Source organism: Steroidobacter gossypii (genome assembly GCF_016801985.1).
Lineage (GTDB): Bacteria > Pseudomonadota > Gammaproteobacteria > Steroidobacterales > Steroidobacteraceae > Steroidobacter > Steroidobacter gossypii.
This window is the reverse complement of record NZ_JAEVLS010000004.1, coordinates 576,716-692,058: the sequence shown is the minus strand read 5'-3', so window position 1 is coordinate 692,058 and position 115,343 is coordinate 576,716. Positions and strand designations below refer to the sequence as shown.

Annotated in this window: 105 protein-coding genes and 1 pseudogene (2 of these 106 running past the window's edge); 57 read left to right on the top strand and 49 right to left on the bottom strand. The window is 62.6% G+C overall.

The window, feature by feature from the left end:
• The 7 genes from accD to miaE form a co-directional block, all read left to right on the top strand.
• Positions 1–534, top strand: the 3' portion of a protein-coding gene (gene accD / locus JM946_RS19920; RefSeq protein WP_203169116.1) for an acetyl-CoA carboxylase, carboxyltransferase subunit beta. 342 nt of this gene lie to the left of the window's left edge; only the last 534 of its 876 coding nucleotides appear in the window; its start codon lies beyond the left edge, outside the window; it ends in the stop codon at positions 532–534.
• Between the two features lie 102 nt (positions 535–636).
• Positions 637–1,911 (top strand): bifunctional tetrahydrofolate synthase/dihydrofolate synthase, encoded by a 1,275-nt coding sequence (folC, locus tag JM946_RS19915; protein WP_203169115.1) that lies wholly within the window; start codon positions 637–639, stop codon positions 1,909–1,911.
• Positions 1,912–1,967: 56 nt separating this feature from the next.
• Positions 1,968–2,714, top strand: coding sequence for an SPOR domain-containing protein (locus tag JM946_RS31005; RefSeq protein ID WP_203169114.1), 747 nt, complete (start codon positions 1,968–1,970; stop codon positions 2,712–2,714).
• A 154-nt stretch (positions 2,715–2,868) separates the two neighbouring features.
• A complete protein-coding gene (locus JM946_RS19905; protein WP_203169113.1) occupies positions 2,869–3,465 on the top strand; it encodes a CvpA family protein in 597 nt (198 codons plus the stop codon).
• A 2-nt stretch (positions 3,466–3,467) separates the two neighbouring features.
• Entirely contained in the window at positions 3,468–4,967 is a 1,500-nt protein-coding gene (gene purF, locus JM946_RS19900) for an amidophosphoribosyltransferase (RefSeq protein ID WP_203169112.1), read from the top strand.
• A 28-nt stretch (positions 4,968–4,995) separates the two neighbouring features.
• On the top strand, positions 4,996–6,294 hold the full coding sequence (locus JM946_RS19895) for a serine/threonine-protein kinase (protein WP_203169111.1): 1,299 nt from the start codon (positions 4,996–4,998) through the stop codon (positions 6,292–6,294).
• A complete protein-coding gene (gene miaE / locus JM946_RS19890; protein ID WP_203169110.1) occupies positions 6,291–6,902 on the top strand; it encodes a tRNA-(ms[2]io[6]A)-hydroxylase in 612 nt (203 codons plus the stop codon). Before JM946_RS19895 ends, miaE begins: the two co-directional genes overlap by 4 nt.
• Here the strand turns inward: miaE and JM946_RS19885 are convergent.
• Complete coding sequence (locus JM946_RS19885) at positions 6,899–7,651, bottom strand: UDP-2,3-diacylglucosamine diphosphatase (RefSeq protein WP_203169109.1); 753 nt, start codon at positions 7,649–7,651, stop codon at positions 6,899–6,901. The genes miaE and JM946_RS19885 overlap by 4 nt on opposite strands.
• On the bottom strand, positions 7,648–8,226 hold the full coding sequence (locus tag JM946_RS19880) for a peptidylprolyl isomerase (RefSeq protein WP_203169108.1): 579 nt from the start codon (positions 8,224–8,226) through the stop codon (positions 7,648–7,650). Before JM946_RS19880 ends, JM946_RS19885 begins: the two co-directional genes overlap by 4 nt.
• A 166-nt stretch (positions 8,227–8,392) precedes the next feature.
• Here JM946_RS19880 and gltX point away from each other — a divergent pair, with 166 nt between their 5' ends.
• The 4 genes from gltX to JM946_RS19860 all read left to right on the top strand — a co-directional run bounded on the left by gltX (position 8,393) and on the right by JM946_RS19860 (position 12,493).
• Positions 8,393–9,820: a glutamate--tRNA ligase gene (gene gltX / locus JM946_RS19875; protein ID WP_203169107.1), complete on the top strand. Its 1,428-nt coding sequence runs from the start codon at positions 8,393–8,395 to the stop codon at positions 9,818–9,820.
• Positions 9,821–9,832: 12 nt separating this feature from the next.
• Positions 9,833–11,224, top strand: coding sequence for a cysteine--tRNA ligase (gene cysS / locus JM946_RS19870; RefSeq protein WP_203169106.1), 1,392 nt, complete (start codon positions 9,833–9,835; stop codon positions 11,222–11,224).
• Positions 11,225–11,402: 178 nt separating this feature from the next.
• Complete coding sequence (locus tag JM946_RS19865; RefSeq protein WP_203169105.1) at positions 11,403–11,879, top strand: Hsp20 family protein; 477 nt, start codon at positions 11,403–11,405, stop codon at positions 11,877–11,879.
• Positions 11,880–11,983: 104 nt separating this feature from the next.
• Entirely contained in the window at positions 11,984–12,493 is a 510-nt protein-coding gene (locus JM946_RS19860; RefSeq protein WP_203169104.1) for an Hsp20/alpha crystallin family protein, read from the top strand.
• On the opposite strand, the gene JM946_RS19855 is transcribed toward JM946_RS19860, so the two are convergent.
• Entirely contained in the window at positions 12,483–13,295 is an 813-nt protein-coding gene (locus JM946_RS19855; protein ID WP_203169103.1) for a TenA family transcriptional regulator, read from the bottom strand. The genes JM946_RS19860 and JM946_RS19855 overlap by 11 nt on opposite strands.
• 394 nt (positions 13,296–13,689) lie before the next feature.
• Between JM946_RS19855 and JM946_RS19850 the strand changes: the two genes are divergently transcribed.
• Positions 13,690–15,219, top strand: coding sequence for an FAD-dependent oxidoreductase (locus tag JM946_RS19850; RefSeq protein ID WP_203169102.1), 1,530 nt, complete (start codon positions 13,690–13,692; stop codon positions 15,217–15,219).
• Positions 15,212–16,531 carry a flavin monoamine oxidase family protein gene (locus JM946_RS19845; protein ID WP_203169101.1) on the top strand — a complete coding sequence of 440 codons (1,320 nt, stop codon included), beginning with the start codon at positions 15,212–15,214 and terminating at the stop codon, positions 16,529–16,531. The genes JM946_RS19850 and JM946_RS19845 overlap by 8 nt, the downstream gene beginning before the upstream one ends.
• Before the next feature lie 150 nt (positions 16,532–16,681).
• Here the strand turns inward: JM946_RS19845 and JM946_RS19840 are convergent, their stop codons facing one another.
• Positions 16,682–17,218, bottom strand: coding sequence for an ORF6N domain-containing protein (locus JM946_RS19840; protein WP_203169100.1), 537 nt, complete (start codon positions 17,216–17,218; stop codon positions 16,682–16,684).
• 122 nt (positions 17,219–17,340) lie between these two features.
• On the opposite strand from JM946_RS19840, the gene JM946_RS30040 reads away from it, so the two are divergent.
• Both JM946_RS30040 and JM946_RS19835 read left to right on the top strand, forming a co-directional pair.
• Positions 17,341–17,481 (top strand): hypothetical protein, encoded by a 141-nt coding sequence (locus JM946_RS30040; protein ID WP_218043002.1) that lies wholly within the window; start codon positions 17,341–17,343, stop codon positions 17,479–17,481.
• A gap of 267 nt (positions 17,482–17,748) precedes the next feature.
• Positions 17,749–18,180 (top strand): hypothetical protein, encoded by a 432-nt coding sequence (locus tag JM946_RS19835; RefSeq protein WP_203169099.1) that lies wholly within the window; start codon positions 17,749–17,751, stop codon positions 18,178–18,180.
• A gap of 32 nt (positions 18,181–18,212) precedes the next feature.
• Here JM946_RS19835 and JM946_RS19830 read toward each other — a convergent pair whose 3' ends face one another.
• The 4 genes from JM946_RS19830 to JM946_RS19815 form a co-directional block, all read right to left on the bottom strand.
• Complete coding sequence (locus JM946_RS19830; RefSeq protein WP_203169098.1) at positions 18,213–19,340, bottom strand: ROK family protein; 1,128 nt, start codon at positions 19,338–19,340, stop codon at positions 18,213–18,215.
• Positions 19,341–19,405: 65 nt separating this feature from the next.
• A complete protein-coding gene (locus JM946_RS19825; protein WP_203169097.1) occupies positions 19,406–19,867 on the bottom strand; it encodes a DUF421 domain-containing protein in 462 nt (153 codons plus the stop codon).
• Positions 19,868–19,884: 17 nt separating this feature from the next.
• Positions 19,885–20,382, bottom strand: coding sequence for a hypothetical protein (locus JM946_RS19820; RefSeq protein WP_203169096.1), 498 nt, complete (start codon positions 20,380–20,382; stop codon positions 19,885–19,887).
• Between the two features lie 78 nt (positions 20,383–20,460).
• Positions 20,461–21,555 (bottom strand): sensor histidine kinase, encoded by a 1,095-nt coding sequence (locus JM946_RS19815; protein WP_203169095.1) that lies wholly within the window; start codon positions 21,553–21,555, stop codon positions 20,461–20,463.
• A gap of 188 nt (positions 21,556–21,743) precedes the next feature.
• On the opposite strand from JM946_RS19815, the gene JM946_RS19810 reads away from it, so the two are divergent.
• The 4 genes from JM946_RS19810 (at position 21,744) to JM946_RS19795 (ending at position 27,735) form a co-directional block, all read left to right on the top strand.
• On the top strand, positions 21,744–22,235 hold the full coding sequence (locus tag JM946_RS19810; protein WP_203169094.1) for an RNA polymerase sigma factor: 492 nt from the start codon (positions 21,744–21,746) through the stop codon (positions 22,233–22,235).
• Positions 22,236–22,237: 2 nt separating this feature from the next.
• Entirely contained in the window at positions 22,238–23,179 is a 942-nt protein-coding gene (locus tag JM946_RS19805) for a FecR family protein (protein ID WP_203169093.1), read from the top strand.
• 105 nt (positions 23,180–23,284) lie between these two features.
• On the top strand, positions 23,285–26,179 hold the full coding sequence (locus JM946_RS19800; protein ID WP_203169092.1) for a TonB-dependent receptor: 2,895 nt from the start codon (positions 23,285–23,287) through the stop codon (positions 26,177–26,179).
• Positions 26,176–27,735 (top strand): alkaline phosphatase D family protein, encoded by a 1,560-nt coding sequence (locus tag JM946_RS19795; RefSeq protein WP_218043001.1) that lies wholly within the window; start codon positions 26,176–26,178, stop codon positions 27,733–27,735. The genes JM946_RS19800 and JM946_RS19795 overlap by 4 nt, the downstream gene beginning before the upstream one ends.
• A 74-nt stretch (positions 27,736–27,809) precedes the next feature.
• Here JM946_RS19795 and JM946_RS19790 read toward each other — a convergent pair whose 3' ends face one another.
• The 3 genes from JM946_RS19790 to JM946_RS19780 form a co-directional block, all read right to left on the bottom strand.
• Entirely contained in the window at positions 27,810–28,943 is a 1,134-nt protein-coding gene (locus JM946_RS19790) for a CaiB/BaiF CoA transferase family protein (protein WP_203169090.1), read from the bottom strand.
• Between the two features lie 9 nt (positions 28,944–28,952).
• The gene (locus JM946_RS19785) at positions 28,953–29,753 is read right to left on the bottom strand and encodes an enoyl-CoA hydratase/isomerase family protein (RefSeq protein ID WP_203169089.1); all 801 of its coding nucleotides are present in this window, start codon (positions 29,751–29,753) and stop codon (positions 28,953–28,955) included.
• Positions 29,754–29,860: 107 nt separating this feature from the next.
• A complete protein-coding gene (locus JM946_RS19780; RefSeq protein ID WP_203169088.1) occupies positions 29,861–30,988 on the bottom strand; it encodes an acyl-CoA dehydrogenase family protein in 1,128 nt (375 codons plus the stop codon).
• Positions 30,989–31,244: 256 nt separating this feature from the next.
• Here JM946_RS19780 and JM946_RS19775 point away from each other — a divergent pair, with 256 nt between their 5' ends.
• The 4 genes from JM946_RS19775 (at position 31,245) to JM946_RS19760 (ending at position 37,747) form a co-directional block, all read left to right on the top strand.
• Positions 31,245–31,784: an RNA polymerase sigma factor gene (locus tag JM946_RS19775; protein ID WP_203169087.1), complete on the top strand. Its 540-nt coding sequence runs from the start codon at positions 31,245–31,247 to the stop codon at positions 31,782–31,784.
• A gap of 2 nt (positions 31,785–31,786) precedes the next feature.
• Positions 31,787–32,833 (top strand): FecR family protein, encoded by a 1,047-nt coding sequence (locus JM946_RS19770; protein WP_218043000.1) that lies wholly within the window; start codon positions 31,787–31,789, stop codon positions 32,831–32,833.
• 134 nt (positions 32,834–32,967) lie between these two features.
• Positions 32,968–36,009, top strand: a complete 3,042-nt coding sequence (locus JM946_RS19765; protein ID WP_218042999.1) for a TonB-dependent receptor — start codon at positions 32,968–32,970, stop codon at positions 36,007–36,009.
• Between the two features lie 73 nt (positions 36,010–36,082).
• Positions 36,083–37,747 (top strand): FAD-dependent oxidoreductase, encoded by a 1,665-nt coding sequence (locus tag JM946_RS19760; RefSeq protein WP_203169085.1) that lies wholly within the window; start codon positions 36,083–36,085, stop codon positions 37,745–37,747.
• Positions 37,748–37,753: 6 nt separating this feature from the next.
• Here JM946_RS19760 and JM946_RS19755 read toward each other — a convergent pair whose 3' ends face one another.
• On the bottom strand, positions 37,754–38,224 hold the full coding sequence (locus JM946_RS19755; RefSeq protein WP_203169084.1) for a nuclear transport factor 2 family protein: 471 nt from the start codon (positions 38,222–38,224) through the stop codon (positions 37,754–37,756).
• 27 nt (positions 38,225–38,251) lie between these two features.
• Entirely contained in the window at positions 38,252–38,635 is a 384-nt protein-coding gene (locus tag JM946_RS19750) for a DoxX family protein (protein WP_203169083.1), read from the bottom strand.
• A gap of 178 nt (positions 38,636–38,813) precedes the next feature.
• Here JM946_RS19750 and JM946_RS19745 point away from each other — a divergent pair, with 178 nt between their 5' ends.
• On the top strand, positions 38,814–39,380 hold the full coding sequence (locus JM946_RS19745; RefSeq protein ID WP_203169082.1) for an energy transducer TonB: 567 nt from the start codon (positions 38,814–38,816) through the stop codon (positions 39,378–39,380).
• An 84-nt stretch (positions 39,381–39,464) separates the two neighbouring features.
• Positions 39,465–40,262: an AadA family aminoglycoside 3''-O-nucleotidyltransferase gene (locus JM946_RS19740; protein ID WP_203169081.1), complete on the top strand. Its 798-nt coding sequence runs from the start codon at positions 39,465–39,467 to the stop codon at positions 40,260–40,262.
• 132 nt (positions 40,263–40,394) lie between these two features.
• Here the strand turns inward: JM946_RS19740 and JM946_RS19735 are convergent, their stop codons facing one another.
• From JM946_RS19735 to JM946_RS19705, 7 genes are all read right to left on the bottom strand, one after another.
• Positions 40,395–42,971: a hypothetical protein gene (locus tag JM946_RS19735; protein WP_203169080.1), complete on the bottom strand. Its 2,577-nt coding sequence runs from the start codon at positions 42,969–42,971 to the stop codon at positions 40,395–40,397.
• 131 nt (positions 42,972–43,102) lie between these two features.
• Positions 43,103–45,610: a DUF7133 domain-containing protein gene (locus JM946_RS19730; RefSeq protein ID WP_203169079.1), complete on the bottom strand. Its 2,508-nt coding sequence runs from the start codon at positions 45,608–45,610 to the stop codon at positions 43,103–43,105.
• A 14-nt stretch (positions 45,611–45,624) separates the two neighbouring features.
• Entirely contained in the window at positions 45,625–47,001 is a 1,377-nt protein-coding gene (locus JM946_RS19725; protein WP_203169078.1) for a putative oxidoreductase C-terminal domain-containing protein, read from the bottom strand.
• Positions 47,002–47,024: 23 nt separating this feature from the next.
• Positions 47,025–48,392, bottom strand: a complete 1,368-nt coding sequence (locus tag JM946_RS19720; protein WP_203169077.1) for a Gfo/Idh/MocA family protein — start codon at positions 48,390–48,392, stop codon at positions 47,025–47,027.
• Positions 48,393–48,441: 49 nt separating this feature from the next.
• The gene (locus JM946_RS19715; protein ID WP_203169076.1) at positions 48,442–51,255 is read right to left on the bottom strand and encodes a TonB-dependent receptor; all 2,814 of its coding nucleotides are present in this window, start codon (positions 51,253–51,255) and stop codon (positions 48,442–48,444) included.
• Between the two features lie 228 nt (positions 51,256–51,483).
• Positions 51,484–52,641, bottom strand: a complete 1,158-nt coding sequence (locus JM946_RS19710; protein WP_203169075.1) for a Gfo/Idh/MocA family protein — start codon at positions 52,639–52,641, stop codon at positions 51,484–51,486.
• Between the two features lie 30 nt (positions 52,642–52,671).
• Positions 52,672–54,009: a 3-keto-disaccharide hydrolase gene (locus JM946_RS19705; protein ID WP_218042997.1), complete on the bottom strand. Its 1,338-nt coding sequence runs from the start codon at positions 54,007–54,009 to the stop codon at positions 52,672–52,674.
• A gap of 223 nt (positions 54,010–54,232) precedes the next feature.
• Here JM946_RS19705 and JM946_RS19700 point away from each other — a divergent pair, with 223 nt between their 5' ends.
• Both JM946_RS19700 and JM946_RS19695 read left to right on the top strand, forming a co-directional pair.
• Positions 54,233–54,619: a hypothetical protein gene (locus JM946_RS19700; protein ID WP_203169073.1), complete on the top strand. Its 387-nt coding sequence runs from the start codon at positions 54,233–54,235 to the stop codon at positions 54,617–54,619.
• Positions 54,620–54,633: 14 nt separating this feature from the next.
• Complete coding sequence (locus tag JM946_RS19695; RefSeq protein WP_203169072.1) at positions 54,634–55,056, top strand: GNAT family N-acetyltransferase; 423 nt, start codon at positions 54,634–54,636, stop codon at positions 55,054–55,056.
• A gap of 46 nt (positions 55,057–55,102) precedes the next feature.
• Here the strand turns inward: JM946_RS19695 and JM946_RS19690 are convergent, their stop codons facing one another.
• The 9 genes from JM946_RS19690 to JM946_RS19650 form a co-directional block, all read right to left on the bottom strand.
• Positions 55,103–58,276, bottom strand: a complete 3,174-nt coding sequence (locus tag JM946_RS19690) for a TonB-dependent receptor (protein ID WP_203169071.1) — start codon at positions 58,274–58,276, stop codon at positions 55,103–55,105.
• Positions 58,277–58,396: 120 nt separating this feature from the next.
• Positions 58,397–59,491: a FecR family protein gene (locus JM946_RS19685; protein WP_203169070.1), complete on the bottom strand. Its 1,095-nt coding sequence runs from the start codon at positions 59,489–59,491 to the stop codon at positions 58,397–58,399.
• A 3-nt stretch (positions 59,492–59,494) separates the two neighbouring features.
• Entirely contained in the window at positions 59,495–59,986 is a 492-nt protein-coding gene (locus JM946_RS19680; RefSeq protein WP_203169069.1) for an RNA polymerase sigma factor, read from the bottom strand.
• A 78-nt stretch (positions 59,987–60,064) separates the two neighbouring features.
• On the bottom strand, positions 60,065–61,438 hold the full coding sequence (locus tag JM946_RS19675) for a glycoside hydrolase family 27 protein (RefSeq protein WP_203169068.1): 1,374 nt from the start codon (positions 61,436–61,438) through the stop codon (positions 60,065–60,067).
• A gap of 172 nt (positions 61,439–61,610) precedes the next feature.
• Positions 61,611–62,147, bottom strand: coding sequence for a RidA family protein (locus JM946_RS19670; RefSeq protein ID WP_230979829.1), 537 nt, complete (start codon positions 62,145–62,147; stop codon positions 61,611–61,613).
• 16 nt (positions 62,148–62,163) lie between these two features.
• Positions 62,164–63,717, bottom strand: coding sequence for a flavin monoamine oxidase family protein (locus tag JM946_RS19665; RefSeq protein ID WP_218042996.1), 1,554 nt, complete (start codon positions 63,715–63,717; stop codon positions 62,164–62,166).
• A gap of 4 nt (positions 63,718–63,721) precedes the next feature.
• On the bottom strand, positions 63,722–65,170 hold the full coding sequence (locus JM946_RS19660; RefSeq protein ID WP_203169065.1) for a TonB-dependent receptor domain-containing protein: 1,449 nt from the start codon (positions 65,168–65,170) through the stop codon (positions 63,722–63,724).
• Positions 65,122–66,246 (bottom strand): TonB-dependent receptor plug domain-containing protein, encoded by a 1,125-nt coding sequence (locus JM946_RS19655; protein ID WP_203169064.1) that lies wholly within the window; start codon positions 66,244–66,246, stop codon positions 65,122–65,124. Before JM946_RS19655 ends, JM946_RS19660 begins: the two co-directional genes overlap by 49 nt.
• A gap of 447 nt (positions 66,247–66,693) precedes the next feature.
• Positions 66,694–67,644, bottom strand: a complete 951-nt coding sequence (locus tag JM946_RS19650; RefSeq protein WP_203169063.1) for a LysR family transcriptional regulator — start codon at positions 67,642–67,644, stop codon at positions 66,694–66,696.
• Positions 67,645–67,808: 164 nt separating this feature from the next.
• Between JM946_RS19650 and JM946_RS19645 the strand changes: the two genes are divergently transcribed.
• The 8 genes from JM946_RS19645 (at position 67,809) to fba (ending at position 76,596) form a co-directional block, all read left to right on the top strand.
• The gene (locus JM946_RS19645; protein ID WP_203169062.1) at positions 67,809–69,281 is read left to right on the top strand and encodes a form I ribulose bisphosphate carboxylase large subunit; all 1,473 of its coding nucleotides are present in this window, start codon (positions 67,809–67,811) and stop codon (positions 69,279–69,281) included.
• Between the two features lie 12 nt (positions 69,282–69,293).
• Positions 69,294–69,710: a ribulose bisphosphate carboxylase small subunit gene (locus JM946_RS19640; protein ID WP_203169061.1), complete on the top strand. Its 417-nt coding sequence runs from the start codon at positions 69,294–69,296 to the stop codon at positions 69,708–69,710.
• Positions 69,711–69,789: 79 nt separating this feature from the next.
• Positions 69,790–70,731 (top strand): CbbX protein, encoded by a 942-nt coding sequence (gene cbbX, locus JM946_RS19635; RefSeq protein WP_203169060.1) that lies wholly within the window; start codon positions 69,790–69,792, stop codon positions 70,729–70,731.
• Positions 70,728–71,789 carry a class 1 fructose-bisphosphatase gene (locus tag JM946_RS19630; RefSeq protein ID WP_203169059.1) on the top strand — a complete coding sequence of 354 codons (1,062 nt, stop codon included), beginning with the start codon at positions 70,728–70,730 and terminating at the stop codon, positions 71,787–71,789. The genes cbbX and JM946_RS19630 overlap by 4 nt, the downstream gene beginning before the upstream one ends.
• Positions 71,790–71,799: 10 nt before the next feature.
• The gene (locus JM946_RS19625) at positions 71,800–72,723 is read left to right on the top strand and encodes a phosphoribulokinase (protein ID WP_203169058.1); all 924 of its coding nucleotides are present in this window, start codon (positions 71,800–71,802) and stop codon (positions 72,721–72,723) included.
• 26 nt (positions 72,724–72,749) lie between these two features.
• Positions 72,750–73,463, top strand: a complete 714-nt coding sequence (gene gph, locus JM946_RS19620) for a phosphoglycolate phosphatase (RefSeq protein ID WP_203169057.1) — start codon at positions 72,750–72,752, stop codon at positions 73,461–73,463.
• Between the two features lie 14 nt (positions 73,464–73,477).
• On the top strand, positions 73,478–75,535 hold the full coding sequence (gene tkt, locus JM946_RS19615; RefSeq protein WP_203169235.1) for a transketolase: 2,058 nt from the start codon (positions 73,478–73,480) through the stop codon (positions 75,533–75,535).
• Positions 75,532–76,596 (top strand): class II fructose-bisphosphate aldolase, encoded by a 1,065-nt coding sequence (gene fba / locus JM946_RS19610; protein ID WP_203169056.1) that lies wholly within the window; start codon positions 75,532–75,534, stop codon positions 76,594–76,596. The genes tkt and fba overlap by 4 nt, the downstream gene beginning before the upstream one ends.
• 46 nt (positions 76,597–76,642) lie before the next feature.
• Here the strand turns inward: fba and JM946_RS19605 are convergent, their stop codons facing one another.
• From JM946_RS19605 to JM946_RS19585, 5 genes are all read right to left on the bottom strand, one after another.
• Positions 76,643–78,022, bottom strand: coding sequence for a sigma-54-dependent transcriptional regulator (locus tag JM946_RS19605; RefSeq protein ID WP_203169055.1), 1,380 nt, complete (start codon positions 78,020–78,022; stop codon positions 76,643–76,645).
• Positions 78,015–79,136 (bottom strand): sensor histidine kinase, encoded by a 1,122-nt coding sequence (locus JM946_RS30555; RefSeq protein ID WP_203169054.1) that lies wholly within the window; start codon positions 79,134–79,136, stop codon positions 78,015–78,017. The genes JM946_RS19605 and JM946_RS30555 overlap by 8 nt, the downstream gene beginning before the upstream one ends.
• Positions 79,133–79,762, bottom strand: a complete 630-nt coding sequence (locus JM946_RS19595) for a hypothetical protein (RefSeq protein ID WP_203169053.1) — start codon at positions 79,760–79,762, stop codon at positions 79,133–79,135. Before JM946_RS19595 ends, JM946_RS30555 begins: the two co-directional genes overlap by 4 nt.
• Positions 79,762–80,973, bottom strand: coding sequence for a BamA/TamA family outer membrane protein (locus tag JM946_RS19590; RefSeq protein ID WP_203169052.1), 1,212 nt, complete (start codon positions 80,971–80,973; stop codon positions 79,762–79,764). The genes JM946_RS19595 and JM946_RS19590 overlap by 1 nt, the downstream gene beginning before the upstream one ends.
• Before the next feature lie 139 nt (positions 80,974–81,112).
• On the bottom strand, positions 81,113–81,724 hold the full coding sequence (locus JM946_RS19585) for an outer membrane beta-barrel protein (RefSeq protein WP_203169051.1): 612 nt from the start codon (positions 81,722–81,724) through the stop codon (positions 81,113–81,115).
• Between the two features lie 254 nt (positions 81,725–81,978).
• Here JM946_RS19585 and JM946_RS19580 point away from each other — a divergent pair, with 254 nt between their 5' ends.
• Positions 81,979–82,503 carry a hypothetical protein gene (locus tag JM946_RS19580; RefSeq protein ID WP_203169050.1) on the top strand — a complete coding sequence of 175 codons (525 nt, stop codon included), beginning with the start codon at positions 81,979–81,981 and terminating at the stop codon, positions 82,501–82,503.
• A 76-nt stretch (positions 82,504–82,579) separates the two neighbouring features.
• On the opposite strand, the gene JM946_RS19575 is transcribed toward JM946_RS19580, so the two are convergent.
• Together JM946_RS19575 and JM946_RS31770 are read right to left on the bottom strand one after the other, a co-directional pair.
• Positions 82,580–83,200, bottom strand: coding sequence for an IclR family transcriptional regulator domain-containing protein (locus tag JM946_RS19575; protein ID WP_230979828.1), 621 nt, complete (start codon positions 83,198–83,200; stop codon positions 82,580–82,582).
• Positions 83,201–83,206: 6 nt separating this feature from the next.
• Positions 83,207–83,350, bottom strand: a pseudogene (locus JM946_RS31770) (helix-turn-helix domain-containing protein); the annotation flags it as partial.
• A gap of 194 nt (positions 83,351–83,544) precedes the next feature.
• Between JM946_RS31770 and JM946_RS19570 the strand changes: the two are divergent.
• From JM946_RS19570 to JM946_RS19545, 6 genes are all read left to right on the top strand, one after another.
• Positions 83,545–84,351: a citryl-CoA lyase gene (locus JM946_RS19570; protein WP_203169048.1), complete on the top strand. Its 807-nt coding sequence runs from the start codon at positions 83,545–83,547 to the stop codon at positions 84,349–84,351.
• Positions 84,352–84,360: 9 nt separating this feature from the next.
• Positions 84,361–85,527: a CaiB/BaiF CoA transferase family protein gene (locus JM946_RS19565; protein ID WP_203169047.1), complete on the top strand. Its 1,167-nt coding sequence runs from the start codon at positions 84,361–84,363 to the stop codon at positions 85,525–85,527.
• A 14-nt stretch (positions 85,528–85,541) separates the two neighbouring features.
• On the top strand, positions 85,542–87,761 hold the full coding sequence (locus tag JM946_RS19560) for a TonB-dependent receptor (RefSeq protein ID WP_203169046.1): 2,220 nt from the start codon (positions 85,542–85,544) through the stop codon (positions 87,759–87,761).
• 25 nt (positions 87,762–87,786) lie between these two features.
• Positions 87,787–88,323: a VOC family protein gene (locus JM946_RS19555; protein ID WP_203169045.1), complete on the top strand. Its 537-nt coding sequence runs from the start codon at positions 87,787–87,789 to the stop codon at positions 88,321–88,323.
• Positions 88,324–88,423: 100 nt separating this feature from the next.
• The gene (locus tag JM946_RS19550; protein ID WP_218042994.1) at positions 88,424–89,539 is read left to right on the top strand and encodes a cobalamin-independent methionine synthase II family protein; all 1,116 of its coding nucleotides are present in this window, start codon (positions 88,424–88,426) and stop codon (positions 89,537–89,539) included.
• Between the two features lie 68 nt (positions 89,540–89,607).
• Positions 89,608–90,360: an alpha/beta fold hydrolase gene (locus JM946_RS19545; RefSeq protein WP_203169043.1), complete on the top strand. Its 753-nt coding sequence runs from the start codon at positions 89,608–89,610 to the stop codon at positions 90,358–90,360.
• 152 nt (positions 90,361–90,512) lie between these two features.
• Here JM946_RS19545 and JM946_RS19540 read toward each other — a convergent pair whose 3' ends face one another.
• Together JM946_RS19540 and JM946_RS19535 are read right to left on the bottom strand one after the other, a co-directional pair.
• Positions 90,513–91,352, bottom strand: a complete 840-nt coding sequence (locus tag JM946_RS19540; RefSeq protein WP_203169042.1) for a hypothetical protein — start codon at positions 91,350–91,352, stop codon at positions 90,513–90,515.
• A gap of 174 nt (positions 91,353–91,526) precedes the next feature.
• Complete coding sequence (locus tag JM946_RS19535) at positions 91,527–92,177, bottom strand: DsbA family oxidoreductase (protein ID WP_203169041.1); 651 nt, start codon at positions 92,175–92,177, stop codon at positions 91,527–91,529.
• Positions 92,178–92,298: 121 nt separating this feature from the next.
• Here JM946_RS19535 and JM946_RS19530 point away from each other — a divergent pair, with 121 nt between their 5' ends.
• Both JM946_RS19530 and gorA read left to right on the top strand, forming a co-directional pair.
• Positions 92,299–92,553 carry a YheU family protein gene (locus JM946_RS19530; RefSeq protein WP_203169040.1) on the top strand — a complete coding sequence of 85 codons (255 nt, stop codon included), beginning with the start codon at positions 92,299–92,301 and terminating at the stop codon, positions 92,551–92,553.
• Positions 92,554–92,599: 46 nt separating this feature from the next.
• The gene (gene gorA / locus JM946_RS19525; RefSeq protein WP_203169039.1) at positions 92,600–93,943 is read left to right on the top strand and encodes a glutathione-disulfide reductase; all 1,344 of its coding nucleotides are present in this window, start codon (positions 92,600–92,602) and stop codon (positions 93,941–93,943) included.
• Between the two features lie 19 nt (positions 93,944–93,962).
• Here gorA and JM946_RS19520 read toward each other — a convergent pair whose 3' ends face one another.
• From JM946_RS19520 to JM946_RS19510, 3 genes are all read right to left on the bottom strand, one after another.
• A complete protein-coding gene (locus JM946_RS19520) occupies positions 93,963–95,120 on the bottom strand; it encodes an aminotransferase class V-fold PLP-dependent enzyme (protein ID WP_203169038.1) in 1,158 nt (385 codons plus the stop codon).
• A 20-nt stretch (positions 95,121–95,140) separates the two neighbouring features.
• A complete protein-coding gene (locus tag JM946_RS19515; protein WP_203169037.1) occupies positions 95,141–96,517 on the bottom strand; it encodes a PhoPQ-activated pathogenicity-related family protein in 1,377 nt (458 codons plus the stop codon).
• A gap of 114 nt (positions 96,518–96,631) precedes the next feature.
• Positions 96,632–97,426, bottom strand: coding sequence for a 2-keto-4-pentenoate hydratase (locus tag JM946_RS19510; protein WP_203169036.1), 795 nt, complete (start codon positions 97,424–97,426; stop codon positions 96,632–96,634).
• Between the two features lie 112 nt (positions 97,427–97,538).
• Between JM946_RS19510 and JM946_RS19505 the strand changes: the two genes are divergently transcribed.
• On the top strand, positions 97,539–97,859 hold the full coding sequence (locus JM946_RS19505) for a DUF1330 domain-containing protein (RefSeq protein ID WP_203169035.1): 321 nt from the start codon (positions 97,539–97,541) through the stop codon (positions 97,857–97,859).
• Between the two features lie 19 nt (positions 97,860–97,878).
• The gene (locus JM946_RS19500; protein ID WP_203169034.1) at positions 97,879–98,616 is read left to right on the top strand and encodes an SDR family oxidoreductase; all 738 of its coding nucleotides are present in this window, start codon (positions 97,879–97,881) and stop codon (positions 98,614–98,616) included.
• On the opposite strand, the gene JM946_RS19495 is transcribed toward JM946_RS19500, so the two are convergent.
• The gene (locus tag JM946_RS19495; RefSeq protein ID WP_203169033.1) at positions 98,613–99,530 is read right to left on the bottom strand and encodes a cyclase family protein; all 918 of its coding nucleotides are present in this window, start codon (positions 99,528–99,530) and stop codon (positions 98,613–98,615) included. The two genes, JM946_RS19500 and JM946_RS19495, sit on opposite strands and share 4 nt — an antisense overlap.
• Positions 99,531–99,668: 138 nt before the next feature.
• Positions 99,669–100,310, bottom strand: coding sequence for a DUF1326 domain-containing protein (locus tag JM946_RS19490; RefSeq protein ID WP_203169032.1), 642 nt, complete (start codon positions 100,308–100,310; stop codon positions 99,669–99,671).
• A 104-nt stretch (positions 100,311–100,414) separates the two neighbouring features.
• Here JM946_RS19490 and JM946_RS19485 point away from each other — a divergent pair, with 104 nt between their 5' ends.
• From JM946_RS19485 to JM946_RS31765, 3 genes are all read left to right on the top strand, one after another.
• Positions 100,415–101,179, top strand: a complete 765-nt coding sequence (locus tag JM946_RS19485) for a DUF2182 domain-containing protein (RefSeq protein WP_203169031.1) — start codon at positions 100,415–100,417, stop codon at positions 101,177–101,179.
• 161 nt (positions 101,180–101,340) lie between these two features.
• Positions 101,341–101,697, top strand: coding sequence for an HIT family protein (locus JM946_RS19480; protein ID WP_203169240.1), 357 nt, complete (start codon positions 101,341–101,343; stop codon positions 101,695–101,697).
• A complete protein-coding gene (locus tag JM946_RS31765; RefSeq protein WP_203169030.1) occupies positions 101,622–101,852 on the top strand; it encodes a hypothetical protein in 231 nt (76 codons plus the stop codon). The genes JM946_RS19480 and JM946_RS31765 overlap by 76 nt, the downstream gene beginning before the upstream one ends.
• A gap of 82 nt (positions 101,853–101,934) precedes the next feature.
• Here JM946_RS31765 and JM946_RS19470 read toward each other — a convergent pair whose 3' ends face one another.
• The 4 genes from JM946_RS19470 to JM946_RS31000 all read right to left on the bottom strand — a co-directional run bounded on the left by JM946_RS19470 (position 101,935) and on the right by JM946_RS31000 (position 106,052).
• The gene (locus tag JM946_RS19470) at positions 101,935–102,588 is read right to left on the bottom strand and encodes a hypothetical protein (RefSeq protein WP_203169029.1); all 654 of its coding nucleotides are present in this window, start codon (positions 102,586–102,588) and stop codon (positions 101,935–101,937) included.
• A 7-nt stretch (positions 102,589–102,595) separates the two neighbouring features.
• Positions 102,596–103,975 (bottom strand): pectin acetylesterase-family hydrolase, encoded by a 1,380-nt coding sequence (locus tag JM946_RS19465; RefSeq protein ID WP_407700585.1) that lies wholly within the window; start codon positions 103,973–103,975, stop codon positions 102,596–102,598.
• A 166-nt stretch (positions 103,976–104,141) separates the two neighbouring features.
• A complete protein-coding gene (locus JM946_RS19460) occupies positions 104,142–105,671 on the bottom strand; it encodes an erythromycin esterase family protein (RefSeq protein WP_203169027.1) in 1,530 nt (509 codons plus the stop codon).
• Positions 105,672–105,728: 57 nt separating this feature from the next.
• Entirely contained in the window at positions 105,729–106,052 is a 324-nt protein-coding gene (locus tag JM946_RS31000) for an energy transducer TonB (protein WP_269141058.1), read from the bottom strand.
• A 190-nt stretch (positions 106,053–106,242) separates the two neighbouring features.
• Between JM946_RS31000 and JM946_RS19450 the strand changes: the two genes are divergently transcribed.
• The gene (locus tag JM946_RS19450) at positions 106,243–106,908 is read left to right on the top strand and encodes an MOSC domain-containing protein (RefSeq protein WP_203169025.1); all 666 of its coding nucleotides are present in this window, start codon (positions 106,243–106,245) and stop codon (positions 106,906–106,908) included.
• A 1-nt stretch (position 106,909) separates the two neighbouring features.
• On the opposite strand, the gene JM946_RS19445 is transcribed toward JM946_RS19450, so the two are convergent.
• Complete coding sequence (locus tag JM946_RS19445) at positions 106,910–108,244, bottom strand: MFS transporter (RefSeq protein ID WP_203169024.1); 1,335 nt, start codon at positions 108,242–108,244, stop codon at positions 106,910–106,912.
• A gap of 137 nt (positions 108,245–108,381) precedes the next feature.
• Here JM946_RS19445 and cyoA point away from each other — a divergent pair, with 137 nt between their 5' ends.
• From cyoA to JM946_RS19410, 7 genes are all read left to right on the top strand, one after another.
• A complete protein-coding gene (cyoA, locus tag JM946_RS19440) occupies positions 108,382–109,530 on the top strand; it encodes a ubiquinol oxidase subunit II (protein ID WP_203169023.1) in 1,149 nt (382 codons plus the stop codon).
• Positions 109,530–111,548, top strand: coding sequence for a cytochrome o ubiquinol oxidase subunit I (gene cyoB / locus JM946_RS19435; protein ID WP_322110956.1), 2,019 nt, complete (start codon positions 109,530–109,532; stop codon positions 111,546–111,548). The genes cyoA and cyoB overlap by 1 nt, the downstream gene beginning before the upstream one ends.
• 4 nt (positions 111,549–111,552) lie before the next feature.
• Positions 111,553–112,185, top strand: coding sequence for a cytochrome o ubiquinol oxidase subunit III (gene cyoC, locus JM946_RS19430; protein ID WP_203169022.1), 633 nt, complete (start codon positions 111,553–111,555; stop codon positions 112,183–112,185).
• Positions 112,182–112,574 carry a cytochrome o ubiquinol oxidase subunit IV gene (gene cyoD / locus JM946_RS19425; RefSeq protein ID WP_203169021.1) on the top strand — a complete coding sequence of 131 codons (393 nt, stop codon included), beginning with the start codon at positions 112,182–112,184 and terminating at the stop codon, positions 112,572–112,574. Before cyoC ends, cyoD begins: the two co-directional genes overlap by 4 nt.
• Positions 112,575–112,642: 68 nt before the next feature.
• Positions 112,643–113,323, top strand: a complete 681-nt coding sequence (locus JM946_RS19420; RefSeq protein ID WP_322110955.1) for an SURF1 family protein — start codon at positions 112,643–112,645, stop codon at positions 113,321–113,323.
• Complete coding sequence (locus tag JM946_RS31325) at positions 113,320–114,636, top strand: ATP-binding protein (protein WP_322110954.1); 1,317 nt, start codon at positions 113,320–113,322, stop codon at positions 114,634–114,636. Before JM946_RS19420 ends, JM946_RS31325 begins: the two co-directional genes overlap by 4 nt.
• A complete protein-coding gene (locus tag JM946_RS19410; protein ID WP_203169018.1) occupies positions 114,629–115,204 on the top strand; it encodes a response regulator transcription factor in 576 nt (191 codons plus the stop codon). The genes JM946_RS31325 and JM946_RS19410 overlap by 8 nt, the downstream gene beginning before the upstream one ends.
• On the opposite strand, the gene norR is transcribed toward JM946_RS19410, so the two are convergent.
• Positions 115,197–115,343 carry the 3' portion of a nitric oxide reductase transcriptional regulator NorR gene (gene norR / locus JM946_RS19405; protein WP_203169017.1) on the bottom strand. 1,401 nt of this gene lie beyond the right edge of the window, so only the last 147 of its 1,548 coding nucleotides appear in the window; its start codon lies beyond the right edge, outside the window; it ends in the stop codon at positions 115,197–115,199. The genes JM946_RS19410 and norR overlap by 8 nt on opposite strands.

Below are 115,343 nucleotides of genomic sequence, written 5' to 3'. Positions count from 1 at the left end.
GGCACGCTGTTGGGCGAGCCTGTCGTTGCCTGCGCCTTCGAGTTTTCGTTCCTCGGTGGCTCGATGGGTTCGGCCGTGGGTGAACGATTCGTCCGCGCCGCCGAGCACTGCCTCGAGCATCGCAAGCCGCTCATCTGCTTCTCCGCGAGCGGCGGCGCGCGCATGCAGGAAGCGCTGTTGTCGCTGCTGCAGATGGCGAAGACCAGCTCCGCGCTCGCGCGCATGGCGCAGGCCCGTCTGCCATACATTTCGGTGCTGACCGATCCCACCACCGGCGGCGTGTCCGCGAGTCTTGCGATGCTGGGCGATGTGAACATCGGCGAGCCCAAGGCGCTGATCGGTTTCGCCGGAGCGCGCGTGATTCAACAGACTGTGCGCGAGACGTTGCCGGAAGGTTTCCAGCGCAGCGAATTCCTGCTTGAACATGGCGCGCTGGACATGATCGTCGACCGCCGCGACATGCGCGAGCGCATCGCCGGTCTGTTGACGATCTTCATGCACCGGCCTGCGCCGCAGCCGAAGGTCGCGGCATAGTTTCATCCCTTCAGCGGTGCGTTATCGCGCCGCTGTTCAACTGCGCCGGCGGCGATGCCCAAGTCGCCGCTCGCATGGTCCCGCACGGGTGAGCGTTCCTTCATGAGATCTCTGGCCGATTGGCTGCGCTGGCAGGAGACGCTGCATCCGAGCAGCATCGATCTCGGGCTGGACCGCATGCGTCGCACGCTGCAGCGACTAGGCTGGCGCCAGCCTGCGTGCCCCGTCATCACTGTCGCGGGCACCAACGGTAAAGGTTCGACGGTCGCGCTCACCGCGCGGATCCTGCGCGAAGCGGGCTATCGCGTGGGCACGTTCACGTCGCCACATCTGATTCGTTACAACGAACGCATCGCGATCGATGGGCGCGAAGTCTCCGATGCGTCGCTGATCGCCGCGTTCGAGCGCATCGATGCGGCGCGGGGCGATGACACGCTCACCTTCTTCGAATTCAATACGCTCGCGGCGCTGCTGGTGTTCGACACCGCCGGTCTCGATGCCATCGTGCTCGAAGTCGGCCTCGGTGGTCGGCTCGACAGCGTGAACGCGGTCGACGCCGACGTTGCAATCGTCACATCGATCGCGCTGGATCATTGCGACTGGCTCGGCCCGGACGTGGAGAGCATCGGCCGCGAGAAGGCTGGCATCTTCCGCGCAGGCAAGCCCGCGATTTTCGGTTCGCGCGAGATGCCGGCGTCCATCGCGGCGGTGGCGCAGCAGCTGAACACGCCGCTGTTTCGTCTCGGCCAGGATTTCGATTGGCGACGCGACGGCGAGCGCTGGTCCTGGCGCGGCCTCTCCCGCAGCTACGAGAATCTGCCGCGCCCGGCGCTTCACGGCGATCTGCAGTTCGACAACGCCTCCGCTGTGCTATGTGCGTTGGAGTGCCTCGCCGCGGGGTTGCCGATCACGCGGGAGGCCATCGAGCAAGGTCTTGCGAATGTGACTTTGCCAGGCCGCTTTCAGGTTTTGCGCCGAAAGCAGCCGGCTGCTGTCGAGTGGATCCTCGATGTAGCACACAATCCGGCGGCCGCTCAGGCGCTCGCAGGTCAGCTCGCATCGCGCCCCGTCGGCGGACGAACGCTTGCCGTATGCGGCATCCTCGGCGACAAGGACATCGAAGGCATCGCGAGCGCGCTACGCGGAAAGTTCGACGCATGGATCGTGGTTGGGCTGCAGAGTCCGCGCGCCGTGCCGGTGGATGCCTTGTCGCAGCGTCTTTCGAACCTGGGCGCGACTGTCGTCACGACTGCGGCGGAGGTCGCCGCCGGCTGCGAAGCTGCGCAGACGATGTCGCAACCTGGCGATCGCATCGTCGTGTTCGGCTCGTTCCTGACCGTGGGACCTGCGCTCGAGTGGTTGCAAGCGCAAAGTTGAGATTCACACGTTAAGTCACGTGTCGCTGGTGCGTCTTGCCTTTTATACTTCGCGCCGTGGAACGCCCCGTAAAAGAACGCTTGATTGGCGCGGCCGTGTTGATGGCCGCGGCCATCATCCTCATTCCCGAGATGCTCTCGGGACCCGACCGCGACTCCGCCGAACCGCAGGAGCAAACGACGGGCGAGGGCGGCAATGAGGCTGGCATCAAGACGTACACCATCGATCTGAGTCAGTCGCCGGGCGCGCAACCTCCGATGCCCGTCGAAACCACCGATAACCGCGCGCCTCCGCCTGAAGTGGTCGCATCCGAGGCGGCGCCACCGCCTGAACAGCCGCAGCCTCAGGTAGTTCCTGAAGCGCGACCCGTCACTCCCGCCGAGGGGCCGGAGCAAAGAACGCCTGCGCCGGCGGCAACTGTCGCAGAGACGCCGCGACCCGAGCCGCGCGCGGAAACGCCACGTGTCACGGCGCCCAAGCCTGAACCCCAAAAAGCCGAGCCGCGCGCGGTTGCTTCTTCGCAGACCGCCCCAAGATCGTCGGCTCCTGCAGCATCAAGCCCCACCACGGGCAAAGGCTGGGCGGTTCAGTTGGGCAGCTATTCCAGCGAGGCGACGGCGACACGGCTGATGAACGAATGGCGCGGCAAAGGGCAGAGCGCGTTCGTGATGCCGGTCTCCACGGGCGGTAAGACGCTCTACCGGGTGCGCATCGGCCCGAGCAAGGATCGCGCGGGCGCCGAAGCCGTGCTCAAAACCGTGAAGGCGAGCATTCCCGGCGCGGCCGTGGTGGCCCACCCGTGAGAAATCTCCCACGTGTGCCCTCACAGGCACAGTGTGGCGAAATGCCCGAGTCGCTGTTCATACATCTGCGACGGCCGTTGTTTTCCAGTGGCACGGCGCTGATAGAATCCGCGCGCCGCTACCCCCTACGAGGCCGTAAATCGTTGTCGCGCTTATGAATGGTGCTGATTACCTGATTCTGGGCGTACTGGGTCTTTCGATGCTGTTGGGGGTGCTTCGCGGGTTCGTCCGCGAGGCCATCGGCGTGATTTCCTGGCTGGGCGGTCTGTGGCTTGCCTGGCGTTATGCTCACGTGCTCGAGCCGCTGCTGGCCGGGCGCGTCGGCGATCCGCCGGTAAGCACGTGGGCGGCGCGCACATTGATTGTGCTCGGCGTGCTGGTCATCGGCTGGATCATGGCCGGCATCCTCAGTTACATGCTCAGACATTCCGGTCTCAGCATCGCGGTAGACCGCATCCTCGGACTGGTCACCGGATTCGTACGCGGCGCCGTGGTAGTCGCGGTGTTCGTATTGCTGGGTCAGTTCGTGCAGCTCACCCAGACCAGCTGGTGGAAGAGCTCGGTGCTGATTCCGTATGCCTCCGAAGCGGCCGGCTGGCTGCAATCGTTTGCGGAAACTGGCATGAACGAACTGGAAAAGCAGGCTCGGCCTGCTTCCGGGAGCCCGCGTTCTGCGTTGAACTTGCCATCCTTGCCGACATATAGAGCCGGCATCCAGGGCGACTCGAGCGTCCATCTAGCAGGAGTCTGAGCATGTGCGGCATCGTTGGCATCGTCGGGCACAGCCCGGTCAATCAACAGATCTACGACGCGCTCACGGTCTTGCAGCACCGTGGCCAGGATGCCGCGGGCATCATGACGTACCAGGACGGCGAGCTGTTCATGCGCAAGAAGACCGGCCTGGTGCGCGATGTCTTCCAGGAGCAGCACATGCTCAAGCTGAAAGGCAACGTAGGCATCGGCCACGTGCGCTATCCCACGGCCGGCTGCGATAGCGCCTCTGAAGCGCAACCCTTCTTCGTAAATTCCCCGTACGGGATCTGCCTCGGACACAACGGCAATCTCACCAACACTGCCGAACTCGCCGAAGTGCTGACGCGTGAAGATCTGCGTCATCTGAATACGAGCTCCGACTCCGAAGTGCTGCTCAACGTGCTTGCGAGCGAGCTGTCGCGCGTGAAGACGCCGCGCGCCTCGGCGGCAGATATCTTTTCCGCCCTGAGCTCCGTTTATCGCCGCGTGCGTGGCGGCTTCGCCGTCGTGGCCATGATCGTCGGTCACGGTCTGCTGGGCTTCCGCGATCCGCACGGCATTCGTCCCCTGGTGCTCGGCAAGCGCGAGTCGGCGCAGGGTCCCGAGTACATGCTCGCCTCCGAGAGCGTGGCGCTCGACATGCTCGGCTTCACGCTCGAGCGCGACGTGGCCCCGGGCGAGGCGGTGTTCATCGACGAGCACGGACGTTTCTACTCGCAGCAATGCGCGCCTGCCGCCAAACACACGCCGTGCATTTTCGAGTATGTGTATTTCGCGCGTCCGGATTCGAAGATGGACAACATCTCCGTGCATAAAGCGCGTCTGCGCATGGGCGACCTGCTCGCGGAAAAGATCAAGCGCGTCTGGCCGGACCACGACATCGATGTGGTCATTCCGATTCCGGATACGAGCCGCACGGCTGCGGTTCAAGTCGCGCAACTGCTTGGTGTGAAGTACCGCGAGGGCTTCGTGAAGAATCGCTACATCGGCCGCACCTTCATCATGCCGGGCCAGGAACAGCGCAAAAAGTCGGTGCGCTCCAAGCTCAACGTCATCGATCTGGAATTCCGCGGTAAGAACGTGCTGCTGATCGACGACTCCATCGTGCGTGGCACGACTTCGGCTCAGATCATCGACCTGGCGCGTGAGGCGGGTGCACGGCGCGTGTACTTCGCATCCGCTGCGCCGCCGGTGCGTCACGCCAACGTTTACGGCATCGACATGCCGACCGCTTCCGAGCTGGTCGCGAACAACAAGACCGAAGAAGAAGTCGCCAAATCCATCGGCGCGGATCGGCTCATCTATCAAGACCTCGACGATCTGGTGCGCGCGTGCCTGCACCACGACTCGCAGATCGAGCACTTCGACACCTCGTGCTTCTCGGGCGAATACGTCACTGGCGACATCACGCCGGCGTATCTCCAGCGGCTGGAGGCCGAGCGCTCCGATCAGGCCAAGGCGAAGCGTCGCAGCGGGCTCAAAGCAGTCCGCGCGGTCTGAGCACCGCGCAACGGACGTGAGCTAACGCATGGCGTTGCCAGCGGGCCCGGCAACACGTCCTCTCGCGGCGGCGTCTGCGTCACTGCCGCCGCGAGTGCTGATCGTCACCGATCATACGGAGCTGGCGCGCGCCCTCGAACACCACATTTCCATCGTCTGGTCGGATGCGGAGTGTCGCATCCATGCGCCGTTGATCTCGGGTCGCCTGCACTCGGCGTTCACTGCCGCGGGCTATGACGCTGTGCTGCTCGACGGTCGCAGCGAGCGCGGACGAGGCGAGGAGTGGCTGGAGAATTTCCTGTACCGACCCGGCTTTCCGCCGGTCGTCTATCTGGCGCCGGGCGACGATCCTGGACTGGCCGCACGCGTCGTCGAACGCGGCGCCATCGATTGTCTGGTTCGCGAGCGCATCGACCATCGCCGGCTCGCTAATGCGATGCGCGACGCGGTTCAGCGTCGGCGTCAGGAACTCGCGTTGTGGCGCACGAGCTCGCAGGCCGAACAGCTGTCTCGCTTCGGTCCGGTGAAGATTCTGGGTCACCGTTTCGTGCGTGAGTTGGCCATCGGCGGCACCTCGATGGTGTATCTCGCCGAGAGCGAGCGCGCTGCCGAGATGGTGGTGCTGAAGGTGTTGAGAGATGCGCCGGAGACGGGCGATCGGCACACTCAGTTCTCGCGCTTTTTGCAGGAGTACGAGCTGATCTCGAAGATCCGCCATCCCAACGTGGTGCGCATTTTCGATCTAGGGATAGCGGACGATCACGCCTACATCGCGATGGAATATTTCCAGCGCGGCGACCTGCGTGGACGCATCGCCAGGGGCGTCGAGCCGCCACTGGCATTGCAGTATCTGGCGCAGATGGCGGCGGCATTGCAAGTCGTGCATCAGGTGGGCGTGCTGCATCGGGATCTGAAGCCGGGCAATATCATGGAGCGCAGCGACGGCTCGCTGGCGCTGATCGACTTCGGCCTGGCCAAGCACAACGAGGTGCAGGTGGAGATCACCGGCACGGGTGAGATTTTCGGCACGCCGTACTACATGAGCCCGGAGCAGGGGCATGGCAAAGTGCTGGACGAGCGCAGCGACCTGTATAGTCTCGGCGTGATCTTTCACGAAATGCTCACGGGCAAGAAACCGTTTCTCGCACCGACACCCATGGGTGTCATCTATCTGCACGGGAACGCGCCGCGGCCGGCGCTTCCCGCGCCGTTGAAGATGTATCAAACGTTGCTCGACAAGTTGATTGCCATCGAACCGGCGGATCGCTTCGCGTCCGCTCGCGAATTGCTCGCCGAAGTATCACGGCTCGAGGCGATGGCTGCATGAGCGCCGTCGCTATTCAGCCATCGCAAACCGTCCTGCTCGCGCCGACGCCGGCGCGTTGGTATGAGGTTGCGTGCGAGCGCTGGCGCGAGTTGCTGGTCGATCATGCGAACTGTGAAAAGAAGGCGGCCTCGACGGCGCTGAGTTTGATCTTTTCCTATCCGGAAGACATGGCGCTCACCGATAAGTTGTCGCGCCTCGCGCGGGAGGAGTTGCGCCATTTCGAGCAGGTGCAGAAGCTCATGCAAGAGCTCGATGTGCCGTTCGCTCGCATGCAACCGTCGCGTTACGCCGAAGGGCTTCGTGCGCACGTCGCACGGTCGGAGCCGGCACGGCTGCTCGATCTGTTGTTGTGTGGCGCGCTGATCGAAGCTCGGTCTTGCGAGCGTTTCGTGGGCTTGGGGCCGATGTTGGCCGAGCCACTGAGCGGCTTCTACACCGGCCTCGCCGTCTCAGAAGCGCGGCATCAGGGGTTGTATCTGCGTCTCGCCGAGCAGCGCGCCGGCGGCATCGACTGGCGCGCCCGTCTGCAGCAACTCGCCGCCGCCGAAGCGGAGCTTGCGACCTCGCCCGATCCGCAATTCCGCTTCCACTCCGGCCTGCCGAGCTAGCGGCGCAGTCCGGCCAACTCGAACCCCTGGTCGGTCCAGCGCAGCACGCTGCCTTGCTCGTACCAATCGCCGAGTACGATGCGTTGAGCGACGTGATCGCCCAGATCCACCTCGTGAACGGCCGGCCGGTGAGTGTGGCCGTGGACGATCACATCGGCGTGCTCGGTTTCGAACGTGCGCCGAACCGCGTCCTGGTTCACATCCATGATCTGCGGCTTGGTCCGATCCATGGACTCGATGTGCTTCTTGCTGCCCGCACGCATGCGCGCCGCGAGCTGCTGCCTGCGTGCCAGTGACAAGCAGCGCAAAATGAACTGCACCAGAGGATTCCGCACGATCCGCCGCAGCCGCTGATAATCCGGATCGTCGATACACAAAGTGTCGCCATGCATGAGCAGCACGCGCTTGCCATGCAGCTCGATCATCGTGCCGTCGGCCAACAGCTTCACACCCGTCTCGGCGGCGAACTTGCGCCCGATCAGAAAGTCACGATTGCCGTGAATGAAAAAAACCGGCACGCCGGCCTGAGTGAGCGAGCGCAGCGCCTCGATCACGCGCCGCTTGTCCGGATCCGGATCGTCATCGCCGATCCACGCCTCGAACAGATCGCCGAGGATATAAAGCGCCTGCGCCCGGCGCGCCTCGCGCTCCAGGAATTCCAGGAACTGCGCCGTGATGTCCGGCCGCTCGCCATCCAGGTGCAAGTCGGAGATGAACAACGTCACCGGCTGCCCGGCGCGGGCGCTCATTTCAGAACTTCGACCTTCTTGATCACGATGGGCTGCAGCGGCGCATCGCTATCGAACGGCCCGACGCTGCCGGTCGCCACCGCGCCAATGTCATCGACCACGTTCATGCCTTCGACCACGTGGCCGAACACGGCGTAGCCCCAGCGGCTCGGCTGCGGATCGAGGGCGGCGTTGTCCGCCAGGTTCACGTAGAACTGCGAGGTGCCGCTATGAGGATTGCCAGTGCGCGCCAGACCGACCGTGCCGCGGCGGTTCGACAGGCCGTTGCCCGACTCGTTCGGCACCCCGTCGCGAGTCGGCTTTTCGACGTTGTTGGTGTCGAAACCGCCGCCCTGGACCACGAAATTGCCGATCACCCGGTGAAAGATGGTGTCGGTGTAATGGCCGGCGTTCACATACTCGAGAAAAGCCGCCACCGTCAGCGGGGAGCGCTGCGGGTCGAGCTCGATGACGAAGTTGCCCAGGGTGGTTTCCACCCGCACGCGCTGCGCCGTCTGGCTGTCGGCCAGCGACGCGTAACCGAGCAGCAGAGCCGCCGTCAGGCCGAGAAGGCGAGAAAGTCCTGAAATGCGCATGGGTAACCGCCGTGTTTTGCAAGACCGGCGATTTTATCAATAAAGGGGCCGCCGGATGCCCTTGCCGCCGGGTCGGGATGCGCAGACCGGCCCTTACAGCGCCGAGAGCGGCAGCCGTATAGAATGCGCGGTCCCAACCGAAGCAACCCCGGCTCCATTCAACGCGATGTCTTCAGATCCGCCTGATCGGCTCGTCACGCGCTTTGCCCCCAGCCCGACGGGGTACCTGCACCTGGGCAACGCTCGCACGGCGCTGCTGAACTATCTGGCCGCCCGCAAGGCCGGCGGCCGCTTCATCCTGCGGGTCGAGGACACGGACGAGGCGCGCTCCAGCGAGGAGTTCTTGAATGCCCTGTACGTGGACCTGCATTGGCTGGGCATCGATTGGGACGAGGGGCCGGACATCGGCGGCCCGCACACCCTGTATCGCCAGCAGCAGCGCCGCGCCCTCTACGATGAATGGTTGTCGCGCCTGGACGCGGCTGGCTTGACCTATCCGTGCTTCTGCACGCCCGCCGAGCTCAACATCTCACGCAAGCGGCAACTCGCGGCCGGGCAGCCGCCGCGCTATGCGGGCACTTGCCGGAATCTCACGTCGGAAGAGCGCGCCGAACGGCTGGCGCGCGGTTTGCCGGCAGCGCTGCGCTTTCGCGTGCCGCAGGGCCAGTTGGTGTCGTTCGTCGATCTCGTGCACGGCGAGCAGCGCTTCAACAGCGATGACATCGGCGATTTCATCATTCGGCGCACCGATGGCAGCACCGCGTTCTTTTTCTCGAACGCGGTCGATGATGCGTTGATGGATGTGACATTGGTACTGCGCGGCGACGATCACATGACCAACACGCCACGACAGATCCTGCTTTTGCAGGCGCTGGGCTTGCGGGTGCCGCAGTACGCCCACGTGGCGTTGTTGCTGGGCATGGATGGCGCGCCGCTGTCCAAACGGCACGGCGATACGAGTTTGCGCGAGTTGCGCGAGCGCGGCTATCTGCCAGGCGCATTGCGAAATCACCTGGTGCGGCTGGGTCACTCGTGCGTCAGCGACGGCTGGCTGGACGAGGCGGCGCTGATCGCCGATTTCGATCTGAATCGTCTGGGCCGCGCCGCCGCCAAATTCGACGACGCACAGTTGCGTCACTGGCAGAAAGAAACCGTGGCGCATCTGTCCACCGCGGAGTTCGTGAGCTGGATCGGCGCCGAGCTGCCGGCGGGGCTCGATGAGCAGACGCAGGCGCAATTTGTTTCCGTCGTGCGCGGCAATGTTGAGTTGCCGGCGGATGCGAAGGCCTGGGCCAAGGTCGTGTTCGGCAAGCTCGATGAGTTCGAGCCCGCTGCGCTCACGGCGATTCGCGAGGCGGGCGAGAGCTATTTCACCGAAGCATTGCGGCTGATCGGCCAGCCAGGCGCCGACTTCAAACCCGCGGTCAAGGCGCTGGGTCAGGCAACGGGCAAGAAAGGTCCCGGGCTATTCATGCCGTTGCGCGCCGCGTTGACGGGGTTCACTCACGGGCCGGAGCTGGCGCCCATGCTGGCGCTGCTGCCGGTGGCCGAGATCCAGGCTCGTCTGGAGCATGCCCGCAGGCTTGCGGTCTGACACAATCGTTCCATGCAAATATTCAATTCATTGACCGGTCGCAAGGAAGAGTTCCGCACCCATCAGCCGGGCGTGGTTCGCATGTATGTGTGCGGCGATACGGTTTATGACTTCTGCCACATCGGACATGCGCGCTCCAAGGTGGCCTTCGACATCGTGCGCCGCTATCTGGAATATCGCGGCTATCAGGTGGTGTTCGTTCGTAACATCACCGACATCGACGACAAGATCATCAAGCGCGCCGCCGAGAACGGCGAGACCATCCAGTCGCTGACCGAGCGATTCACCCGGTTCATGCACGAGGACTACGATCGGCTCGGCATTCTGCCGCCCACGCACGAGCCCAAGGCCACCGAGCATATCCAGGGCATCATCGATATGACGCAGCAGCTCATCGACAAGGGCTATGCGTACGTCGCGAGCAATGGCGACGTGTTGTATTCCGTATCGAAGTTCGAAGGCTATGGCCAACTGTCGGGCCGGGCGCTGGAAGATCTCCGCGCCGGCGCCCGCGTCGCGGTCGATGAGGCCAAGCACGATCCAGCCGACTTCGTGCTGTGGAAACGCGCCAAGCCCGGCGAGCCGTTCTGGCCCTCGCCTTGGGGCGATGGTCGCCCGGGCTGGCATATCGAATGCTCCGCGATGTCGCTCGACTTGCTGGGCTCGCACTTCGACATCCACGGCGGCGGCATGGATTTGAAATTTCCGCATCACGAAAACGAGATCGCCCAGTCGTGCGCGGCGACGGGCGACACGTTCGCGTCGTGGTGGATGCATAACGGCTTCGTCAATGTGGACGACGAAAAGATGTCCAAGTCGCTGGGCAACTTCTTCCGGATCCGCGACGTGCTCGATTCGGGTCATCTGCGTGACCCGGAGGTGCTGCGTTTTTTCCTGGCCTCGAGTCAGTACCGGGGGCCCATCAACTATTCGCTGGTGCAGATCGAGCAGGCCGATGCTGCTTTGGGCCGGCTTTATACCGCCCTTCGCGACGTTCCGCTCGCGGAGGCGTTTACGCCTGGCGAGGCGACGCGTCGCTTCCAAGCGGCCATGGACGATGACTTCAATACGCCCGACGCCATCGCGGCTTTGCAAACATTGGCCACCGAGGTCAATCGCGCCAAGGGCGCTGGCGATCTGGCTGCGGCCGGCGCGCTTGCTGCCGAGCTGAAATCGCTGGGCGGCGTGCTCGGACTGCTGCAGCTGCCGCCGGAAGCGTTTCTGCAGAAAGCTGTTGGCGCGTCCGCTTTGAGCGATGCCGACATCGAACGGCTGATCGCCGAGCGCAAAGCCGCCCGGGCCGCCCGGAACTTCAAGGAAGCCGACCGCGTCCGTCAGCAACTCTCCGACGCCGGGGTCATCCTTGAAGACAAGCCCGAAGGCACCACCTGGCGGCGTAGCTAAGAAGCGGCGAGCCACCGACCTTTGGCGCTGGCTGCGCCGGGGGTGTGTCCTTCGGCACAAATGAGCCACAAAACACCCCTCTTGAACCCGATTGGGCCGTCCCTAAATACGTCCTCGAGCGGTTGCCGACTGTCGGGACCGCGGTTGTTTCATATTGCTCACAATCGAGGATATGGCCATGAGAACTGCATTCGATTTTTCCCCCCTGTTCCGTTCCACCGTCGGCTTCGACCGCGTCTTCGACCTGCTCGATAACGCCAGCCGCGTGTCGACCTTCGACAACTGGCCCCCGTACGACATCATCAAGACGGGCGACGACCAGTACCGCGTCACGCTCGCCGTCGCCGGCTTCGGCGAGAACGAGCTGAGCGTTACCCAGGAGCGCAACCTGCTGCTGGTGGGCGGCGAGAAGGCGGCGGCCGAGGATACCCAGTATCTGCACCGTGGCATCGCCGGTCGTTCGTTCCAGCGCCGTTTCGAGCTCGCCGATCACGTCCGCGTCGTCGGCGCGAACCTGGCGAACGGCCTGCTGACGATCGATCTGAAGCGTGAGATCCCCGAGGCGATGAAGCCCCGTCGGATCGATATCAAGGCCGATCTCAGCCTGCCCAAGGCCGAGAAGACCCAGATCGAGTCGGACGTCAAAGCCGCTTAACGAGCTGGAATCAAGTCGAGAACAGCCGCGGCGCCGGGCCTTCCGGCGCCGACGGCGTTCGTCTCGGATTCATTGGACGATCACCTCAATCGCAGGAGACAGCCATGAGTGTCCGTGATCTGATCCCGTGGCGTCGGGGCAACGATCAGACGCCGGCGATGTTTCGCGACGACGATCGCAATCCGTTTCTGTCGCTGCATCGTGAAATGAATCGTTTGTTCGATGATGCGTTCCGCGGCTTCGATACGCGGTGGCCGTCGTTCGGGTCGGCATTCGCGTCCGAGCGCAGCGGCTGGCCGAGTCTCGAGATCGCCGAGACCGACGAGGAATGGAAGGTCTGCGCGGAAATCCCGGGCATGGAGGAAAAGGACATCGAGCTCCTGATGGATGACGGCAGCCTCACCCTGCGCGGCGAGAAGCGCTCCGAAATCGAAGACAAGGAGAAACAATTCTCCGAGCGCTATTACGGCCGCTTCGAGCGGCGCATCCCGCTGGCGCCGGATGTGCAGGCGGATCGCGCCGAGGCCAGGTTCAAGAATGGTGTGCTGACGATCACCATTCCCAAGAGCCCCAACTCGAAACCGCGCGTGAAACGGATCCCCATCAAGAACTGATGTGGAGCGGGGCGGCCTCGAGTCGCCCCGCTTTTCTATACGGCATACGAGCCGTCGTCGGGCCGGCCAGACACTCGTCGAAGGCCGCACGCATGTACTCGTAGCTCTTGGCGATCGCGGATTCGATGGTCGCGACATCGCGCCGCCGCTGCGGGCGGTGACCGACGAGTGTCGCTACGATCTCCAGCGCTTCCCACGGATGCGTGTCGTCATAGTGCGCGTGCACGCGCAGCCACTTCATGGCTTGCTTGCGAACATCCTCGGGGAAACCATGCTCGTAAGCTGACGAATCGCAGACGAACGCAGCCCATTCGCCTGTCGCCCCTTCGATCGCATAGTTGGTCGCCGCCATGGCCACTGGCAGCGGATCGCGCTCGCAGGTGTGCCAGCACCAGTGACTGAGCGCGTCGGCAGAACTGGAGCGCCAGCCGAACCACAGGTCGTCGCGGCTCAAGCCATGTCCTTGCGACCAGTCGATCCAATACTCGACATGGTTCTGTTCCACGCGGATATTTCGGATCAAATATTTCCGCGCCATCGCATGGCCGGCGCCCAGCTCGTACTGCACCTTGAGCAGGTTCATCGCCATGTACTGCGGAAACTGCTCGATCACCGGCCAGAAGCTGGCGAGGAACCGCCGCATCGCCGCCGCCGGCAACACGCCTTCGCTCATCTGCTGAAAGATTTCGTGTGCAACCACGCTGCGTCTCGCATCGCTGCACGCAGCGACGATCTCCTGCAGCCATTGCGGATAGCTCGCCAGGTCCATCAATGGGCCGGTCCTCACGAACTGACTTTCCATGTCGACACTCCCCTGTGATATTTCCGGTCGTCGCACACCCCGACGCCCGGCCCGACGCCCAGCGCGATGCCCAGCGCGACGCATCGACCGGACGATGATTCCGCATTCACCCTGCGGTGCACGTCGCGACAGCAATCGATCTGCCCATCGATGCGCGTTGCTCCTTGATTTATCTCGCAGTTACATCGGCGTGCGTAGCGGCGGCTACGCAGTGACAGAGTTGTTAAGTTGTATGCGCAAGAATATGGCGCATGCGGGGACCGCTGGAGCGAACCTGCGGCGCATTGCGAAGGGCGGCGCCGACTATATGGTCACTCTCCTTACGTACCCCTGATCGGAACTTGCTGTAAATGCACACGTTTATGTGCTTGGATCAGCTCGATCTTTGCAGCTCATGTCGCCAGCGCCCACCAATCCATCGTTCTGGACCAACGTCTCGCTGCCGGAATTTCCGGTGCTGACGCAGGACCTCGAAGTCGACGTACTGGTGGTCGGCGCCGGCGTCACGGGCATCACCACCACGTATCTGCTGCAACAGGAAGGGGTGCGAGTCGCCCTGATCGATCGGGCCAAGGTCGCCGGCGGCGAGTCGAGTCGGACCACTGCCCATCTGACCTACGTCACGGACGAGCGGCTGCATCACCTGGTGAGTAAATTCGGCACAGATGCGGCGCGTAAGTTCTGGGAAGCCGGCGCGGTCGCGCTCGACACCATCGAAACGATCGTCGAGGCCACCGGGAATGACGCGGAGTTCGTGCGCGTGCCGGGTTACTTGCACACGCGCATCGGCGAGCAGCCGGATCGAAAAGACGTTGAGAACCTGCGCAAGGACGCCGAACTGGCGCAGTCGTTCGGATTCGACGCGACGTTTGCCGAGACCACGCCGTACGCGCGCACGCCGGGCATCCGTTTCGCTCAACAGGCGAAGTTTCATCCGCGGCTTTATCTGAAAGGCGTGCTGAACGCGATCGTTTTGAAAGGCGGCCAGGTGTTCGAGAACACGACGCTGCAGTCGGTCGACGACGGCGATCCGCTCACGGTGCATGCCAACGGTCGCAAGATCCGCTGCAAATATCTGATCATCGCCACCCACAATCCGTTGATGGGCAAGAAGGGCCCGTTGACCTCGACGTTGTTCCAAACCAAGCTGGCGCTGTACACCACCTATGTGCTCGGCGCTCGCCTGCCGTTGGGCGCGGTGCCGGAAGGCTTGTATTGGGACACGGCCGATCCGTATGAATATCTTCGCATCGAGGAACGCGAGGATCATCTGTATGCCGTCTTCGGCGGCGAAGATGTGAAGACCGGACAGGAGAGCAATGTCGACGAAGTGTTCGACAAGCTGACCCGGCGACTGTTCACCGTGCTGCCACAGGCCACGGTGGAGCGGCGTTGGCTCGGCCAGGTCATCGAAACCGACGACGGCATGCCGTTCATCGGTGAGAACGAGGAACGCGAGTTCATCGGCACCGGCTTCGCCGGCAATGGCTACACGCTCGGTACGCTGAGCGCGCTCATGGCTCGCGATCGATTCCTTGGCCGGAGCAATCCGTGGGTCGGCCTGTTCGCCGTGAATCGCTCGCCCTTCCATGGCGGCACGTGGCGCTACGTGCAGGAGAATGTCGATTACCCCTATCATTTCGTCCGCGATCGCCTGCGGGGACCGGACGTCGAGTCGCCGGACCAGGTTGCTCCAGGCGAGGGCAGGATCGTTCATCACGAGGGCAAAAAAGCCGCGGCCTATCGTGACGACGCGGGACAGTTGACCTTGCTGGCGCCTCAATGCACGCACATGAAATGCCTGGTGAAGTGGAACGGTGCGGATCGCACTTGGGATTGTCCTTGCCATGGCTCGCGCTTCCATCCCACCGGCGCGGTGCTGAGCGGACCTGCGGAACAGCCGTTGAAGCGGCTGCATGACTAAGTCGGTCGACGCGTACGACGTCATCGTCGTCGGTGCTGGCGCAGCGGGTCTCGCGGCCGCCGCTCAACTCAGCCGCAATGGCAAATCCGTTTGCATACTGGAAGCGCGTGACCGCGTCGGCGGGCGCATCCTGACCGTCCGCCCGCGTGGCGCGGCGATTCCGTTGGAGCTCGGCGCCGAGTTCATCCACGGTGAGTCGCCCTGTGTCTTCGAGCAACTGCGTTTGGCGGGCGACGTTGCCATCGACGCCGCGCAGACCCGTCATCGCGCGCCACAGCCTGGCCGATTGAAACAGAGCGAAGATCTGTTCGAGACCATGAAGCAGCGGCTGCAGAGGATTCCCAAGCCGCGGGCGGATCTGCCTTTCGCCGAGTTCCTCGACAAACACCGACGGCAGCTGTCACCCACCGTTCGATCGTTCGCCACCATGCTCGTGGAAGGATTCGATGCAGCCGATCCGATGCGAGCGAGCGCCATCGAAATCTTGAAAGAGTGGGGTGGCGGCAGCGCGGCCGACGCGCCTACGTTTCGTCCCCAGCGGGGCTACGGCGCACTGATGGATTCGCTCGCCGGGAGTCTGGATCCGGCGAAGGCCTGCGTGCAGCTCGACAGCATCGTCAACGAGATTCGTTGGCGACGAGGCGAGGTGAATGTTTCGTTCACCCGGCACGGCGAACCTGGCCAGGTTCGCGCGTCGCAGGCAGTCGTGACTTTGCCCTTGGCAGTCATGCAGCTGCCGGCGTTGGCTCCAGGCAGCGTGCTGTTCACACCTTCCTTGCCGCGCAAGCAGTTGCCGCTCTCGCGCTTGCTCATGGGGCCCGTCGTCAAGCTGGTGCTCTGTTTCTCAAGGCCGTTCTGGGCAGAAATCGAAGATGGAAAACACCGCGATGTCGCCTTTTTTCACGCCCAGGGCGCGCCTTTCCCCACCTTCTGGAGCACGCTGCCCGTGCGCTCACCCGTCCTCGTGGCCTGGAGCGGCGGCCCGAAGGCACTTCACCTCGTCGGCCGTTCCACCGACGAGGTCTTGCGCCCGGCTCTGCAGAGCATCGCGGAAATTTTCGGCAAGCGTCGCGACTATCGCAGGATGCTCGAAGGCGTCTACTGGCACGACTGGCAAAGCGATCCTTATTCCTGCGGCGCCTACAGCTACGCCGGCGTCGGCGCCGGCCCCGCCCGCCGTCAACTCGCGCGCTCGGTCGAACAAACATTGTTCTTCGCCGGCGAAGCGCTGGACGAAGAAGAGTCCTCCAGCGTCGGCGGGGCGCTCAACACGGGGCAGCGGGCGGCTCTGGAGTTGCTGCAGAGCTCGTAGCGGCGGCTGCTTGTGTTCGTGCGTCACGTCGCTTGAATAGCTTGCGATAGGGCGATCGTTGTGGCGCTCAGGCGGGTCATTGACCTCCGAAAGATAGGGGTGCTGAACCCCGTCAGGCGCGAAATGATCTCCTGAAACTTCATGGCCCCTCTACTCATCGAGGTTCGCTGTGAACCCGATCGGCCGCTTCTTCGGTGCCGGCGTGTGCATGAGTTCGCGGATGGTCTTGAGGATGCCGGTAATGGCCTGGTCGTGCGTGGAGAGCTTGCGTTCCAGCTCATCGAGGCGGTGGGCCAGCTCCTTGTTCGAGACTAGCATCTCTCGAAGCTGCACGAAGGCGCGCACAACATAGAGACTCATCTCGATGGCGCGCGGTGAGCGCAGGACGTTGGCGGCTTGGATCGCGCCGTATTCGGTGAAGACGAAAGGTCGGTAGCGGCGACCGCCCCAGCTTGAAATCGCAATCTGCGATCTCAAGTTCTGAAGCTCCGGCTCGGTGATCTGGAACATGAAGTCCTCGGGAAAGCGAGCCGCGTTGCGCTTGACCGCCTCGTTCAGCCGGCCGGTGCTCACGCCGTAAATCTCGGCCAGATCGCGATCCAGCAAGACCCGTTGTCGACGCAGGACTAGAATCGATCTCGAGATGTGCTCCACCGGCATCAGCGCGGCATCTTTGTTCTTCGCCATTCCTCCTCCTTGAGTGAGCTTCCTTGCCAGGATGTACGGCCGTCAGCGCAAGCTGCGCTGCTCCAGCGCTTCGATGCGAGCAATTCTGAGATCCGCGCTCGCCGTCGGAGTGTGTACGACCCTTGTCGATGCCGTTCTGGCATTTACAGGCGATATTGCGCCGATCAGACGGCTGCCCGATCGGTACGCAAGTCCGGGTTGAAGTGCATCGTGGGCGCTTCGTGACCGAGGTGATCGACGCGGCAGCGACCGTGCAGCGCTGAGCGCGCGCTATGCCACGCTTTCCAGCCGCGGACTCCATGAGTGCCGGTCACTGCTTGAGTATCTATCAGCGTTGGTTAGTATGGTCATGCCCACCAGCGCGGTCCGTGCTCACTTCGAAGCGTTCCAAAGCTTGGACTTCGCCCCGAAGACGGGAGGTTCGACCCAAGCGGTGATGGGCGAAAGTTGGGCGGGGCGCCCGACCCGAAGATCGCCCGACCAAATATTCTGGGTGAAGTTCGTTGGGCCCGCCTAGAAAGGAAGGTCGTTTGGCGGATATGGAGATCATCGTGGGCAACGGAGACACTGAACGACGACGGTTGCTGTTGCTGACAGCGGCAGCTGTGGCGGCAGAGTTGTTCCTTTTGCCACAGATTATGTTTGAGCTCGTGGTGGTTTCTTCCCAGTGGGCGGTTGCCATGCAGCTTCTCATTCTGTGTTTACCACGTTTTGGCGTGATGCTCGCGTTGGTCGGGTTGTTTGGGCCGTTTCGGAAAGGTCGGTGGTTTGGCGCGTTCCTGGCGGCGTACATCATGCTTTTGTTACTGAACTTCTATCAGATCGAAGCTTATGTGAACTGGAGCAGCGGGATCGCTGCGAGCCAGGCGACGTTGCCGTATGTGGCGGGCGTGGTGGGAGCGCTGTTGGCGTTGTCGTTCGGGCGCAAAGAGCAAACAAACAAGCTGAGCGTGCCAGGGTAGGGCGAGCGCGCCGAAAGAGCGCAGTGACGAGGCTATTCCTCGTCGTCGGAGTCGTCCGTCTCTTCTTCCTCTTCGTCCTTGTCGTCCTCGTCGCTGCGATTGGTGAAGCGGGCATTGCCCAATCCGGTGCCGATCGTCAGCACGCCCCAGTGCTCGTAGTCGCGCATGCTCGGCGCCTCGCTCAGGCCCTGCACGACAGCGTCGTTATGCATGACGATGACTGTCTCGTGATCGCCGATCTTAGGGATGGCGGCGCGCAACTTCTCGGGGAGATTGAAACTCTTTTGCTCCCAGTCGCCGGGCAGGTTCTGGCCACCGCGCTCGATGGAGCCGTCGGAGCGAATGACGCCAGGGCAGCCGATGCCGATGAACGGAGCGAGGTTGGCGCCGTCTTTGGTGGCGCGACGGATCAGGCTGTTGAGCATCTGAATGAGCCGCTCCACCGCGTCTTCGCGATCGGGTTGATCCTCGCTGTGTCGCCACAGCTCGAAATGACCCACGGCGGCTTGAGAGAAATCCGCAGCCCTCTTGCGACGCAGCTCGACGATGCCGGCGCGAATGTTGCTGCCGCCGATGTCCACGGCCAGGATGCTGTCGTGGCCGGAAAGGATCCAGGAGGGCACCAGCTGTATGCAGCCGATCAATCCGGCGTGATCGGCGTGGTGATGAATCGGCTTGATGTCCAGATCGACGCCGTCCGCTTTCAACAATACCGCCGTCCGCCCGATCGCCAGCTCGCCGATGCGGCTCTGACGCAGCCCGCCGCCGACCACCAGTGCTTCGGTGTTCTGCCAGCCCTTCAATTTCAAGAAACGCCGGATGACTTGCGCGAACTCCTGTGCGAACTCTTCGATGGCGCCATGGATCACGCCCGCGGCTTCCGCATCGCCCTGGGCGAGCATTTTGTCGAGCTGTTTCTTGCTCATCTCCTCGCTGGGCAGTTCGCCGAGCGGATCGTCGCCAGCGCGGCTGACGCGATCGCGCCAGTCGTCCAGGATCGCTTGAAATGCACGGCGGCTGGCGCGATCGCCGAGGAACCCTTCGGGGCTGCGCATCTCGGCATTGTAGGCGTCAACGACGACCAGGCTCAGCACTTTGCCGCCGTGCGCCAGCAGCGATGACGGCGTGTCGTCGGAGTTCTTCGCGTTCCGTCTGGGCATCTGGAGGGTCCGATAGCACTGGATGTAGAGCAAACACCCGACGCGGCGTTACGTTCCAGCGCGCCTCAGGAATCCTTTCCGGACGATTCGGCGGGCACGATGGAGATGCCGCCGCTTCGCTCCAGCACCGCGAACTTGATCTGCTCCAGGCGTTCCAGCCCGTGCAGCTCGCGCGCCGCGACCAGGATCTCCTGCTCGTCGATGCGCGAGCGATCCATGCGATCGCGCAACAGCTTGCCGTGATCGACGATCACGACCGGGCTGTCGTCGATGACGCGGTCCAGCGCCTCGGAACGTTGCTTGAGCACCGACAGCCCGATGTCGAGCAGCACCAGCGTGCCGATCACGATGGCCGCGTTGATGATGGAAAAGTCCTCGCCCAGCAGCGCCTGTTGAGTGGCCTCGCCGATGATCAGCAGCAGAATGAAATCGAACACGGTGACCTGCGCCAGCGTGCGCTTGCCCGCGATGCGCAAGATGATCAGCAGGATCAAATAAACGGCGGCGGCGCGAAGCACGGAGTCCATGGTGCGGCCCTCCCGAGTTACGGATAAGCGAACTGTTTGAAGTCGACGGTCTGCGTGCCCGCGCTCAAACGCGCCTGCTGTGACCCGGCATGTTGCGCCTCGAGATGCATACGGATCTGCAGGGTTCCGCCGGAGCCGTCGGTCGCGAAACGCAGCAGGCCGGTTTGGTGAACAGTGGATTGCAACGGCTGCGGAAAGATCTCGGTAATCTGCACGCGGCGCAGATACTCGGCGTTCACACGCAGCTCGACACTGTTCGCGCCGGCCTGCGTGGGCACTGTGATATCCAGCAGTTGTTGAGCGTGGCGCCGACAGAAACGTTGATACTCGACGCGCATCTGCCCGTCGCCGCTCGCGGCCGTCGACTGGCTCAGAGGACCATCGCCAAACACACCGGCGATGGCGGCGAGAATGAACACAACCAGCAATGCAAACGCAAACTTCTCGGCCGTGGTATGGCCCCGATATTCTGGCAATCCGAGTTGGGCTTCGGCGCTGCTGCCTGGTTGTCGCATGAGTGTCCCGGGCAACGCCGGGCGTCAGTGACGTCAATCACTGTGAATGCTGCAGCGACCGGGATTGTTCCTGCACGCTCAACGCGCAACCCGCTCCGGGTTGAGATTGCTCAGCCTGGTTTGCAGCTCGAAGCGCAGTCCTTCGGGCGGGTAGCTCAAGATCACTTTGCCGCCGAAGTCGGTGGCTAGAACCTGTTGAATCAGTAGTGAACCGAAGCCACGGCGTGCCGGCGGCGTCACCTTCGGCCCGCCCGATTCGGTCCAGGTCAGGTGCAGACATTCGTCGCCCTCGATGGGCTCGAGTCCCCAGCGCACGGTCACCTCGCCGCCGGCCACCGACAGCGCGCCGTACTTCATCGAATTGGTGGCCAGCTCATGGATGGCCATGCTCAGCGACAGCGCCTGGCGCGCCGACAGCTCCACCGGCGGCCCCTGAGCGCAGATTTCGCCCGGCGCCGTGCTGTGCGGAGTGAGCGCGCCCTCGATGATGGCCGCCATTGGAGCGCTCCTCCAGTCCGACTGCGTCAACACCTGTTGGGCCTGGCCCAGCGCTTTCATCCGCCGTGAGAAGGTGGTGCGAGCTTCTTCGAGCGACACCGAGCAGCGGAATGTTTGATCGGCGATGGAGCCGACCACGGCCAGGGTGTTTTGCATCCGATGCGCCAGCTCGGCGTTGACCAGGCGGGCTTGTTGTTGAGCTCGCATTTTCTCGGTCGTTTCCACCACGGTGTCGAGCATGCCGGCGATGCGTCCGTCATCGTCGCGAATCGGGCTGTAGCAGAACGTGAAATAGACCTGCTCGGGCTTGCCAACGCGCTCGATGATCAGTTCGTGATCCTCGACGAACGTCGGCTCCCCGGCATAGGCGCGCTCCACCAGCGAGCCGATGACGTGCCACGCCTCCGCCCAGACTTCATCGAACGATCGGCCGATGGCCGGAGCCTTCTTGCCGAGGATGGGAAGAAACGCGTCGTTGTGAATCAGGGTGTACCGTGGACCCCACACCAGGCACTGCGGAAAGGCGGAGTCGAGCACCGCGCCCACCATGGTGCGCAGCGAGTTCGACCAACTGTTGATCGGACCGAGCGGCGTGGCGGCCCAGTCGACACGGCGAATCGCTTGTCCGCTCGCGCTGTGGCCAAGAAACAAATGGAGGGCATCGGCCGTCGTCATTGCGCACCGTCCAGAAGGCAGGCGGATCGGGGCTCTGGTCGAGCTAGCGGCGCTTACCGCCTCAATGCGGCCGCGCCGCTTTTGTTCCGCGGTGGACGCACGCCCGTCACGAAACCGTCAAATCGCTGGCTTACTCTTTGCGCCCCGCAAAAGCGGCTGCTGTTCCGGCGGCGACACTGGGGTTGGCGATGTTTTCGGAGAAGCCGGACGTTGATAAAGACCGCGCCATCTGGGGCCGGTTGCGGCGGCAAATTGCAGCGTTGTCCGGGCGTCCTCAGGACGCCAGCGACTACTTGAATGACGCGTATGTGCGACTGTCGGAGCACGGCTCGCCAATCCGCAATTTCGAGGCTCTCATGGTGCGCATCGCCGTGAATCGGGCGCGCGACGATCATCGGCGTCAGCGCCGCAGGAATGTCAGCACGGACGAGGATTTGAGCGCGATCGCGGACGCCAGCCCCACGCCCGAGGAGATGCTCGATCTTCGGCAGCGCCTGAATGCCGTGCATGCCACGCTATCCCGTCTCCAGCCCCGCACGCGGCAGATCTTGCTCATGCATCGGCTGGACGGTTTGCGTTATCGCGAGATCGCCGAGCGCCTGGGCATCAGTGAAAGCGCTGTCGAAAAGCATGTCGCCAAGGCGGCGTTGGGCCTGTTGCGTGCGAGCAAGGCGCTGTGAAGATGTTTAGAAACATCCTGGCGCGTGTGGCGCGAGCTCGAATCGAGCGTGAAGCGGCTGAATGGCTGGCGCGATTGCATGCGGATACTTGCGACGAGCGCACGCGGGCGGAGTTCCGAAAGTGGCTGCGGACGGACGACAGGCACGCTTGGGCTTTCGAAGAGCTGACCGCCGTGTGGGACCTGGTCGGTGCGCGACGTTTCGACCACTCTGCGCAACCGGAGCGGTTGAGCCGTAGAGGCGTTCTGCTCGGCGGCGGCGCGGCGCTGACTGCTGCGGCGGGTGGCTTGGTCACGCTGACGGCTGGGGCTGAGATTTACCGCACCGATATCGGTGAGCGGCGGACGATCGTGCTCGCCGATCGGTCGAAGGTGGTGCTCGATGCGGATTCACGGCTGCGCGTACGCAATCGCGATTCAGGCTGCGAGGCCACGCTCGAACGCGGTCGCGCACACTTCGATCTGAGCTCGCGGAGTTCCGGCTCACTCGTGGTTCGCGCCGGCGGCTGCAAGCTGCGTGTCGATCGCGGCGCGTTTGAGATCGAGACACGAAAGGGGGAGTCGGCCCGCATTCTGATGTTGTCCGGCTCCGCCGCACTCGATGGTGCGGGCTCCTCCGTGAGCATGCTGACCAGCGGCCATGTGTTCGAGGAATCCTCCACCACGCTGCTTCCCGTTGCCGCTCCAGCGCTCGAACGCCTCATGGCATGGCAGGGCGGCCGAGCGATTTTCAACGATGACAGCGTGGCGGACGCGGTGGAGATCATGAATCGCTACGATCGCCAGCGGCTCACGCTCGAGGACGACGCCATCGCTGAACTGCGGATCAGCGGGACGTTTCGCGTGGGGGACAATGCGGCCTTCGCCGATGCGCTGCGGGCGATGCTGCCCGTTTCCGTGGTGGCGCAGCCGGATACGTTGCGCCTGTCGATGGCAGGTCGCTAACCCGCATCGCCCGTCACAAAACATTCATGAAAAAGTTCTGAGGAAATCGCGCCCGGCGGCGTCGATTGCGAGTCCGGCCGGTACGGCCGCCATCTTCGGAACATCATGCAGTTGTCTCACAGTCGCGCCGGCCTGTCGGCCCTCGTTGCAAGCATCGCGCTGGCGCTTGCGAGTCCGGCGCAGGCGCAGTCGGAAGCGGTGACCATTTCGATGGCGACACAGTCGCTCGATGCGGCGTTGAATGTCGTGGCTCAGCAGAGCGGCGTGGACATTCTGTTCAGTCCCGCGGACGTGGCCGGGCAGCAGGCGCCAGCGTTGCAGGGCGAGATGAGTGCGTTGCAGGCCGTGCAGGCGTTGATCGCCGGCACGCCGCTGGAAGTCGTGACAACGTCCTCGCGTGCACTGATCGTGCGTCGGAAGGAATCGATGCGCTTGGCGCTCGCCACCGATTCACCTACGTCGGTCGCTGCGGCGAGCGGCGTCGAAGAAGTCGTGGTCACCGGCACCGCTTTCCAGAATCAGGAGGCGGTCGCCAACCGACGCCGCTCGTTGACCATCGTCGACACACTCACGCAGGACGACACCGGCGATCTCGCCGATAAATCGCTTGCCGACGCGCTGAGCCGTGTTTCCGGCGTGAGCACCATGCAGGTGCTGTACGGCGAGCAGGAAAGTCAGTACGTGGCGGTGCGCGGCATCACGCCCGATCTCAACTATGTGTCTGTCGACGGCATCGGCATGATCTCGGTCGCCAATCAAGGCGCCGGTCAGCGCCGCGTCGACCTGGCGCTGATTCCGAGCCAGGCGGCGCGCACCACCGAGGTTTTCAAAACATTCACGGCCGATCTGGACTCCGGTGCGATCGGCGGCATCATCAATATCGTCCCTTACAGCGCCTTCGAAGGCGGCGAGAAGTTCTTCGTCGATACATTCGCCAGCTACGCGACGTATAACGATGTGCCGGGCGGCAACAGCCCGGGCGGCTATCGGGACTCGCCCTGGGGCGGCGGGATCAAGCAGCTGTGGTCGCAGCGCTTCGGCTCGGACCGACAGTTCGGTGTCGTGCTCAGCAGTGTTTACCAGCAGCGCAGCTACGACGAAACCAAGCGCAATCCGAACGGGCGCGCTTATTACACCGCGACCGGCGCCACCACCACGCCGATCAGTCCGGATTACAACGGCTACGATCCGGCGCCGACTGCGTTCGTCAGCTACGACTTCACCAGTTTCGTGGAGAACTATGGTGGCTCGATGCTGCTCGAGTTCTCGCCGTCTTCCTCCTGGTACAGCTCGCTGATGCTCTATGACTATCGGCAGCGCGAGGACCAGACGACCAATGCGCCAACGTTGCGTGCATTCACCGGGATCACCGACCAGACGCAGACCACAGGCACCTTGCGCATCCCCGATGTGCGCACCACCTTCGCCTACGACCGTTTCGATACCGAAAGCCGCGGCGCCATCTTCAAGACGCGCTACGAGTTTGCTAACCAGTCGCGGCTGGAGTTTCGCGCCGGCTATAACGACAACACGTTCGACAACCCCGAGAACGAGGTCATCTACCAGTACCGGCCGACCGATTCGTATGTGAGCTACGACACGTCGGGCGACTCGGTCTCGTTCACGCTGTCGGACCCGCAGTCCATGCTGGTGGCGAGCAACTATTCTCTGTTGAGCGCCACGGACGTGACCACCTCCGCCCAGGGCGAAGCGGCGGAAGCCCGCCTCGACTACTCCCTGAACTTCGATGCGGACAGCCTCGGCTGGGGACTCAAAGCCGGTCTGGGGCTGCGCAGCTTCGACATGCAGCGCGACCTCACCGACACGACGTTCACATCCGACAGATCGTCGCTGGCGCTGGCGGCCTACGATCCGAACTACACGCCCTGGATGTGGAACTACCCGGTGCTGTGGATCGACTACGACGCTTACAACGCCAGCGTCCGGCCCAACCTGGCGGTGAATGCCGCGACTTCGGCGGCGAACTCGCTGAGCCAGGATTATTCATACGACGAGACCGTTTCGTATGGTTACATCTCGGGCACCTACGCGACGCAGAGCACGCGCGTGATCGCCGGCCTGCGTGCGGACCTGGCGGACTACAGTGCCGATGTGCCTTTCAGCGTGGGCGGCGTGTTTCAGAACGCCTTCCAACACTACTCGGGCGACTACTCGTACCTGCTGCCGTCGCTGAACGTGCTGCACGACTTGAGCGACCGGCTGCGATTGAAGGCGGGTTATAGCCGCACCTTGGGTCGTCCCGCGCCGGAAGATCTGGCCAGGGCCGAAACGCGCAACGACACCACCTTCAGCATCAGTCGCGGCAATCCGAATCTCGAGCCGCGTCGCGCCGACAACGTCGACCTGGCGCTGGAGTATTACCTGGACGGCGGCAGCGGTCTGCTCAGCCTCGGCGGCTTCGTCAAGAACATCAAGGACGATATCTACGCGTTGAAACAGGAGCAGCTGGTCGGCGGCGTGCCGTACACCGTCAGCACGCCGATGAACGCCAACGAATCCAGGCTGCGCGGCATCGAGTTTCAATACATCGAAAATCAAATCCCGGGATTGCCTGGCTTTCTGGCCGGCAAGCTTGGCGCCTCCGTCAACGTGTCGCGCATGTGGGGCGAGATGGATTACGTGGTGAACGACGTGACGCTGCACGTCGATCGTCTGTTGTTCCAGAGGGACTGGTTGGCCAACGGTGCGCTGTTCTACAAGCTGCCGCGCGGTGGCGAGGTGCGTGTCGCGTACAACTACGGCGATGAATACTACGACGGTATCGGCGCCGATCCATGGCTGCATCGCGGGCCGCAGCAGCGCGGCCAACTGGATTTCACGGTTCGCTACCGCGTACTGGATGAGTGGATCGTGAAACTGCAGGCGGTGAACCTGCTCGATGACAACCTGAATCTCGGCTACGGCGAGGCTCTCAGCATGCGCCGCGCCGAAATGAAAAAAGGCCTGACGTTTTATTTCAACCTCATCTACAAGCCATGACCCATCGCATGATCGCGCGTCGTGATGTCCTGAAAGTTGCGGCAGCGAGCAGTCTCACGCTGCTCTCGGGCAGGCGCGCCTGGGCCAGCCAGCCGGGCGCGTATCCATTCTCGCTGGGTATCGCAGCGGGAGATCCCTGGTCCGATGGCTTCGTGATCTGGACGCGGCTCGCGCCCGCGCCGCTCGAGCCTCATGGCGGCATGCCGATGAAAGTCGTAGAGGTGGAATGGGAAGTCGCCGAAGACGAGCGGTTCTCTCGCGTGGTCCGCTCTGGCGTGGAATCCGCCCGGCCGGAGCTCGGGCATTCAGTGCACGTGGAGCTGACGGGTCTCAAGCCGGCCTGGCGCTATTGGTATCGCTTCCGTTCGGGCGGTGAGATGAGTCCCCCAGGCACGGCTCGCACTGCGCCGGCCGCTGGCGTGGCGACGGAGCGTGTTCGCATCGGGGTGGCCGGCTGTCAGCACTATGAGGAAGGCCTGTTCACTGCGTACCGGCATCTCGGCGCGACGCAAGAGCTCGATGCGATCTTTCATTACGGCGACTACATTTACGAACACGGGCCGCGCGATTGCACCAAGAGGCAATGCGTGCGCGCACACGTCGGCGATGAAATCTATTCGCTCGACGATTACCGCCGTCGTTACGCTCTGTACAAGCAGGATCCCGATCTGCAGTTCGCGCATGCAGCGGCCGCGTTTCTGGTGTCGTACGACGATCATGAGGTCGACAACAACTGGTACGCGGAGTGCGACCAGGATGGAAGCCCTGCCGAAGCATTTATGATGCGTCGGGCCGCCGCGCTCCAGGCCTGGTACGAGCACATGCCCGTGCGACGCGCGCAGTTCCCCGCCGGCGGGCAGATTCGAATGTATCGTCGCTTCGACTACGGCGACCTGTTGCGTGTCCAGGTGCTGGACACGAGGCAGTATCGCAATGGCGGTGCGAAGCAGCCGAACAAGCAGCTGCAAGGCTGCCGCGTTTCCAACTCGGGACCGGTCACCATGCTTGGCTCGCAGCAGGAACAATGGCTGTCGGCGGGCTTCGATCATGCTTCGCGGTGGAATCTGCTGGCGCAGCAGGTGATGGTGATGCCTCTGACGTATCCCACCAGCCGCGCGGCAGGTCGGGTCAACGTCGATTCATGGAGCGGATATACGGCGGCTCGTCAGCGACTGGTCGCGGAGATTCGCGAGCGCAATCTGCAGAACGTGGTGATCGCCACTGGCGACGTTCATCGCCACCATGCCGGTGTGGTTCCGGTGCGAGAAGGCGATCTCGACGGTCCTGCGGCTGCCACGGAGTTTGTTTGTACATCGATCAGCTCGGGCGGCGATGGAGTCGAGCGCGACCCACGCTGGCAGAACACTCCGGCCGAAAACCCGCACTGTCAGCTGTACGACGCACGCCGCGGCTATCAGATATTCGACGTCGGTCGCGATCTGTGGCGCACCGAGGTGTGGACGATGGATCAGGTCTCCGCCCCCGGCGGTCGTGCATCGCTCGCCACGAGTTTTGCCGTCGAGCGTGGCAAGGTGCAGCTGCATCGGGCCACTTGAGTCGAGCCAGTCGGGTCGAGCCAGTCGGATCGAGCCAGCCCAGCCGGGCTCGACGGCCCGGCAGGCAGTCGCAATCAAGGCAGCAGGCGCGAGATGAGATCGTCAGGCACGCGCCATTCGCGCAGCGTTTGCGCGTCCACCTCCGAGCTCTTCTGAATCGAAGAGGGCGTGCGAGAAAAGCGGGGAGCGGGCGCCGGTTGGATTACGCCGGAATGTTGAGTGAAGGTGCCGCGAGCCACATTGTGAGGGTGGCTGATCGCCTCGCTCATCGAGCAAACGGGAGCAAAGCAGGCATCGGTGTCTTCGAGCAGCGAGCACCAGTGAGCCTGTGGCTTGCTTGCAAAGATCCGCTCGAAGCGAGCCCGCATCTCGGGCCAGCAACCCGGATCCCAATGATTCGGATACTCACCGGACGGGATAGCCAACTTCTCGAGCAGAACAGCAAAGAACGGCCGCTCCAGCGCCCCGACACAAATCCACTTGTCGTCCGCGCAGCGATACGTGTCGTAGAACGGCGCGCCGCCATCAAGCAGATTCGCATGCCGCTCGTCGCGCCACTGTCCCATCCCACGCATCGCGAACATCATGCTCATCAGCGATGCCACGCCGTCGGTCATGGCGCAATCGATCACCTGACCGACGCCAGTGCTGCGTGCGTTCAACAAAGCCGCGAGCACGCCCATGGCGAGATACAACGCGCCACCACCGAAATCGCCGACTAGATTCAGCGGAGGCGTCGGCTTCGCGGAGCTGCCGATCGAATGCAGCGCGCCGGAGAGCGCGATGTAGTTGATATCGTGCCCGGCGGTATGAGCGTTCGGCCCGTGCTGACCCCAGCCGGTCATGCGTCCATACACCAGTTTCGGATTCTCGCCGAGCAGGAGGTCCGGCCCGAGGCCGAGTTTCTCCATCACGCCGGGGCGGAAGCCCTCGATGAGCGCATCGGCGCTCTTGCTCAGTGCGCGACAAACTTCGACACCATGGCTTTGTTTCAAGTCGAGCGTCAACGTGACGCGCCCGCGATCGAGAATGGCGTCGAAGCTCTGCATCGGATTGTTGGGCCGGGCGATTCGCAGCACCTGCGCGCCCAGATCCGAAAGCAGCATGCCGCAAAAGGGCGCCGGGCCCAGGCCCGCGAACTCCAGGATGCGCACGCCGTGCAGCGGGCCGGTGGCTGCGGAGCCAGCCGTGGACGGTGTCGAACTCATCGATCGGCTTCAGACTTTGGCGGGATCGTGGCAGAACACCGGTCTGCGCTTTTCCTGTATGGCCTTGACGGCCTCGCGATGGTCGGCGGAGCGGGCGGTCACGGATTCATACGCAATGCCCGCATCCATCACCGCGTGAGCGACGCGCTTCAGCTCCAGGTTGAGCAGCACTTTGGTCCAGCGAATCGCGTTCGTGGAGCCGTGCTTGAGTCGGTTGCAGAAGCCGACCACGGCATCGTCCAGCTGACTCGGCGCCACGCAGTGATTGACCAGGCCGATCTGCTCGGCCTGTTTGGCGCTGATCGGCTCGCCGGTCATCAAATATTCCTTGGCGCGACCCAGCCCGATGCGCTGCGCCCAGATCGCCGCGCTGCCATCGCCGGCAACCAGGCCGACGCACACGTGCGGATCGCCGATTTTCGCGCCGTCGACGGCATAGATCACGTCGCAAAGCAGGGCGAGCGTGGCGCCCAGGCCCATGGCCGGACCGTTCATTTTGCAGATGAGCGGCTTGTCGAGGTCCAGCATGGCGAACACGATGCGCTTGGCGATGCGTGCTTCGTGGTCGAATCGTTCGGGCGCGGCGGCGTTGCGCGCCAGGTGTTCGATATCGCCGCCGGCGCAGAAGGCTCGCCCGGCGCCGGTCAGGATGACGATGTCGGATTGATCGTCGGTCGCCGCAAAGTTGAATGCATCCGCCAGCTCGTCGTGCATCTCCAGATTGACCGCGTTGAGCACGTCGGGGCGGTTCAGGGTGATGGTCAGGATTCGATCTTTTCTGGTCAAGGCCAGCGTGCTGTATGTGCGCACGAATGTCGCTCCTAATATTTGACGTTGCCGAAGTCCCCCAACGGCACGTTACCACCGTACACGGCCAAGGTGTACCGGTTCGAAGCGATTGTTCATCTTTCGCAGCCTCATAGGGACCGCGCGATCACCATGCGTTGAATGTCGGAGGTGCCTTCGTAGATCTGGCACACGCGCACGTCGCGATAGATCTTGGCCAGGCCGAATTCTTCCAGATAGCCATAACCGCCTAGGGTCTGAATGGCGCCCGAGCACACCGCCTCGGCGGTCTCCGATGCAACCAGCTTGGCCATCGAAGCTTCCTTCAGGCAGGGCGCACCGGTGTCCTTGATGCTTGCGGCGTGCAGCACCAGCTGTCGCGCAGCTTCGAGTCGGGCGGCGAGATCTGCCAGGCGAAAGCCGACCGCCTGATGTTCGATGATGAGCTTGCCCATGGAGCGACGTTCCTTCGCATACGCTACCGCGATCTGCAGCGCTGCTTGCGCCATGCCCACCGACTGCGCGGCGATGCCGATGCGTCCGGCTTCGAGATTCGACAGGGCGATTCGATATCCCTGGCCTTCGGCGCCGAGGCGCAACTCGCTCTCGATGTGCAGATCGTCGAAGCGCAGTCCGCAGGTGTCCGAGGCCTGCTGACCGAGCTTGTGCTCGACCTTGTCCACCACGTAGCCCTTGCGATCGGTCGGCACCAGGAATGCCGAGATGCCTTTCTTGCCCGCCTCGGGATCGGTGATCGCGAACACTAGCGCCAGCCCGGCGATCTTGCCCGAGCTGATGAACTGCTTGCTGCCGTTGAGCACATAGCCGCCGTCCACCTTGGTAGCCCGCGTGCGTAGCGCGGAGGCGTCGGAGCCCGCGTCGCTTTCGGTCAAGGCGAATGCGCCGATCATGCGACCGCTGATCAGCTCGGGCAGGAAACGTTGCTGTTGGCGCTCATCGCCATCCTTGAGCAGCGCCGACACCATGAGACTGTTCTGAATCGACAGGATGGTGGACAGGGCGCCATCGGCAGCGGCGACTTCCATCAGCGCCAGCGCATACGAAACATAATCGGCGCCTGCACCGCCTTGCGCTTCCGGCGCGGTCATTCCCATCAACCCCAGTTCGGCGAGTTCCTGGAACAATTCCGGCGGATAGCATCGCTCCGCTTCGAAGCGCTGCGCGTGGGGGCGAATGCGCTCCTGAGCGAATTCACGGACGGAATCGGCGATGGCTTGTTGGGTCGCGGTGAGTAACATCGGCTGAGGGTTGGTCTGTGCGGTTGACGTGAGCCAAGGATGGCGCTCGCACGGCAGGCGCGCAACGGGGTCGGCGCAAGCCCGGTTGAATCGCGGGCCGTGAGGGAAAAAGTCCTGCATCCCCAGCCGGCCGCGCAATCATTTTGCTTGGATGTCCTCTACACTGCGAGCTTCGCGGTGGCGGTTTCCGGTCCCACGCGCGTTCTTATCTACTACGGCGCGATGCGCCGGGTAGCCGTGGGAGATCAAGGTCGAGATGGATGCGCCGAAACCGGCACACCGCACCGAGGGCGCCGAATCAGAGCACATCGCCCTGCTGTCGACGCAGTTTCGACCGGCGCTGCGCCGGTTCTTCAGCAAGCGGGTCAAGGAACAGCACGAGATCGACGATCTGGTGCAGGACGTGTTCGTGCGCCTGGTGCGTAAGGTGCAGGCCGACGGCTCGCAGATCGTGGCGGGTTATGTCTTCCAGACCGCGCAGAGCGTGCTCAACGACTGGCTGCGCAAGCGCCAGGTGCGGCAGGCGAGCGCGCACGAAGACATCGAGCTGGATCAGCCCGGTCTCAAGGATGATTCCACGCCCGAGCGAGTTCTTGCAGGCAAGCAGAGCCTGGCGAAGGCGACTGCGGCGGTGTTGGAGCTGCCGGAAGTCACTCGCACCATTTTTCTTTTGCGCCGGCTCGAAGGAATGCGCTACAGCGATATCGCGAAACGGCTTGGAATGCCGATGAGCACCGTCGAGAAGCACATGGCCCGCGCCGTTGTGCATCTCGACTTGCGTCTGAACGGGAAGTAACGATGCGAGCTCGCCCCGTCCCTGCAGACCTTTCACCCGCCGAAGCGGCCGCGCACTGGGCAGCGCGTATGGATGCCGACGTCGTGCCCGATGAAGATCGTCGTGCATTCGAAGCCTGGCGCGATCGTGCGGCCGAGAATGCCGCGGCCTATGAGCGCGCCGTCGCAGCGATGCGCGTGTTCGATGACGCGCACGACGATCAGCATCTCGATGCCTTGCGACGAGCTGCGCTTCGCTATCAGCCGGAGCGTTCCCTTTTCGGCGTGAAGTCGATCGCCGCTGGCATTGCGCTCGCGCTCGTCGGCATCGCGGCTCTGATTGCCTATCGCGGTCCGAATCTCTTCAGGCAAGTGCCGGTGGCTTCTTTATACGAGAAAGGCGCGGCCGATTACGCCACCCGCCGCGGCGAGAAGCTGGATGTAACGCTGCCGGACGGATCCGCCGTCACCCTCAACACCGATACCGATCTCGACGTGGCTTTCGATGGCCGTCATCGCACGGTGGAAGTGCTGCGCGGCCAGGCGTTCTTCAACGTCGCCAAGGATCCATTGCGCCCGTTCATTGTCGTCGCAGGCGGCAAGCAGATCGTGGCGGTCGGCACGGCGTTCGATGTCCGGCTCGACAAGGAGCGCGTCGAAGTGTTGCTCGTCGAAGGGCGCGTCGTGGTGGAAAACGTCTGGCAAGCAGGTTCAGCTGCGCCTCCCGCCCAGACCGCCCAAGCCAGCATTCATCTAAGCCCCGGTGAGACGCTGGTCGCAACCGACCAGGAAGTCGTGCATCGAGCGGCGCCGGAAGCGCAACGCCTGCTCAAGTGGCGCGACGGTCTGATCGAGTTCGACGACACGTCGCTCGCCGAGGCGGTCGAAGAGTTCAACCGTTACTCGACCCAGACAATTCGCATCGAGGATTCGAAGCTTGCGGAGCTGCGCATCTCGGGCGTGTTTCGCACCAACAGTCAGCGCAAGTTTCTGGAAGCGGTGACCAGCCTGCATCCGGTCGCAGTGGAGTATCGCGGCCCGGAGGTGTTCGCGCTGGTGGCGCGGCCCTGAAGAATATTCACATGAGCGCGCGTGGCCTTTGGAGGTTTTCTTGCCGGCGCGCGTTCTTTAGGAATATTCGGGCCGTCGCTGCGATGGTCCGATGCAATCAGAGCCGCAGGGCCATCGCTGTATCAGGGGGAATGGTGAATAACAACGGGAAACGGCTGCGCGAATTGTCCATCCGATGGATCGTTCGCAACGGAGTCACGGGCGGCGCCTGCGCGCTCGCGATGATCGGCAACGCCTTCGCTCAGTCCAGCGAACAAACTGCCATCGAGATCGAGAGTGGCAACCTGGCGCAATCGTTGACCGCGCTCGGTCGCCAGACCCGCACTGAATTGGTGTTCGATCCGACGGTGATTGCCGACCGCAAGGCGCCCAGCCTGCGCGGCTCGATGACCGCCGATCAAGCATTGGAATATTTACTGTCGGGAACCGGGTTGCGTCACGAGCGCACCTCCTCCGATGTGGTGCTGGTGCTGGCGAGCGCACAGCAAAGCCCGACCAGGCAGTCCGTTCCAGCCGCGGCGCCTGCGCAAAGCGACTGGTCGCACGATGACGGCAGCGAGGACGGCAGTGATGACGGTCAGGAAAGCGCGTCCGCCAACGAAGCCGTGCTCGAGCAAATCACCGTCGTCGGCATTCGCAAGTCGATCGCCGATGCCATCGAGGTCAAGCGCGACGCCACGCGCATCATGGATACCATTTCGGCCGAGGACATCGGCAAGCTGCCCGACCAAAACGTCGCCGAAACGTTGAGCCGTATTCCGGGTGTGCAGGTCACGCGCGTGGAAGGCGAGGGCAAGTCCATCACCGTGCGCGGCCTCGGATTAAACAAGCTTCTGCTCAATGGCAAGAGCTTCATCGGCAGCGCACGCAACGGAGATCCCAATCTTGCCGACGTGTCGCCCGAGTTGCTCGCGGGCGTGGACGTGATCAAAGCGCCCTCGGCAGACCTGGTGGAAGGCTGGCTTGGCGCTGTGATCAACCTGCGCACCAAGCGGCCGCTCGATCTGGACGACTCGGTCGTCTCGGGACGTCTGCAAAGCTCGTATGCGGATCGCGCCGAGGAGTGGGGCCAGAAAGCATCGGCGTTCGTCGCGCACACTTTTGCCGATCGCAAGTTCGGCGTGTTGTTGAGCGGCTCGTATTCCGACTCGAGCGGCGCGAGCGATCTTTATCAGTCCGGCGGCTGGACGCAGGTGAACAACGTCGATGTGACCGGCGACGGCGTCAATGACACGTTCTTCCGTCCGCTACGGCTGATGAGCTGGTCGAACACTTACGAAGACGAGCGCTATTCGGTGAACGCTTCGGCGCAGTGGCGGCCGATCGACGATCTGACGTTCACGCTCGAAGGCGTGAAGTCTCGCCGCGAGACCGACCGCGTTCGTGCGGTTCAACAGGTCATTCTCAACAACAACATCACCAACGGCGTCATCGACGCGAGCGGCACGCTGGTGTCGGGCGATTTCTCGGGGGTGACGTTGCGCCCGCTGCTATACGGCGGCGACTCTTACTCGGAGAACGAGTATTTGAGCGCGAACGCCAACTGGAGCCGCGACCGCTGGACGGTGAACTTCAACGCTTCGATGAGCGAGGGCGAGGGCGCGGGCCTTGGCGGCGACGGCGGCAACAACAACTCCGGTAACGACAACGTGCTCGTCACCCGACAGCTCGCGGGCAACAACGTGAATGTCGGCTACAACGCGGCGGGCTCGGATGTTTCGCCGAACTATGGCATCGACGCCAACTTCGACATCTTCGATCCGTCGCAATACGAGGTGTACAGCACGTTCGATGTCGATTACGTGGCCGAGAACAAAGGCCACGACGCGGACTTCGACGTCGAGTTTCAGCTGGATGGATTCTTCACATCCGTGAAGTTCGGCGCGCGCACCGAGACCATCGAGGTGTTCGGCGGCAATCCGCAGTCCACCTATCCTTCGTTCGCGAGCCACGATCCCACACCGGGCAGCCCGCTGCTGGCGAGCGAAGTTCCGGGCCTGTCGTACACCGGCACGAGATCCGGCCTGTTTCCCGGCGAGAGCGGCAGCTACCCGAGACAGGTCCTCACCGGAACCGTCAACTTCGACACCATCCGCAACGCGCTCGGCGCGACGCCGATTTCGTTCGACAGCACCGGCGCGAAGGCGACCATCAATCAGGTGGAGCAGACCACGGATGCGTTCTTTGCAATGGTGAGATTTGGCACGGATGTGTTCGGCATTCCGATGTCGGGCGATCTCGGCGTGCGCCAGGTGAATGTCGATCGCGAATCGCTCGGCTACACCATCGTGGGTAACCAGGCCATCCGCGCGCGAGCCGGCAAGTCGTTCTCGGACACGCTGCCCAACCTGAACTTGATCTTCGATTTGCGTGACGACGTTCGGTTGCGCTTTGCCGCTGCGAAAGTGGTGGCGCGCCCGGATCTGACCAGCACGGGCGTCGGCTTGTCGCTGCAGCCGGTCTCGATGACGGGCTCGTCCGGCAATCCGGATCTCGATCCGTTCCGCGCCACCCAGTTCGATACCACGGTGGAATGGTATTTCGCGCCGGCCAGCCTGCTGGCGGCGGGTGTGTTCTATAAAGATGTGTCGGCATTCACCACTTACTCGGAACAGATCGAGGAGCATCCCGAAGCGCCGAACAACACACTGACCGGTCCGGCTGCGTACACCTATGTGATCGGCCGGCCGACCAACGGCAAGGATGGCAAGGTCCAGGGCATCGAGCTCAACTATCAGCAGGCGCTCTCGATGCTGCCCCGGCCGTTCGACGGGTTCGGCTACGCCGTCACTTACACCTATGCGGATAGCGAGACGCCCGACATCGACGAGCTCACCGGCAGGAACAATCCGTTGAACAACTCATCCGAGCACAGCGCCAACGCCGTGGTGTATTACGAGAAGGGACCGTTCAGCGGCCGCGTCGCATACAACTATCGCAGCGAGTACATGACCAACGGCGGCTCGATCGCGTCGGGCGGCGCCAACTGGGCGGATGCGCGCGGACAGGTGGATGCGTCGGCATCGTACAGAATCAACGACAACTTCCAGGTCACCGTGGAAGGCGTGAATCTCACGCGCGCGATCAACAGTTTCTATCGCACCAACCCCGGTCGGCTCTACAGCTCGTATCTGGACGATCGCCGGATCTATCTCGGTGTGGCGGCGACGTTCTGATTCACCAGTCCATCTCGTCGGGCGGGCCGGCGATGGCCCGCTTCGGCGCGGCTGTCTCAGAGGTGCAAGCAAGATGATGTCTTTCTCGACGGCTCGTTTCATGGCGAGCGTCGCTGCCCTCGGGTTCGTTGCCGGTTGCGCCGGTTCTCACCAGAACGGCGGTGCTGCTTCGATGACGGATCTGGTCGTGTATGGCTGCACGCCGGCGGGCCTCACGGCCGCGATTGCAGCCAAAGACCGCGGCCGCAGTGTGGTGCTGCTGTGTCGTGACGGCCATGTGGGCGGCATGACCACGAATGGTTTGGGCTGGGCCGACACGGGCAATCACGCCGCCATCGGCGGCATGGCGCGGCGTTTCTACCAGGACGTGAAGGCGCATTACGATCGCGTGGGCTTCAAAGGCATCGCCACCTCGCAATCGAAGACCGAAGGCGAGGAGGACGCGATGTGGGTCTTCGAGCCGCACGTCGCCGAGGCCATATACATGCGTTGGCTGGAAGAGGCGGGCATCACCCCCGTCTTCAATGCCAGGCTGCGACTCGACCCGACTGCCGTCACCAAGCAGAGCAATCGCATCGTGTCCATCGAGATGCTGGACGGCTCGCGCCACACTGGCCGAATGTTTGTCGACGCCAGTTACGAAGGCGACTTGATGGGCATGGCGGGCGTAACGTTCACCACCGGGCGCGAAGCCAATGCCCTCTATGGCGAAGACTACAACGGCGTGCAGACCGCAAACGCCGAACATCACAATTTCGAGCTGGACATCGATCCGTATGTAAAGCCCGGCGATCCCGCCAGCGGCTTGGTGCCTTTGATCGGACCCGGTCCGCCGGCCCCGGACGGCAGCGGCGACAAACGCATTCAAGCGTATAACTTCCGCCTGTGCATGACGACGGATCCTGCGATTCGGGCGCCGCTGCCCAAGCCGGCGGATTACAACCCCTGGACCTACGAACTGCTGGGCCGTTATCTCGATGCAGGCTGGCGCCACAAATTTCGCAAGTACGATCCGATCCCGAACAACAAGACCGACGTCAACAACTACGGCGCGATCTCGACCGATTTCATCGGTGGCAACTACGATTACCCCACGGCAGGTTACGAGCGCCGGAGTGAAATCTTCGAAGCGCACAAAAGCTACCAGGCCGGTCTGTTGTGGTTCCTGCAGAACGATCCGCGCGTTCCCGCCGACGTGCGGGACTCCATGAAAGAATGGGGGCTGTGCGCGGATGAATTCGTCGACACCGATCACTGGCCGCGCGAGATGTATGTTCGCGAGGCCAGGCGGATGGTCTCCGATTTCGTCATGACCGAGCGTCATCTGGAAGGCGAGCTGCCCACGCCGCGCTCGGTCGGCCTGGGCTCATACACGATGGACTCTCACAACGTGCAGCGGTATGTGAACGCTGACGGCTTCGCTCGCAACGAAGGCGACGTCCAGATCTATCTCGATCGCACCTACGAGATCAGCTACGACGCCATCGTTCCCAAGGCCGCCGAGGCGACCAACCTGTTCGTGCCCGTCGCAGTGTCGGCGTCTCACATCGCGTATGGCTCCATCCGCATGGAGCCTGTCTTCATGATTCTCGGCCAATCTGCGGGCGAGGCCGCCGTCCTTGCCATCGAGCATGGCACTTCAGTGCAAAACGTGCCGTACGAAGCATTGGCCCGGCGTCTGCGCGCCAAGGGCCAACTCATCGATCCGGTCAAAGGCAAGTACGTGCCGGGTGGCTGATGCCCTTTACAATCCGAGATCGCTCAAGCCCGGGTGATCGTCCGGCCGGCGGCCTTGCGGCCAGTGGAACTTGCGCTCGGATTCGGCAATGGGAAGGTCGTTGATGCTGGCGTAACGACGTTGCATGAGGCCGCGAGCGTCGAACTCCCAGTTCTCGTTGCCATACGAACGAAACCAGTTGCCGGCGTCGTCGTGCCACTCATAGGCGAAGCGCACGGCGATGCGGTTGTCGGCGAACGCCCATAGTTCCTTGATCAACCGATAGTCCAGCTCCCGACGCCACTTGCGCGTGAGAAACTCGACGATCTGCTCGCGGCCGACGGGAAATTCGGCGCGATTGCGCCACTTGCTATCGACCGTGTAGGCGAGCGCCACTCGCGCGGGGTCGCGGCTGTTCCAGGCGTCCTCGGCCAGGCGCACTTTCTGGATGGCGCTCTCGCGGGTGAAGGGCGGGAAGGGGGGACGTTCTTCGCTCATGGGGCAACCTCGCATTTCGCTTCCGGGTCATTTGCCATTGAGGCTGAAACGGCCGGGGCCGATCAGGGCAATGGCGATGGCGGTGAACAGAAACATTCCTTGCAGCTCGAGCGCCCAGCCGCCGGTCTTGCCGATCACGAACAACTCGGCGCTGTGCGCGAGGGCGATGGCGAAGAGCATGTTGACGGCGATCAACGCGGCGCCGATGCGGGAGTACCAGCCGAGCAGAACCAGAATGGGCGCGATGACTTCGCCGACATAGACGCCGTAGGTGACGAAGGCCGGCAGCCCTGCCGCGGTGACCATGCCGGACAGGCCGCCGACGCCGCCGGTGATCTTGGCGATGCCGTGTAACAGAACGAGTGCGCCGAGGGCCAGTCGCAGGATGAGCTTGCCAGTGCTTTCGTTCATGGGAGCCCTCTGTTCGTATCATCCGCCGGGCACATCATACAGCGCGCGGCGAGTTAGGTCAGTGAGTATCCGATTGCGCGCGCGCGTGAGATCAAGGATAAAGAGCCCCGGCGCATTCACTCCTGCGCTGCCCATCGACTCGAGACGCGCGTTGACGACTTGCAGCAACTCACCCCAGTTGGACACTTCGACGGCCGACCGGCTGGTGATCCGCATCCATTTGACGCAGCAAGAGCCGCCGCCGCCTCCGCCTCGTAGCCGATTGAGCAAACCGGCGCTGTTGCTGAGTCTTGTGGTTGTCGCGGTGCTGCTGGGGTGGTTCGGCGTCCGCCTGTTCACATCCGATGCTCCCGCCGTCAGGGGAGCGCCGGATCCCCAGCCTGCCGTTAGTCAAACCGTGGCGAGTGCGAGCGAGCCCAGGCCGCCGGCACCGGAAGTGCAGCCGCTGGCGGATGCACCGACTTCAGCAGTCAATGAAGTAATCCCCGATGTTCCGCAAAGTGCGCTCGACACCGTTTGGGGAACGGTGAGAGTGGGCATTCGAGTCACGATCGACAAGCAGGGCTCGGTCGTCGAGACCGTCACGGAGGATCCCGGCCCCAGCCGCTACTTCGCGCGGCTCTCTCTGGATGCCTCAAAGAAGTGGACCTTCACGCCCGCCACTTCGGAGCAGCCGCGCACCATGTTGCTGAAGTTCCATTTCACACGCGGTGGCGCGACCGCTCACGCAATACACGCGCAATAGCCTCCGCGAGAATCAGCAATCGTTGCCCGCTTCGAGAGATGACCTCTCTCGGATGGCGCGGCGCTCGCTGTTAGAATTCCGGGAATGAACGACCCGCTGCCAACTTCAATCGCCGCGCAATTGTCCAAGGCTCGTGCGGTCCTCGAGCGGCATCTCGGCGAGACAATCATTGCGATTCATCTGTTCGGGTCCGCTGTCGACGGGGGGTTGAAGCGGTTCAGTGACATCGACTTACTCGTGACCGTGGCCGATCCGCCGAGCGAAGCCACGCGGCGAGAACTGATGATGGAGTTGCTGAGTGTGTCCGCACCGCCTGGCACGGACGCAGAGTTGCGTGCGCTCGAGGTGACGGTGCTGGCGAAATCGGAGATCGTACCGTGGCGGTATCCAGCGAGGCGGGAGATGCAGTTCGGAGAATGGCTGCGAGAGAACCTGAAGGCGGGCATCTACGAGCCCCCCACCCTCGATCACGATCTGGCTATCCTGTTGACCAAGGCTCGACAGCATAGCGTCACTGTCGTGGGCTGCAGCGTAATCGACCTCTTCGAGCCGATCCCGCGAGCGCATCTCATCCAATCGCTGCGAGATACTGTCGCGCAATGGAACCAACCGGAAGATTGGGCGGGCGATGAAAGGAACATCGTTCTGGCGCTGGCCCGCATCTGGTACACCGGTGCGACCGGACAGATCGCATCAAAAGACGCAGCATGCGCCTGGCTGTTGGAGCGGACGCCGCCTGCGAACCAACAGGTGCTCAGGAAAGCGCTGGCGGCATATCGCGGCGAAGAGGACGACGATCTCGCCAGCCATGGCACAGAAGTCGCCGCCTTCGTGCGCTATGCCAGAACGGCGATCGAGCAACTCTGCAGCGCGCGTCCGTAAGCGCCTCTCGACGTGACGGTTTCTGCTTCACTCGGTGATGCTCGCCCAGCCGGCCACGCTGGAGTTGCAAAGCTCACGCGTTGCAGGCGACGCGGCCGTCACGCGCGGCGCGCCGCCAATCTTTTGCGGTGATTATTCAGCCGGCGCGGCCGGCGTGGGGGCGCTGCTCGTAGCGCTCAACGCGTTTTGTTCGGCAGCGGGCGCGGGCGTCGGCGCGGCTGGCGTGATTTCTACAGGCGGCGCCGGTGGATGTTCCGCAACAAGCGCTGCGACGTTCACGATCGAGGGATCGTCGCGAAGCTTGATATACAGCCCATCATCACCCGGTCGGGGCACGGGCAGCGCCCGGCCCGGGAAGCCGGCAGGAACATCGACGGCCTGTTTGAATTCCTTATCGCTCGCGACAGACTTCACCAGGAACAGGTTCGATCCGGTGAGCTTGCAGGACTGATCCGCTTCAGCAGGACACTGCAACCCCTGTAACACGGGCAGGCGGACCAACGTTGCCAGCGGCTGCCAGTCGCCCGCGACACCTTCGTTGACGATGCGGAACTTCAGCGGCCCGAACGCCGAGAAGCCAAACGCCTTGGCCGGGTCGAAAGTGGCGATGGCCACTTTGGTGTCCGCCAGCGTGAGGCCGCGATTGGCGAGGCTCAGCGTGGTGGCGAACGCTTCGTCCTGGCTGGCCACTTCGATATTCGCTTCGCGACTGAAAATGGCAGGCGACTTGGCACGCACCGAGAAGATGAGCTGTGCGTCCTGCGGCAGCTGATCTTCGCTGGCCAGCGAGATGTTGCTTTCGTTGGTGCGAGTTGAAGCCTGCACACTCTTGCCAACCAGCTCGACGCTGGGCCGCGGCGCGGCGACGGAGACGTTGACGGTATATGAGCGGCCGTCGCGCAGTGTCACCTTCGCCTTGGCCGCCGTTCCCTGTTGCAGCTTCGGCGCAGGTTGAGCTTCCTCCGTACCCGCATCCGACGCAGACGGAGGTGCAACCTCCATGCGCAGCGAATCGCCTTCCACCATCGTGCTCGAAGGTGTGGGCACGAACACCACGCCTTGCAACGACAGGCTGGCAACATCGCCAAGCCGGCTGCCCTTGAGCATGCCGTGCGTTTCGCCCTCATGCATGGCGAAGCTTTCGAAGCGTCCCGCCTCCGGATAGGCGCGCAGCTCCAGCGGCTGCGGCTCACTCACGCCGTACTGAGACACGAACAACGTCAACGCGCCGGGCTGCGCCTGTTGCAGCGGCAGGTTGATTTCCACCTCGTTCGCTTTGACCGGCGACCAATCGACGCGCAGCTCCTTGCCGGTCGGATCCTTGACCATGATGCGATCGATGCAGGCCACGCTGCCGGCTTGCAGATGAATGGTGTTGGCGCGGCCCACGATCAGCGACTGGTCCTCCGGCGATGCCGGCGTCCAGGTCTGGGTGTGAGTGTTCACCAGCTGAAAGGCCGGGCCGTCGAATTTCTCGAAGCCCCAGTAGCCATGCAGCGAACCGCGGAAACGATCCGCCAGACTTGCATTCCCCAGCGGCGACGTATCGACGACGAACCCGCCTCGGGTGGCGTCCGCGGTCGCAGGCAGCTCGATCACTTCACCGTTCTTACCGGTGACCCGCAGAAACGTGTTGTGTGCGTACTCGGTTGCGAACACCAGCGGTGCGCCTTCGACGGGCAGCACCAAAGAATCCTTGCGTGCGCAGTAGATATCTTTGGGACTGACGGCATGCAGCGGCGGCGGCAGCGCCTTCTCGATCGCCGGCAGCGCGGCCGTCAGCACCGACTTCGGATCGTGAAAGGACGGCGGGGTGTTGAGCGTCAATGTGAGCTGCGAGCCGACCGCCGTGGCCAGCGCCGGGATGTACTGATAGTTCGCGACCCGGAACGAATCGAACAGCCGGCCGAGGTCGAGCAGCGATGAAATGTATGGGCTGTAGTAACCGTAGTTGCCCTCGCGCGTGGCGCTGGCGGTCATGAGCAGGTCGCTCGCAGGCCCCGTGGTCAGCGCTTCGACGATGGACACGCTGTGGCCGTCGTTGAGGATCAGCGTGTCCTGTCCTTCCATCAGACAGGGCGCTTGCAGCTGCGGCAGACGATCGAGACATTTCTGGTCGACCTGAATGCCCAGGCTGCGGGCCAGCAGCGGCGTGGTGTCCTTGAGCACGGCCGGGTTGGCCGCGTTGAGCTGACGAATCGCGCTGAGATAACGCTCCAGGCGCGAGCGATCGAGCGTCGCCTGGTTCAAGTCCTGGGTCGCGCGCACGAACGCACCGGGGCGGCCGCGCACCGCGTTGACGAGTGTTTTGAAATCGCCGCCGTCTTCGGGCGCCAGAAAGATCAGCGCCTGTTTTGCGCCGTCCGGCACGGTGATGCTCAGGCCCTCGGCGCCGCAGCTGCGCTTTTTCTTCTTCCAGGTCTCGCAGCGGAAGAACCAGTCCTTGGGCGGCGGATTGGTCGGGCCGCGCAGGAAGCTGACCACCAGCAGATAGTGCTCGGACTGGTTCTCCGGGAAGTCGGCCTTGATCCATAGCTTGTCGCCCGAGGCCAGATGCGGCGCCTGGGCGATGGGCAGCACGGTTTCACCTCGGGAAACGGTGACCTCCAGGGTCGGGCCCACCAAGTCGAACGGCGCGGCGCTGGCGGCGAGCGCGTGGGAGGCACCAAAAACCCCGAGACTCAGGATCCATCGGCAGAGCAATTTCATGGGTGCGGATCGTAGGATAGAGCGCGTGGGCATGCCACGCCTATCTCAGCTCAACCCGCTGTTTTGTCGGAGATCCGAGACGGTCCGGGGCTGCCCGCCAGCGGCCAGCGGGCGTTACCTGAACGATCCGTTCAGCGAAGCGGCTGGAGCTCTTCGTCGCTCCACGGCTCGTCGCGATGTGACACGACGTCGCGAATGGACTTGACCGTGTCTGCGTCGATGGGTGAAGCCTCGTTGCCCCACGACCGGCGCACATAGGTAAGTATGGCAGCGACAGTCGCATCGTCGAGCGAGCCGCCCAGGCCGGGCATGGCGAGCTGATCGACCTTGCCGTTGAGCACGATACGGACCAGCGCTTGCGGCGACCCATTCACCCATTGCGATCCGGCCAACGCGGGCGCCAGACCGGCCATGCCCTGACCTTCGTCCTGATGGCAGGCGGCGCAGACTGCGAATGCGATCCGTCCTCTTTCGTACTGCTGACGCTGCTCGGGCGTGAGCTTCGCCAGTGACGCGGCGGCATCGACAGTCGCTCCTCGCCACCGCAACGACTTCAGCAGCAGCGCTGCTCTCGACGCATCGGCAGCGTTGCTCGATGCGTACGCCTGCAAAGCGCGAGGCTCGGCCGCCAGAAACGCCATGCGTCGCGAGCCATCGCTCGCTCGAGGAATGAGGCGATCGACACCATCGAGCAGCGCAGCGTGCACCCACGGCTGCGTCTTCGAATCGTTCAAGCGATTCAGCAACGCTTGAGTCTGCTCGGCATTCCCCGAGTGCAGCACGGTGGCGGTTGCTACCGCCAAGACGGGCGCCATCATCGCGATATCGTTCGTGGCGTCGCTTGCCATCAGCGTCGCCGCAAATGCGAACTCCCGTCCGGCGAGGCTGCTTACAATCGCATCGGCCACATAGGGCAGCGAACCCGCTTGCTGTGCGATCTCCAGCAGTGCCGGGTCGGCATGTTTGGCCGGGGCGCTGCCCAACGAAAGCGCGACCTGACGAACCACGGCAGGCTCATTCCATCGAGCCCGCTCGAGCATCGCCGTGACGGTGCGCTCCGGTTCCGTCTTCAAGAACCGCTCGGCCACTCGCACGCCAGTAGCGGCGACGCGGGGCTCGGCGTCGCGAAGCGCGGCCGCCGCGGTCGACCAATCGATGGCGTCGACGCCGTCCAGCGTCCACAGCGCATGGACCCGAGTCGCCGGTCGAGGCGAGGAAGTCACAAGTTGACGAAGCGCGGGGGACACGCTTGCATCGTGACGTTCGACAAGCAGACGTTGCGCCGTCTCTCGCACCCATGCTTCGTCATGGTCGAGCGCCTTCGCGAGCTGCGGCGGCTTCGCTTTGGAGAGATTCGGTATCGGGCGACGTTGCGCATTCTCCGGCACGATGCGATATACGCGCCCCATGCCGAGCGGCGCTTCCAAGCCGCGCTCCTTGATCTGATTGCGCAGATAGGTCGTTAGAAAGATGCGGTGCTGAATCACGCCGCGATACATGTCGACGACGTACAGCGAGCCGTCCGGACCGTTGTAGACGCTGACCGGTCGGAAGCGCTCATCGGTGGAGGCGAGGAATTCGGTTTGGTGATACGCGTTGCGAACGTGAGGCTCGCCCTCGCGCTGTTCGATGATCAGGCGTTTCACCAGATTGCCCGCGGGCTCGGCGATGAAGGCGTCGCCCCGGAAGCTCTCTGGAAACAGCGAGCCACGATAGATGGCCGGGCCACAGGCTGCGGTGAGCACCGGCAGCGTGCCGTCTTCGCGCAGGATCTTGTAGCCGCGATTGACACCTGTATTCACTCGCGCCGGCCACACCGATATCTCACTCGATCCGGCCATCTGTACATTGGCGCCGCGCGGATTGGGCAGATGACGATTGCGGAGCAGATATTCGGCGGGCAGCGCATCCGTGAACAGCGCGACACTATTGTTGTTGAAGTACAGCTGACCGAAATCGTCCTGAGCGATGCCCCACTGGCCGCGGAACGCCGTCGGCTCACGCCGCCATTTGCCTGCCTGATAGCGGAAGCGAGTGGTGTGGTTGGCGCTGTAGATCCAGTTGTCCAGGCCCCACAACAAACCGTTGGCGCTATGCTCCGGATTGGTGGGATTGCCGTAGTCGTTCGCGATTGGCTGCTTGTCATCCATCTTGCCGTCGCCGTTGGTGTCGCGCATGAACCAGAGGTTCGGCGGTTCGGCCACCAGCACGCCGTCGCCGACCAGCGCGATGGCTCGCGGCAGGATCAACCCGTTGGCGAACTCGGTGCGCTTGTCCATGCGACCGTCGTTGTCGGTGTCTTCGAGCGTGGCGATGGTGCCGATCGGCGCGTCTTCGCCTGTGCCGTCGACGTTCGGCATGAACGCGCGCATTTCGACGACCCACATTCGACCGTCCGGCCCGATGGTCATGGCTACGGGATCGAACACCAGCGGATCGCTCGCAACCAGTTCGACACGGAAGCCCGGCGCGACACGCAATGTTCTCAACGCAGCTTCCGGGCTCAACGCCGGCGCAGGCGGCGCTTCGATCTTGGGCGCGTCTTGTTTCTCTCCTGGCCTATCGCCGCTCTGCGCCTGCGCTTGCCACGCGGGTGCGCATACGAGCATGGCGGCGAGGGCCGCCGCCGAGAATCGCATTCGGTGCTCGCGTGTTAGTTCGATGCCGCGCGACTGAGTTCGTAGGCCTGCATGATCGTGCTGTACTTGGTCAGCATGTTTGGAACTTCCCATCCCGGAAGCTTGCCCGAACGCAGGTATTTGAGGAAGTTCTCCGTCACTTGCGCGAAGTGCGCTTCATGGCCGACGTTGTACTTCTCCGGCACCGTGACAGCCCATCGCTCGCCGTCGCGGCGCACGCCGACGCCCGGATATTCATCCTGCAGCGATGCGATCGCGCTTTTCACTGCGGCCTCGTGCGCGGCGGCGCTCACGTTGCTGGCGCGTTCGATGTAGAGCATGGGCTTGAACTTCTCGGCCGGGCCCTGCTGGATGGTGAGCGTCGCTTTGGAGCCGCGCATCACCGAGAAGTGAGTGTCGCCGCCGCCTGCCGGCGCTTCGAAGTCCCATTTCACCGAGACCAGCGCATGCACACCGCGCAGCCGATAGGTGAACTCGCCATTGGCGTACACGCCGAGTACGCCGTTCTGCACATCCTGTCTCAGGAAGTCTGGAAACGCCGGCGCCCCCGTGACTTTGCGAAATTGATCCAGCGTCATCGACGTACGGCTGTGCTTCGCGCTTAGCACCTTGGCATCCGCGGGCTGCAGCGCCTGTTCCGGAAACGCCTGCCATTGCACCAGATCCACCAGGTGAGTGGTGACATCGACCAGGCCTTCGCCTTGCTGACGCACGTCGAAGAACCACTGCGGCCGCTTCAGCGGCGAGCCGGCGACGACCTTGGAGAAGTGATGCACGCTCTCCTTGCGAATGGCCGGATCGGTGGGGCTGCCCTTCTGCAACGAGCCGAACAGCCCGGCCCGCTGCGACAGCTCACGTTGCAGGATGGACGTGATCTCGAAGCGCTCGGTCATGATGTCGTAGAGCAGCGTGCCTTTTTTCTCGGCAACTGCAAACGCCTGCTTCAGTTTCTCGAGATCGGGCGGCGTGATGGCCATGGGCTTGTCGGCCAGCACATTCAGACCCGCTTCGACCGAGCTCAAGATGTACTGCGCCTTCTGCGCATTGTTGCCGGAGATCACGACGACGTTGCCGCGGCGATCCTCGAGCATGCGCTGCAAGTAGTCAGGGCCGGTATAGACCTCGGTGCGCCAGTGAGTGGGCTGCTCCTGGCGCGAGTTGAATCCCTCGATGCGCTTCATGTGCTCGAGCACGTCATCGCCCTTGGGCGCGTAGACATGCACCAGCGGGTCGACGCCCCGGTACATATATTTCTGCACCAGGGCCGCATGGAAGTGACCGGGATCGAGCGTCAGCAGGCGCACCGGTTCGGTGACGCCTTCGGCGCGAGAAGCCAGGGCAAGGCCGAGCAGCAGCGTCGCGCCGGCGACTCGCTTCAACAGATGTTTCATCGACAGAGTTCTCGTGGGGTCGCTCAGCTCTTGATCAGACGGCCGATGCCGTACGGGGCGCGCTCCGGCCGCGACAGCAAGGCGTTCGCCTGCTCGTCGTTGACGAAACGTTCGGACTTCACGTCCCAGGTGAGCGGGCGCTGCAGCTTCATGGCGATCCAGCTGACGATACATGCGCTGCCGCTGCGATGAGCGATGTGGGCGGGCGCGAGCGGCTGCTTGCGAGAGCGCACGCTTTCCAGCCAGTTCTTGTGATGACTGTCGCTGCGAGGCAGTTCCACTTTCAAGCCCTTCGGATCGAGCAGGCGTTGGTCGCTGGCGTCCAGCGGCGGCATGGTCTTGCCCGAACTGGGATCGCTCGCGGTCGCGGTGCCGTCGCGCGTCACCCAGATCCAGCCGTCGTCGCCAAAGAACTTCAAGCCATTGTTGTGCTTGTCGGAGACATGCACCTTGATATCGCCGGGATAGGTGAGCTTCACGTCGTACGCGCCGTGCACGTTCCAGATTTTGTTGGTCGGAAACTCGGCGCTGCCTTCGACGCGCGACGGACCGCTCGACTCCAGGTCGAGCGCCCAATGCATCGTGTCGTAGTGATGCGAGCCCCAGCCCGTGATCATGCCGAGACAGAATGCTTCGTTGCGCAGCCAGCCGGGGCGTGAATAACCCTGGCGCGGATGCACGCGTTGCTCGGTGTAGTACGCGAACTGTGCGGGGCCGAGCCACTGAGCGTAATCGAGTCCCTCGGGCACCGGCTGCACCGGATCGTCCGGCGCGGTGGGGTCGATGGGCAGACCGATTTCGACACGGCGGACCTGACCGATACGGCCGGAGCGGATCAACTCGGCCGCCTGTCTGAATTGTTTCCACGAGCGCTGCTGACTGCCGACCTGCAGGATTCGTTTGGTGCGCGCCACTGCGTCTCTGAGCACGATACCTTCGGCGATGGTCATCGTGAACGGCTTCTGCAGGTAAACATCCTTGCCGGCCAGCACGGCCGCGAGCGCCGGCTCCGCATGCCAATGATCCGGCGTGCTGATGACCACCGCGTCAATGTCCTTGCGCTCCAGGATTTCGCGGTAGTCTTTGTGCACGCTCACTTGCGGCGCGCTTCCGCCGATCTGTCGATACAACTCTTCGACGCGCTTTTTGCCGTCGGCCGCGCGATTGGCGTCGACATCGCAGACCGCCACGATGTCGGCCATCCCGGACTTGAGCACGCCGACCATGTCATGGTCTCGCGCGATGCGGCCACAACCGATCTGACCCACGCGAATGCGGCTGTTGGGCCCGGCAGCGAGCACATGGCTCGGCAGGATCAGCGGCAACGACACGCCCAGCAGCGTCTTACCGAAAGTCCGGCGGGAAAAAGAATCGGCCTGTCGTGATCTCATGAGCGTGATCCCTAAGCGTGATCTTTAAGCGTGATCCAAAAGAGTGATTCTAAAACTGTCCGCGAATCCCAAGGATGTACTGCCGACCCGGGCGATTCAACGTATTGGCACGGTTGCGGTAGCCGTAGAAGGAATATTCTTCCTCATCGAGCAGGTTGAGCACTTCCAGGCTCAGGGTCAGATCCTGGCCGAGCGCGCTGAAGTTTACGCTGCTGTTCAGGTCGAGGTAACCGCCTTGATAACGGAACCCGGCCTCCGGCGAGGTGGAGCCGCAGTTCTCCTCGCATTCGACATAGTCGTCGCGATAGTTATAGGACAGCCGCGTGGCGAAGCGGTCCTGCTCGTAGTAGACCACCGCGTTGTAGTTGGTTTTCGCCAGGCCGACGATGACCTGGCTGCCGGAGTCCAGTCGCGTGTAATTGAGCGTGACGCCCAGACCGTTCAGCAGATTGTCCAGCCGCTGCTGATAGAGCAGCTCCGCGCCCTTCAGATAAGTCACATCGTCGACGTTCACCGGCGTATTGAACAGCAGTATGGTGTCGAGCCCGTTGGGCAGCAGCGCCAGAATGGTCGGATCGGTGATGGTGTCGAGCGGGATGCCGGCGTTGCGGAACGGCTGCGGCGCGATGACTCTTTCGACAAACCCGGTAATTTCCTTGTAGAACACGTTGCCGCCCAGCACCGCGCCTTCGGAGAAATACCACTCCACGCCGCCGTCGAGCTGATCGGCGAGGTACGGCTGCAGGTTCTGATTGCCTTGCGAGACCACGCCGGCGGTGCTGATGCCCGTGAAGGGCTGCAGATCGTTGGGATTCGGCCGCGTCATGGTCTGCGATATCGAGAACCTGGCGAGCACCGTGTCGCTCACTTCGTAAGCGAGATTGAGCGAAGGCAGGAATTCGGAATATTCCCCGTCGATGGTGTTCCGGCCGTAGTCATCCTTGCGAATGCCGAACAGATTGGTGGCTGGCGCGGGCGTGGTGGCCAGGCGAATGAAGCCCTGCATCTCGTGCTCGGTCTTGACGTAGCGCAATCCAGCGTTGACCCGCAGCGTGCGGTCCCACACCTGGAAGGCGGCGTTGGCTTCGATGTAGGCCGACAGGTTGTCCTCCTCGAAGCTGCCGGAATTCTGGAAGTCCAGATTGGCGTTGGCGTCGAGCACACCGGGGTCCATCATTCTGCTGAAGGCGCGCAGATCGCTCACGATCCAACGGTTGTAGCCCGCCGGGTCGTCGAAGTGCTCGCCGTAGTTCACGGGCACGACTTCGGAGAAATCGGTGATATCGAAATCCCTGAGCGCCGCGCCGCCGGTATAGCCGAAGGGCGTGAGCGCGGTGCCCTGGTCGAAGCCCACCGACGACGAGTAGGTCAGGCGTTCGCGGAAGTACTTGTTGGCCAGCGCGCCGATGCGAATGTTCCTTTCATCGTCGCCCAAGGTGAGATCGAGCGCGAGATTCTCGTTCTCCTCCTCGCGGGTGCGGGGCTGCACGCGAACGGTATTGAACCGCCAGTTGCTCGAATTGGCGAGATCCAGATGCGGCGTGATGACAGGGATGCCGTCGCGCACCTGCAGGTCGACTTGCCCCGGCTCCGACAGAAACAGGTAGGTGGTCATGCGCCAGCGGAAATCGGATTCCGCCTTGGACGCCTTGGCGCTCAGATGGACCTGGTCGGCGATCTGCCAGGAGCCGCCCAAGCCGACGTGCTTAAAGTCCGACTCCTGTTGAAACAGGCGGTTCTCCGACCAGAACTTGGCGTTCAGCAGCGAGCCGCTGGTGAGCGTGTTGTTGCCGTCCACGCTGAAGTTGCTCGGCGTGATGTAGCCGAAGCCGGTTTCGTTGTCGGTGTTACTGGTGGTGTTTCGCACCAGCAGATTGTTGGCGTAGCGATCGAAGTCGGATTCCAGCTTGGCGTAGATCACATCCAGGTTGAACTGCAGCGCATCGGTCGGCGCCCACTGCAACGCCAGCGTGCCGCCGATGCGATCGCGATCGCCGATCTGCACTTCGGGGCGGCCCAGGCGCGGCACCTGGGTGCGGCTCAGTTGCGCATTGGTGAGGCCCGACTCGTTGATGAAATCCGGCGCCTGATTGGCGGGTGAGGCAAACACGCTGGGCAGGTTCCAGGTAAAGCCTGCGTCATAGGGCCGGCCAATTTCGTTGCCGGGAACGCGGCCCGACGTCCAGCCTTGGGACGACCAGCCGTCGGTGCGGAAGGTGCGTTGTGACGTCGAAACGCTCAACAGCGCGCCGAATCTGTCGTTCCAATTCTTGCTGATCAGGAAGCTGCCGCGCGGATCGACTTCTTCGGAGGTCGATTGATAGGCAGCTTGCAGTTGATAGCTCGCTTGAAAATCGTTGTAGTCGAACGGTCGCGGCGTGCGCAGATCGATGGTGCCCGACAGACCGCCCTCGACGAGGCTGGCGCGCGGTGTCTTGGAAACCTGCAGGGTGCTGAAGATCTCCGAGGGCAGCAGATCGAAATCGAACTCGCGATTGCGCGCCTGTTGATCGACGCTGCCTTCGGACGCCGCCGAAATGGGCATGCCGTCGAACAGCACACGCGCGAAACTCGGGCCCAGACCGCGGATCGAGATTTGCTGACCTTCGCCGTTGGTGCGCGAGATCTGCACGCCCGGCACGCGTTGCAGCGCTTCGGCGAGATTGTTGTCCGGCAGCTTGCCTACGTCTTCGGCGGAAATGGAGTCGGTGAAGTTGACCGAATCGCGCTTTGCTTCCAGTGCGACTTCGAGACTTTCGCGGAAGCCGGTGACGATGACTTCTTCCACGTTTTGGGCTGCCGCCACGCCGCCGAGACACAGCGACAACACGCTCACACCCGTCCTGGAGATCCCCCGATTCATATCAGCTCCTCCCGCTTGCGCAGACCATGGGCCGAATCGATGCGGAGGAAACATTCGATTTACCGCGGACGAGCGCGGCCGTGGCCGCGTGACACGCGACCTGATCAATCGGATTCCCCCTGGCGGGCCACTTTCAACGTGTGGAAAGTGGCCTGACCAGTGGATTGTTAGTCGATCGCTGGGAGCCTGTCAATTACGGTGTTGGGACCGCTAACGTGGCCTGACCAGTTAAGTCAGCACCGGGTTGGTAGCATGTTTTTGCGCGGTGAGCACCAATTCGGCGGCGAGCAGCGCCTGCTCCTGGTTCTGCGCGACCTCGGTGCGCTCGACGATGTCGGTGACGAACTGCGGGCCGAACGGCAGGGCGACGGCGTTGCAGTCGATGTAGCGCGCCTGTTTCTTGTCGACGATGTACAGATGATTGCCGCCGGGCAGATTCGACGCCACGTTCACGTATTTGCGCAGCTCGATATAGCCTTCGGTACCGAGCACGAACAGTCGGCCGTCGCCCCAGGTGCTCAGGCCGTCGGGTGTGTACCAGTCGACGCGGATGTAGCCCGTGCCGCCGTCGCCGACCACGGTCATGTCGCCGAAGTCTTCGAACTTCGGACGATCGGGGTGCGCGAGATTGCCGGTCTGCGAAGCGACCACGCGCGCCCTGGTGCTGTTGGTGTAGTACAGAAATTGATCGGCTTGATGGGAGCCGATGTCGGTGAGAATGCCGCCGAAGCGCGCTTTGTCCCAGAACCAGTCGGGACGCGACGGCGCATTGACCCGGTGCGGCCCGAGATTGATGGTTTGCACCACGCGGCCGATCGCGCCCTGACGGATCAACTCGCCCGCATACACGGCCGAGCGCACTTCGAGACGCTCCGAATACATGATCGCGAATTTTCGGCCGGTCTCTTTGACCGCCTTGCGAACCTCTGCGAGCTGCTCCAGCGTGACGATGCCAGGTTTGTCGGCGAGGTAATCCTTACCGGCTCGCATCGCTCGCACGCCCAGCGGCGCCCGCAGATCGGGGATCGGCGCGGCCGCGATCAGTTGAATGGTCTTGTCTTCGAGAATCTCATCTTCGCTGCGCGCGACTTTGATGTCGCCGAACCTGGCGCGAAAGTCAGCAACTTGTTTTGGATCCGCGCCGTACACGGCCACCAGCTTGCCGCCGCCGCGCTGGATCGCGGCGGTCATGCTGTAGATGTGCCCATGGTCGAGGCCGATGGCGGCGAAGCGAATCGAATGTTTGGCTGCCGGCGCGGTGGTCTGTGCTTTTTCATGGGCCGCGGGCGCGGCGGCGCCTTGCGCGAGCACTGCTGGCGACATGGAGGACAACATGCCGGCCAGGCCGGCGGATTGCAGGAAGGCGCGACGATCTGTGTTGCTCATGAGAAGTGACCGGTGACTGATGACTGGTGACTAAAGCGCTCGGATCTTGATGCTGCGGAACCGGACTTCGTCGCCGTGATCCTGCAACAGGATGCGGCCACGTTCCAGCTGACCGAATCGGGCGATGTCCTTGAACTTGCTCGCGGCCACGCGTCGCTTGAAATCTTCCGAACCGCGCGTGTAGCTCAACACCTTCACGCCATTGAGCCAGTGTTCGACGCTGCCGTCCGAGCGCGCCACGATGCGGGCATGCTGCCACTGACCGACTTTCGGCGCGAGCCCGACATTGGTCATGAGCCGGGTGCGAGGCTGGATGTCGTAGAGCGAGGCGAGGGTGCGATTGCCGTCGGTGCCTTGTTTTGCATCGGCGTGCCGTTCGTCATCGAGCAGCTGATATTCGAGGCCCAGGGCGTCGCCGCCGTCATAGTCGCCAACGTAGTACATGATGCCGCTGTTGGCGCCTGGCGTGAGTTGGAAATCGAGTTGCAGTTCGAATGCGCCGAAAGTCTCCTCGGTGACGATGTCGCCGCCGCCCCCGCCTGTAACGGTCAGCTCGCCGTCTTTCATGCGCCAGCCACTGGTAGGGAACGCGTCACCCTTGGCGCTGCGCCAGCCCTTTTCGGATTGACCATCCCACAGCAGGCGCCAGCCTTGTTTGCGTTCCACTTCGCTCAGATCGTTGGGAATGGTGTTGCGAACGAAGATGTTCGCTTCGGCCGGCGACGCTGTGGACGTCTGTTTGATCCGCAAGTTGCGCCAGTGAATCTTGCGGCCCACTTCGTCGGGCTTGTCGATGGAATGCACCTGGAGCGCGATGAAGCCGTCCTTGTAAGTCGGATCGACGACGTACGCGGAGAGCTGGCCATTGACCCAGGTGCGCATCGAAGTGCCGATGGCTTCAATGCGAATCTTGTTCCATTCATTGAATTTGTACAGGCCGGGTTGCGGGTTCAGCGTGCCCGGGTACCACCAGCCGGTCATGGCTTCATCGTACAGCCCGCCGGTCCATTGACGTTCCGAAGGGTCCAGATCCATCTGCGGGCCATGCACGCGGCCGTTCATCACCTCCGGCTTGCTGTGGCTGCGAAACTGCACGCCACTATTGGTCGGGCCGACGGTCTGTTTCGCTTCGAACTCCAGAATGAAGTCGCCGTAGGTCTGTTCGGTGGCTAGAAAGCTGTTGGGCGTGCCCGCCTTGGTGGTGCCGACGATGGCGCCGTCGATCACCTCGTAGCTCGCGCTGCCATTGATCAGTCGCCATCCATTCAGCGACTTGCCGTCGAACAACGACTGCCATTCAGCCTCGTTCGCCGCCTGCGCCTGCCAGCAAACCAGCAACAGCGCACTGCATTTCAGCACGAACTTCATCATCGAATCCCTCGCGTAAGGAAGATGTCGCGAGGGGGAGCATAACGGACTGGCGCGGGGCGTGCAGGTGAGGCCCGAGTTGCGCCAGCCGCGAGCCTGCGTTTATCTTGCCAGCCGGGCGGACCGCGCCCGCGAGGTAAAACCGAACATCATGCGATCCGTTGGCAAGCTTCTGGTTCCCGCGCTTCTTGTAGTTATTGCCGGATGCGAACAGCGCGGGCCGATGGTGTACGTGCTCGAGGGCTCACAAGACGTGCAACTGACCGCGACCGCCTCAGCCACCCAGGTGAAGCGGGGCGATCAGGTTGTCCTGCACGTGGAGCAGCGAACCACCGGCCAATGGAAACAAATCCCTCGCAGCGAGCTCACTCAGGGCCAATGCTGGGTGTATCGTCCGCCGGTGGAAGTCGAGGCCGAGGTGGCTCACAGCGTGCAATGGGAAGTCGTGCCGGAGAACTCGGTCGAGTTCCACCAAGAGTTTCAGCTCGACAAGAGCCGGGTGGCCACCATGATGACCCCGGGCAAGATCACCTTGACGCCGATCACCAAGGTCAAATGCGAAGAAGGCCGCACGGTGTACGGCACGCCGGTGGAAATCCAGGTCGAGTAAGCCACGCGCCGCGCATGTCCTCCGCCGATGAGACGCTGACCTTCGAATGGCGTGGCGCGTTCAGCAATCTGGAAGTCAACGAGCTGCACGCCGAGGCGTTCGAGACTCGCGTGTTCGACGAATCCGAATGGAACTGGCGCGAGCTCACCAGCAGACATAGCCTGGGCTGGGTCACCGCCCGACGCGGCGAGACGCTGGTCGGCTTCGTCAACGTGCTCTGGGATGGCCTGGTGCACGCATGGCTTCAGGATGTCATGGTCGCTCGCGCCGCCCGCCGCCAACGCATCGGCATGCGCCTGGTTCTAGCCGCTCGAGACGGCGCCGCCAACGCCGGCTGCGAATTCCTGCACGTCGATTTCGAAGAGCAGATGCGTCGCTTTTATATCGACGAGTGCGGTTTCACCCCGGCGCCCGCCGGGCTCATGCGGCTTCGCTGAACTGCCGTGAGATCGCCGCGGCCGGCGATCTCACGGCGATAAGTTGCTAGAACTCCGCCCTCACGCCCAGCGTATAACGACGCCCTGTTTCTTCCAGCAGCAGGATCTGATTGTCGTAGCGGCCGACGCGGTGCTGTACTTCGTTGCCGAGGTTGACGCCTTCGGCGAACACCGAGAGATGATCGGTGATGGAGTAGCTGGCGCGAGCGTCGAGCTGCTGGTAGGGCTGCACGAACGTGGGTTCCCGACCGAAGCCGACGGCGGTGCGCAGGAAACGTTCGCGGCGGTTCCAGGCGACACGCACCTCGAGCGGCCCGCGCTCGTAGAAGCCGACGACGTTGTAGGAATCGCCCAACCCTTCCAGAGCGAATGTTTGTGAGATGTCCTGCACGTTGAGCTCGGCGCCGCTGTCCACCAGGGTGGCGTTGCCGCCCAGGCCGAAGCCGCTCCACAGGCCGGGCAGCCAGTCGAAGCTGTGCTGCACGCCCATTTCCACGCCTTTGACGGTGGCCTTTTCCAGATTGTCGAGCAGGCTGACCTCGAACACCGGATCGCCGTCGAACAGGTTGTCGCGGTCGGCGATCGGCAGCACCCGATTCTCGACGCTGTTCACCAGGAAGTTCTGCACGTCTTTATAGAACAGGCCCACGGTGATGAAGCCGTTCTCCTGGTAATACCATTCCGCCGACAGATCGACGTTCTTGGACTCGAACGGCTTCAAGTCGGGATTGCCGCTGGACGCCTGCAAATTGCCGGAGCGCGTCGTACCAATCACCAGTCGCGGAGACAACGCGCCCAAGGGCGGACGGGTGAGTGTCTTGGACGCAGCCAGGCGCACGATGACATCGTCGGTGACATTCAAACGGAAGCTCAAGCTTGGCAGAAAGTCGTTATATGTATTGGTCTGGCTGACCGTGACCGGCTCGGGCGCGAGCACGGGGGAATACAGCGTCGGATCGCCGCTGTAGACCAGGTCGAGCAAAGGTTGGGAGAGGCCAAAGGCGGTGGTCTCGGTGCGAACGTAGCGAGCCCCGAGCGTCAGATTCCACGGCATGGCGCCAAGCGATCCTTCAATGCTTGCATCTGCATACAAGGCGGCAACCTGCTCTTCCACACGCGAGGAGTCGGGACGCCGATGCAGCGCGAAGCCGTTCTTCGCTGCCAGTTCGTTCAACGTCGTGCCGGGAGGAAGCCCGCGAGCGGCGTCGCGCGCAGCGGCGGCTTCGGGTGATTCGAGATAGGCAAGCAGCGGATCGATATCGAAGGCCTGCCATGCGGAGGGCACGGAGATCCGGCCGCCGAGATAGCCAGAGCCGACATTGTAGGTTCGCATCAGCTCGTCGGGGATGTCGACGAAGTAGCCGCAATACATACAAAGGATGTCGTTGTCGGTGAGCCGTGTGTCGCGGCTCTGCTTCTCGTCGGAGTAGAAGGCGCCGACGGTGACGCGCCTCAGCACATCGCTGTCCGGCTGCCACTGCGCTTCGATGCGATGCTCGAAGATCTCATCTCTCAGATCGGCGCCACCACCGAGCGGACCGCCGCCGCTGCCGCGCATGTTGAAGTGTGCGACGGGCAGGGTCGGATCCACGTAGTCTTCCGAGGGCACGCCGGATACGGAAGGAATGCCATTGGGTCCGTAGGAGAGGGTATAGATGTCCTTGCGAAAGCCGACCACCGCGACATCCGTGCCTTCGGCGCCACCGGACTTGGCGCGTGACCACGACGAATCGAAGGTGACACCGACGCTATCGCTCACATCCCAGGCGAGATTGAGTCCGCCGGCGTAGATGTCGGTGGGACGATCGCGCACCGAGCGAGTGAAGTCGACCGCGGCTTCGATGGTCTGCGTGATGCTGGTGGCCGTGCGGTTCTCATCGAACGTTGCGGCGGTGATGATCGACGGCGTGACGAAAAAGCCCAGCGAGTTCGCTTCGGTGAACACGCTGAATTCATCGTACATGCCGTCCACGGTCAGGCGCAGGTTGTCGGCGATCTGGTACTGGAACGTGGTGTTGAAGTTGATGCGCTCGCGCTCTTCGTCGATGGGGCTGACATTCAGGTTCTGCGGGATGAAGAACTGATCGTCCTCCGAGTAACCCTGCGCCGCCAGTTGATCTCTGATCAGGGTCATGCTGTCGCGAGGCGCGGTGAGAATGCCGTCGGTGAGAATGCGCTCCGAACGATTCTCTCGCTTTTGGTAGGACGCCGAGACCAGCAGGCCGAGACGACCGTCGGCGAAGGTGTCGCTGATCATGCCGAACACTTCGGGCGTGGTGTTCTCCGACAGATCTTCGTACAACGCCTTGGCGGAGAGAATGCTCTTGAAATCGCCCAGTTCCAGCGGCCGCGGCGTGTGCAGCAGAATGGTCGAGCCGATGCCGCCGTCCTGAAGCAACGCCGTGGAGCTCTTATAAACATCGACGCGCGAGATCAACTCGGCCGGCAGCACATCGAAGTTGAACGAGCGCGCGCCGGTATCCGAGGCGAGCCGCCGACCGTTGAGCAGCACCGTGTTGAACTCCGGTCCGAAGCCGCGCACCGTGACGGCCTGGCCTTCGCCGCCGCTGCGATCGATGGATACGCCGGTGATTCGTTGCAGGGACTCGGCAATGTTGGTGTCCGGAAACTTGCCGAGACTCTCCGAGGCGATCGAATCGACGATCTGGTCGGAATCGCGCTTGATCTCCATGGCCTGGCGCAAGCTGCTGCGAATGCCGGTGACGACGACTTCCTCGAGATCCTGTCCTTCCGCGTCGGTCACCTGCGCGGCGGCCTGACCGCTGGCTACCCCGAACATGACGGCCGAAGCCGCCGAGGCCAGACGAACATTCTTCACTATCGAAGGTTTGCTGATGCGTGGCACGCGATTGTCTCCCGCGTCCGATTTGCCGGCGCCTTCACGCAACGTGGTCGGGGCGGCCGGCAGGATCGTGACGGTGTGGTCGTTGAGGTACTTGAACGTGAGTCCGGTGCCGGCGAGCAGTTGGGCGAGCGCCTCTTCGGGCGTGAATTGGCCGACGGCGCCGCGAGTGCTGAGCGCGTCGACTTCTTCGGAAACATAGACGAGCTGAAAGCTGCGTTCCTTGGCCAAGCTTTGCAGCGCCAGGCCCAGGCCCTGCGCCGGAATGTGAGTTTGTTTCCGGACGGCGGCTTGCGATTCCGCCGTGCCGGACAGTCCCACCAGCGCCAGGCAAACAGCCGCTACGCTCACTCGCATGACATCCCCCAGGCCTCTCGCGCGAGGCACAGTCTCAAGCCCATCGGCTTGGCCGATGTGATGGGCCGTCGTCTAAGGTGCGACGGGCCCTCCTCAATAGAGCGAATCACCAACGATCGGTTACCGCACCACGCGATCTTTCGTGAGATAGATTGCGTCGTCCGTTTCTTCGACGTGCACATCCGCGCGCTCGCGCAGGAACGCGAGCAATGCGCCAGGATCCGTGGAAGCGAACACACCGCTGATGTGAAATTCGTAAAGCTCCGGGTCGCGCAGAACGAGCTGTCGCCGGTTGTAGCGATTGAACTCTTCAGCCACTTCGGTCAGCGTCGCGGCCTCGAACACCAGTTGCCGCTGAGTCCACGCGAGCGCGCGAGCCACGTCGGGACGTGTCACTTGCTTGGCCGCCGTGTCAGTGACAGTGATTTGCTCACCGGCGGCGAGCAGGATGCCGGAAGAGCCCGATTCCGGCAGTCGTGGCATCGACCTGGGCATGTCGACGGCGATGGCTTCCACGCGGGCATCGGGAACATTCGTCAGCACAGAGACTCGACCTTCGACCACCGTCACGACAGTGCCCTCGCGCTTCTTGTTCACATCGAACTGGGTACCGACAGCGCGCACACGCGTGCCGTCGCTGGTGACGATGAAGGGCCTCGCCGCATCTTTCGCCACCCGGAACAGAGCCTGGCCTTCGAGCAGTTCCAAAGCACGCTCATGCTCGGAATAGCGCACGCGGACTTTGGAGCGCGAATTGAGCTCCATGGTCGAGCCGTCGGACAACGCGATCGAGCGTTGCTCGCCGATCTGCGTCACATACACAGGCTCACGGAACAGATACACCCACACCAACGCGGCGAAGCCGATGGCCACGGCGGCGATCGAAGCGTCGAGCCAGCGCATCGGTGCAGAACTGGTCGCGGATCCACCCGGTGTCGCGGGTCGGCTTAGCGCCACGACATTGCTCTGATCGGCACGCGCCTCGTCGATCAGCGTCTGCTCATCCCAGCGGCGTTCAGCATCGAGATTCGGCGCTTCATCCCAGATCGCCGCGAGTTCCAGATACGCGCTCAGGTGCTGCGGCGACTGGCGCAGCCAGGCATCGAACTTGCGACGTGATGCATCGTCGAGTGCGCCGCTGCGGCAGTTCACGAACCACTCCGCAGCTTCGGAGTAGATCTGCGCATTGAGTCTGGCGGAAGAGGGTCGCGCCATGACTCAACCCCGCTCGAGCCGTTGGCGTAACTGCACCAGCGCCTGCATCAGGTTCTTTTTCACCATCGGCAGCGAGGTGCCAAGGCGCTCGGCGATCTGTTCCAGCGACAGGCCGTCGCGACGATGCAGCAGGAAAGTCGCACGAAGCTTGGGCGAGAGTCGATCGAGCTCGGCCTGCAATTGTTCCAGGCATTGCTGCGCGTCCAGATCGAGCACTGGATCGACATCCGGCACAGCGCGTGCGGAGTTCAGCATCTCGCTGAGTTCGACGGAGGGGGGCGCCGCCGATTGTCTCAGCGAGTGCTGTTGAACCACGTGTTGTGCGACCGTGAACAGATACGCCTCCGGCGAGCGGATGGACTCGACGTTCGGCACGCGCAACATGCGCAAATAGACCTCTTGCAGGATGTCCGGAACATCGGCCGAGTTGCGGACCCGCAGCAGCAGGAAACGACGCAGTTTCACGCCATGGCTGGCGACCAGCCCAGTGATCATTGCGCGAGCAGCTTCAGCCGACATGCAGATAAAGAGCGTCTGCCGACGAAGTGGTTACCTCATGGCACGCACTTTCCGTCAGGCCGCAGGGGTGAGGCTGTAAAGAAGACAGGCATGCGGAGCGAGCGACGCCGTCACGCGATCGCGAACGACGCCGAGGTCCCGTTGCGCCCACAGATCGCGCACCTTGACCGACTTCAGTCCCAGGCGAGCGACGTCGTAGTGGACCTGCTTGGTCTCTGCTTTGTCGCTGACGTTGAACATCGCCAGATAGCGCGCTTCGCCTTGCTCGGCGCGCGCCGTCCAAGTCCTTACATTCTCGATGAGCAACGCCGGTTTGTTGTCGCGGCTCGCCTGGTTCACGGCGAGCACCTCACGATTGGTCAGCAGCGCCAGCGTGGCCGGGTCCAGGTGTCGCAGATCGCCGCCCATGATCAGCGGCGAACGCGCGATGGACCACAATGTCATCAAGGTTCGCTGCTCATCGGGCGTGAAACGCGAGTCGCGCTCGCCCATCGCCAGGCGACCCAGCGGCAGCATGTCCGCATCCGGCCACCGCCCGGGCTGTTGGAACAAGGACCAGTTCTCGAGCCGCGTGAACTGCGCCTTCAATTGCGGCCACTCATCCCAGAAGTCATCGCTGATGCGCCACATCTGCGCATACCGGCGCACGTGCTCGCCGCTCACCAGCGGTGTTTCGCCGGGCGAGAGGCTCAGGATGATGGGGCGGCCACAAGCCTGGATCGCGCGGTGCGCCGCTTCGATTTCAGGCGCATTGGCGTCGTAAGGCCGACTCATGTCGTCCATCTTCACGAAGTCGACGTGCCACGAAGCGAGCAGAGCGAACACGCTGTTGTAGTATTCCTGCGCACCTGGTTTGCTCATGTCTACGCCGTACATGTCCGGGTTCCATGGGCACACGCTATTCGTATTGGCAATGTCGCGTGCTTTCCATTTGCCACCGAACACTGGCAGATTGCGCTCGACCGCGAGCCGTGGAATGCCGCGCATCAGGTGTACGCCGAACTTCAATCCGAGCGCATGAACCTTGTCGGCGATGGGCTTGAAGCCTGCGCCTTGCACACTCGAAGGGAATCGGTTCGGCGCTGGCAGCAAGCGCCCGTAGCCATCCATGGTCGGAATCGGCTTGGTGTTGTAGTCGTAGCCCTTGGCTTCGCCTTCGTACCATTGGATATCGATGGTAAAAATGTCATAGCCGAACGGCTTCAGTTCGCGCGCCATGATCTCGGCGTTGGCGAGCGCCTGTTCCTCGGTGATGGTGGTCGCGAACGAATTCCAACTGTTCCAACCCATCGGCGGCCTGGGCGCAAGCAGTTGCTCGGCTCGCTGTTCAGTCGAGTTCGCGCTTGCAGATGTGTTCTGCGCGAGCAACCCAAACGCGCCGGCCGCGGCCAGCAATTCGCGACGATTCAATCCTGTGGACACAGTCATCCCCCCGAGTGCCTGGAGTCATAGAGCGATTCGCCACGAAGTGGTTACCTATCGCGTGGCAAATAATCCCCGACGTGCTCGAGCGGCGCGCACGACTCCGCGGCGGGCCGGTTTTACGCCGGCCCGCCAGGTCGTTTGAATTGTATGAGTAATTACAAGAGATGCAACCGGGTTATTTCTGGGGCTTGGCCAGCTGCACTTCGATCTCCACCAGCATTCCCGGTTGCACCAGCCCTGCGACTTGCACCGTCGAGCGTGCCGGAAGGTGCGGCTGTTGAGCCGTGCCGAAGAACTGCGAGTACGCGGCCATGAAACCTTCGAAATCCATGCGGCCGCCTTTGGCCGGATCGCCGACCAGGTACACCGTCATCGCGACGACGTCGCCGAAGCCGAGTTGCAGCTGATCGAGCGACTCCTTGATTCGCGCGAAAGCGCTCAGTGCCTGTGTCTTGGTATCGCCCCAATAGGCCGCGGTGCCGGCGGGTGCTTTCGGATCCAGCGGCGCGGGCGTGATGCCGCTGTGGAAGATGATGGTCGTGCCCGCCGGAACCTCGACGGCGCGTGCAATGGGGAACTTCGATCCGCCCAGCAACGAGTGCCGGACGACTTCGGTGGGATGTGCATTGTGCGCGAGCAGAGCAGTGCAGATACCTGCACTCGTCAGCTGCAACAGTTGACGGAAGAAGCGGCTGCGGGGCGGTGGGCTCATCATGTGTTCCTTATCCTTATCCGAGAGAAGCACTGGCGCGAACGCGCTGGTCGATATCCGCGATCGCATGGAACGCAGAATGTAGCGCACCTTCCTGCCACCCGGGGTGATAACTCATCTGATCCCCGATCAGGTAGTGGCCGCCCACCGGCGCCTGCAGCGTCCGGAAACACTGGGCCTGCAGCGGCTCGCTCCAGCGCACGGGGCAGCCGAACATGTGATTCATGCGATGCCAGGCGATGCTGATGCTGCTTTCCACGTGGCGGCCATAGCCCGGATGAATCCTCTCGCCCTGCTCGATCGCCAGCTTGGTCCTGGCCGCGGGTGGCAGGCGGGCAAACTTCTCCGCGACCTCGTCGCTGAATGTGTATGCGCCGAGCACCACGCCTTTGTCACGATGAATGTCATGAGTGGGGTACCAGATCTGCTGGATGTCCTGCATGGTCCAGGAGATGCCGCCGTAGATGCCTTCGTTTTCCCAGAAGCGTTGTTTCATCTGCAGCCCGATCTTGAACAGCTTGCCGTGAGGGACGGCGGACAGGGCGTCGCTATATCGCTTGGGGAAGTTATGCTCGATGCGCGCCAGCAGATGCATTGGGATGCAGGTGAGGCAGAAGTCCGCATGCGCGTTGACGGTGCTGCCGCCTTTGCGATAGCGAACAGCGACGCCGGAGTCGCCGATGCGAATCGACTGCACCGGTGAATTCAGTTCGACCAGTGCGCCGATCCTGGCCATGAACGCGGTGACGATGCGATCCATGCCACCGACGGGCTCCATCATCATGGCGGATTGATCATCCAGCTCGCTGAAGCTCATCAGATAGATGAAGCCCGAGCGCAACAGCTCGTGGGCGTCGAGGGGCTGCTTGTAGGCCGGCGGCTTGGTGTAATCGTGGATCGCATAGCCGGCGCGCGTTGAGCCCGCATATTTGAAGCGCTCATCCAGCTCGCCAAACTGGCGCACGTACTCGAGCAGTTGCCGGTAGTCGCGCTGGGTGAATGTCGCGCCAAATGTTTCAGGCCGGATCGATTTCGCCACCAGCTCCGCCAGGAAACCGCGCGAGTCGGCGATGTACTCGCGATTTCGCACCGGCCGCCCGCCGAACATCGCGTCGTCCTGCACCCAGGCGTTGCGATTCTCGTTGATGAAGGGCGCGAGCGCCACGCCCAACTCCTTGCAGTAATTCAAGAGTGCAGCGTGATGGCCAGGGATGCGCGCCGGCCCGGCGTTGAAGTACAGATCCGCATGGCGATCGAACTCGCATCGCTGCGGATACTCCACTTCGTCCACCAGATCGCCGCCCCGCAAAGTGAGATTGCGTCCACCCGGCCGATGCGACGCTTCGATCACCTTCACGGCGTAACCCTTGCGACTCAGCTCATACGCCGCCGCCAATCCGGAGATGCCGGCGCCGAGGATCAACACCGATTTGCCATTGCGCACCGGAGCGATGTCGGGTCGCGCCACCGCGCTCGCCGACATCAACCCCATCCCAACCGCGGCCCGATACACCGCAGTCGAACCCCCGAACGCACCCACCAGGTGAAGAAAGCTACGGCGCGACAGCATTGCATCAGAAGTCGATGTTGAGCCGCGCATACCAGAAGCCTCCGTTGAACCCCATGGGCGAACCGGTCGGATAGATGGCGCCGCTGTTCAATTCAGGATTGGGAAAACGATCGGGTACGTTGTCGAAAACATCCTGCGCACCGACGGTGAGTCGATACCCCTGCCTGATCTCCAACCCCAGTTCCACATCGAACAAGAACTCACCACCGTACTTGCCATCGAACTCACCGCTGGCATCCGCGCCGATGTCGAGCGCGACGATGTATGAGTCGTAGTAGCTCATGCGCGTCATGAAGCTCCATGGACCCACCGCGTGATTGCCCGTGACGACAGCGCGATAACCCGGTAGCTGATCTTCGAGCTGTATCTTCCGTGTCTCGTTGGCCAGCGCCGTGATCCTTTCCAGCTTCGTGTCGGTCCAGTTGAACGCGAGACTCAGATTGGTGCGTCCGGCTGCGGTCTCGAACGGCAGAGTCGCGACCAGATCGAGCCCCTGCGTGCGCGTCTCGAAATCGTTGGTGAAGAACTGGAACGCACTCAAAGTAGTGGCTCCGGGTACGCCGCTGGCGTTGAGCTGATCGAGGATGGCCACTTGCGCCGGATCGGTGCGATCGATTTCGATCAGGCTGCTGAGCGCGATGCGATCTTCCAAAGTGATATTGAAGTAATCCAGCGTGACGTCCACCGGCCCGACATCGAAGGTGGTGCCGACCGTCCAGCTGAACGATTCCTCCGGCTTCAGCGGCGCGGCCGAGAATTGTCCGCCCGAGGCGACATCGGCCAGCGAGATGGCGATGGGATGAGTAGGCGGCAGCACGCCGGTCTCGCTCAAATTGCCCTGGATCATCTGCGTGATGGTGCGAACGATGTTGGACTGACCCGGAGTCGGCGCACGGAACCCGGTGCTCACCGTCGAGCGCAAGGCGAGGGCATCGGTCAGTTCATAACGGGCCGCCAGCTTGTAGTTGGTGGTGGTGCCAAAGTCGTCGAAGTCCTCCCAGCGCACCGCGGTGCCCAGAATCAATCGGTCGGTGATATCGGCCTCCAGATCCAGGTACAGCGCGATGTTTTCACGCGCGAACACGCCTTCGGATTGCGGCCCGTAGCCGCTGAAGCCGTTGGAGCCCGAGCTGAAGCCTTGTGCTGCGTACGGACCGATTTGATAGGACTCGAGCTGGCCGCGCTCCACCTCGAACTCCTCTTCGCGCCATTCGAAACCGAACGCGACGTTGAGCGGCGAGGCGAGGCCGCTCAAGGCGAGCGGGTATGACAGGTCGATGTTGAAGTTGGTGTCGGTCTGATGGTTCACGCCGGGCTTGAAGCGTGTCGGCGTGTCCGGCCCGAGCGAGGCGTTGACCGTGTTGTAGATGAGAAAATCGACCTCGCTGCTGCCATAGGAGCCGCTCACGTCGTAGCGCAGTCCGTTCGCGAAGCCTCGTTGAAAACAAAACATTCCGCATCCAGCGCGCCACCGGCCGAGATCAGAGCGAGCGCCGTGGGATCGGGCGCATCGTTGTTGATGGGCACCGCGGGGCAGCTGATGCCATTGTCCGGATTGAGGTCCGCGACCAGCAGACTCTCGCCTTCATCGTCCGTGTACACTGCGTCGCGCGTGTTGGGGTTGCGATAGAAAAAGCCGCCGTCGACCTCCCGAGTCGCGTAGTTTCCAAAGAAGTAGCCCGTCACCGAGTCGGTGAGCTCGAATCCACTGTTGATGAAAAACTTCATCGAGTCCTTGATCTGGGGCTGTCCCCAGACTTGTGCCGGATTCTGGACCGCGGTGTTGCCGGCATCGATCAGCGCTTGAGCATCCGCGCGTTGTGAGCTCCGCGAGGTGGGGTCCGACTCGCTGAACTCGAAACTTAGATTGGCGAAGCCATTCGCGCCCAACGGCAGGCCGACGTTCGCCGCGAGCTGTGACGTAGCGCCATCGCCCTTGTAGAACTGCCCGTAACGAGCTTCGAAGTCGCTGCCGTCAGCGGCATCCTTGAGTTGAAAGTTGATCACGCCGGCGATCGCGTCGGAACCGTATTGCGCGGCTGCGCCATCGCGCAGCACTTGCACCTCTTTCAACGCGATGGTCGGGATCGGGCCCACGTCGGGGCCTTGCGCACCGTCGGAGATGCCGTCGCCCAGAAAGGTGATGACGCCGCCGCGGTGTCGGCGCTTGCCATTGACCAGCACCAGTGTGTTGTCTGGAGGCAGGCCGCGAAGATTGGCGGGCCGCACCAGGGTGGATTCGTCGTTGATGGGCTGTTGGGCGACGTTGTAAGAGGGCACCAGGCTGCGCAGCATGTTGTCCATGTCCGGCGCGCCGACGCTTTGGAACTGCTCCACCGATATCACATCGACCGGAGCAACGGTGTCCACTGCGTTGGCTCGGCGTGAACCGACCACCGTGACCTCTTCGACGAGGTTGTTGGCCGGCTCGGCAAGGGCTTCGCCGATGGGAACGCTGCTGATGCCCAGCGCCCCGAGGATGGCCAGGCGTAACGAAACCGGCCGCGGCGAAATCGAATAATGATCCATGGTCGTCTCCCGTGTGTTTGTAGGTCGTGCCATTCAAACCACGAAAACGCCGGCTCCATGCCGGCACGACAGGTCGCTCCCCAGTGATATGACCTATCGCAGCGCCCTTGCTCGAGGAGCGCCGAAATCTCCTTTGGTCGTTGCAATCCATACGCGTCGCCGCTGCCAGTGCGTCGACGCCCGGAAAGTCGTGCGGGTCTCCAACGGACACGGCTATTGCAACAAGCTGGCCAACTCACATCGACGCGGCGCGCCGCGCCCGCCGGGCTGGCGGATGGGGTCGCAAAAATCGCTGGTTTTTATTTGTTTTAGCTTCTGTTTGTCTTTACCGATCGAAGCCTTTTCCAGAGCGCGCGAGGGCGCGCTGTGCGACAGGGCACAGCGCCGGAAGCTCTCCGGATTGGTGCGTGCGCCGGAGCGCTTGCCTCAAGTTGTAACGTGCGCCGTTCAGGTTGTCTCGAGCGGGATCGGTTTGTTTTCTTCGGCGGCCTTGCGGATGATGGTCGCGCCCTGTTCGAGCAGAAACGAGCGGAATGCCGCCGTGATCGGCGATAGTCGTTTGTCACGCAGGTGGATCACGTACCAATCGCGAATCAGCGGCAGACCGGCCACGTTCAAGATGACCAGCTTGCCGGTCGCGAGCTCCAGGCCCACGGTGTGGATGGAAATGAAACCGAGCCCCATCCCGGCCATCACGGCCTGCTTGATGGTCTCGTTGCTGCTGACTTCCATGGCGGGGTGGATCGGCACGCCACGCTCCCTGAACACATGCTCCATCGAAGCGCGCGTTCCGGACCCTTCCTCTCGGATGATGAATCTCTCGCTGCCCAGCCTCTGCAGCGGGATGCGCCGTTTGTTTGCAAGAGGATGGCGGGGCGATGCGATGATCACCAGCGGATGTTTGGCGAAAGGCTCGGCCACGGTGACCAGCTCGCGCGGCGGCCGTCCCATGATCACCAGATCGATCTGGTTCGACGCCAGTTGCTGGATGATTTCCTCGCGGTTGCCCACCGTGAAGCGAATCGTTACTTCGGGATATGCCGGAGCGAATGCCGACAGCAGCGACGGCGCGAAATATTTCGCCGTGCTCACCGCCCCAAGCTTCAATACCCCTCGTCGCAGCCCGCGCATTGCCGCGAGCGACTCGCCGGCGTCGCGCAGCAGATCGTTCACCTGAGAGGCGTACCGCAACAGCTCATCGCCGGCGTCAGTGAGATGAATCTGCCGGCCCACGTGCTCCAGCAAAGGCAGTCCGATCTCCGTTTCGAGCAACTTGATTTGCTGCGAAATCGCCGGCTGCGTCAGATGTAACTCTCGAGCCGCGCGCGTGAACGAGCGGTACTGCGCCACGGCGGCGAACACTCTCATCTGTCTCAATGTGACGTTGCGCATCGGCATGGGCGGGGAGCTCCTGGCGAACGGCCCGACGATGGCATAGGAGTCGGGCTTCGCTCAATAAGGAAAAGTTATCCCAGGGCCAACTATTTCGAATTGGACCTAATGCGTCGTCCGGGCCACGCTGTGTCCCGAGTCGACAGACAAGCGATAGCGAGGCGATGACCATGAAGAGAATCGGCGGCACTCGGGGCGCCCCGGAATCCGCGGCGGAACGTTATCGAGCCGGCGTGTTGAAGTACTCCCAGATGGGCTACTGGGACAGCGGCTATCGGCCCAAGGACACGGACGTGCTGGCGATGTTTCGGATCACGCCGCAGGAAGGCGTCGAAGCGAACGAAGCGGCCGCGGCGGTGGCCGGCGAATCTTCGACTGCCACCTGGACGGTGGTGTGGACCGATCGGCTCACCGCCTGCGATCGTTATCGCGCCAAGGCGTACAAGGTCGAGCCCGTGCCGGGCTCGCCGGGGCAGTACTTTGCTTATATCGCTTACGACCTGGATTTGTTCGAGCCCGGTTCGATCGCGAATCTCACCGCGTCCATCATCGGCAACGTGTTCGGTTTCAAGCCGCTCAAGGCGTTGCGCCTGGAAGACATGCGCTTTCCGGTGGCGTATGTGAAGACTTTCTCGGGACCGTCCACCGGCATCGTGGTCGAGCGCGAACGGCTCGACAAGTTCGGGCGACCGCTGCTCGGCGCCACCGTCAAGCCCAAGCTCGGCTTGTCGGGCAAGAACTACGGCCGCGTGGTGTACGAGGCGCTCAAGGGCGGGCTCGACTTCACCAAGGACGACGAGAACATCAACTCGCAGCCTTTCATGCATTGGCGCGATCGTTTCTTGAACTGCATGGAAGCGGTCAGCCGCGCCGAGGCGGCCACTGGAGAAGTGAAGGGCCACTATCTGAATGTGACCGCGGCGACCATGGAAGACATGTACGAGCGCGCCGAGTTCGCCAGGGAGTTGGGCTCGGTCATCGTGATGATCGACCTGGTGATCGGCTACACCGCGATCCAGTCGATGTCCAAGTGGGCCCGCAGGAACGACATGATCCTGCATCTCCATCGCGCCGGGCATGGCACCTATACGCGGCAGAAGAATCATGGCGTGTCTTTCCGCGTCATCGCCAAGTGGATGCGGCTCGCCGGTGTGGATCACCTGCATGCCGGAACCATCGTCGGCAAGCTCGAAGGCGATCCGAACACGGTGCAGGGTTTCTATAACGTGCTGCGCGAGCCGCGCAATGAACTGGATCTACAGCGCGGCATCTTTTTCGAACAGGATTGGGCCGGACTGCCCGGCGTGATGCCGGTTGCCTCCGGTGGCATCCACGCGGGGCAGATGCATCAGCTGTTGACCTATCTCGGCGACGACACGGTGTTGCAGTTCGGCGGCGGCACGATCGGTCACCCGATGGGCATTGCCGCCGGCGCGACGGCGAATCGGGTGGCGCTGGAAGCGATGGTGCTTGCTCGCAACGAAGGTCGTGACATCTGGCGAGAGGGGCCGTCGATTCTTGCCGACGCCGCCAAACATTGCGCGCCGCTGCGAGCTGCGCTCGACACGTGGGGCGAAGTCACATTCGACTACGCGAGCACCGACACGCCCGATTTCGTCCCGACACCGACTGCCGCCGCCTGACAGGGGACAGCCATGCGACTCACTCAAGGTACGTTTTCGTTTCTTCCCGATCTCACCGACGCGCAGATCAGCTCGCAGATCGAGTACTGCCTGCAACGCGGCTGGGCGCTGTCGGTCGAGTACACCGAGGATCCGCATCCTCGCAACACCTACTGGGAGATGTACGGCATCCCCATGTTCGACCTGAAGGATGCGGCCGGCATCCTGCGCGAGGTGCAGCTATGCCGGAAGACCTTTCCCAATCGCTACATCAAGGTGAACGCGTTCGATTCGACGCGGGGCGTCGAGTCGCTGCGCCTGTCGTTCCTGGTGGCGCGGCCGCAGGAGGAGCCGGGGTTCGAGCTGTTGCGCGAAGCAGGCCCGGGCCGCCAGGTGCGCTACGCATTGCGCTCCTATGCGACACGTCGGCCGGAGGGGCACCGCTACTGAGCCCGCCAGCCTGATCGGATAAGCGTTGATCGAAAGAGCCCGCCCGAGGCCAGTCGGGCGGGAGGGGGATGTTTGTGTCATGAACTCTGTTCTCAAAGACCCTGTCGGCGACGACGCGCGCTTCAATCTGGACGCAGCGTTTCGCGACTCCCATGTCGCCGATGTGATCGAGAAGCTCGAGGCCGAGCTGGTCGGCCTTGCGCCGGTGAAGACTCGCATCCGTGACATCTGCTCGCTATTGCTGGTCGACACTCTGCGTCGCCAGGCCGGCCTGAGCACCGAGGCGCCGTCTCTGCACATGAGCTTCACCGGTAACCCGGGCACCGGCAAGACAACGGTGGCGCTGCGAATGGCGGAGATCCTGCATCACCTCGGCTACGTGCGTAAGGGGCACATGGTTGCAGTGACCCGTGACGATCTCGTCGGCCAGTACATTGGTCATACCGCGCCGAAGACCCGAGAGGTGCTCAAACGTGCGATGGGCGGAGTGCTGTTCATCGACGAGGCCTACTACCTGTATCGACCGGAGAACGAGCGCGACTATGGCCAGGAAGCTATCGAGATCCTGCTGCAGGAGATGGAGAACCATCGTGACGATCTGGTGGTGATCCTGGCCGGCTACGAAGACCGCATGGATCGTTTCTTCCGCAGCAACCCGGGCATGTCTTCGCGCATCGCGCATCACATCGCCTTCCCGGACTACAGCTCCGAAGAACTGATGGCGATCGCCCAGCTGATGCTCGAACAAATGCAGTACATGCTGAGCCCGGACGCGAGATCGACGCTGCGCGAATACATCGAGCGTCGCCAGAAGCAGCCGCACTTCGCGAACGCCAGGTCGGTTCGCAACGCGCTCGATCGCGCCCGTTTGCGGCAGGCGAGCCGTCTGTTCGCCAAAAGGACTGCGTCGCTGGCCAAGCGGGATCTGATGACCATCGAAGCCGAGGACATCCGAGCCAGCCGCGTGTTCGCGGAGCCGGCGCCCGTGGAGACACAACGAGAAGGGGAATTGCAGACATGACCAGAACGTTGACCCGGTTCCTGATCGAGGAACAGCGCCGTCACGAGCATGCCACCGGCAACTTTACCGCGCTGGTGAACGACATTCGGCTGGCATGCAAGCGCATCGCGACCTTGATGGGCAAGGGCGCGCTGTCCGGCGCGCTCGGAGAAGCCGATACGGTCAACGTGCAAGGCGAGAAGCAGACCAAGCTCGATGTGCTCGCCAACGAGATTTTCATTCGCACCAACGAGTGGGGTGGGCAGCTGGCGGGCATGGTCTCCGAAGAAATGGAGCAACCGTATCTGATTCCGAAGGAATATCCGCGCGGCCAGTATCTGTTGCTCTTCGATCCTCTCGATGGTTCCTCCAACGTGGACGTGAACATGGCGGTTGGCAGCATCTTCTCGGTGCTGCGCTGTCCAGACGGCGTCACGGAGCCCGCGGTCGAGGACTTTCTTCAGCCGGGCACCGAGCAGGTGTGCGCCGGTTACGCCATCTATGGGCCCTCGACCATGCTGGTGCTGACGACGGGACGGGGCGTGCATGGCTTCACGCTGGATCGGGAGATCGGCGAGTTCATCTTGACGCATCCGGATCTGCGCATTCCCGAGACCACGTCCGAGTTCGCCATCAACGCTTCGAATTCGCGGCATTGGGAGCAGCCGATCAAGCGCTTTGTGCGCGAATGTCAGGAGGGCGCCGCTGGCCCCCGCGGCCGTGATTTCAACATGCGTTGGATTGCGGCGGTGGTTGCGGACACGCATCGCATCCTCATGCGAGGAGGCGTGTACATGTATCCACGCGACCGCAAGGACCTCGCCAAAGCGGGGCGACTGCGCCTGCTCTACGAAGCCAATCCGATCAGCTTCCTGATCGAGCAGGCTGGCGGCCGTGCCAGCACGGGGCGCGAGCCGGTGATGACGGTGAAGCCGGAGAGTCTGCATCAGCGCATCGGATTTGTTTTCGGAACGCGCGCGGAGGTGGAGCGCATCGAGCGCTATCACCGCGAGTACAACGATTTCGAATTCAAGGCGCCGTTGTTCGGCTCACGCAGCATCTTCAGCAGCCCAGCCTAGGCAGGTCTCCATGTCAGCGACACACCCGATCATTGCTGTTACGGGGTCATCCGGGGCGGGTACGACGTCGGTCATGCGGACCTTCGAGCAGATCTTTCGTCGCGAGGCCATCACTGCCGCCTTCATCGAGGGCGACAGCTTCCATCGCTACGATCGCGCCGGCATGAAGCAGAAGATGGCCGAAGCCGTCGCGAGCGGCGACTACACGTTCAGTCACTTCGGTCCGGACGCGAACCTGTTCGCCGAGCTCGACGGGCTGTTCAGAAGCTATGGCGAGGGCGGCCGGGGTCGTCGGCGCAAATATCTGCACGACGATCACGAGGCGGCGCCCTACGGTCAAAAGCCAGGCACGTTCACCGAATGGGAGGACCTGCCCGAGCAGACCGACCTGCTGTTCTACGAAGGCCTGCACGGCGCAGCGGCTCACGAGGAGATCCAGATCTGGAAGCACGTCGATCTGCTGATCGGCGTGGTGCCGGTCATCAACCTCGAGTGGATCCAGAAACTGCATCGGGATCGCGCAACGCGCGGCTATTCCACCGAGGCGGTGGCCGACACCATTCTGCGACGAATGCACGATTACGTGCATTACATCTGCCCGCAGTTCTCACGCACGCATATCAATTTCCAGCGCGTGCCGATGGTGGACACGTCCGATCCGTTCATCGCGCGGTTCATTCCGACGCCCGAAGAATCGTTCCTGGTGATCCGGTTCGCCAATCCGTCGGGCATCGATTTTCCGTATCTGCTGACCATGCTGCACGACTCGTTCATGACGCGTCCGAACACCATCGTGTGTCCGGGCGGCAAGATGGATCTGGCCATGCAGCTGATCTTCACGCCGATGATTCTGCGACTGATCGAACGGCGCAGGGAGTCGCTGGCGCGACGCACGCATCGCTCGAGCAGCGCGGTGCTGGAGCCGACGTTCTAAGAATCTCTGTCACGCGGAGGCCCGACATGCCCAAACTCATCGATTGCATCGACGCCGTCTGCTTCGACCTGGACGGCACGCTGGTCGACACCGCGCCCGATCTGACATCGGCGGCCAACATGATGCTGCTCATCCTGGGCGGACGGCCGCTGCCCGAAGAGCGCGTCGCCGCCTTCATCGGCGGAGGCATCGATGAGTTCGTGGCCAAAGTCGTCGAGGCGAGCCATGTGAAATCGGATCCAGCGCAGCATGCCGCGGCCAATGCATTGTTTCGGAATCTCTACGGGCAACGAGTGTTTCAGCACAGCCGCGTCTATGCGGGCGTGGAGCAAACATTGCGAGCGCTGCACGGACTGGGGCGGAAGTTGTTCTGCGTCACCAACAAGGAGAGCAGGTTCACGCTTCCGTTGTTGCGATCGGCGGGCCTGAGCGGGTTCTTTGCGTCGGTGTTGTGCGCCGATCGTCTGGAGGACAGAAAGCCAAGCCCCAACATGCTGCTCGCGGCATGCAACGACGCGGGCGTGAGCCCGTCACGCACGCTTCTGGTGGGTGACTCGGGCGCTGATGTCGGCGCTGCTCAAGCGGCCGGCTGCCGCGTCGTGGCGGTGGACTATGGATATCACGGCGGTGTGCCGCTGGCACAACTTCAGCCTGATGGAGTCGTCAGCCGATTTCAGGACATTCTCGAGCTGAGCGTCGGGGCGCAGCAGGGTTGTCACGCGTTGAGGGCCATCGCATGAGCGCCGAAATCAAGATGCGGCCAACGTCCCAAGACTCCCCAGCTCGGCGCGACGCCATCAACGTGTTGCGCGTACTTGCGATGGATGCGGTTCAGAAGGCCAACTCGGGGCATCCAGGCATGCCCATGGGCATGGCCGAGATCGCCGAAGTCTTGTGGCAACGTCATCTGCGGCACAACCCGGCCAACCCCCAGTGGTTCAATCGTGATCGCTTTGTGTTGTCCAACGGTCACGGTTCAATGTTGCTGTATGCGCTGCTGCATCTGACGGGCTATGACTTGCCGCTGCAACAGCTGCAGCGCTTCCGTCAGTTGCATTCCCGAACGCCAGGACATCCCGAGTATGGCGTCACTGCGGGAGTGGAGACCACCACCGGGCCGCTCGGACAGGGCATTGCCAATGCGGTTGGCATGGCCATCGCCGAAAAAGTGCTCGCGGCGCAGTTCAATCGGCCCGGTCAGGAGGTCATCGATCACTACACCTATGTGTTCCTGGGCGACGGCTGCATGATGGAAGGCATCTCGCACGAGGCTTGCTCGCTCGCGGGAACGCTGGGACTGGGCAAGCTGATCGCGTTCTATGACGACAACGGCATTTCCATCGACGGTCCTGTTTCGGGCTGGTTCACCGACGACACGCGCGGACGTTTCAATAGTTATGGCTGGCATGTGATCGAGGTCGATGGGCACGATAGCGCCGCAATCGATAATGCGATTCGCGCCGCAAAGGCGCGCGTCGACAAGCCGACCTTGATCTGTTGCAAGACCGTCATCGCGCACGGCTCGCCCAACAAGGCGGGCACACATGATGCACACGGCGCTCCGTTGGGTGACAAGGAGATTGCCGCTACGCGTGCCGCGCTCGGCTGGGAGCATCCGCCTTTCGACATCCCGCCTCATATATATGAGAGCTGGGACGCCCGGGCCGCGGGCGCCGCCGCCGAGGCAGCGTGGCGGCATACGTTGGCCGAGTATGGAAAGTCACATCCGGAGCTGCGTCAGGAATTCGCGCGGCGCATGCGAGGCGAACTGCCAGCGGACTTCGGCGACCACGTTCGCAGGTTGATGACGCGAACGCATGCCAAGGCGGCGACCATGGCGACGCGCAAGGCTTCACAAGAGGCCATCGAAGGCATCGCGCCGGTGTTGCCGGAGCTGATTGGCGGATCCGCCGACCTCGCGGGTTCGAATCTCACGCTGTGGTCTGGCTCCCAGGCAATCACCAGCAGTAGCGGAGGAAATTATCTCTACTACGGCGTGCGTGAGTTCGGCATGGCCGCGATCATGAATGGATTAGCGTTGCATGGTGGCTTCATTCCCTATGGCGGCACGTTCTTGACGTTCTCGGATTACTGTCGGAACGGACTGCGGATGGCGGCGCTGATGCGCATCCGCTGCATCTTCGTATTCACACACGACTCGATCGGGCTCGGCGAGGATGGTCCGACGCATCAGCCGATCGAGCATCTGGCGACGTTGCGCGTGATACCTAATATGGATGTCTGGCGGCCGTGCGACACGGTGGAGTCGCTCGCAGCCTGGGCCGCTGCAATCGAGCGCGCGGATGGGCCGAGCAGCCTGGTCTTCAGTCGCCAGAACTTGCCTTTTCAAACGCGGAGTCTGGAGGCGATCGACAACATCCGGCGCGGTGGATACGTTCTCGTGGAACCTGAGGTCGAGCCTCGCGCAGTCGTCATTGCGACGGGATCCGAAATCGCGCTTGCGGTCGAAGCGCAGAAGGCATTGTTGAGCGAAGGCGTGCCGGTGCGCGTCGTCTCGATGCCTTCCACCAACGTTTTCGATCGGCAGGATTCGGAATATCGCCAACAGGTGTTGCCGTCGAGCCTGCCATGTGTCGCCGTGGAAGCCGGCGTCCCCGATCTGTGGCGCAAATATGTCGGTCGCTCCGGTGCGGTGGTCGGCATCGATCGCTTCGGCGAATCGGCGCCAGCCGCGGATTTGATGCGCTACTTCGAATTTACAGCCGAGCGGGTGGCGGCCGCGGTGAGATCGGTGCTCCCGCGTGCGAATGCGGAAGCGGACTCAACGGCAGATCAAAAGGGGGCCACATGAGCCTGGTGTCACTGCGTCAGTTGCTCGATCACGCAGCGGAGCACAGCTATGGTATGCCCGCGTTCAATGTCAACAATATGGAACAAGTGCTCGCCATCATGCGGGCGGCGGATGAAACCGACAGCCCGGCTATCCTGCAGGTTTCCGCCGGCGCGCGTAAATATGCGGGTGAGGCGTTCCTTCACCACATCGTCCTCGCGGCGGCGGAAACGTGGCCGCACATTCCGATCGTGCTACATCAGGATCACGGTGCGAGCCCAGCCGTGTGTCAGGCGTCGATTCGCTCCGGCTTCACCAGTGTGATGATGGATGGCTCGCTGCGTGAGGACATGAAGACGCCCGCCAGCTATGAGTACAACACGCGGGTGACGGCCAAAGTCGTGGAGATGGCGCATTCGGTGGGCGTGTCGGTGGAAGGCGAGCTCGGCTGCCTGGGCTCGCTGGAGTCGGGCCTGGCGGGTGAGGAGGATGGCGTTGGGGCGGAGGGCAAGCTGACTCACGAGCAGATGCTTACCGATCCGGATCAGTGCGCCGAATTTGTCGAGCAGACGGGAGTCGATGCTTTGGCCATAGCGATCGGCACTTCGCATGGCGCTTACAAGTTTTCACGTCGGCCGACGGGCGACATTCTCGCGATCGACCGGATTCGTGAGATTCACCAGCGGATCCCGAACACGCACCTGGTGATGCATGGGTCTTCGTCCGTGCCGCAGGAGTGGCTGGCGATCATTCGCGAGCATGGCGGTGAGTTCAAGGAAACTTACGGCGTGCCGGTGGAGCAGATCCAGCAGGGGATACGCAATGGCGTGCGCAAGGTCAACATCGATACCGACATACGCATCGCCATGACGGGCGCGATGCGCCGGCTCATGAATACCGATCGCAGTGAGTTCGATCCGCGGAAGTTCTTGGCGCAGGCGACTTCGGCGGCGCGGGATATTTGTAAGTCTCGCTTTCTGGCCTTTGGGTCGGCGGGGCAAGCGAGCAAGATCAAACCGGTGTCGCTGGAGCGGATGGCTGACGGGTATCTCAAGCTTCAGCCGGCGCTGAAGATCGCTTGACGTCGTTGTCGCTCGCCGCTGTGTGACAAATTCAAGCCTTCCGCTCTTAGCCGCCGAAATAATCCTTCTTCGAAATGCCGAGGGCGGACATGCGGCGGTGAAGATAAGGGCGGCGGACGTGGAGATCGAGGGCGGTGCGGCTGATGTTGCCAGCGTGTTGTTTCAGGGTGGCGAGAATCAAGTCTCGCTCGGCCTGGTCGCGGCAGTCCTTGAGGCTGGACTGGCCCATGGGTTTGGCGTCGGCGGGGTCGTCGACGGCGAGCACTTCCTCGGGAAGATCGAGGACAGTAATGCGATCTCCGCTCATGATGAGCACGCGCTCGAGCAGGTTCTGCAGCTCGCGAACGTTGCCGGGCCAGGAGTACTGCTCGAGCTCGTGCATCGCCTCGGCGTCCACTTCCTTGGCGCGCAGATTATGCTTCGCGCACAATCTGGACACGATGAAGTTCACGAGCAGCGGGATGTCCCGGCGGCGCTCCCGTAAGCTGGGCACGCGCAAGGGAACGACGTTGAGTCGGTAGTATAGATCCTCGCGAAACGTGCCATCAGCGACGCACCGCTTCAAATCTTTATGCGTCGCCGAAATCACTCGCACGTCGACGCGCAACGTCCGCTCCGCCCCGAGCTTCTGAATCTCACCATGCTGCAAGGCTCGCAAGATCTTTGCCTGGGCGCCAAGAGGCAGGTCGGCAACCTCATCCAGAAATAGCACGCCGCGATGCGCGGTCTCGAACATGCCGCGCCTGGGGGCGTGGGCGCCAGTGAAGGCCCCGCGCTCATGACCGAACAACTCGCTTTCGATGAGATTCTCCGGGATCGCCGAGCAGTTCACCTTCACCATCGGAGCATCCCGGCGGGAGGAGTTCGCATGGATCATGTTGGCGACCAACTCCTTGCCTGTGCCACTCTCGCCAGTGATCAGCACGCTCGCCTGCGTGTCCGCTACTTTCAATGCATCGGCAATCAGGCGCTGTATGAGCGGCGAGTCGCCGACAATCTCACCCATACCCTCGCGTTCTTGCATGGCGCGCAGTCGCTGCTGAAGCGACGCATGTTCGAGACATCGTCTCGCGACCACACTGATCTTCTCCGCGCTGAACGGCTTCTCCAGAAAGTCGAAGCCGCCAACCTTCATGGCCTGCGCCGCTTCAGCGAGCGTGGCGTGGCCGGAGATGAAGATGGTCGGTACGGCGCTGCCTTCCGACTGCAGTTTGCGAAAGAAGGCCAGTCCATCGATCTCGCCGAGGCGAATGTCGAGCACCATCAAATCGACCACGCGCTCGTCGAGAACGCGAGCTGCGCTGGCTACGTCATGGGCCGCGATGACGTGCATGCCCTCCTGCTCGAGCGCGATCTGAATGGCGTGACGAATGTTCTTTTCATCGTCCAGCACCAGAACCGTCGGTTGCGCGGCAAGCTCAGCCATGAGGCACTCCCGGCAGGCCGATCACGAATGCAGGCGAACCCTGCTGAAGCCGATATCGGATATCGCCGCCATGATCGATCACGATCTTGCGAACGATCGCGAGCCCCAGCCCCATGTTGTCCTTGCCTCGCGTGCCCGAAACGTATGGATCGAACAGGCGGGGCACCAGATCCTCGGGCACCGGCGCGCCGTCGTTGCCCACTGAGACTTCAACGCCTTGATCGGTTCGTACCAGGCGAACCAGGAACCGCACCTCACGACCCGGGTTTGCCTCGACCCCGTTGCGAACCAGATTCGTCAATACCTGTCGAAACAGCGTCGGATCGACGTCGGCCTGCACACTCGTGGCGGACTCCGGCTCATAGCCGATCTTCGCCGTGGGAAACATCGAGCCGACAGCCCGCAACTGCGCGGCCAAGATCGCCGAGAGATCGACGCGCTCAAGTTTCACCTCGGGCAGGCGAGCGAAATCCGAGAAGTGATCCACGGTCCGCTTCAGGTGTTGCAACTCCTCTCCGATCATGGCCTGAGTCTGGGCGAGTCGCGCTGAGAATTCTTGCATGGAGAGTTGCGCATGCGCCTTGCGCAGCGAGCTCACCAGTACTTCGATCGGGGTGAGCGGGTTTTTGATCTCATGTGCAAGCATCTTCGCCAGTTCCTGCCAGGCGGAGATCTCCTGCAGATAACGCACCTTCTCGCGCTGCTTCAATAGCTCATCGAACGTCTGTGTGTAGGCGCGAGCGATGCGCCGGCTCAGCATGGCGGCAACCAGCAACGAGAAGGCCAATGCAGCCATCAGGCCCAGCGCGAAGTAGATGCGCAAAGATTCGAGCACGCCGTGGCGAACCAGCGCAGGGTGCTCGTACACGTGCCGAAGCTGCTCGATCCGTTCGAACTGCTCGCGGTACTCCGCCTGTCGTTCCGCATCGAGCTTGCGCAAGGTCAGCAAATTGTGCGAGCTGTCTTCCAGTACGCGAGTGATATGGGGATTGAACCCCAGGTTCAGGCTCGTCTGCAGGCTGCGATCCAGGAAGTACAGCGCCGCCATCATCGGCAGTACGCTGATCACCAGCACCGTCAGGAACAGCAGCAGCTTGATGTTTCGATCGCTCACCTTGCGCTCACAGTGAACGGCGCGGAGGCCGCTTGTTCACGCCACTGCGCCGCCATTCCCTGATCGGCCGCATAATATTCGAAGATCCGGTTGAATACGGAGTTCGACCCGGACTCCGAAGCCGCGCTGGGCGCGCCCTCCAGCGGCACGTAGCGGCTGTTTTCCTTCACCCATTCGCGAATCTGTTCCATGCGTTCACGCTCGATCGGATTGAGCAGCACTTCCGCCCGTAGCGTCAGCGTTGCCGGCGTCGTGGGCCGTTCGAACAGCGGCATCAGGCGCAGATCGATCAGCCAGGCCCAGGCTTCGTCGACGGTTCGTAACTCCGGCGCCGTTCGGACGACGCCGTTGACGGTGAGCTGCGTGCCGAAACGTTCATCCCACAGATCGTACTTGAGTGCAATTTCGACATTCGCGGTGGCGAGCGTCTGCGTTCCTTCGAGCAAGGTGACGCGTAGCAGAACCCGGTTGGTCAAGCCGCTGCGAAGGTCCTTGCGGAGCGAGTCGGGTAGCGCGAGGCCGCGAAGGCGTGCGCCAATGTGACGATCGTGTATTACAGGTGAGATGTCCGCCGCCTGCGCGAGTGCGCTCAGCAACAGCAGGCCGATCAAGCACAGCGCGCGCATCAGTCTGCGCCCTCGGCAGTGTGCAGGAAGGACCCGATGACATACAGATCGACCATGCCGAAGGAGCGCGTTTGCAGACGGACGCCTGCCTTGGCTCCGTATTCTTTTTGTCGCCGGTTTTGCAGGTCGTGCCCTTGTGGGCTGTATCCGGCTTCGACATACCACCGGCCGCGGCGAATCTCGCCATTCGCACTGGCGCCGATCGGTCGTGAGAAGCCACCGACGAACTCGAAGTGCTCCTGAATGAACTGGCGGGTCTCCGTGCTCGGTGCGTCCGCCACCTGGATGACCCAGGAGGTGCCGTTCGCGGTCGTCCACGTCTTTCGAATGCCGCCATCGGTGGATGTGCCGACGTTTCCTTCGACGAACACCCTCGAGGAGTGCACCACCGCGCGCGATCCGCGAGTAGGGAAGTACGGGTCGTCCTCGGAATTCCAGCCGTACGCGATGCTGAACACATGGCTGTCGAACGACTCGCTCGACCGTTCTACGCTGCCGTCGAGCAATCGGCTGGTGACGTCGATCTGTGCGTACGAGTTGTAACGGTAGCCGAACGTCAGGAAGGAAAAGTCGAACAGGCGGCGACCCACCGCGACGTCGAAGCCGAGGTTTTCGACTTTCGCCCGCCGGCCGTTGATCGACTCGGAATCGACGTAACCGCCGGACATCCCGGCGATCAGGTACATGCGTTTGTTGTTCAGCCAGTGCGGATCGACATACTGCACGCGCGCGCTGTATTCGCTGCGAACCGTCCCTGCCACCGGCGCGTACGCGAACGCGTACGCGTCGAGCAGCTTGCCGGTGCCGAACAGATTCTGATTGGTGAGTCGGCCGACGAGCAGCTGACTGACGCTGTCGAAACGTATCGACGTGCCGGCGATCCATTCGCGCGCGTAAGGATCGGCTTCGACAACTTCGACGACGACGCGAACGTGGCCGCGCGCGACGCCTCGCTCGAGATAGATGTCGACGGATGAGAAGCTCGGCAGCGACGATAGACGCAGGCGTGCGTTGCTGAGCTCTAGCTCGTCGACGGCGTCGCCAGGCGAAAGATAGATGTGCCCCAGGATGAAATCGCAGGACGTCGCTTCGTTGCCGCGGCAGGTCAGCTCATCGATGGTCAGCGCGTCGTCGCCCGCTGGGGATTGCGCCAGTGCAGCCAACGGCAGCAAGAACAGAATGAACAGGAGCCAGCGGGGCCGGAAGTTCATGGTGCGTCGGCGGGGCGGCCTTCCAAAATGATTGGCACCTGTGCGCGGCGTTATTGTTGTCCGGCGCATGTAAGGTCGTATTGTGCACGCAAGCCATGCGCGACGGGAGTGTCCATCTTCGTGGACACTCCGCGCCGGCTCAGAATCGCCAGAGCACGCCGGCCGAGCCGTTCAAGTAGTTGGACTGTCCCGTGTCGTGCTCGCCCACGTCGTCGAGATAGGTCAGGTCCAGATAGACCTGCAGCGGCTCCGCCACGGTGAAGCGCACGCCGGCACCATAGAGCGGATCTTCCGTATCGTCGGTAATGCGCCCGGCGAACGGCACGGAGTCGGTCGAGCCGGAGAACCGTAGCTCCGTACTGGAGAACATCACACCGGCTTTGACGTACGGCTCCCAGCGACCGATTGGAAACGTGCCCACCAATGCGAACGTCGCGCCGTCCGCAGCGAAACCGGCGCGAGCGCGAGCATCGGTGCTGCCTGTGGGATCCGTGAGATTTCCGGACTCGAGCTCGCCTAGATCCAGATAGCCAAGCTCCAGCGCGATGTTCTTGTTGAAGCGATAGCCCACGCCCACCGTCCAACTCCAAACGTCATTGTCGGTCTGCCCTCTCAAGGCGCCCAGGCTGGCATTGTCCGGCGCGTCGACCCGGCCCAGGCCCGCGCTGAGATAGGGACCGGATTCGTCGGCGTTCACGTTGCAGGTCAGCGCCAGGGTCATCCAGGCAGCGCAAGCACGGATCCTTTTCATCTGCGTCTCCTTCGATCGCGAGAAAGCTCTCGCGAAGGCAGACGTAGCAAGCGACATTCCAGCCGGGCGACGCCGGTTCACGTTGGAATATTTTCTTGGAAAACAAGGCCCGAAGGATTGTTCGCACTCCGAGCGGGTGTCCACGGCCGGGGACGAATGTGCTTTTTTGCTGGCGGCTGTAACTTGGGGGCGGCAGGTGTGTCCTGGTCTGCAGGGGAGTTCTGAGCCCGGATTGCGCAAAGGAGAAACAGCCCATGAAGATGCACGTCGTGCCCGGTTTCGCGGCGGTGATGTTGGCCTCGCTCGCCGTCAGCGCCTGCAGCGCGGACGAAAGGGGAACCCATTCGCTCGGCCTTGAAGTGAAGGTGACCGACCAGGCCGAGGTCGCCGACGTCGGGCTGCCGGAATATCCAGGCGCGACACCTTACAAGGAACCCGGCGAAACCAGCTCCGGCGCCAACATCGGCCTGTCCGCCGGCTCATTCGGTTTCAAAGTCGCCGCGCTGGAACTGTCGTCCTCGGACCGCCCGGAACAAGTCGCCGCCTTCTATCGCAAGGCGCTTGCCAAGTATGGCCCCGTCCTCGACTGCTCGACAGGCTCGCCCAGATCGAAACGCACCGGCGTCCTGACCTGCGACGCCGACGATCCCAACTCCCACGAGATCGTCTACAAAGCCGGCACCGACGACAACCAACGCATCGTCGCCATCGATCCCCTTGGCAACGGCACCCGCATCAGCCTCGTGCATGTAGACACTCGCGGCGCTTCGAAACGTTGAGTTCGATCAGCGCCTCGCTAGACCCGAGTGCTTCTCGAGGGCGCACGCGTTCAACCGCGGCGCACGCATCGCGAGATCAAGTCTGCGCGCTGAGCGACAAGCCCGGCACTCGCTGCAGTTCGCGGGAGATCTGCGAGCTGATGGTTTGCAGCAGCGGCACCCGCTCCTTGGCAAGCCGCGCGCGCGTGGTCTTCTTCGAATGACTGGAGCTGTTGAGCGCAGCGACGACGCGACGGGTTTTGTCGAAAACGGGCACGGCGACAGCGACGACGCCGTAGGCGAGTTCGTCTTCGACGGAGGAATAGCCGACGCGTCGGCACTCTTCGATCAACGCGCGTAACCGAGCCTTGTCGGTGACGGTGCGCTCGGTCAGCGCCGTGATCTCTGCCTGCTCGAAATATCGGTCGAGGCGTTCCGGCGACAGCCCGGCAAGCAGCACGCGGCCCAGCGAGGTGGGATAGGCGGGGAGGCGGCTGCCGACATGCGCCTCCAGTCGCATCAACGTACGCACCGACGCCCGGGCGACGTAGACGATGTGAGCGCCGTCCAGCACCGTCAACGCTGCGGAGTCGCCGGTCTGACTGGCGAGATCTTCCAGATAGGTTCGGGTAAGCATCTCGATGTTCATCGAGTCGAGATAGGCGGCGCCCAGTTCGAGCACCTTGGGGCGCAGCAGGAAGTTGCGGCCCGATTGCATGACGTAGCCCTGTTCAGAAAGCGTCAGCAAGCAGCGCCGAGCGGTAGCGGCTGGCAAGCCGGCTCGGCCCGCGATTTCGGAGAGCGTCAGAGAAGGCGAATCGTGGGAAAAGGCGCGGATGACCTCCAAACCTTTTGCGAGGCCACCCATGGCTTCGCGACGCGCTGAGTTTCCCGCGGCGACATCACTGGATTTCTTCATGGCCACAGCCCTTTTCGATAAGCGAAAAACGGCGGCAATCGCGATTGACAGCCCTCGAGGGGCGGATCCAGCATGATTCGTATGACGAATGTTTATTCGATATCCGAAAAGTTGTCCAGCGGCGTTGCTAAGGGCGCGCGGACATGAAGATCGGCGCGCAGGCCAATCGGGCTTCGGCGATCTCCACGTCGAACGCGGAGACGATCCTCGTGCGGGGTCGCGACCTGTGCGAGGAACTGATCGGGCGCATCTCTTTCACCGACCATGTCTGGTTGCTCGTGACCGGCGACTTGCCGAACGAAGCGCAAAGGCGCGTGCTCGACGCGGTGCTGGTGGCGATCGCCGAACACGGCCTGGTACCCAGCGTGCAGGTCGGCCGCATGACACTTGCCGCCGCGCCGGAGGCGTTACAAGGCGCTGTGGCGGCGGGCTTGTTGGGTTGTGGCTCGGTCATTCTCGGGGCCGCTGAGGAGGCCGGCCGTTTGTTGCATGAGGTGATTGCACGAGCAGCAGCGACTTCGATGCGAGATGCCGCGAGCGAAATCATCCGCGACTACCAAGAGAGCCGTCGAGCCATTCCCGGTTACGGCCATCCACTGCACAAGGACTACGACCCTCGCGCGCGACGACTCCTGGAAGTTGCAAGGCAAGCGGGCACGAGTGGTCGGCATATCGAAGCTGCCAGCATCATCGACGACCTGTTGCCGGAGATCACGGGCAAGCCACTCGCCATGAATGTATCCGGCGCAATCGCGTGCACGCTGCTCGATGCGGGCTATCCATTGCTGGCGCTCAAAGGAGCGCCCTTGCTCGCGCGCACCGCCAGCCTCATCGCACATCTGTTGGAAGAGCGCTCGCGTCCGATCGGCTTCGTGCTGTCGCATGCGGGCGCGCTGGCCGTCGAGTACGACGGGCCGAAGCCCGAAGGGTTCGTGGGGAGCGATCGATAGAGGGGCATCATGCAATCCGTCCTCTCCGGTATCCGCATCGTCGAGCAGGGCACGTTCATTACCGGCCCGTGCGCCGGCATGATGCTGGCGGATCTCGGCGCGGATGTGATCAAGGTCGAAAGCCCCACGGGCGATCCCTATCGGAGCTATCAGGGCGGACAGTTCTCGCCGCATTTCCAGGCATACAACAGAAACAAGCGAAGCATCGCTCTCGATCTGCATCAACCGGCGGATCGCGAAGCCTTCGACAGCCTCATCAGCAATGCGGATGTTTATATCCAGAACTTCCGCCCTGGTACCGCCGAACGCCTGGGCGCCGGCGCGCCGCGCTTGCACGAGTTGAATCCACGTCTGGTGTATTGCTCGATCAGCGGCTTCGGCTCGAGCGGGCCATACGCCGATCGGCCGAGTTACGACTCGGTGGCCCAGGCGCTGAGTGGCTTTCTGAGCGTGGTCGTCGACCACGATCGCCCGCGGTTCCTTGGGCCGGCGCTTGCCGACGCCATCACCGGCATTTACGGCGCATTCGGAATCCTCGGCGCTTTGATCGAGCGCGCGCGCACCGGGCGCGGGCGACATGTCGAAGTCTCCATGCTCGAAGCCATGGCGCATTTCGCAGTGGAGCCATTCGCCGCCTTCTTCGCGCTGAACGAAGTTCCGAAGTCCAGTGATCGGCCGCGTCTCGCGCAGGCGTACATCCTGCGCACGGCGGATGGCGAGCTCATCGCGATTCATCTCTCCTCCATGGAGAAGTTCTGGGAGGGCCTGACGACCGCGCTGGACGGCGAGCGTTTGAGCACTGACGAGCGCTTCCGCACGCGGCAAGGCCGCATCGACAACTACGAAGCGCTCGGTGCGGAGCTCGACGCATTGTTTTCACGTCATCCGCGACAGCACTGGGTAGAAAGGCTCGAGCACAACGATGTGCCGTTCGCGCCCATCAACCGCATCGACCAGGTGATCGACGATGCGCAGGTGCGCCACCTGGGGCTGATCGTGCCGGTCGAAGCGGCGAGCGGCGGCAAATGGGCCGTCCGCCCCGCCGTGCAATTCGATGGCGCCAGGTTCGATCGGGTGATTTCGGCGCCGCTGCTCGATCAGCACGGCGCCTCGATTCGCGAAGCTCTCGCCGCACGCGAGGGCTGGCCTGAAATCTCGGAGGGGTGGACGAGATAGCTGGGGAGCGAACCATGACGACGTACAAGTGGGGGTGGGGGCTGGTACTGGCTGGCGTGTCGGCGGCGTTGTGTCTTCTGCCGTTCGATGCGCCAGCTCAGGACCAGGGACAGTCGCAGAACCTGGCAGGCGACGGCAGTCTCGAAGAAGTGATCGTCACCGCGCGCAAACGCGACGAGGCGGTGCTCGATGTTCCCGTGGCCATCAACGTGTTCACCGCGGCGGACATCGAAGCGGCCGGCATCGAGCGGCCGCAGGACTTCATCGATCTCACGCCCAACATGAGCCTGGTCCAGACTCAGAATCAGGGCACCTCGTTCGTGACGGTGCGCGGCATCTCGCAAGCGCGCAACAGCGAGCCATCGGTGGCCGTGCTGATCGACGGCGTGCTGATGGTCAATCCGTCGCAGTTCAACCAGGAACTGGTGGATATCGAAAGCATCCAGGTGCTGAAGGGGCCGCAGGGCGCACTCTACGGCCGCAATGCCATCGGCGGTGCGATCATTGTGAACACACGGCGGCCCACCGACGAGTTCGAAAGCAGCATCACGGCAGGCTACGAGTCCGGGCCCGGACAGCGGCTGCGCGGCAGTATGAGCGGCCCCATCTCGGACACGCTGAAGTATCGCGTGGCGGCGTCGTATTTCGAAACGGACGGCTACATCGACAATGCCTTCCTGGGCGAGGAAGCCGATCCGTTCCGGGATGTATCCACTCGCGTGCGACTGTTGTGGGAGCCTTCGGATGAGTTCACCGCCGACCTGCGATTGAGCTCGTCACAGGTGGACACGCAGGCGCTGTACTTCAACATCACCGGGAGCGTCAACGATACGAGCCTGCCGGTCCGCGTGAACAACCCGGGCGTGAACGAGCGCGATATGTACGGCGTCTCGTTGAAAATGGACTATGAAACCGGCGTGGGCACGCTCACGTCAGTCACTTCCTATGACACGCTCAAGGAGATCCTCACCGGCGACCAGTTCAACTTCCTGCCGATCGAGGAGTCGGTGTTGTTTCAGTTCTTCCGCTCCGATCAGGCGCAGCATCAGTATCTGGACGTGGCAGCCGTGAGCCAGGAGTTACGCTTCACTTCGCCGGCCGGCAAGCGAGTGCGTTGGATCGCCGGTGTCTACGGCATCACGACCGATCGCTTCATATCCACGGGCAATGTGTTCGATCTGGGCACGGGCATGGTGCCGCAAGTACGGCGACGGCCGTTGCCGCTGTTCAATCCCCAGTTCACGTTTCTGGCGGACGCGCAGGACAACTTCGCCTGGGCAGTGTTCGGCAACGTCGACTTCGATCTCACATCGCGCCTGGAAATGTCCCTGGCCATGCGCTACGACCGCGACGAGCGCGAGAATACGACCGAGACGCCGGCCGAATTCATTCCCGGCCCGCTGGTGGGCATCGCCTTCCCCGGACAGGTGCGCGAGCAGACCTGGGACGAATGGCAGCCGAAAGTCACATTGCGCTACAAGCCGAGCGACAACTCGACGCTGTACGCCGGCTTCAGTCGCGGTTTTCGCAGCGGCGGGTTCAATCAGACGGGCGTAGGTTCCGCAGGCATCGCCGGGGTCGAGGATCTGTTCGACGCCGAGACTGCGGATACTTATGAGCTCGGCGCCAAGGCCGAATTCCTGGACCGTCGGTTGAGCGCCAGTCTCAATCTCTATCACACGCGCGCCGAAGGCTCGTACTTCTTCGTCTTCGATCCCACCACCAGCACCCAGAACCTGGGCAACCTCGAGCGGGTGGATTATCAAGGCGTCGAGTTGGAACTCAAAGCGCTGCTCGCAACCGGCTTCGAAGCGTATCTCGGGCTCGGCTATACCGATAGCGAGATCAAAGACTCCAGTCGCGCACCGACCGATGTGGGCAACCAGGCGCCATTGGTCTCCGAGTACAGCGCCAATCTCGGGCTGCAGTATCGACGCCCGCTCGGCGAGGCGCTAAGCATGTTCGTGCGCACCGACCTCGAGGCCATCGGCCCCACCTGGTTCTATCCGGACAATTTCACCGAGCGCGATCCGGTGGAGCTGGTGAATATGAGGCTGGGGCTCGAGGGCGGCGCGTGGAGCGCCACGGTGTGGGCCAAGAATCTGACCGACGAAGAGTACAACGCCGAATGGTCGCCCGGTCCGCAGTTCTTCCCAAACCCAGGTTACACCAACAACTTCGTGTTCAAGGCCCTGCCGCGACGCTGGGGCGTGGACCTGACCTACCGTTTTTGAATGCATGGGGCTACAGGAGCACATCATGGCCACTGTTCAGAAGCTGCCGACACGATTGCATCACACCGCGTACGTGTCCAGGAATCTGGAAGCGACACGCCAGTTCTACGAAGACATCATCGGCCTGCCGCTGCAGGCGACGTGGTGCGAGTCCGATGAGCTGTTCGGCGCCGAGCGCACCTACTGTCATTTGTTCTTCGGTATCGGCGACGGCGGCGCGCTCGCGTTCTTTCAGTTCGCGCGTCCCGAGGACCAGGAGATGTTCGGGCCGAAAATGCCGGAGACGCCGTTTCATCACGTGGCCTTGAAAGTCGACGCGGACGTGCAGAAGGGCATCGAGCAGCGTCTACGCGCCGCCGGGTATACCGAGCCGAAGATGTTCGTGCTGGACCACGGCTACTGCCGCTCGCTGTATGCCGTCGACCCGGACGGCATGATCGTGGAGTTCACCGTCGATCATCCAGACGTGGAGAAGATCAACGCCACGCGTCGTGCCGACGCTCACTCCGAGCTCAAGCGGTGGCTCGCTGGCGATCATCGATCCAACAACATGTATCGATGAAGTGACTGATGACTACTGATCATTGACTAGTCAGAGGACGTATTTGTACGCGGAGGCGAGAGAATTGGAAACCGGTCGCGACAGGATCCTGGTAACGCTCGTGGGCAGTCTGCCTCGGTCGCAGGCCGTCACGGATGTGTTGTTTGCGCGCGAGCGTGGCGAATCGCTCGATGAAGCCGCCGCTCATGCAACCATCGCAGACGCCGTGAAGGACGCCGTTCGCCGGCAGGTGGCAAGTGGCGTGGATGTGGTCAGCGACGGTGAGATGAGCAAGATCAGCTATGCCACTTACATAAAGAACCGGCTGACGGGATTCGCCGGCGATACGCCGCGTGAGCCTGGCCAGGACCTGGTCGAGTTTCCACGCATCCTGAAACGGCTGGCGGACACGGGCGCCACGGCGAAGTACACGAGGCCTCGTTGTGTTGCTGAGATTCGAGTCAACGACCTGCAGCCGGCGCAGACCGACGTCGACAATCTCAAGGCGGCGCTCGCAGACTCGACTGCCTTGGAGGGCTTCCTCAACGCCGCTTCTCCGGGCGTGATCGCGCTGTTCCAGCCGAACGATTACTACAGCACGCAGGACGCGTATGTCGAAGCGGTGGCAGAGGCGATGCGCGCCGAATACGAGTTGATCACCCGCGCCGGGTTGCTGGTGCAGATCGATGCTCCAGATCTGGCCATGGGGCGCCACACCATGTATCGACACGATACAGTGAACGACTTTTTGAACAGCGCCGCGCGCCACATCGAAGTGTTGAACCATGCTCTGCGCAACGTTCCTGCCGAGCGAGCGCGCATGCACGTGTGCTGGGGCAACTACGAAGGCCCGCATCACCACGACGTGCCGCTGGAGCAGTTGTTGCCGGTCGTGGTCAAGGCCAAGGTGCAGGCGCTGCTCATCGAAGGCGCGAATCCACGCCACGAGCATGAGTGGGCGGTGTTTCGGGACGCGCGTTTGCCGGAGGACAAGGTGCTGATCCCCGGCGTCATCAGCACGACCACCAATTACATAGAACATCCGCTACTGGTCGCCGAGCGACTTTGTCGATATGCCGACGTGGTAGGCCGTGACCGTGTGATGGCGGGCACCGACTGTGGGTTCGGAACCTTCGCCGGCTTCGGCCCGGTGGATCCGGACGTCGCCTATCTCAAATTGAAGTCGCTGGCGGAAGGCGCGGCCATCGCCTCCGATCGATTGTGGGGGCGGCGCTGAGCGACGAACGTTTCATCGAGGTCGAAGGAGCAACGCTCCGCGTACGTAGCTCAGGGTCAGGCGCTGCCGTGGTGTTCATCCACGGCTGGGCGCTCGATCTCGATATGTGGCAGCCGCAGCTGCATTTACTTGCATCCTCGTTTCAAGTGATTGCATTCGATCGGCGCGGTTTCGGGCTTTCCTCGGGCAGGCCGGATATCGAGCGGGACGTGGAGGACGTCGCCCGGTTGCTGGATTACCTCGCTATTTCACAGGCTGCGATCGTCGGCATGTCACAGGGCGCACGGGTCGCACTACGTTGCGCGTTGAAGTACCCCCAGCGCGTCGCGTGCCTGGTGCTCGATGGCCCGCCCCCAGATGGATTGTCACTGACGCCGGACATTCAGGAAGTTCCCATCGATGACTATCGGGCGCTGCTCCGGAGCGAAGGCATCGAAGCGTTCCGACGCAGCTGGTCTCAACATCCCTTCATGCGCCTTTATACAACAGCGCTGGGCGCGCGCCTGCTGCTGCAGGAAATTGCCGCTCGATACCCGGCGCAGGATCTGTTGCTGGACGAGCGTCCGCGATCGGCCGCCCCGCTCACAATGCGAGATTTACATTGTATCGATGTATGCACGCTCGTTCTGAGCGGCGAATTCGACACGCAGAGGCGGCGAACCATCGCGCAACGGATGGTCGAGGCTCTGCCCAATGCGTACTTGAGAATCGTTGCCGGCGCTGGGCATCTGGCCGCGCTCGACGAGCCCAGTCTTTACGCAAGGTTGCTGAGCCAATTCTTGCGTTCACAACCTATCTCCAACTTGTCTGGTCGGGGCTAGAGGGCGCTGGACGCATCCGTGCGCTATGAGAACCAGGATGCGATGTGGCGGCGGATACTGGCGGTGTCTTGTTGGCTCGTCCGTTGGAGCGCAGCGAAACCAATGTCCAAGCCAGGTGTCAGTGCTAGCCGACTCGGGCGGCGCCCTGATGATTATTGAGGCGCCGGCTCGGCGGGTTGCGCTGACGATTCTTCGGGCTCGGGCGCGCTTTCGTTTTTCTTCTCGGGATCCGGCATCGGTTTCAACTTGCCGGTAGGCAGCAAGGACTCGACGGTGATCTGCGGCGGGATGCGCGAAGCGCCGCCGTTGCAATTGAAGCTTCTACGCACCACTTTTACGTTGAGCCGGCGGAACACCTGCTGACTCATCTGTTCGAGCAGGTCGCAATCTTCGCCCTGCAGCCGTATCGAACGATGTGACAACGTCACTTCCTGTCGCTGTGCTTCGAACAGGATGGGATCGTTGAAGGCGGCGGCCGCATTGCCGGTGACGCGTGACACCAGCTCGCGACGTGACTTGTCCTTGTCCAGCTCCTCCAGCACCTTCGGTGTCACCTCGACGGGAAACATCGCCTGGATGTGGATGCTGGTCGATTGCTCGCGCCCTCGATTCGGTTGGCGCATGCGTGAGGAACTGCCCCATCGATCAGACTGGTCGAAGCGGTCGCGGCCGAAGGTGGGATCGATGGACAGCTCTTCTTCGGGCATGAAGCTGAAGTTACAGCTGCGCGCGTTGACTTTGACGTCGTCTCGCGCGCCCACGCCGATCAAGATCAGCGCGACCCGCTGCTCCAGCTCGGGACATGTATAGAGCCGGCTGGTGCCGCGATACTGGAATGAAAACTCGTGCGCTTTGTAGACGGCGGTGATTGGCTCGTTCGCTCCAGCTTCGGCGCCGAGCGCCGCGCCGCTGGCCGCAAGTAGAGTCAAAGCCAATCCCGTGCAGCAGCTGTTCCAGGCTGCATTGATCTTGGATAACGGCGAAGCGGTCATGGATCCCCAGCCCCCGCTGCATGCCATCGACGGCAGTGGCATTCAGTCTAGGCCGGTGCGAGCGCAACGTCGAGCCGTATCCGCGGCCCGCACACCGTCCCACCCGGGCCACGGTGTAGTCCGGTGCGCACGCGGAGTCCTTCCGCTCAGATCGACGACCGGATCATTCAGCTGTCATTTAGGTTCGGCCGCGATTTTGCGCAGGGCCTGCTCGAATACTTCCACGGGCTGGCCGCCCTGGATCAGATACTTGTCGTTGACGATCACCGAAGGCACGGCCCGAATGCCGAGCTGGCCATAGCGCTGCTCGATCTGCCGGACCTCGTCGGTAAATTGGCCGGATTCCAGCACCTGGCGCGCGCCGTCGGGGTCCAGGCCAACCTGGCGAGCGACGTCGATCAGCACCTCGCGATCGCTCGGGTCGCGACCGTCGGTGAAATAGGCGGAGAACAAGGCTTGTTTCAACTGGAGCTGGCGACCTTCCGATTCCGCCCAGTGCAGCAGCCGATGCGCGTCGAAAGTGTTGTAGATGCGCGAGCGCTTTTCCATGTTGAAGGTGAAGCCGAGCGCCGCGCCCCGGTCGCGAATGCCTTCGCGATTGCGCTGCATGTCCTCGGGCGTCGAACCGTATTTCTCGGCGATGTGCTCGGCCAGATCCTGTCCCTCGGGGCCCATTTGCGGATTGAGCTCGAAAGGTTGGAAATGGATCTCCGCCGTGGTGGCGTCGGAGGCGCGCTCGAGCGCCTGCTCCAGGGATTTGAGGCCGATCACGCACCAGGGGCAGGACACGTCGGACACGAAGTCGATTTTGAGATGAGCAGTCATGGCGCGACGGTAGCAGCCATTGACCTCGCATGGAAGGCTGGGCGCGCCGCGCAGAGATCTCTCGAATCAATATACAATGCGCTCGGAAGCGACCTGACACCGCCCGTCCCCGAGCTTGCCGATGTATCCCGAGGAAGAAGATCAAACCCCCGTTCCGGTACCGCATACCGAGTTGTCTGCGGAGGCGCTGCGTGGTGTCATTGAAGCGTTCGTGCTCAGGGAGGGGACGGAGTATGGCGAGCGCGAGTTCACGCTCGAAGAAAAGCGCACGCACGTCCTCCATCAGCTGGAGCGCGGCGAGGCGCACATCATGTTCGACCCGGTGACGAGCTCGGTCGATATCGTGGTGACGCGCAAGTTGGGCTCGCGTTCGTAGTAGACTCGCGGCCTTCGGGACCTGTCCCGCATCGACTTTTTTGCTCATGGCCAGCCAGCGAGACTACGACCTCTTTGTCATCGGCGCCGGTTCGGGTGGCGTTCGCGCGGCGCGCGTAGCTGCCGCACACGGCGCCAAAGTTGCAATCGCCGAGGAATATCGCATCGGCGGCACCTGCGTGATCCGCGGATGCGTGCCGAAGAAGCTGCTCGTGTATGGCGCGCACTTCGCCGAAGACCTCGAAGACGCACGTCGTTTCGGCTGGCACGTGCAGGACGCGAAGTTCGACTGGCCCACGCTACGTGACAACGTGCTTTCCGAGGTGACGCGGCTGAGCGGGCTGTACAACCAGACGCTGGACAATCACAAGGTGAAAGTTTTCAACCAGCGCGCGGTCATCACTGGAGCCCATAGCGTTCGCGTCGGCGATCGCCAAATCACCTCGGATGTCATCCTGATCGCCACCGGTGCGCGGCCGCATGTGCCCGAGGCTCCGGGGTGCGAGTACGGCATCACTTCCAACGACGCGTTTCATTTGGAACAGCTGCCACGGCGCATGCTGATCGCCGGCGGCGGCTATATCGCCAACGAGTTCGCAGGCGTGTTCAACGAGCTCGGGGTCAAGGTCACGCTCGTCAACCGTTCGGACGTGATCTTGCGTGGTTACGATGCGCAGATTCGCGATCGGCTGCTGCAGATCTCGATGATCAAAGGCATCCAGTTCCTGTTCAATTCGCCTATCGAAAGAGTCGTGAAAGAGCCGAACGGCGCACTCACCGTGCACATGCCGAGCGGTGCCGTCGAGTGCGACGCGTTGATGTTCGCCACCGGACGGGTGCCGAACACCGAAGGGCTGGGGCTCGAAAGCGCGGGCGTGGAGACCGACGAAAACGGTGCGGTTCGCGTCGATGACGAAAGCCGCTCGACGTGCCCGTCCATCTACGCCGTTGGCGATGTCACCAATCGCGTGCAGCTCACGCCGGTCGCGATCCGTGAAGGGCAGGCGTTCGCGGATACGGTCTTCGGCAAGAAGCCCACCAAGGTGGACTACGACTGCATTCCTTCCGCGGTGTTCAGTCATCCGCCGCTCGCGGGCGTAGGGCTCACCGAAGGCGATGCTCGTAACAAGTATGGCGCGGTCAAGGTCTTCACCGCGGACTTCCGCCCGATGAAGAACGTGCTCGCCGCACGCAATGAGCGCGCTCTATATAAGATCGTCGTGGACGCCGCCAGCGAGCGGATCGTCGGCGCGCACATGATCGGCCCGGACGCGCCGGAGATCCTCCAGGTGCTTGCGGTGGCGGTGAAGGCCGGGCTCCGCAAGTCGCAGCTGGACGAAGTGGTCGCGATTCATCCGACAATGGCGGAAGAGCTGGTACTGTTTAAGTAACGTCGCTCTTCGCGCGGACTTATCGCAGGATCTCGCCCAGCGCCGTCACCAGGCGATCCATGTCACTGGCGGTGCTGTGCAAGTGCGGGGCGACACGAATGCTGCTGCCGCGGGCCGCGACGTAAATGTCGCGATCCGCCAGTTGCGTGACGAGATTCTCGGGCAGACCATTCTTCGCTCTGAGTCCGATCAGGTGGCCCATGCGATTCGAGGCATCAACGCAGGTGAGGCCCAGCGGCTTGGCGCGGGCGGCGAGCTCGGTGGTCCACTCGCCGAGCTGTTGCTGTATGCGCGATGGCGTCCATTGTTGGATTTGTTCTAGCGCGGCAAGCGCCATCGCAGATAGATACAACTGCGCCGCCTCGCCCTGACTGAAGCGAGCGGCGCCGGCTTTGTATGCTTCGGTGTAGCTGACCAGCCCAACGAAACTTTCGCTGCCTTCCCGATGCAGCCACGATTCTTCCAGCGGCACGCCTTGCGAGTGCCAGCGTTCGGCGACATACATGTAGCCGAGCGCGTAAGGGCCGAGCAACCATTTGTAACCGACCGTGACGAGGAAGTCGGGCTGAATCTCCTGCACATCGAATGGGTACGCGCCTAGCGATTGGCTCGCGTCGACGACCAATGCGGCGTCGTTCGCTCGGGCAGCGGCGCCAACGCGACGCAAGTCGACGAATGTGCCATCGGTCCAATGGCAGTTCTGAGTGGCGACCACGGCCGTGCGCCGATCGATGAGAGAGATGATGGCGTCGGTGATGGTGCCGCCGGGAGGCGGGAGCACCACTCGCAGCTCAGCGCCGCGTTGGCGCGCCAAGCGTCGCCAGCTGTAGAAATTGGATGGATATTCCTGATCGACGACCACGATATTGTCGCCGTCTTTCACTGGTACATTGAGCGCCGCCACCGCGATTCCATAACTCACCGCCGGCACCAGCGCGATACTCGACGCGGGCGCATTGATGATTCGGCCGAACGCGCTGCGAAGTTGCTCCGACCCGCCGAACCAATCCGAATTGTCGACTTTCCACGGCGTCCCCATGCGCACCAGCGAGGCTTGGCCGGCGGCGGTGACGGCCTTGAGGCGCGGGCACAGACTGGCGCAATTCAAATAGGTGATGTGGTCAGGGATCTCGAACGCTGCACGTTGCTCGGGCGCCCCGGCTTGGGTCTGCGTCATTGAGTCACTCTGCTGGATTCTCAGCACTCTACGGGTTCGGCGCCTTTCGGACCGGCGATGCACACCGTCGTGGTGGTCGAGAAATTGGGATTGCCATCATCGCGGAAAGAGGTTTCCCCGAACGCGGCAGTGTAGCCCTGTTCGCGGCGCTCCACCGAGCAAACATATCCGTCGTTCGATCTCGAGCACTTGCGGGCTGCCCAACGAGCTTCGCGGAAGTCGCGGGTGGAGCTATAGGCGCTCCAGACGAGCACGTTCTGGGCGGGACGGTCGGGTTTGAGCTGGATGGTGACCGAGTTCTTTTTCGATGCAAACGCCCATTCAGTGCGCGGCAATGGTTTGCCGGCCGCGGCGTAGCGATGGACCGCGCTCAAGCCGCCGATAACGCGATCGGCGTCTTGCAGCCCGTGACCTTGATTGGGCACGTACATCACGTGTTTGGGATTGGGCAACCCGGGCCAGTAGAATTTCAGCGCGTCCAGCGGCCAGTAACGATCGTTCGTGCTCAGCAGAATCAGTTTGGGCTGCGTGAGCCGCTCGCGATAGCTGAAAGGATCGACCATGGACAACAGCGCTTCGCCGCGCGGTGTTTTCAATCGGCTTTGCAGATCCAGCGAAGAGTAATCTGCGATCTCCTCGGAGAATTCTCCCCAGGTCGCGCGCTGGTGATCCATCTGCGCCGGAATGTTCAATACGTCGATCACCATGGGCGCCACCGCCATCACGCGTTGATCGATCGCGGCCGTGAGCCATGCGGTCCAGCCGCGCTTTGAAGCGCCGGACACGGTGAACGACTCGGGCGACGCGGCCCATCGCTTGCGTACGATGTCCTGCACGGCGTCCATGGCGCGCGTGGCGCTCTTGACCATGGGGAGCAGCAACGGCCAATCGGCTTCGCCGGTCTGCAGATACTGATCGAAGGTGTAAGCGATCAGCGCATCTTCTCTGCGATCGAAGATCGGCTGGAAGGGGACTTGCCTCAGCACGGCCACCGGCGCGCGAATGGACTCGGCCAGTTGCGCGAACAAGAGCGCTTCTCTCGGCAGTTGCTGCGCCTTGCGCTCGCCTTCGTATTCAGGCTTCCAGCGGCCGCCATGAATGAACAACAGCGCATGCCGCGAATCGCCGGCCATGTTCCCCGGGCGCAGCACGAACAATTGATGTTTCCAGGGGATGCCTCGCCAGATCTGCGAGGTCATCAGATATTCGACGTACTCGGTCGCGCCGATGCGGCCCGAGCTCATCTCGCGCCACTCCAGACTGGGATCGGGTGTCGCTACGTAAGCGGCCAGCCGGTCGGAGAGTATCGGTTCACTTTCGCTCGACCAGGCGCGCGGCGCTATCGCGCAGAGAAGCGCCAAACAAACCATGACGCTGCGAATTGTCCGCTGAATCATGACCGGCGGCCTGGTGGCGGCTCGAACCCGAGTCAGGCGCAAGCATCTTAGCGCAGTCGAGTGGCTGCGAGAACAGCGATTATTGGCCCAGGCGTCCCGTCACCAATTGCGGCACTAGGCGATCTCTACAGTCACCGGCGGCAGACTGCCAAGTTCGAATGAATAGGTCTCCCCGACCACGGCGAATTTGGTCGGAATGATGGAGCCGGTCAGGATCCATTGGCCGGGACGCAGTTCCTCGTCATTGGCGCGAGCGAATTGCGCGACCCAGGCCAGCACGGACAAGGGGCCGCTCATCACGTCGCTGCTGGATCCGGTGGCTACGGGCTCGCCGTTGACGAGGAGCCGGCCTTGCAGGTTGCACAGGTCACCGAAATCGGCGGGTGACATTGCTTCGCCGAGTACGGCGCCCCGGTTCCAACTGTTTTCGGCCGCGATGGAGCTTGCTTCCAGATGCGAGTAGTCGGCGTCGCGATCGTCGATCACTTCGAACGCGGCGGCGATAGCGTCGATGCAGCCGATGAGATCTGCAACGTCGTTGCTCGCGGTGAGTGCCGGCACAGGCTTGCCGACGCGCAAGGCCAGTTCGCTTTCGATGCCGAGCCGATGGAAGTCCGATTTGCGCAGCGTTGCGCCGCTCGCACGAACGCCGCTCTTCAGAATGCGACCCGCGATCGGCTCTTTCACGCCGCAGAAGGCCTGCATCTTCGCTGTGGTCAGGCCCACCTTGTAACCGGCAATGCTGTCGCTGCCGGAACGAAGCGCGCGCGCCAGGATCTCGGCTTGCATCGAGTACGCCTCATCCAGCGTGATGGGGCGATCGTCGATGCGATAAAGCTGAAATGCCGTGCGAGCGGCGATGTGGATTTCGAGTCGATCGACGCTGGAACGAATCTGGTCGCCGTGCACTGTGCACCACGGGCTGGGGAAGGATGCTGCGAATCTAACACAGGGTCTTTGGGAAAAATTCGCCCTCTCGTGGCAGTAAACTCCAGCGCTGGAGTGCGGCGAGGAGAATGCGATGGCGGCCTACATGATATGCACGATGCGGATCCACGATCCCGAGACATTTCGGAAATACTCCGATCACACGCCCAAGACGCTGCAGAAATACGGCGGCCGCTTTCTGACACGGGGTGACCCGGTGACTACGGCGGAAGGGGAGACGTTCGAGGATCGGATGGTGATTCTGGAGTTCCCCGACCGGACGGCAGCCGAAGCCTGGTACAACGACGCGGAGTATCAGAGGTTGTCGCAGTACCGGCGCGCGGCAAGCACGCGCTGCCGGATGATTCTTCAGGAAGGCCGGCCCGATCATACAGCGCCGGACCCGCGGGTCTGATTCAGAGGAGAGGTCGGTCGTGGATCTGAAAATTGCAGGTCGTCACGCGCTGGTGTTCGGCGCATCCAAAGGACTCGGCAGAGCGGTGGCGCAAGAGCTAATTGCGGAGGGGGCGCGGGTCGTCATCGTTTCTCGCGACCCTGCGCGCATCGCTGCGACCGCCTCCGAGATTGGCGCAATCGGAATCGCCGGTGACGTTGCTTCGCCTGGCAGTTGCGGAACACTCATCGAACAGGCGACCAAAGCGCTAGGTGCGCCCGTGGACATTCTGGTCACCAATACCGGTGGTCCGCCGGCCGGTCCGTTCGAGCGAATGTCGTCGGCCGACTGGCAGAAGGGCTTCGATAACTTATGGATCAGCACTGTGGAGAGCGTGCGGGCTGTGTTGCCCCACATGCGACAGCAGCAGTGGGGTCGAATCCTCGCGATCACGTCGATCGCCGCGCGCGAGCCGCAACCAGGGCTGGTGATCTCCAATAGCCTGCGTGCCGGATTGCTCGGGCTGATCAATTCGCTGAGTCGCGATATCGCCAAAGACGGCATCACCATCAACGCGCTGCTGCCGGGTTACACCGCGACCGATCGAGTGAAAGAACTGGGCCTGGACGATGCGACCATGGGACCGAAGATTCCGGCCGGCCGCATGGGGCGACCGGAGGAGTTCGCCGCACTCGCGGCGTTTTTGGCCTCCGATCGGGCCTCTTACATCACCGGCCAGGCCATCGCCGTGGATGGAGGGTTCCTGAATTCGATCTAGTCGGCCAGCGTCGCGAAGGCCCGCACGGGGAATGTTCCCATGCCGCGAACTTTGGGTGGGACTGCCGTGAAGGTCGCGCCCGTCGCAGGCACCAGCTCCAGGCCACGCATGTGTTCGATGATGGGTATGCCTGCTTGAAGCAGGGTGGTGTGCACAGGCCGATGTCCGGCGCCTGTGTCGTCGATGTTGTAAGAGTCGATGCCGACGAGTTTCGCGCCCTCGCGCTTCAGATACTCGGCGGCGCCCGCGGTCAGAAAAGGATGATTCTCGAAGTAGCGATCAGTGCGCCAATGACGCGACCACCCGGTGTGAACGAGCACCGCTTTGTCACGCACGTCGATGGCGCCGAACGCCTCGGCTGGAACCTGGCGGCTCGACATGCCCTCGGCATGCACCACCACGGCGTCCAATCCCACCAGCGACTTCAACTTCAGGTCGGCGATGTCCGCGCCGTCGGCGAAGCGGTGGAAAGGACTGTCGATATAGGTGCCCGTGTTGCTCACCATGGTGATCTTGCCGATCTGGAATTCGGTCCCGGGAGCGTAGAGCGCGCGCGATTGTTCACGGCTGAGGTGATCGCAGATGAGCGGCGCCGGCAAGCCCTTGTAGGTCACCATGCCGTCCTCGATCGTGTGGCTCAGATCGATCAACCTGGGCCCGCTCGTCTTGTCGGAATCCACCGCCGCCGCGCGTGAGCGCTTGTGAGGTTCGACGATGATGGACTTGTTCAAGATACGTACGCGCCCGACCATCAGCAGCCGCATGTCTTTGACGATGTACTGGGCCAGCGCCTGATCGTCGATGTCTTCTCCTGCGATGTCGAGTCGAAAACCCTGACCCTGGATGCCGCCGCCATTCAAGAACTCGACTTCGAAATCGAATTGCACCCGCTTTTCCTGACCCGCCGAACTCATCGATCGTCCTCTGTTGCTACAATGCGCATGGCCGAATCTGTCGGCGCGATGTTCAGCGCAGTATCCGCGAGCCGCTGCGTCGGCGCTATCGAAAAGAATTGAAGCGTGCTTAACTTGCGGTGAACCCTGCGGCCGGTCTCAGTCCGGGCCGCTCCACTCGAAGGCGATGAGCTTGCTGGACTTGCCAGTGCGGTCCCATTTGAAACCGAACGCGTCCGCACGATCGGACGTCGCGCGCCCCCACGTGGCGACGCCGCCTGGACCGGTTTCGGCGCCTGGCAGGTTGTAGACCTTCGTTACCTTACCGTCGCTGGTGGGCCCCATGAGTGCATTGGCCGCGGCCAGAATATTGTGGGCCGGAATCTCGGCTCTCCAGGTTGAAAGGTCCGGCGCGATCTCCACGTGGATGGACGCGAATGCGAAGCCCATGTGCTGGCCCTCGACCAATTCGCCGAAACGTTTCGGCCAGCCGCCCGCCTGACCGCCGAAAACGCTCTGTAGCGCCGCGCGCTGAGTTGCGTCGGCGCGCTCGTCCATGAAAATCGCGTCTTTGAAATCGCTGGCTTGCTCCCAGACGTTGCCGCGAAACGACCCGACCATCGCGACGTTCAGACCGTCGAGGTCGCAGTCGCCGTAGTGACCTTGCTGAATGTGCCAGATGAGAATGCCTTCGCAGAAGCCGTCGTCCGGCGGCTGAGCCCAGGAGCATGGGCATGGAATGGCGCAGCGGCACACGTCGAACCATTGACCCTTGAGGGTCCACTTCTGAACGTCGGCCATGGTAACCCCCTCTCTGCACGGCAGTGGACGTTACGATAAAGTGACATTACGCGCGCGGCCGGCTGAAATCAAAGGGCTCAGATACACGCTGTCGGGAGCGGCACATGCCAACGCCTCCGTATCTGCGAGACAAGGTTCTAGTGATCGTCGGGCTCGCCGGCGTGGTGGCCTGCGCGTGGGCATACCTCATTCCCGCATCGCTCGACATGTACGGCCGCATGGATGGCGTCGCCGCCTGGATGATGGAAACGACGTGGGATGCGCACTACGTTCTTCTCATCTTTCTGATGTGGGCGGTGATGATGATCGCCATGATGCTGCCGAGCGCGCTGCCCACCATTCTCATCTTCCATCGCGCCGCTCGGAATGATTCAAACATTCGCTCGCCCGCTCGGCGCATTGTTGCGTTCGTGGCTGGATATATGCTCGCTTGGTTCGGTTTCAGCGCGGGCGCTACGCTGCTGCAGTGGGGACTTGCCGAGGCCGCGCTGCTGTCTCCCATGATGGTGAGCGCCAGTCCCTGGCTCGGCGGCGCGCTGTTGATCGTCGCCGGCATCTATCAGTGGACGCCCATCAAATACGCCTGCCTTCGCCAGTGCCGCTCTCCCATTTCCTTTCTCATGGAACACTGGCGCCCCGGCATGCCTCGCGCACTGCGACTCGGCTTGCGTCACGGTCTCTACTGCGTCGGCTGTTGCTGGGCTCTGATGCTGCTGCTGTTCGTCGGCGGCGTGATGAGCTTGCTATGGATCGGCGCGATTACTTTGTTCGTTCTGCTGGAGAAGCTGGCGCCCGTTGGAGTGCAGGGCGGGCGATTGAGTGGGGTGGCTTTGGTTATTGCTGGAATGTGGGTGATGCTGTCGGTGTAGTGCAGAGGAGTGATCATGAAGGCCAGGCTCTCGATTGCCCTCATCCGCTCCTTCTCGTGTCGGTGCAAGCAGTATGTGGCATGATCCATACAATGCCGACGGACGATTCCGGATTGCTCCTCAGGCAGCAGGGTTTGCCGGTGCCCACGGAGTGACGCCGTATGATCGAGTTGCCACAACAGGATCCTTGTGATATCTGCGAAACGCTGGCAGGTCGAAGCACAGTTCCGATCATCGCGGAGTCCGAGCTGACGGTGACCGTCGTTACTCCGGTGCAATTCGAGGTCGGCCAGTGCTGTGTTGTTACTCGCCGCCACGTCGGCACCTTGCTGGATCTGACTGAACAGGAGGGGGCGGCTGTCATCAAGGCGGCGCGAGAAGTGGCGCAGGCGTTACTGGCGACCTACCAGCCGTCGGCATTCTCACCTTCCAGAACAACGGCGTGTATAGCGGCCAAGAGGTGCCGCACTACCATTTCCACGTCGTGCCAAGGCAGCCTGGCAGCGATTGGGGCATAGGACCTCCCCAGCTCCACAAGTTTCCTGATGCGGGCCGTGCGGCTGGGACGATCCGTCACTCCGCATCCGACGATGAGAGACGACGCCGTGCCAAAGTCGATGCTGAAACGCTCCATAAGACCGCTGCGCAGATTCGAAGAAACATGCCGGCGTAGCGAATGTATGGAAGCTCCCTCGACGATTTGACATTCGGCGTTTCGACGGAAACATCGAATGTTAAATAGCAGCAGAAGTCAACTACATCGCTTCGCCGAGCAGTTGTTCGCGTTCTGTTTGCAAGCGGCGGCGGAGATATTCTTCGCGGGTCAGGCCGCCCGGGATGGTTGCGAGCGACATGACCTCGGCGACGATCTGACCCTCTCGAACCTTGTATAGATCAAACATTGGATCGGAGTGCCCGGACGCTAGAGCGTTGCGTTGTCGGGCGTCTGCTTCGTAGCGTTCCTTGAGTGCGCGGATCTGCGCCAATTGTTGTTGTTCGTCGGCGACGGTGGCTCGAATCAAACCGGCACGAATCAGAAATGTCTCGCCGGCGGACAGACCGCCGGCCTGTTCGATGCGCGACAGTTCCTGTGAGAGATCGTCGGCTCGTTGCCGGGCTTCGTCGGGCGACAATGTTGGAGCCTGAGCGAAAAATTCACGAGCACGCTCGTTGAATCTCGCGCGCTCTCGAACATCAACAGGGCTCGCGTTGTCGCTCGCGTTCGGTGGCGCTTCGGCGGCTGCAGGTGAGGGCGAAGGAGCATCCCGGCGCTCCCGCGCTTCACCGACGCTCTCGCGAGCGTCGGTGGCCTTCGCCTGTTCGGGCGTGGGCTTGCTTACGTGCAGCATCCAGCCGATGGCCACGGCGGCCACCGCAACGGCAAGGAACGTTGTCCATCGAGCTTGCATTGCCCGCCTACAAGAGCGACTCGATCAGTTCATAAATCGGGTTGGCCGGTTTCGCGCGGTCGGCCGCGTCGCTGGCTTCGGAGGCGTCCAGCACCGCGCCGCTGCCGTTCAGCACGCTAGCGATGAAGTGACTCAGCTCCAGCGAGCGTTCCTGAATGTCGCCGTGATTGAAATCGACGATGGTCGTGCAGTGGCTTTCGTTCAGCGCCCGGAACTGCGGGAAGTAGCCCCCGAAGTTGGACAGCGTGTTCAGCGTCTGTCGCAAACGCTCGGTATCCGTGGCCCACTTGGCATGGATCAGCGCCTCTTTGGCCGCCTGGTTCGGTGCGTTGACGATCTCCGGGAAAAAACGCTCGTACGAGTACGACGAATAGTTCAGATCCTGCCAGAAATGCGTGTGGCCGAGGCGGTCATTCGGCACTTTGGAGGACAGCGCTGCATAGATGCTGCCGAAATTGTTGCTGTCGAAGCCGGGCAGCACCGAAGCCAGGTACGGCATCGGCCCCTGATCCAATCCCCAGGCCGAGCGAATCTGAGTATGTAACGGCACCGACGGGTACTGCGCAGGGTTGCCGCCCACGGGAGCGGAGAACGACGGACCGGAGTCGTTGATCAGATATCCGTAAGTCGGAGCCATGTCGCGCCGGACAGTCGCGTAGCTGTTGAGGCTGCCGATGCCGCCCGCGCTGCAGCCCGTCGACAGCATCTGCGTCGGACGAGGCAGTTTGTTTTTCAGCCAGGCGAGCACGGCGCGAGTGTTGCGGGCGCCATTGTGATGAAACACCAGCGGGTTGTTCTGCCCGGTGGGGTCGTTGTACACCGCGACTCGGTCGCCGCTATACACGTCACCGGTGCAATAAGGAACATAGACCATGTTCCAGTTCTGGGTTTTGACCGACGACCATGGATGTGCGCGCACCACGAAGGGACTGACCAGGCTGCTCGCAGGATTGAGCAAGCTCATATAGTCGTCCGGAATGCCATTGGGATTGCGAGCGCCACGGATGCCGGTCTGGCCGCTGCAGCTTGCATAGTCCCAGCACGCACCGCCGCCTTCCATGTAAATAATGGTGTTCCGCGTGTTGGGGACGCGATTCACGAAAAACTTGTATTGGGAACCGTTGCCGCACACCGCGCCGGTGGAGGGCGCGAGTTTGATTGTTTGCCACTGATAGTAGGCGCCCGGACTGAAGCCGTCATTGTATCCAGCAGGATTCGGCAGCAGGGGATACGGCCCCTGCATCTGGGCCGCCGTCACCGGGTTGTCGGCCGGCGGCGGGGAGATCAGATTCATGATCGTCTGCAGGGCGCTGTAATCGCCTGCTTCGGCATGCGCCTGGGACGTTGCGCCCACAGTGCAGGCGATCACGGCCAGCGGAAGAAACATCGTGCGCGCAGTGGAGAAAACGAGTCCTGTCATGATCGTCTCCTTGAGAGTCCGTCCGCGACTTTACGGCAACTGCGTTCGTGGGCACGGCCTTGTTGCCCGACATGATGCTGCTCCTCGATTCAAACATTTGTCAACAAATGCACTGCGAGCTATAGCGCCTGCGTTACTGCGCTCTGATGGGCGTCGCGGGCGTGGTCTCATCGATAAAGAACACTCCGTCGAAGGCTCGCCTGATGTCCTCCACAAGATAGGAACCGTGCGGTGGCGCTGCTGTGTTGCTCCCCGGCACCGGGGTCATCATGCGCATCTTTAACGGTTGACCCGCGACGTGCGATGAACCTATCGCGGCTGCGCGTAAGTCAAGAAACCAGTACGGTTTTCCGAGTGCGTGCAAGCGCGCCTCGAGACTGCCGGCCTCGGAAGGCGGTATCTCGATGACTCGGTCTCCGGTGACCCAGCGGTCCTTGCCGCGATAGGTCGTCAAAGCGATCGTGTAGATCTTCGGTCCAAACCAGTCGGAGAGATATGCGCCGGTCGGCTTCATGTCGCCCGCTCGTGGATGAACGTGGACGGCCGCGAAGCCTGGTGCGAAGTGTGCACGTGTGACATGTACATTGTGCGCCCAGACAATCAATTTCCGGCCTGGATAGCCTTGCTCGATCAGCCAGCGCAGGTTGTGAGCGTTGCGCTCGTCGCGTCGATTGAAGTACGCGACGGCGTTCCGGAACCTGGCGGATGTTTCGCCCCGAACGCCGTGATCGATGTCGAGCTTGCCTTGTGCATCGACTCGCAGGTTGATCAGCGCCTGTTCCATGAAGGATGTTCCTTTGGCGCCGTGCGCCTGCTCGAAGAGAGCCCGGTGAGCTTGAATGGCGTTCAGCACGGCGTCTGAACTGCTCGAGAACGCGTCGAGATCTTGCTGAGTTGGCCGCAGCGCGAGCGCCTCCCTTTTGTCCCACGCCGTCAGGCGTTCCGCCAGCACCTGTTCGGATGTTCCCAGTCGAACGAGATGCTCTCTATGCTGCCTGCGCGCTTCTCGCAGCTCACAACACAGGCGATGGTAGGTGGCAAGCGCTCGATCCACGTCCGCCTGCAGCTGGCTGCGAATCGTCGGCTCGTGAATCGCGCTGACGAAGGCACGCAGGTCTTCTGAGAATGCGTCAAGTGCGTTTCGGGCGGTGAACTGCAAGTCGAATCCCGCCATCTGCAGCGGTCGCGAGGTTGCTTGAGTCGACTTCACGTACTCCAGCAAGGGCCTGACTTCTTCGGCATTCGACCAGATCGTGAAGATTCCGCGCTGCGCAGCCGAGACGGCATCGCTCTCGCCGCGCATGGCTGCATCCGCCAGCCGCATGCCGTGCATGCCCGACTCCCACACGAGCACATCGAAGCCCATGCGCTGGTGCAGGAACTTGATCAGACGAACCTTGGCGGCAAAGCTGTTACCGGCGCCGTGACCGGGCTCGCCCAGTTGCACCACCTCGGCTGGGCCGATGGCGGTCAACAGCGGTTCAAGATCCCGGAAATCTTCATCTGTCGCAGCAATCGAGCGGAGCGGCGCGGCATTCTTCTCAATCCAGCGTTGCAGCTCATCGGCCTGCTCAGCGTGCCCGGTGCTGCACGCGAGCAGAGCTGCCAGCAGCCCACTAGCCCAGCGAGCCCGCCCGCGCTGATGTCCGAATCGACACGGCATGAGATGCTCTCCACGTTCCCCAATGGGAGTCGGATGCCGGCTCGCAGAGAAAGGTTGCTACTTCGCCAACGCGTACTTCATCCGAATCTCTGCACGCTGCGCAACCTTCTGGCCCGCACGCTCCACGGGCTCGTATTTCCACTGCCGAAGCGCCTCTACCGCGGAGGTGTCGAAGACGCCGGCAGGGTGGGATTCTTTGACTTCGATGTCGCTCACCGTGCCATCCGGCAACAACGTGAACTCCAACATCACCCAACCTTCGACACCCGTTGGTGCTGAGGCGGGCCACGCGGGAGGAATCGTATGGGTGCGCTTTAGGGTCGAAGCCGATACGACGCCCTCATGCGATTGCGCCGCCTCGGCAGTAACCGCTGCCGTCATCCCGACCAAAACAGCCAGAGAAAGAGCCGAAACTCGAAGCATAGGTGCCACTCCTGTGTGCCCGTCGAGCTTGGATGCGGAGGCGATTCCAGCCCTTCTCCCCGCAAACGTCAACCTGTTTGTTTTTTCCTGCGACTGGCAGCGAAGGCGCTACCATTGCGCTAGGCTGCGACGAGTTAGAGAGATCACGATGGCAACAGCACTGGCCGTTCTTTGCGGCAAGGTTCGGCCGCTGGGGCGGACTCGAAGTGGCATCGACAAGAAGCCGGTGAGCGGGCCGCAGCGGGTGGAGCAGGAGGGGCTCGTCGAGGACCGGCAGGCGGATCGGCGAGTGCATGGTGGCGTCGACAAGGCGGTGCACTGCTATCCGTGGTCACACTACACGTTCTGGCGGGAGCGCCTGCCTGGACACGCACTGCTACAGGAAGCGGGTGCGTTCGGGGAAAACTTGAGTATCGACGGCATGGACGAGCAGGGCGTCTGCATGGCCGATCGCTGGCGTATCGGCAATGTGATATTCGAGGTCAGCCAGGGCCGACAGCCATGTTTCAAACTGAATCTGCGTTTCGGCGTAAAGGATATGGCCGCGCAGGTACAGGATACATTGCGCGCCGGTTGGTATCTGCGAGTGCTCGAACCCGGCGAGCTCGGCGCGGGCGATCAAGTCGAGCTGTTGGATCGTCCACATCCGGAATGGACAATCGCTCGCATCCTCGCGGTGATCCGAGATCGCGAGGTGAGCCCATGGATTATCGAGCCGTTGCTCGAATTGCCGCTGCCGCCCAGCTGGCGGCGCATGTTCGAGCGCCGCTTACAGTCGGCGGAGGTGGAGGATTGGTCGCGCCGACTGGGATGACTTATCGGTGATCCTGCACCATCTGACGATTGATGAACAACGCCACCAGCGTGCCGACCGCGCCGGACAGTAGATAAGCGCCAGAGAACACCAGGCCGAAGCGACTCGTCAGTTCGAGCGCGACCCAGGGGGCGAAGCCTGCGCCGAACAGCCACGCGAGGTCCGAGGTGAGCGCCGAGCTCGTGTAGCGGTGGCTCAATGGGAAGTTGGAGGCAACCGCGCCGGAGGCCTGGCCGAAGGCGAGGCCGAGCAGCAGGAAGCCCGACATCATGAACACGATCTCACCGATCTCACCGGCGGCGAGCAACTGAGGAGCGAAGCCGCTGAACGCGGCGATCGCCGCCGCTGTGCCGCCGAGCAGGGTACGACGACCGACGCGATCGGCGATCCAGCCGGAAGCGACGATCGCAGCCACGCCAACCGCCGCGCCGAGCGACTCGATCAACAAGAAGCGCGCCGGGCCCTCGTCGGTGTACAGGAACACCCACGAAAGAGGAAACACCGTCACCATGTGAAACAATGCGAAGCTCGCCAGCGGCGCGAACGCGCCAACCACAATGAGGCGGCCGTTGTTGCGCAACGTTTCCAACATCGGCGTCGGCTGCAACTCCTGCGTTTCGAACGCCTTGGTGTATTCCGGAGTGACGACGATACGCAGCCGTGCGAACAGCGCGACCACGTTGATGGCGAACGCGACGAAGAAGGGATAGCGCCAGCCCCAACCGAGGAAATCCGCGGCCGAGAGATTGCCGATGATGTAGGCGAACAGGGCGCTTGCGACCATCAAGCCGAGCGGTGCGCCCAGCTGCGGAATCATCGCGTAGTAGCCGCGACGTTTCTGGGGCGCATTCAACGCTAGCAGCGACGCGAGGCCATCCCACGAGCCGCCCAGCGCAATGCCCTGGCCGATGCGCAGGAAGCCCAACAAGTACGCCGAAGCAATCCCGATGTCGTTGTAACCGGGAATGAAGGCAATGGCCACGGTCGACGTGCCAAGCAGAAACAACGCGACCGTGAGCTTCATGCCGCGACCGTAGGCTCGGTCGATAGCGGTAAAAATGACAGTCCCGAGCGGGCGCGCCACGAACGCGAGCGCGAAGATGCCAAACGAGTACAAGGTACCGGTGAGCGCATCCACGTAAGGAAAAATCAGCTTCGGAAACACCACCACCGAGGCGATGGCGTACACGAAGAAGTCGAAGAACTCCGACGTACGGCCGATGATCACGCCGATGGCGATGTCGCCGGGCCGAACCTCGCCGGCATGCGCTTCGTTGGTCCGCCGGGCATCGCGTTCCAGCGATGAAGTAGGCGCACCGGACTGCGCGACCGTCATATGTCACTCCTCTGGATCATGCCCGCTTTTATAGGCCGGAAGCCTGGACTGGACCATTGGGCAAAATGCCCAATGTCGCCGCGCGACCGCGATCTCTATCCTGCGCAGTCGTTATGCCGGGCCCAGAATCAGTAACGATGAAGAACTTACTGCGCACGCTCGCGGTGCTGCCGCTGTTCGCGGCGCTGTCCGCCTGCGACATGGTGGTGCTGAATCCCACGGGCGATGTGGCCGCTCAGCAGCGCGACCTGCTGGTCATGTCCACCTACTTGATGCTGCTCATCATCGTGCCTGTGATGGCGCTCACGGTGCTGTTCGCCTGGCGATATCGACATAACAACCGCGAGGCGCGCTACGAGCCAGACTGGCATCACTCAATGCGACTGGAGCTGGTGATCTGGTCGGCGCCGCTGCTGATCATCATCTGTCTGGGCGCGCTGACCTGGCTCGGCACGCACCTGCTGGATCCCTATCGTCCGCTCGACCGCCTCGGGCCAGACAAGGAAGTGCCTGCAGAAACGCGCGCTCTGCAAGTGAACGTGGTGGCGCTCGATTGGAAGTGGCTGTTCATCTATCCGCAGTACGGCGTGGCCACCGTCAACGAACTGGCAGTGCCCGTGAATCAGCCGGTGACCTTCAAGATCACCGCCTCGTCGGTGATGAATGCGTTCTATATCCCCGACATGGCCGGCATGATCTACGCCATGCCGGGCATGGAGACGCGCTTGAACGGCGTCTTGAACCAGGCCGGCGTGTCGGAAGGATTTTCCGCCAACTATAGCGGCGCCGGGTTCTCCGGCATGAGGTTCAAAGTACGCGGCGTCAACGACACCGAGTTCAAGCGCTGGATCGCCACCGCGCGCACCGGCGAGCAATCGCTGACTCGCGACGTGTATTTGCAGCTGGCGAAGCCGTCGGAGCGGGAGCCGGTCCGATATTTCTCGAACGTCGACTCACAGCTCTACAGCTCCATCCTCGGCATGTGTGTCGAGCCCGGCAAGATGTGCATGCACGACATGATGGCGATCGACGATCGCGGCGGCTTGGGTTTGGGCGGTGTCTACAACGTCGCCCGCATCGAGGACGATCGGCCGCGCGCGGTGTTCGGCTCCGACGCCTCGCACGTCATCGGCATGTGTACCGCGCCGGTGGTGCAGACCTTCGAAGATGATCTGTTGCCGCAGGTGGATCGCGCGCCGCTGCGTGGCGCCGGCCTGCCGCGTCCTGTGTCGAATACGTCCCGTTCGCTGGTCGCGGATGCGATCGATCCGTCGAGTTTGCAGTAATGCAGTTGCCCTACCAAGATTCGCCCGTTTTGCAGCTGATCTTCGGCCGTTTGAGCCCGGCGGCGCTGCCGCTGCACGAGCCCATCCTGGTCGCGACCTTCGTCGCCGTCGCCATCGGCGGCATCGCGATGCTGGCGGCCGTGACCCGTTATCAGCTGTGGGGCTATCTGTGGCGCGAGTGGATCACCACCATCGATCACAAGCGCATCGGCATCATGTACATGATCCTCGGCATCGTGATGCTGCTGCGTGGCTTCGCCGACGCCATCATGATGAGATTGCAGCAGGCGATCGCGTTCGGCGGCTCGGAGGGTTATCTCAACGCGCATCACTACGATCAGATCTTCACGGCGCACGGTGTGATCATGATCTTTTTCGTGGCCATGCCGCTGGTCACCGGCTTGATGAACTACATCGTGCCGCTGCAGATCGGCGCGCGCGACGTCGCCTTCCCATTCCTCAATAACTTCAGCTTCTGGATGACCACGGCGGGCGCGGTTCTGGTCATGTTCTCGCTGTTCGTCGGCGAGTTCGCGCGCACTGGCTGGCTCGCTTACCCGCCGCTCTCCGGCATTCAATACAGTCCCGATGTCGGCGTCGACTATTACATATGGGCGCTACAGATAGCGGGCGTAGGAACTTTGCTATCCGGCGTGAATCTGCTTGCGACCATCATCAAGATGCGCGCGCCGGGCATGACGCTGATGAAGATGCCAGTGTTCACCTGGACTTCCCTGTGCACCAACGTGCTGATCGTGGCGGCCTTCCCGGTGCTGACGGCGGTGCTGGTGCTGCTGTCGCTGGATCGTTACGTGGGCACCAACTTCTTCACCAACGATTTCGGCGGCAATCCGATGATGTACGTCAACCTCATCTGGATCTGGGGCCATCCGGAGGTGTACATCCTGATCCTGCCGTTGTTCGGCGTGTTCTCGGAGGTCACCTCGACGTTCTGCGGCAAGAAGCTGTTCGGTTACAGCTCCATGGTGTACGCGACGGTCGTCATCACGATCCTGTCGTACATCGTGTGGCTGCATCACTTCTTCACCATGGGCTCGGGCGCGAGCGTGAACTCGTTCTTCGGCATCACCACCATGATCATCTCGATCCCCACCGGGGCGAAGATCTTCAATTGGTTGTTCACGATGTACCGAGGCCGGATTCGTTTCGAGCTGCCGATGATGTGGACCGTGGCCTTCATGCTCACGTTCGTGATCGGCGGCATGACGGGCGTGCTGCTGGCGGTGCCGCCGGCGGACTTCGTGCTGCATAACAGCCTGTTCCTGATCGCGCACTTCCATAACGTGATCATCGGCGGCGTGCTGTTCGGTCTGTTCGCCGGTATCAACTACTGGTTCCCCAAGGCGTTCGGCTACAAGCTCGACGTGTTCTGGGGCAAGGTGTCGTTCTGGTTCTGGGTGGTCGGCTTCTGGGTGGCGTTCATGCCGCTGTACGTGCTCGGCTTGATGGGCGTGACCCGCCGCATGCGCTACTTCGAAGATCCGTCGCTGCAGATCTGGTTTCAGATCGCCGCGCTGGGCGCGTTCCTGATCGCGATTGGCATCGGCGCGATGCTGATCCAGTTCTATGTCAGCTTCCGCAAGCGACACGAGCTGCGTGACACCACCGGCGATCCGTGGGACGGCCGCACGCTGGAGTGGGCGACCTCGTCGCCACCGCCGGCTTATAACTTCGCGTTCACGCCCATCATTCACGATGGCGACGCGTGGTGGGACATGAAGCAGCGCGGCTATCAGCGTCCGCTGTCGGGCTTCAAGGCCATCCTCATGCCTCGCAACACCGGCGCCGGTTTCATTCTGGCGGCGCTGAGCACGGTGTTCGGCTTCGCGATGGTCTGGTACATCTGGTGGCTGGCCGCGCTGAGCTTCGTCGGCATCGTCGGCTACGCCATCTATCACACCTTCAACTACGACCGGGACTATCACTTGCCGCGAGAAGAAGTGATCCGGGCCGAAGAAGAGCGCACGCAGCTGCTGGCTGCGGCGGCACGGAGCTGAACGAATGGGTCACGCACTGACTGCGGAACAAGCGGCCGCTCGTACGCTGTTCCATGTAGTGGACGAGCACGATCACGAAGCCGGCGGCAGCACGCTGCTGGGCTTCTGGATCTATCTGATGAGCGACTGTCTCATCTTCGCGGTGCTGTTCGCCTGTTATGGCGTGCTGGGCGGCAACTACGCGGCCGGGCCGGGGCCGAAGGATCTGTTCGATCTGTCCCTGGTCGCGGTCAACACCTCGATGCTGCTGCTGTCTTCGATCACGTATGGCTTCGCCATGCTGGCCTCGTATCGCAAGCAAGTGGCCGCCACCCAGTTCTGGCTGGCCGTCACCGGCCTGTTCGGCGCGGCGTTCCTTGGCATCGAGCTGTACGAGTTCGCGCACATGATCCACGTAGGCGCCACGCCTCAGCGTAGCGCGTTCCTGTCCGCGTTCTTCACGCTGGTCGGCACGCACGGCTTGCACGTGACATTCGGCATCGTATGGCTGATCACGCTGATGGTGCAGATCGGCAAGCAGGGTTTGAACAAGGCCAACGCGCGCCGGCTCGCGTGCCTGAGCCTGTTCTGGCACTTCCTGGACGTGATCTGGATCGGCGTCTTCACGTTCGTCTACCTGATGGGCATGTTGCGATGAGCGCTCACGAACACGCATTGGCCGACCACCGACCGGACGCCGGCCCGAATCATGGAGCGGAGGAGCCGCACGGCACGCTCCGCGAGTACGTCATCGGCTTTTTGCTGTCGGTGGTGCTCACGGCCATTCCGTTCTGGCTGGTGATGGGCGATGTGACCTGGAGCAAGCAGACCATCGCGTTCGTCATCATGGGGTTCGCCGCCGTGCAGATGGTCGTGCACATGGTCTACTTCCTGCACATGACGCCTCGGAGCGAAGACGGCTGGACGCTGACCTCCCTGGTCTTTACGCTGATCCTGGTCGTGATCACGCTCGCGGGTTCGCTATGGGTGATGTATCACCTCGACACCAACATGATGCCCCAGCACGAGGCCAGTCAGCCCCTCTGAGCGCACCGACCCGTGCGCCGCTGCCGCCGCTGAAGCTGGCGGCAGTCTGCATCGCCGCTGTCGCCGGCGTGGCGTTGCTGATCAGTCTCGGCGTCTGGCAGGTGCATCGCCTCGCCTGGAAGCGCGATTTGATCGAGCGCGTCGAGCAGCGAGTTCATGCGACGCCCGTAGCCCCGCCGGGTCGCGAGCAGTGGCCGCTCGTGAATCGAGAGAATAGCGAATATCTGCGCGTCGCCATCCAGGGACGTTTTCTCCACGACCGCGAAACGCTGGTTCAGGCCGTCACCGAACGCGGCGGCGGCTTCTGGGTGCTGACGCCGCTCGAGACCGACGGCTTCACGGTTCTGATCAATCGCGGCTTCGTACCGCCACCGCTGCGGGATCCCGCGAGTCGTCCGGAGGGACAGATCGAAGGCGTCACCACGGTGACGGGGCTGCTGCGATTGAGCGAGCCGGGAGGAGGGTATTTGCGAACCAACCAGCCAGCGGAAGATCGCTGGTTTTCGCGGGATGTAGCTGCCATCGCGGCCGCTCGTGGCCTGACCGACGTGGCCCCTTATTTCATCGACGCCGAAGCGTCAGCCCCTGCGATCGACGGCGCACCTGTGGGCGGCCTCACGGTAATCGCTTTTTCCAACAATCATCTGCAGTATGCGCTCACCTGGTTCGCGCTGGCCGGCATGGTGGCCGCTGGCGCGGCCCTGGTGCTTCGCCACGAATGGCGCTCGCGCAGGCTGCAGACCCAGTGAACTCGATAACTTCCGCCGAGCCGGTCGCTCCGTCTCACATCGATACCGCCAATCGCAAGAACCTGGAGCTGCTTATCCAGTTGCGCTGGATGGCGGTGCTCGGCCAGGTCATCACCATTGCCGTCGTCCACTTCGGGCTGCGCATTGCGTTGCCGCTGGAGCCCATGGGGGCGGTGCTCGGCGCCTTGCTCGCGCTCAACGCGCTCAGTCATCTGTGGTTGCAGAAGCGCCTGCAGGTCAACAGTCAGGCGCTGTTCCTGGCGGTGCTCCTCGATGTGGCCGCCTTGACCGTGCAGCTTTATTTCAGTGGCGGGGCCACCAATCCGTTCACCGCGCTTTATCTGCTGCAGATCGCGCTGGCTGCCGTGTTGTTGCCGGGCGCCGGCGCCTGGTTGATCGTGGCCGCGACGTTCATCGCGTTCCTGGGATTGATCGGCATCAATCAGCCGCTGGCGGTGGAGCCGCCTGCCAGCCTGCTGAGATTGCACATCATGGGCATGTTCGTCTGCTTCGTGCTCGGCGCGGTGCTGCTGGTGTGGTTCATCAGCCGCATGACACGCAACCTTCGGGAACGTGACACCTATCTTGCCGAGTTGAAGCAGCGTGCCGCCGAGGAAGATCACATCGTGCGGCTGGGTCTGCTGGCCTCGGGCGCTGCGCACGAACTGGGGACACCGCTCGCTGCGGTGTCAGTGATTCTCGGCGACTGGCGCCGCATGCCTGAAATCTCGCAGCATCCGGAGATGATGCAGGAGCTGCGCGAGATGCAGGCGGCGATCCGTCGCTGCAAGAGCATCCTCAGCGGCATTCTGTTGTCGGCGGGCGAGGCGAGAGGCGAAGCGCCGAGCGTGACGACTCTGCATCGCTTCCTCGACGAGATCGCACGCGATTGGTCCGATGGGCGCCCGGCCGGCACGCTCCAGTATCACGCCGGCAGCGGCGCGTTAGGAGAAGATGTGACCATCGTGTCGGATCAGGCGCTCAAGCAGGTGGTGACCAATCTGCTCGACAACGCCTACGAAGTCTCGCCCGGCTGGATTCGATTGAATGCCGAGCGCCGCGGTGACATGCTGCGGATCGAAGTGCTCGACCTGGGGCCCGGCTTCTCGCCGGAGATGCTGGAGAATTTCGGCAAACCGTACAGCTCGACCAAGGCGCGCCGGGGCGCCGGCCTGGGATTGTTCCTGGTCACCAACGTGATCCGAAAGTTCGGCGGTCGCGTGTCGGCCCACAATCGCGAAGCAGGCGGGGCCACGGTCACGGTCGAGTTGCCGCTCGCGGCGTTGATGTATCGAGAGAAAGATCGTGGCTGAGGACGTCGACAATCAGGGCGCCGCCGTCGAGGCGGGGCAGTCGCAGAAGGTGCTGCTGATCGTCGAAGACGACGAGTCGCTGGCGCGCACCCTGAAACGTTCGTTCGAGCGGCGCGGCTATCGCGTGCTCACCGCGCAGAGTCATGAGGAAGTGCTCGAACTGTTGAAGACCGACTCACCGGGCTACGCCGTGGTCGATCTGAAGTTGAACGGCGCGTCCGGCCTGTCCTGCGTGCAGACCCTGCACGCGCACGATGAGGAAATGAACATCGTCGTGCTCACTGGCTTCGCCAGCATCGCCACCGCGGTCGAGGCCATCAAGCTCGGCGCCCGGCACTATCTTGCCAAGCCTTCCAATACCGACGACATCGAGAAGGCGTTCGACAAGACCGAAGGCGATGCCGAAGTGGAGTTGGGCGCGCGGCCCACGTCCATCAAGACGTTGGAATGGGAGCGCATTCATCAAACGTTGGCGGACGCGGATTTCAACATCTCCGAAGCCGCTCGCCGGCTGGGCATCCATCGCCGCACCCTGGCTCGCAAACTGCTCAAGCGTCAGGTCAAGTAGGCACGCCGATCCGCTTCGCCAGACGTCGCAGATTGCCGCGATCCATGCCCAGCGCTCGCGCGGCTGCGGCCCAGTTGCCCTGCTGCGCGGCAAGTGTTTGCTCAATGAGCCGGCGCTGAAAGTCGTCTGTCGCCACGCT

Coding starts and splice junctions, on each gene's coding strand:
- JM946_RS19650 (WP_203169063.1), bottom strand. CDS start 67,644: ATGCCGATGCGCAACGTCACATTGAGACAGATGAGAGTGTTCGCCGCC.
- JM946_RS31000 (WP_269141058.1), bottom strand. CDS start 106,052: ATGACGGCAGCGGTTACTGCCGAGGCGGCGCAATCGCATGAGGGCGTC.
- JM946_RS19460 (WP_203169027.1), bottom strand. CDS start 105,671: ATGCCGTGTCGATTCGGACATCAGCGCGGGCGGGCTCGCTGGGCTAGT.
- JM946_RS19565 (WP_203169047.1), top strand. CDS start 84,361: ATGCAATCCGTCCTCTCCGGTATCCGCATCGTCGAGCAGGGCACGTTC.
- JM946_RS19690 (WP_203169071.1), bottom strand. CDS start 58,276: ATGCGAGTGAGCGTAGCGGCTGTTTGCCTGGCGCTGGTGGGACTGTCC.
- JM946_RS19465 (WP_407700585.1), bottom strand. CDS start 103,975: ATGTTTCTTCCGCTGGCCGTGATCGCCTGCACTGTGGGCGCAACGTCC.
- JM946_RS19695 (WP_203169072.1), top strand. CDS start 54,634: ATGTCCTCCGCCGATGAGACGCTGACCTTCGAATGGCGTGGCGCGTTC.
- JM946_RS19700 (WP_203169073.1), top strand. CDS start 54,233: ATGGTGTACGTGCTCGAGGGCTCACAAGACGTGCAACTGACCGCGACC.
- JM946_RS19750 (WP_203169083.1), bottom strand. CDS start 38,635: ATGAACGAAAGCACTGGCAAGCTCATCCTGCGACTGGCCCTCGGCGCA.
- JM946_RS19485 (WP_203169031.1), top strand. CDS start 100,415: ATGCCAACGCCTCCGTATCTGCGAGACAAGGTTCTAGTGATCGTCGGG.
- JM946_RS19515 (WP_203169037.1), bottom strand. CDS start 96,517: ATGATTCAGCGGACAATTCGCAGCGTCATGGTTTGTTTGGCGCTTCTC.
- JM946_RS19705 (WP_218042997.1), bottom strand. CDS start 54,009: ATGAAGTTCGTGCTGAAATGCAGTGCGCTGTTGCTGGTTTGCTGGCAG.
- JM946_RS19845 (WP_203169101.1), top strand. CDS start 15,212: ATGACTAAGTCGGTCGACGCGTACGACGTCATCGTCGTCGGTGCTGGC.
- purF (WP_203169112.1), top strand. CDS start 3,468: ATGTGCGGCATCGTTGGCATCGTCGGGCACAGCCCGGTCAATCAACAG.
- JM946_RS19575 (WP_230979828.1), bottom strand. CDS start 83,200: ATGCAATCGGGCCGCAACTTCCTGCTGCGCCCCAAGGTGCTCGAACTG.
- JM946_RS19625 (WP_203169058.1), top strand. CDS start 71,800: ATGTCAGCGACACACCCGATCATTGCTGTTACGGGGTCATCCGGGGCG.
- JM946_RS19730 (WP_203169079.1), bottom strand. CDS start 45,610: ATGCGATTCTCGGCGGCGGCCCTCGCCGCCATGCTCGTATGCGCACCC.
- JM946_RS19595 (WP_203169053.1), bottom strand. CDS start 79,762: ATGCGCGCGCTGTGCTTGATCGGCCTGCTGTTGCTGAGCGCACTCGCG.
- JM946_RS19470 (WP_203169029.1), bottom strand. CDS start 102,588: ATGCAAGCTCGATGGACAACGTTCCTTGCCGTTGCGGTGGCCGCCGTG.
- JM946_RS19660 (WP_203169065.1), bottom strand. CDS start 65,170: ATGTTTTGTTTTCAACGAGGCTTCGCGAACGGACTGCGCTACGACGTG.
- JM946_RS19840 (WP_203169100.1), bottom strand. CDS start 17,218: ATGGCGAAGAACAAAGATGCCGCGCTGATGCCGGTGGAGCACATCTCG.
- JM946_RS19800 (WP_203169092.1), top strand. CDS start 23,285: ATGCAGTTGTCTCACAGTCGCGCCGGCCTGTCGGCCCTCGTTGCAAGC.
- folC (WP_203169115.1), top strand. CDS start 637: ATGAGATCTCTGGCCGATTGGCTGCGCTGGCAGGAGACGCTGCATCCG.
- JM946_RS19450 (WP_203169025.1), top strand. CDS start 106,243: ATGGCAACAGCACTGGCCGTTCTTTGCGGCAAGGTTCGGCCGCTGGGG.
- JM946_RS19640 (WP_203169061.1), top strand. CDS start 69,294: ATGCGACTCACTCAAGGTACGTTTTCGTTTCTTCCCGATCTCACCGAC.
- JM946_RS19645 (WP_203169062.1), top strand. CDS start 67,809: ATGAAGAGAATCGGCGGCACTCGGGGCGCCCCGGAATCCGCGGCGGAA.
- JM946_RS19685 (WP_203169070.1), bottom strand. CDS start 59,491: ATGGCGCGACCCTCTTCCGCCAGACTCAATGCGCAGATCTACTCCGAA.
- fba (WP_203169056.1), top strand. CDS start 75,532: ATGAGCCTGGTGTCACTGCGTCAGTTGCTCGATCACGCAGCGGAGCAC.
- JM946_RS19720 (WP_203169077.1), bottom strand. CDS start 48,392: ATGAGATCACGACAGGCCGATTCTTTTTCCCGCCGGACTTTCGGTAAG.
- JM946_RS19520 (WP_203169038.1), bottom strand. CDS start 95,120: ATGACGCAGACCCAAGCCGGGGCGCCCGAGCAACGTGCAGCGTTCGAG.
- JM946_RS19740 (WP_203169081.1), top strand. CDS start 39,465: ATGAACGACCCGCTGCCAACTTCAATCGCCGCGCAATTGTCCAAGGCT.
- JM946_RS19495 (WP_203169033.1), bottom strand. CDS start 99,530: ATGAGTTCGGCGGGTCAGGAAAAGCGGGTGCAATTCGATTTCGAAGTC.
- gph (WP_203169057.1), top strand. CDS start 72,750: ATGCCCAAACTCATCGATTGCATCGACGCCGTCTGCTTCGACCTGGAC.
- JM946_RS19830 (WP_203169098.1), bottom strand. CDS start 19,340: ATGCCCAGACGGAACGCGAAGAACTCCGACGACACGCCGTCATCGCTG.
- JM946_RS19735 (WP_203169080.1), bottom strand. CDS start 42,971: ATGAAATTGCTCTGCCGATGGATCCTGAGTCTCGGGGTTTTTGGTGCC.
- JM946_RS19605 (WP_203169055.1), bottom strand. CDS start 78,022: ATGGCTGAGCTTGCCGCGCAACCGACGGTTCTGGTGCTGGACGATGAA.
- JM946_RS19445 (WP_203169024.1), bottom strand. CDS start 108,244: ATGACGGTCGCGCAGTCCGGTGCGCCTACTTCATCGCTGGAACGCGAT.
- JM946_RS19680 (WP_203169069.1), bottom strand. CDS start 59,986: ATGATCACTGGGCTGGTCGCCAGCCATGGCGTGAAACTGCGTCGTTTC.
- cysS (WP_203169106.1), top strand. CDS start 9,833: ATGCAAATATTCAATTCATTGACCGGTCGCAAGGAAGAGTTCCGCACC.
- JM946_RS19865 (WP_203169105.1), top strand. CDS start 11,403: ATGAGAACTGCATTCGATTTTTCCCCCCTGTTCCGTTCCACCGTCGGC.
- JM946_RS19725 (WP_203169078.1), bottom strand. CDS start 47,001: ATGAAACATCTGTTGAAGCGAGTCGCCGGCGCGACGCTGCTGCTCGGC.
- JM946_RS19895 (WP_203169111.1), top strand. CDS start 4,996: ATGGCGTTGCCAGCGGGCCCGGCAACACGTCCTCTCGCGGCGGCGTCT.
- JM946_RS19540 (WP_203169042.1), bottom strand. CDS start 91,352: ATGACCGCTTCGCCGTTATCCAAGATCAATGCAGCCTGGAACAGCTGC.
- JM946_RS19590 (WP_203169052.1), bottom strand. CDS start 80,973: ATGAACTTCCGGCCCCGCTGGCTCCTGTTCATTCTGTTCTTGCTGCCG.
- JM946_RS19490 (WP_203169032.1), bottom strand. CDS start 100,310: ATGGCCGACGTTCAGAAGTGGACCCTCAAGGGTCAATGGTTCGACGTG.
- miaE (WP_203169110.1), top strand. CDS start 6,291: ATGAGCGCCGTCGCTATTCAGCCATCGCAAACCGTCCTGCTCGCGCCG.
- JM946_RS19665 (WP_218042996.1), bottom strand. CDS start 63,717: ATGCTGTCGCGCCGTAGCTTTCTTCACCTGGTGGGTGCGTTCGGGGGT.
- JM946_RS19715 (WP_203169076.1), bottom strand. CDS start 51,255: ATGAATCGGGGGATCTCCAGGACGGGTGTGAGCGTGTTGTCGCTGTGT.
- JM946_RS19530 (WP_203169040.1), top strand. CDS start 92,299: ATGTATCCCGAGGAAGAAGATCAAACCCCCGTTCCGGTACCGCATACC.
- JM946_RS19825 (WP_203169097.1), bottom strand. CDS start 19,867: ATGGACTCCGTGCTTCGCGCCGCCGCCGTTTATTTGATCCTGCTGATC.
- JM946_RS19505 (WP_203169035.1), top strand. CDS start 97,539: ATGGCGGCCTACATGATATGCACGATGCGGATCCACGATCCCGAGACA.
- JM946_RS19815 (WP_203169095.1), bottom strand. CDS start 21,555: ATGACGACGGCCGATGCCCTCCATTTGTTTCTTGGCCACAGCGCGAGC.
- JM946_RS19805 (WP_203169093.1), top strand. CDS start 22,238: ATGTTTAGAAACATCCTGGCGCGTGTGGCGCGAGCTCGAATCGAGCGT.
- JM946_RS19880 (WP_203169108.1), bottom strand. CDS start 8,226: ATGCGCATTTCAGGACTTTCTCGCCTTCTCGGCCTGACGGCGGCTCTG.
- cbbX (WP_203169060.1), top strand. CDS start 69,790: ATGAACTCTGTTCTCAAAGACCCTGTCGGCGACGACGCGCGCTTCAAT.
- JM946_RS19580 (WP_203169050.1), top strand. CDS start 81,979: ATGAAGATGCACGTCGTGCCCGGTTTCGCGGCGGTGATGTTGGCCTCG.
- JM946_RS19630 (WP_203169059.1), top strand. CDS start 70,728: ATGACCAGAACGTTGACCCGGTTCCTGATCGAGGAACAGCGCCGTCAC.
- JM946_RS19885 (WP_203169109.1), bottom strand. CDS start 7,651: ATGAGCGCCCGCGCCGGGCAGCCGGTGACGTTGTTCATCTCCGACTTG.
- JM946_RS19810 (WP_203169094.1), top strand. CDS start 21,744: ATGTTTTCGGAGAAGCCGGACGTTGATAAAGACCGCGCCATCTGGGGC.
- cyoC (WP_203169022.1), top strand. CDS start 111,553: ATGGGTCACGCACTGACTGCGGAACAAGCGGCCGCTCGTACGCTGTTC.
- JM946_RS19860 (WP_203169104.1), top strand. CDS start 11,984: ATGAGTGTCCGTGATCTGATCCCGTGGCGTCGGGGCAACGATCAGACG.
- tkt (WP_203169235.1), top strand. CDS start 73,478: ATGCGGCCAACGTCCCAAGACTCCCCAGCTCGGCGCGACGCCATCAAC.
- JM946_RS19755 (WP_203169084.1), bottom strand. CDS start 38,224: ATGAGCGAAGAACGTCCCCCCTTCCCGCCCTTCACCCGCGAGAGCGCC.
- JM946_RS19535 (WP_203169041.1), bottom strand. CDS start 92,177: ATGACTGCTCATCTCAAAATCGACTTCGTGTCCGACGTGTCCTGCCCC.
- gltX (WP_203169107.1), top strand. CDS start 8,393: ATGTCTTCAGATCCGCCTGATCGGCTCGTCACGCGCTTTGCCCCCAGC.
- JM946_RS19655 (WP_203169064.1), bottom strand. CDS start 66,246: ATGGATCATTATTCGATTTCGCCGCGGCCGGTTTCGTTACGCCTGGCC.
- JM946_RS19855 (WP_203169103.1), bottom strand. CDS start 13,295: ATGGAAAGTCAGTTCGTGAGGACCGGCCCATTGATGGACCTGGCGAGC.
- JM946_RS19710 (WP_203169075.1), bottom strand. CDS start 52,641: ATGAGCAACACAGATCGTCGCGCCTTCCTGCAATCCGCCGGCCTGGCC.
- JM946_RS19560 (WP_203169046.1), top strand. CDS start 85,542: ATGACGACGTACAAGTGGGGGTGGGGGCTGGTACTGGCTGGCGTGTCG.
- JM946_RS19850 (WP_203169102.1), top strand. CDS start 13,690: ATGTCGCCAGCGCCCACCAATCCATCGTTCTGGACCAACGTCTCGCTG.
- JM946_RS19775 (WP_203169087.1), top strand. CDS start 31,245: ATGGATGCGCCGAAACCGGCACACCGCACCGAGGGCGCCGAATCAGAG.
- JM946_RS19670 (WP_230979829.1), bottom strand. CDS start 62,147: ATGAGCCCACCGCCCCGCAGCCGCTTCTTCCGTCAACTGTTGCAGCTG.
- JM946_RS19585 (WP_203169051.1), bottom strand. CDS start 81,724: ATGAAAAGGATCCGTGCTTGCGCTGCCTGGATGACCCTGGCGCTGACC.
- JM946_RS19675 (WP_203169068.1), bottom strand. CDS start 61,438: ATGACTGTGTCCACAGGATTGAATCGTCGCGAATTGCTGGCCGCGGCC.
- JM946_RS19760 (WP_203169085.1), top strand. CDS start 36,083: ATGATGTCTTTCTCGACGGCTCGTTTCATGGCGAGCGTCGCTGCCCTC.
- JM946_RS19770 (WP_218043000.1), top strand. CDS start 31,787: ATGCGAGCTCGCCCCGTCCCTGCAGACCTTTCACCCGCCGAAGCGGCC.
- cyoA (WP_203169023.1), top strand. CDS start 108,382: ATGAAGAACTTACTGCGCACGCTCGCGGTGCTGCCGCTGTTCGCGGCG.
- JM946_RS19480 (WP_203169240.1), top strand. CDS start 101,341: ATGATCGAGTTGCCACAACAGGATCCTTGTGATATCTGCGAAACGCTG.
- JM946_RS19795 (WP_218043001.1), top strand. CDS start 26,176: ATGACCCATCGCATGATCGCGCGTCGTGATGTCCTGAAAGTTGCGGCA.
- JM946_RS19790 (WP_203169090.1), bottom strand. CDS start 28,943: ATGAGTTCGACACCGTCCACGGCTGGCTCCGCAGCCACCGGCCCGCTG.
- cyoD (WP_203169021.1), top strand. CDS start 112,182: ATGAGCGCTCACGAACACGCATTGGCCGACCACCGACCGGACGCCGGC.
- JM946_RS19820 (WP_203169096.1), bottom strand. CDS start 20,382: ATGCGACAACCAGGCAGCAGCGCCGAAGCCCAACTCGGATTGCCAGAA.
- gorA (WP_203169039.1), top strand. CDS start 92,600: ATGGCCAGCCAGCGAGACTACGACCTCTTTGTCATCGGCGCCGGTTCG.
- JM946_RS19780 (WP_203169088.1), bottom strand. CDS start 30,988: ATGTTACTCACCGCGACCCAACAAGCCATCGCCGATTCCGTCCGTGAA.
- JM946_RS19555 (WP_203169045.1), top strand. CDS start 87,787: ATGGCCACTGTTCAGAAGCTGCCGACACGATTGCATCACACCGCGTAC.
- cyoB (WP_322110956.1), top strand. CDS start 109,530: ATGCAGTTGCCCTACCAAGATTCGCCCGTTTTGCAGCTGATCTTCGGC.
- JM946_RS19570 (WP_203169048.1), top strand. CDS start 83,545: ATGAAGATCGGCGCGCAGGCCAATCGGGCTTCGGCGATCTCCACGTCG.
- JM946_RS19905 (WP_203169113.1), top strand. CDS start 2,869: ATGAATGGTGCTGATTACCTGATTCTGGGCGTACTGGGTCTTTCGATG.